Origin of the sequence: Acinetobacter sp. AG3, from assembly GCF_022343575.1 — a bacterium.
GTDB lineage: Bacteria > Pseudomonadota > Gammaproteobacteria > Pseudomonadales > Moraxellaceae > Acinetobacter > Acinetobacter guillouiae.
Genome location: NZ_JAKQZD010000001.1, coordinates 2,133,846 through 2,249,188, shown reverse-complemented (window position 1 = coordinate 2,249,188; position 115,343 = coordinate 2,133,846). Strand labels below are relative to the sequence as shown.

General features: G+C 37.2%; 114 protein-coding genes (2 of these 114 cut by a window edge). 42 read left to right on the top strand and 72 right to left on the bottom strand.

Annotated features, from left to right (window positions below; all coding sequences use genetic code 11):
* Together L3V46_RS10410 and L3V46_RS10405 are read left to right on the top strand one after the other, a co-directional pair.
* Positions 1-142, top strand: partial view of an MBL fold metallo-hydrolase gene (locus tag L3V46_RS10410; protein WP_239045636.1) — the end only. It extends 878 nt beyond the left edge of the window; only the last 142 of its 1,020 coding nucleotides appear in the window; its start codon lies off the left edge, out of view; its stop codon occupies positions 140-142.
* 514 nt (positions 143-656) lie between these two features.
* On the top strand, positions 657-971 hold the full coding sequence (locus L3V46_RS10405) for a hypothetical protein (RefSeq protein ID WP_239045635.1): 315 nt from the start codon (positions 657-659) through the stop codon (positions 969-971).
* An 82-nt stretch (positions 972-1,053) separates the two neighbouring features.
* Here L3V46_RS10405 and metC read toward each other — a convergent pair whose 3' ends face one another.
* From metC to L3V46_RS10365, 8 genes are all read right to left on the bottom strand, one after another.
* Positions 1,054-2,223 (bottom strand): cystathionine beta-lyase, encoded by a 1,170-nt coding sequence (gene metC, locus L3V46_RS10400; protein WP_239045634.1) that lies wholly within the window; start codon positions 2,221-2,223, stop codon positions 1,054-1,056.
* Positions 2,224-2,617: 394 nt separating this feature from the next.
* Positions 2,618-2,899, bottom strand: coding sequence for an enoyl-CoA hydratase-related protein (locus tag L3V46_RS10395; RefSeq protein ID WP_239045633.1), 282 nt, complete (start codon positions 2,897-2,899; stop codon positions 2,618-2,620).
* 56 nt (positions 2,900-2,955) lie between these two features.
* Positions 2,956-4,047, bottom strand: a complete 1,092-nt coding sequence (locus L3V46_RS10390) for an OmpW family outer membrane protein (RefSeq protein WP_239045632.1) — start codon at positions 4,045-4,047, stop codon at positions 2,956-2,958.
* 151 nt (positions 4,048-4,198) lie between these two features.
* Positions 4,199-5,326, bottom strand: a complete 1,128-nt coding sequence (locus L3V46_RS10385; protein ID WP_239045631.1) for a helix-turn-helix transcriptional regulator — start codon at positions 5,324-5,326, stop codon at positions 4,199-4,201.
* Positions 5,327-5,788: 462 nt separating this feature from the next.
* Positions 5,789-6,921, bottom strand: a protein-coding gene (locus tag L3V46_RS10380; RefSeq protein WP_225367773.1) for an IS3 family transposase whose coding sequence is annotated in 2 segments (ribosomal slippage) — positions 5,789-6,669 and positions 6,669-6,921 — 1,134 coding nt in all. Because the reading frame shifts where the segments join, the coding sequence is not laid out codon by codon here.
* A 66-nt stretch (positions 6,922-6,987) separates the two neighbouring features.
* A complete protein-coding gene (locus L3V46_RS10375; protein WP_239045630.1) occupies positions 6,988-8,079 on the bottom strand; it encodes a hypothetical protein in 1,092 nt (363 codons plus the stop codon).
* An 81-nt stretch (positions 8,080-8,160) separates the two neighbouring features.
* Complete coding sequence (locus L3V46_RS10370; RefSeq protein ID WP_343212685.1) at positions 8,161-8,487, bottom strand: oxidoreductase C-terminal domain-containing protein; 327 nt, start codon at positions 8,485-8,487, stop codon at positions 8,161-8,163.
* A gap of 387 nt (positions 8,488-8,874) precedes the next feature.
* On the bottom strand, positions 8,875-9,312 hold the full coding sequence (locus L3V46_RS10365; RefSeq protein WP_239045629.1) for a DUF2147 domain-containing protein: 438 nt from the start codon (positions 9,310-9,312) through the stop codon (positions 8,875-8,877).
* Between the two features lie 321 nt (positions 9,313-9,633).
* Between L3V46_RS10365 and L3V46_RS10360 the strand changes: the two genes are divergently transcribed.
* The 3 genes from L3V46_RS10360 to L3V46_RS10350 all read left to right on the top strand — a co-directional run bounded on the left by L3V46_RS10360 (position 9,634) and on the right by L3V46_RS10350 (position 12,789).
* Positions 9,634-9,798, top strand: a complete 165-nt coding sequence (locus L3V46_RS10360) for a hypothetical protein (protein WP_239045628.1) — start codon at positions 9,634-9,636, stop codon at positions 9,796-9,798.
* A gap of 80 nt (positions 9,799-9,878) precedes the next feature.
* Positions 9,879-10,040: a rubredoxin gene (locus tag L3V46_RS10355; protein WP_004821516.1), complete on the top strand. Its 162-nt coding sequence runs from the start codon at positions 9,879-9,881 to the stop codon at positions 10,038-10,040.
* Positions 10,041-10,128: 88 nt separating this feature from the next.
* Entirely contained in the window at positions 10,129-12,789 is a 2,661-nt protein-coding gene (locus tag L3V46_RS10350; protein ID WP_239045627.1) for a LuxR C-terminal-related transcriptional regulator, read from the top strand.
* Positions 12,790-12,986: 197 nt separating this feature from the next.
* On the opposite strand, the gene L3V46_RS10345 is transcribed toward L3V46_RS10350, so the two are convergent.
* From L3V46_RS10345 to L3V46_RS10315, 7 genes are all read right to left on the bottom strand, one after another.
* Positions 12,987-13,457, bottom strand: a complete 471-nt coding sequence (locus tag L3V46_RS10345) for an Lrp/AsnC family transcriptional regulator (protein WP_004720411.1) — start codon at positions 13,455-13,457, stop codon at positions 12,987-12,989.
* A gap of 201 nt (positions 13,458-13,658) precedes the next feature.
* Positions 13,659-14,552, bottom strand: a complete 894-nt coding sequence (locus tag L3V46_RS10340; RefSeq protein ID WP_004720408.1) for a LysR family transcriptional regulator — start codon at positions 14,550-14,552, stop codon at positions 13,659-13,661.
* Positions 14,553-14,600: 48 nt separating this feature from the next.
* Positions 14,601-15,953: an MFS transporter gene (locus tag L3V46_RS10335; RefSeq protein ID WP_239045626.1), complete on the bottom strand. Its 1,353-nt coding sequence runs from the start codon at positions 15,951-15,953 to the stop codon at positions 14,601-14,603.
* Positions 15,954-15,998: 45 nt separating this feature from the next.
* The gene (gene salA, locus L3V46_RS10330) at positions 15,999-17,285 is read right to left on the bottom strand and encodes a salicylate 1-monooxygenase (protein ID WP_239045625.1); all 1,287 of its coding nucleotides are present in this window, start codon (positions 17,283-17,285) and stop codon (positions 15,999-16,001) included.
* A gap of 396 nt (positions 17,286-17,681) precedes the next feature.
* The gene (locus L3V46_RS10325) at positions 17,682-18,440 is read right to left on the bottom strand and encodes a Fic family protein (protein WP_239045624.1); all 759 of its coding nucleotides are present in this window, start codon (positions 18,438-18,440) and stop codon (positions 17,682-17,684) included.
* Positions 18,433-18,687 carry a hypothetical protein gene (locus L3V46_RS10320; RefSeq protein WP_239045623.1) on the bottom strand — a complete coding sequence of 85 codons (255 nt, stop codon included), beginning with the start codon at positions 18,685-18,687 and terminating at the stop codon, positions 18,433-18,435. The genes L3V46_RS10325 and L3V46_RS10320 overlap by 8 nt, the downstream gene beginning before the upstream one ends.
* 165 nt (positions 18,688-18,852) lie before the next feature.
* Positions 18,853-21,075, bottom strand: a complete 2,223-nt coding sequence (locus L3V46_RS10315; RefSeq protein WP_239045622.1) for a TonB-dependent siderophore receptor — start codon at positions 21,073-21,075, stop codon at positions 18,853-18,855.
* A gap of 355 nt (positions 21,076-21,430) precedes the next feature.
* Between L3V46_RS10315 and L3V46_RS10310 the strand changes: the two genes are divergently transcribed.
* Positions 21,431-22,306, top strand: coding sequence for a DUF6685 family protein (locus L3V46_RS10310; RefSeq protein WP_239045621.1), 876 nt, complete (start codon positions 21,431-21,433; stop codon positions 22,304-22,306).
* Positions 22,307-22,323: 17 nt separating this feature from the next.
* Here the strand turns inward: L3V46_RS10310 and L3V46_RS10305 are convergent, their stop codons facing one another.
* The 4 genes from L3V46_RS10305 to L3V46_RS10290 all read right to left on the bottom strand — a co-directional run bounded on the left by L3V46_RS10305 (position 22,324) and on the right by L3V46_RS10290 (position 24,702).
* Positions 22,324-22,623: a hypothetical protein gene (locus L3V46_RS10305; protein WP_239045620.1), complete on the bottom strand. Its 300-nt coding sequence runs from the start codon at positions 22,621-22,623 to the stop codon at positions 22,324-22,326.
* A 147-nt stretch (positions 22,624-22,770) separates the two neighbouring features.
* Positions 22,771-23,109 (bottom strand): DUF6616 family protein, encoded by a 339-nt coding sequence (locus L3V46_RS10300; RefSeq protein ID WP_239045619.1) that lies wholly within the window; start codon positions 23,107-23,109, stop codon positions 22,771-22,773.
* A gap of 68 nt (positions 23,110-23,177) precedes the next feature.
* Positions 23,178-23,669 carry a MarR family transcriptional regulator gene (locus tag L3V46_RS10295; RefSeq protein ID WP_239045618.1) on the bottom strand — a complete coding sequence of 164 codons (492 nt, stop codon included), beginning with the start codon at positions 23,667-23,669 and terminating at the stop codon, positions 23,178-23,180.
* 439 nt (positions 23,670-24,108) lie between these two features.
* A complete protein-coding gene (locus L3V46_RS10290) occupies positions 24,109-24,702 on the bottom strand; it encodes a TetR/AcrR family transcriptional regulator (protein ID WP_239045617.1) in 594 nt (197 codons plus the stop codon).
* A gap of 179 nt (positions 24,703-24,881) precedes the next feature.
* On the opposite strand from L3V46_RS10290, the gene L3V46_RS10285 reads away from it, so the two are divergent.
* From L3V46_RS10285 to L3V46_RS10275, 3 genes are read left to right on the top strand one after another with little or no spacing between them, the layout of a single operon-like run.
* On the top strand, positions 24,882-25,934 hold the full coding sequence (locus L3V46_RS10285; protein WP_239045616.1) for a sugar phosphate isomerase/epimerase: 1,053 nt from the start codon (positions 24,882-24,884) through the stop codon (positions 25,932-25,934).
* A 21-nt stretch (positions 25,935-25,955) separates the two neighbouring features.
* Complete coding sequence (locus L3V46_RS10280; RefSeq protein ID WP_239045615.1) at positions 25,956-26,837, top strand: alpha/beta hydrolase; 882 nt, start codon at positions 25,956-25,958, stop codon at positions 26,835-26,837.
* A gap of 1 nt (position 26,838) precedes the next feature.
* The gene (locus tag L3V46_RS10275) at positions 26,839-27,750 is read left to right on the top strand and encodes an alpha/beta hydrolase (RefSeq protein ID WP_239045614.1); all 912 of its coding nucleotides are present in this window, start codon (positions 26,839-26,841) and stop codon (positions 27,748-27,750) included.
* 107 nt (positions 27,751-27,857) lie between these two features.
* On the opposite strand, the gene L3V46_RS10270 is transcribed toward L3V46_RS10275, so the two are convergent.
* The 6 genes from L3V46_RS10270 to L3V46_RS10245 form a co-directional block, all read right to left on the bottom strand.
* Positions 27,858-28,883, bottom strand: coding sequence for an enoyl-CoA hydratase/isomerase family protein (locus L3V46_RS10270; protein WP_239045613.1), 1,026 nt, complete (start codon positions 28,881-28,883; stop codon positions 27,858-27,860).
* A gap of 15 nt (positions 28,884-28,898) precedes the next feature.
* Positions 28,899-29,672 carry an enoyl-CoA hydratase gene (locus L3V46_RS10265; protein WP_239045612.1) on the bottom strand — a complete coding sequence of 258 codons (774 nt, stop codon included), beginning with the start codon at positions 29,670-29,672 and terminating at the stop codon, positions 28,899-28,901.
* 58 nt (positions 29,673-29,730) lie between these two features.
* Positions 29,731-30,858, bottom strand: a complete 1,128-nt coding sequence (locus L3V46_RS10260; protein ID WP_239045611.1) for an acyl-CoA dehydrogenase family protein — start codon at positions 30,856-30,858, stop codon at positions 29,731-29,733.
* Between the two features lie 73 nt (positions 30,859-30,931).
* Entirely contained in the window at positions 30,932-32,584 is a 1,653-nt protein-coding gene (locus tag L3V46_RS10255) for an AMP-binding protein (protein WP_239045610.1), read from the bottom strand.
* A gap of 103 nt (positions 32,585-32,687) precedes the next feature.
* On the bottom strand, positions 32,688-33,578 hold the full coding sequence (gene mmsB / locus L3V46_RS10250) for a 3-hydroxyisobutyrate dehydrogenase (protein WP_004720378.1): 891 nt from the start codon (positions 33,576-33,578) through the stop codon (positions 32,688-32,690).
* Between the two features lie 15 nt (positions 33,579-33,593).
* The gene (locus tag L3V46_RS10245; RefSeq protein ID WP_239045609.1) at positions 33,594-35,111 is read right to left on the bottom strand and encodes a CoA-acylating methylmalonate-semialdehyde dehydrogenase; all 1,518 of its coding nucleotides are present in this window, start codon (positions 35,109-35,111) and stop codon (positions 33,594-33,596) included.
* A gap of 165 nt (positions 35,112-35,276) precedes the next feature.
* On the opposite strand from L3V46_RS10245, the gene L3V46_RS10240 reads away from it, so the two are divergent.
* Positions 35,277-36,158, top strand: a complete 882-nt coding sequence (locus L3V46_RS10240; RefSeq protein ID WP_004821587.1) for a LysR family transcriptional regulator — start codon at positions 35,277-35,279, stop codon at positions 36,156-36,158.
* 151 nt (positions 36,159-36,309) lie between these two features.
* On the opposite strand, the gene L3V46_RS10235 is transcribed toward L3V46_RS10240, so the two are convergent.
* The 8 genes from L3V46_RS10235 to L3V46_RS10200 all read right to left on the bottom strand — a co-directional run bounded on the left by L3V46_RS10235 (position 36,310) and on the right by L3V46_RS10200 (position 45,086).
* Positions 36,310-38,514, bottom strand: coding sequence for an OsmC domain/YcaO domain-containing protein (locus tag L3V46_RS10235; protein ID WP_239045608.1), 2,205 nt, complete (start codon positions 38,512-38,514; stop codon positions 36,310-36,312).
* A gap of 245 nt (positions 38,515-38,759) precedes the next feature.
* Positions 38,760-39,350, bottom strand: coding sequence for a TerD family protein (locus tag L3V46_RS10230; RefSeq protein ID WP_004720371.1), 591 nt, complete (start codon positions 39,348-39,350; stop codon positions 38,760-38,762).
* A gap of 17 nt (positions 39,351-39,367) precedes the next feature.
* A complete protein-coding gene (locus tag L3V46_RS10225; RefSeq protein WP_004720370.1) occupies positions 39,368-40,084 on the bottom strand; it encodes a TIGR00266 family protein in 717 nt (238 codons plus the stop codon).
* Between the two features lie 14 nt (positions 40,085-40,098).
* Complete coding sequence (locus tag L3V46_RS10220; RefSeq protein WP_239045607.1) at positions 40,099-41,406, bottom strand: VWA domain-containing protein; 1,308 nt, start codon at positions 41,404-41,406, stop codon at positions 40,099-40,101.
* Positions 41,407-41,522: 116 nt separating this feature from the next.
* Positions 41,523-42,101 (bottom strand): TerD family protein, encoded by a 579-nt coding sequence (locus tag L3V46_RS10215; protein WP_004821595.1) that lies wholly within the window; start codon positions 42,099-42,101, stop codon positions 41,523-41,525.
* A 2-nt stretch (positions 42,102-42,103) separates the two neighbouring features.
* Positions 42,104-43,216, bottom strand: a complete 1,113-nt coding sequence (locus tag L3V46_RS10210) for a DUF475 domain-containing protein (protein ID WP_239045606.1) — start codon at positions 43,214-43,216, stop codon at positions 42,104-42,106.
* Positions 43,217-43,232: 16 nt separating this feature from the next.
* Complete coding sequence (locus L3V46_RS10205) at positions 43,233-43,808, bottom strand: TerD family protein (protein ID WP_004821599.1); 576 nt, start codon at positions 43,806-43,808, stop codon at positions 43,233-43,235.
* Between the two features lie 57 nt (positions 43,809-43,865).
* The gene (locus L3V46_RS10200; RefSeq protein ID WP_239045605.1) at positions 43,866-45,086 is read right to left on the bottom strand and encodes a TerD family protein; all 1,221 of its coding nucleotides are present in this window, start codon (positions 45,084-45,086) and stop codon (positions 43,866-43,868) included.
* A 365-nt stretch (positions 45,087-45,451) separates the two neighbouring features.
* On the opposite strand from L3V46_RS10200, the gene L3V46_RS10195 reads away from it, so the two are divergent.
* From L3V46_RS10195 to L3V46_RS10175, 5 genes are read left to right on the top strand one after another with little or no spacing between them, the layout of a single operon-like run.
* Entirely contained in the window at positions 45,452-46,408 is a 957-nt protein-coding gene (locus L3V46_RS10195; RefSeq protein WP_228128950.1) for an ATP-grasp domain-containing protein, read from the top strand.
* A gap of 5 nt (positions 46,409-46,413) precedes the next feature.
* Positions 46,414-47,535, top strand: a complete 1,122-nt coding sequence (locus tag L3V46_RS10190; RefSeq protein ID WP_239045604.1) for a phosphoribosyltransferase domain-containing protein — start codon at positions 46,414-46,416, stop codon at positions 47,533-47,535.
* Positions 47,525-48,304, top strand: coding sequence for an HAD family hydrolase (locus L3V46_RS10185; protein WP_239045603.1), 780 nt, complete (start codon positions 47,525-47,527; stop codon positions 48,302-48,304). Before L3V46_RS10190 ends, L3V46_RS10185 begins: the two co-directional genes overlap by 11 nt.
* Complete coding sequence (locus L3V46_RS10180; protein ID WP_239045602.1) at positions 48,297-49,463, top strand: cysteine protease StiP family protein; 1,167 nt, start codon at positions 48,297-48,299, stop codon at positions 49,461-49,463. Before L3V46_RS10185 ends, L3V46_RS10180 begins: the two co-directional genes overlap by 8 nt.
* Complete coding sequence (locus L3V46_RS10175) at positions 49,460-50,386, top strand: HpcH/HpaI aldolase/citrate lyase family protein (protein ID WP_004821613.1); 927 nt, start codon at positions 49,460-49,462, stop codon at positions 50,384-50,386. The genes L3V46_RS10180 and L3V46_RS10175 overlap by 4 nt, the downstream gene beginning before the upstream one ends.
* A 27-nt stretch (positions 50,387-50,413) precedes the next feature.
* Here the strand turns inward: L3V46_RS10175 and L3V46_RS10170 are convergent, their stop codons facing one another.
* The 6 genes from L3V46_RS10170 to L3V46_RS10145 form a co-directional block, all read right to left on the bottom strand.
* Positions 50,414-51,943 (bottom strand): lipopolysaccharide kinase InaA family protein, encoded by a 1,530-nt coding sequence (locus L3V46_RS10170; RefSeq protein WP_239045601.1) that lies wholly within the window; start codon positions 51,941-51,943, stop codon positions 50,414-50,416.
* 43 nt (positions 51,944-51,986) lie between these two features.
* A complete protein-coding gene (locus L3V46_RS10165; RefSeq protein ID WP_239045600.1) occupies positions 51,987-53,864 on the bottom strand; it encodes a PP2C family serine/threonine-protein phosphatase in 1,878 nt (625 codons plus the stop codon).
* A 150-nt stretch (positions 53,865-54,014) separates the two neighbouring features.
* Entirely contained in the window at positions 54,015-55,067 is a 1,053-nt protein-coding gene (locus L3V46_RS10160) for a TerY-C metal binding domain-containing protein (protein ID WP_034613144.1), read from the bottom strand.
* A 103-nt stretch (positions 55,068-55,170) separates the two neighbouring features.
* The gene (locus L3V46_RS10155) at positions 55,171-55,806 is read right to left on the bottom strand and encodes a VWA domain-containing protein (protein WP_004821620.1); all 636 of its coding nucleotides are present in this window, start codon (positions 55,804-55,806) and stop codon (positions 55,171-55,173) included.
* 14 nt (positions 55,807-55,820) lie between these two features.
* Positions 55,821-56,465, bottom strand: coding sequence for a TerD family protein (locus L3V46_RS10150; protein ID WP_151801410.1), 645 nt, complete (start codon positions 56,463-56,465; stop codon positions 55,821-55,823).
* Positions 56,466-56,482: 17 nt separating this feature from the next.
* Complete coding sequence (locus tag L3V46_RS10145) at positions 56,483-57,121, bottom strand: VWA domain-containing protein (RefSeq protein ID WP_239045599.1); 639 nt, start codon at positions 57,119-57,121, stop codon at positions 56,483-56,485.
* Positions 57,122-57,397: 276 nt separating this feature from the next.
* On the opposite strand from L3V46_RS10145, the gene yddG reads away from it, so the two are divergent.
* Positions 57,398-58,324: an aromatic amino acid DMT transporter YddG gene (gene yddG / locus L3V46_RS10140; protein WP_239045598.1), complete on the top strand. Its 927-nt coding sequence runs from the start codon at positions 57,398-57,400 to the stop codon at positions 58,322-58,324.
* Positions 58,325-58,497: 173 nt separating this feature from the next.
* Here the strand turns inward: yddG and L3V46_RS10135 are convergent, their stop codons facing one another.
* Genes L3V46_RS10135 through L3V46_RS10125 form a run of 3 tightly spaced genes read right to left on the bottom strand, consistent with a single transcriptional unit; the run spans position 58,498 to position 62,672 of the window.
* The gene (locus L3V46_RS10135; RefSeq protein ID WP_239045597.1) at positions 58,498-59,898 is read right to left on the bottom strand and encodes an aminotransferase; all 1,401 of its coding nucleotides are present in this window, start codon (positions 59,896-59,898) and stop codon (positions 58,498-58,500) included.
* Positions 59,899-59,926: 28 nt separating this feature from the next.
* Positions 59,927-61,330: an APC family permease gene (locus L3V46_RS10130; RefSeq protein WP_239045596.1), complete on the bottom strand. Its 1,404-nt coding sequence runs from the start codon at positions 61,328-61,330 to the stop codon at positions 59,927-59,929.
* A 52-nt stretch (positions 61,331-61,382) separates the two neighbouring features.
* Positions 61,383-62,672, bottom strand: a complete 1,290-nt coding sequence (locus L3V46_RS10125) for an NAD(P)/FAD-dependent oxidoreductase (protein ID WP_239045595.1) — start codon at positions 62,670-62,672, stop codon at positions 61,383-61,385.
* Between the two features lie 405 nt (positions 62,673-63,077).
* Between L3V46_RS10125 and L3V46_RS10120 the strand changes: the two genes are divergently transcribed.
* The 5 genes from L3V46_RS10120 (at position 63,078) to L3V46_RS10100 (ending at position 68,126) form a co-directional block, all read left to right on the top strand.
* Entirely contained in the window at positions 63,078-63,491 is a 414-nt protein-coding gene (locus L3V46_RS10120; RefSeq protein ID WP_096734165.1) for a RidA family protein, read from the top strand.
* Between the two features lie 24 nt (positions 63,492-63,515).
* Positions 63,516-64,187, top strand: a complete 672-nt coding sequence (locus L3V46_RS10115) for a DUF1028 domain-containing protein (protein ID WP_004821642.1) — start codon at positions 63,516-63,518, stop codon at positions 64,185-64,187.
* A gap of 35 nt (positions 64,188-64,222) precedes the next feature.
* Positions 64,223-65,209 (top strand): LysR family transcriptional regulator, encoded by a 987-nt coding sequence (locus L3V46_RS10110; protein ID WP_004821644.1) that lies wholly within the window; start codon positions 64,223-64,225, stop codon positions 65,207-65,209.
* Positions 65,202-66,344, top strand: a complete 1,143-nt coding sequence (gene argE, locus L3V46_RS10105) for an acetylornithine deacetylase (RefSeq protein ID WP_239045594.1) — start codon at positions 65,202-65,204, stop codon at positions 66,342-66,344. Before L3V46_RS10110 ends, argE begins: the two co-directional genes overlap by 8 nt.
* A gap of 300 nt (positions 66,345-66,644) precedes the next feature.
* On the top strand, positions 66,645-68,126 hold the full coding sequence (locus L3V46_RS10100) for an aldehyde dehydrogenase (RefSeq protein WP_239045593.1): 1,482 nt from the start codon (positions 66,645-66,647) through the stop codon (positions 68,124-68,126).
* 64 nt (positions 68,127-68,190) lie between these two features.
* Here L3V46_RS10100 and L3V46_RS10095 read toward each other — a convergent pair whose 3' ends face one another.
* Positions 68,191-69,246: an aromatic ring-hydroxylating dioxygenase subunit alpha gene (locus L3V46_RS10095; RefSeq protein ID WP_239045592.1), complete on the bottom strand. Its 1,056-nt coding sequence runs from the start codon at positions 69,244-69,246 to the stop codon at positions 68,191-68,193.
* Positions 69,247-69,540: 294 nt separating this feature from the next.
* On the opposite strand from L3V46_RS10095, the gene L3V46_RS10090 reads away from it, so the two are divergent.
* Positions 69,541-70,473: a LysR family transcriptional regulator gene (locus L3V46_RS10090; RefSeq protein WP_239045591.1), complete on the top strand. Its 933-nt coding sequence runs from the start codon at positions 69,541-69,543 to the stop codon at positions 70,471-70,473.
* 175 nt (positions 70,474-70,648) lie between these two features.
* Here the strand turns inward: L3V46_RS10090 and hpxO are convergent, their stop codons facing one another.
* Positions 70,649-71,806, bottom strand: a complete 1,158-nt coding sequence (gene hpxO, locus L3V46_RS10085) for an FAD-dependent urate hydroxylase HpxO (RefSeq protein WP_239045590.1) — start codon at positions 71,804-71,806, stop codon at positions 70,649-70,651.
* A 213-nt stretch (positions 71,807-72,019) separates the two neighbouring features.
* On the opposite strand from hpxO, the gene alc reads away from it, so the two are divergent.
* The gene (alc, locus tag L3V46_RS10080) at positions 72,020-73,027 is read left to right on the top strand and encodes an allantoicase (protein WP_239045589.1); all 1,008 of its coding nucleotides are present in this window, start codon (positions 72,020-72,022) and stop codon (positions 73,025-73,027) included.
* Positions 73,028-73,031: 4 nt separating this feature from the next.
* Positions 73,032-73,526, top strand: coding sequence for an ureidoglycolate lyase (locus L3V46_RS10075; RefSeq protein WP_105712586.1), 495 nt, complete (start codon positions 73,032-73,034; stop codon positions 73,524-73,526).
* Between the two features lie 204 nt (positions 73,527-73,730).
* Here L3V46_RS10075 and L3V46_RS10070 read toward each other — a convergent pair whose 3' ends face one another.
* The 16 genes from L3V46_RS10070 to ureE form a co-directional block, all read right to left on the bottom strand.
* Positions 73,731-74,453, bottom strand: a complete 723-nt coding sequence (locus L3V46_RS10070) for an outer membrane protein OmpK (RefSeq protein ID WP_239045588.1) — start codon at positions 74,451-74,453, stop codon at positions 73,731-73,733.
* Between the two features lie 161 nt (positions 74,454-74,614).
* Positions 74,615-74,935: a hydroxyisourate hydrolase gene (gene uraH, locus L3V46_RS10065; protein ID WP_239045587.1), complete on the bottom strand. Its 321-nt coding sequence runs from the start codon at positions 74,933-74,935 to the stop codon at positions 74,615-74,617.
* A gap of 33 nt (positions 74,936-74,968) precedes the next feature.
* Entirely contained in the window at positions 74,969-75,490 is a 522-nt protein-coding gene (uraD, locus tag L3V46_RS10060; protein ID WP_239045586.1) for a 2-oxo-4-hydroxy-4-carboxy-5-ureidoimidazoline decarboxylase, read from the bottom strand.
* 126 nt (positions 75,491-75,616) lie between these two features.
* A complete protein-coding gene (gene puuE, locus L3V46_RS10055; RefSeq protein WP_239045585.1) occupies positions 75,617-76,582 on the bottom strand; it encodes an allantoinase PuuE in 966 nt (321 codons plus the stop codon).
* Positions 76,583-76,662: 80 nt separating this feature from the next.
* Positions 76,663-77,721 carry a hypothetical protein gene (locus L3V46_RS10050; protein WP_239045584.1) on the bottom strand — a complete coding sequence of 353 codons (1,059 nt, stop codon included), beginning with the start codon at positions 77,719-77,721 and terminating at the stop codon, positions 76,663-76,665.
* Between the two features lie 15 nt (positions 77,722-77,736).
* The gene (locus L3V46_RS10045) at positions 77,737-78,318 is read right to left on the bottom strand and encodes a histidine phosphatase family protein (RefSeq protein WP_239045583.1); all 582 of its coding nucleotides are present in this window, start codon (positions 78,316-78,318) and stop codon (positions 77,737-77,739) included.
* A 161-nt stretch (positions 78,319-78,479) separates the two neighbouring features.
* Positions 78,480-79,469, bottom strand: coding sequence for a hypothetical protein (locus L3V46_RS10040; RefSeq protein WP_239045582.1), 990 nt, complete (start codon positions 79,467-79,469; stop codon positions 78,480-78,482).
* Between the two features lie 208 nt (positions 79,470-79,677).
* On the bottom strand, positions 79,678-80,292 hold the full coding sequence (locus L3V46_RS10035; protein ID WP_239045581.1) for a lysozyme: 615 nt from the start codon (positions 80,290-80,292) through the stop codon (positions 79,678-79,680).
* Positions 80,293-80,483: 191 nt separating this feature from the next.
* On the bottom strand, positions 80,484-82,184 hold the full coding sequence (ureC, locus tag L3V46_RS10030) for an urease subunit alpha (RefSeq protein WP_239045580.1): 1,701 nt from the start codon (positions 82,182-82,184) through the stop codon (positions 80,484-80,486).
* 13 nt (positions 82,185-82,197) lie between these two features.
* The gene (locus L3V46_RS10025; protein ID WP_151801394.1) at positions 82,198-82,506 is read right to left on the bottom strand and encodes an urease subunit beta; all 309 of its coding nucleotides are present in this window, start codon (positions 82,504-82,506) and stop codon (positions 82,198-82,200) included.
* A gap of 28 nt (positions 82,507-82,534) precedes the next feature.
* On the bottom strand, positions 82,535-82,837 hold the full coding sequence (gene ureA, locus L3V46_RS10020; protein ID WP_004720298.1) for an urease subunit gamma: 303 nt from the start codon (positions 82,835-82,837) through the stop codon (positions 82,535-82,537).
* 100 nt (positions 82,838-82,937) lie between these two features.
* Positions 82,938-83,807, bottom strand: coding sequence for an urease accessory protein UreD (locus tag L3V46_RS10015; RefSeq protein WP_151801393.1), 870 nt, complete (start codon positions 83,805-83,807; stop codon positions 82,938-82,940).
* 43 nt (positions 83,808-83,850) lie between these two features.
* Positions 83,851-84,417, bottom strand: a complete 567-nt coding sequence (locus L3V46_RS10010; RefSeq protein ID WP_239045579.1) for a HupE/UreJ family protein — start codon at positions 84,415-84,417, stop codon at positions 83,851-83,853.
* Positions 84,418-84,496: 79 nt separating this feature from the next.
* Positions 84,497-85,111: an urease accessory protein UreG gene (ureG, locus tag L3V46_RS10005; RefSeq protein WP_239045578.1), complete on the bottom strand. Its 615-nt coding sequence runs from the start codon at positions 85,109-85,111 to the stop codon at positions 84,497-84,499.
* Positions 85,112-85,169: 58 nt separating this feature from the next.
* Positions 85,170-85,835, bottom strand: a complete 666-nt coding sequence (locus L3V46_RS10000; RefSeq protein ID WP_239045577.1) for an urease accessory UreF family protein — start codon at positions 85,833-85,835, stop codon at positions 85,170-85,172.
* Positions 85,822-86,304, bottom strand: a complete 483-nt coding sequence (gene ureE, locus L3V46_RS09995; RefSeq protein WP_004821691.1) for an urease accessory protein UreE — start codon at positions 86,302-86,304, stop codon at positions 85,822-85,824. Before ureE ends, L3V46_RS10000 begins: the two co-directional genes overlap by 14 nt.
* Positions 86,305-86,675: 371 nt before the next feature.
* Here ureE and L3V46_RS09990 point away from each other — a divergent pair, with 371 nt between their 5' ends.
* Both L3V46_RS09990 and L3V46_RS09985 read left to right on the top strand, forming a co-directional pair.
* The gene (locus L3V46_RS09990) at positions 86,676-87,137 is read left to right on the top strand and encodes a universal stress protein (RefSeq protein ID WP_004720286.1); all 462 of its coding nucleotides are present in this window, start codon (positions 86,676-86,678) and stop codon (positions 87,135-87,137) included.
* 35 nt (positions 87,138-87,172) lie between these two features.
* Positions 87,173-87,616 (top strand): universal stress protein, encoded by a 444-nt coding sequence (locus tag L3V46_RS09985; protein WP_004821693.1) that lies wholly within the window; start codon positions 87,173-87,175, stop codon positions 87,614-87,616.
* A 142-nt stretch (positions 87,617-87,758) separates the two neighbouring features.
* On the opposite strand, the gene L3V46_RS09980 is transcribed toward L3V46_RS09985, so the two are convergent.
* Entirely contained in the window at positions 87,759-87,989 is a 231-nt protein-coding gene (locus L3V46_RS09980; protein ID WP_035372252.1) for a hypothetical protein, read from the bottom strand.
* A 463-nt stretch (positions 87,990-88,452) separates the two neighbouring features.
* Here L3V46_RS09980 and L3V46_RS09975 point away from each other — a divergent pair, with 463 nt between their 5' ends.
* Positions 88,453-88,932 carry a CinA family protein gene (locus tag L3V46_RS09975; RefSeq protein ID WP_239045576.1) on the top strand — a complete coding sequence of 160 codons (480 nt, stop codon included), beginning with the start codon at positions 88,453-88,455 and terminating at the stop codon, positions 88,930-88,932.
* A 129-nt stretch (positions 88,933-89,061) separates the two neighbouring features.
* Complete coding sequence (locus tag L3V46_RS09970) at positions 89,062-89,535, top strand: hypothetical protein (RefSeq protein ID WP_004821699.1); 474 nt, start codon at positions 89,062-89,064, stop codon at positions 89,533-89,535.
* Positions 89,536-89,744: 209 nt separating this feature from the next.
* Here the strand turns inward: L3V46_RS09970 and aroC are convergent, their stop codons facing one another.
* The 3 genes from aroC to L3V46_RS09955 form a co-directional block, all read right to left on the bottom strand.
* On the bottom strand, positions 89,745-90,839 hold the full coding sequence (gene aroC, locus L3V46_RS09965; protein ID WP_239045575.1) for a chorismate synthase: 1,095 nt from the start codon (positions 90,837-90,839) through the stop codon (positions 89,745-89,747).
* 12 nt (positions 90,840-90,851) lie between these two features.
* A complete protein-coding gene (gene prmB, locus L3V46_RS09960) occupies positions 90,852-91,862 on the bottom strand; it encodes a 50S ribosomal protein L3 N(5)-glutamine methyltransferase (protein ID WP_004720275.1) in 1,011 nt (336 codons plus the stop codon).
* Between the two features lie 114 nt (positions 91,863-91,976).
* The gene (locus tag L3V46_RS09955) at positions 91,977-92,360 is read right to left on the bottom strand and encodes a lysozyme inhibitor LprI family protein (RefSeq protein ID WP_004720273.1); all 384 of its coding nucleotides are present in this window, start codon (positions 92,358-92,360) and stop codon (positions 91,977-91,979) included.
* Between the two features lie 371 nt (positions 92,361-92,731).
* On the opposite strand from L3V46_RS09955, the gene L3V46_RS09950 reads away from it, so the two are divergent.
* The 8 genes from L3V46_RS09950 to gcvH all read left to right on the top strand — a co-directional run bounded on the left by L3V46_RS09950 (position 92,732) and on the right by gcvH (position 100,323).
* Complete coding sequence (locus L3V46_RS09950; RefSeq protein ID WP_034616582.1) at positions 92,732-93,037, top strand: hypothetical protein; 306 nt, start codon at positions 92,732-92,734, stop codon at positions 93,035-93,037.
* A gap of 151 nt (positions 93,038-93,188) precedes the next feature.
* Positions 93,189-94,562: an AarF/ABC1/UbiB kinase family protein gene (locus L3V46_RS09945; RefSeq protein ID WP_239045574.1), complete on the top strand. Its 1,374-nt coding sequence runs from the start codon at positions 93,189-93,191 to the stop codon at positions 94,560-94,562.
* A 258-nt stretch (positions 94,563-94,820) separates the two neighbouring features.
* Positions 94,821-96,107 carry an acyl-CoA dehydrogenase family protein gene (locus L3V46_RS09940; protein ID WP_171077799.1) on the top strand — a complete coding sequence of 429 codons (1,287 nt, stop codon included), beginning with the start codon at positions 94,821-94,823 and terminating at the stop codon, positions 96,105-96,107.
* Positions 96,108-96,131: 24 nt separating this feature from the next.
* Positions 96,132-97,331 (top strand): acyl-CoA dehydrogenase family protein, encoded by a 1,200-nt coding sequence (locus L3V46_RS09935; protein ID WP_004720264.1) that lies wholly within the window; start codon positions 96,132-96,134, stop codon positions 97,329-97,331.
* Between the two features lie 180 nt (positions 97,332-97,511).
* Positions 97,512-98,000, top strand: coding sequence for a GNAT family N-acetyltransferase (locus L3V46_RS09930; RefSeq protein ID WP_096734191.1), 489 nt, complete (start codon positions 97,512-97,514; stop codon positions 97,998-98,000).
* Between the two features lie 256 nt (positions 98,001-98,256).
* Positions 98,257-98,706, top strand: coding sequence for a MaoC family dehydratase (locus L3V46_RS09925; RefSeq protein ID WP_004720258.1), 450 nt, complete (start codon positions 98,257-98,259; stop codon positions 98,704-98,706).
* Between the two features lie 93 nt (positions 98,707-98,799).
* Positions 98,800-99,831, top strand: a complete 1,032-nt coding sequence (locus L3V46_RS09920; RefSeq protein ID WP_004720255.1) for an AraC family transcriptional regulator — start codon at positions 98,800-98,802, stop codon at positions 99,829-99,831.
* A 117-nt stretch (positions 99,832-99,948) separates the two neighbouring features.
* Entirely contained in the window at positions 99,949-100,323 is a 375-nt protein-coding gene (gene gcvH, locus L3V46_RS09915; RefSeq protein ID WP_239045573.1) for a glycine cleavage system protein GcvH, read from the top strand.
* 96 nt (positions 100,324-100,419) lie between these two features.
* Here the strand turns inward: gcvH and L3V46_RS09910 are convergent, their stop codons facing one another.
* The 7 genes from L3V46_RS09910 to L3V46_RS09880 all read right to left on the bottom strand — a co-directional run bounded on the left by L3V46_RS09910 (position 100,420) and on the right by L3V46_RS09880 (position 107,726).
* Positions 100,420-101,475, bottom strand: coding sequence for a 3-deoxy-7-phosphoheptulonate synthase (locus tag L3V46_RS09910; protein ID WP_239045572.1), 1,056 nt, complete (start codon positions 101,473-101,475; stop codon positions 100,420-100,422).
* A gap of 494 nt (positions 101,476-101,969) precedes the next feature.
* Positions 101,970-104,078, bottom strand: coding sequence for a bifunctional diguanylate cyclase/phosphodiesterase (locus tag L3V46_RS09905; protein ID WP_239045571.1), 2,109 nt, complete (start codon positions 104,076-104,078; stop codon positions 101,970-101,972).
* Positions 104,079-104,612: 534 nt separating this feature from the next.
* Positions 104,613-105,479, bottom strand: coding sequence for an MBL fold metallo-hydrolase (locus tag L3V46_RS09900; protein ID WP_239045570.1), 867 nt, complete (start codon positions 105,477-105,479; stop codon positions 104,613-104,615).
* A gap of 6 nt (positions 105,480-105,485) precedes the next feature.
* Positions 105,486-105,896, bottom strand: coding sequence for a DUF6691 family protein (locus L3V46_RS09895; protein WP_239045569.1), 411 nt, complete (start codon positions 105,894-105,896; stop codon positions 105,486-105,488).
* A 2-nt stretch (positions 105,897-105,898) separates the two neighbouring features.
* Complete coding sequence (locus tag L3V46_RS09890) at positions 105,899-106,315, bottom strand: YeeE/YedE family protein (protein ID WP_151802199.1); 417 nt, start codon at positions 106,313-106,315, stop codon at positions 105,899-105,901.
* A 403-nt stretch (positions 106,316-106,718) separates the two neighbouring features.
* Entirely contained in the window at positions 106,719-107,462 is a 744-nt protein-coding gene (locus tag L3V46_RS09885; protein WP_034616794.1) for a zeta toxin, read from the bottom strand.
* A gap of 6 nt (positions 107,463-107,468) precedes the next feature.
* Positions 107,469-107,726 (bottom strand): hypothetical protein, encoded by a 258-nt coding sequence (locus tag L3V46_RS09880; RefSeq protein ID WP_239045568.1) that lies wholly within the window; start codon positions 107,724-107,726, stop codon positions 107,469-107,471.
* Positions 107,727-107,959: 233 nt separating this feature from the next.
* Here L3V46_RS09880 and L3V46_RS09875 point away from each other — a divergent pair, with 233 nt between their 5' ends.
* The 6 genes from L3V46_RS09875 to L3V46_RS09850 all read left to right on the top strand — a co-directional run bounded on the left by L3V46_RS09875 (position 107,960) and on the right by L3V46_RS09850 (position 115,031).
* Entirely contained in the window at positions 107,960-108,271 is a 312-nt protein-coding gene (locus L3V46_RS09875; protein WP_004720219.1) for a metalloregulator ArsR/SmtB family transcription factor, read from the top strand.
* Positions 108,272-108,397: 126 nt separating this feature from the next.
* A complete protein-coding gene (gene sulP / locus L3V46_RS09870) occupies positions 108,398-110,125 on the top strand; it encodes a sulfate permease (RefSeq protein WP_239045567.1) in 1,728 nt (575 codons plus the stop codon).
* A gap of 169 nt (positions 110,126-110,294) precedes the next feature.
* Entirely contained in the window at positions 110,295-111,491 is a 1,197-nt protein-coding gene (gene sstT / locus L3V46_RS09865; protein ID WP_034616787.1) for a serine/threonine transporter SstT, read from the top strand.
* A 32-nt stretch (positions 111,492-111,523) separates the two neighbouring features.
* The gene (locus tag L3V46_RS09860; protein ID WP_004821751.1) at positions 111,524-112,198 is read left to right on the top strand and encodes a YoaK family protein; all 675 of its coding nucleotides are present in this window, start codon (positions 111,524-111,526) and stop codon (positions 112,196-112,198) included.
* Positions 112,199-112,213: 15 nt separating this feature from the next.
* Entirely contained in the window at positions 112,214-112,750 is a 537-nt protein-coding gene (locus L3V46_RS09855; RefSeq protein WP_004821753.1) for a DUF2058 domain-containing protein, read from the top strand.
* 193 nt (positions 112,751-112,943) lie between these two features.
* Complete coding sequence (locus L3V46_RS09850) at positions 112,944-115,031, top strand: TonB-dependent receptor (RefSeq protein ID WP_239045566.1); 2,088 nt, start codon at positions 112,944-112,946, stop codon at positions 115,029-115,031.
* A gap of 129 nt (positions 115,032-115,160) precedes the next feature.
* Here the strand turns inward: L3V46_RS09850 and L3V46_RS09845 are convergent, their stop codons facing one another.
* A protein-coding gene (locus L3V46_RS09845) for an adenosylcobinamide-GDP ribazoletransferase (protein ID WP_034616781.1) crosses the window boundary here: on the bottom strand, positions 115,161-115,343 show its end. It continues 558 nt past the right edge of the window; the window shows 183 of its 741 coding nt (coding positions 559-741); its start codon lies beyond the right edge, outside the window; the stop codon is at positions 115,161-115,163.

Below are 115,343 nucleotides of genomic sequence, written 5' to 3'. Positions count from 1 at the left end.
GGCGCTTCATGCTTGGGACGATCCATTTGAACGGATTGTGGCTTTGGCTCATCAAAACGACTTAGCGATTAGTACGCCTCAAATGGGTGAAGTATTGAACTTAAACCAGCCAAATGTCGAAAACTATTGGTGGCGTCCGTAATTTTTTCAATCATTTTTAAATTATTTACGTCCCTCAATCCTCTTTTAAAGGTATTTATATTCAGTGATATAGCCCTATTGTTTTCATCTATATTTTCTTTTGATAAAACTAGGGCTGACTTTGTCTTGTGTGTATAAATAAGAACTTGCTCATGGTCTTTTGGCTGATTTTTTATGTTCATAAAAGTTCCCATCTTTTCAATTCAGCTTCTATGTAGTCAAAAAGAGAGTGGAGGCATCTCTGTAATTTATTTAGGCACGAACACTTTTATGTCTTAATGGTTGTTTTAGCCCCATGAGTTTGGTTGTTTAAAAAATGTGAATATATTTGCTCAAAATTACTTAATCTATATCTTTAATGTGCAATTTTTTTGCTCAGAACTTAAAAAAATGTAAAATAAATGATTTAATGAAATATAGAACAAATATACTAAAAAATAAGATTAATCATTCATATAGATTAACATTTGAGTATATTTTAGGTGAGAAATCACCCATGTTATCATGGAAAATAAATGAAAATTCTAGTTATTGTTTTAATCATTGTGGCTCTTGGAATTGTTATCGTTAAAAGTAAAAAGTCCAATCAACAAAATTTAAAGGAATTAGTTAAAAGAACCTTTCCAAAACATACAATTATTGAGAAATTTGGCACAGTTATGATTTGTGAAATTAATCATAGAAATGAACCAGATGAGCTTATTTTTATAAGAATAAACCCAAATAGAAAAAAGAATATCAATAGAAATGGGCGTAGATTAAATGCTGAATACCCTGCGATTCCAACAATAAAAGAATTAAAAAATGACTTCAACAGCCACTTAAATTAATGCTTGATAGAATCAAGCCGTAGATATCCAGCTTTAATAAAACAATTGCAATGGGAATTAAGAAAACGTAAAACTCCAAGAATTAAGCTATCGCACGCTGAGCAATAGCCAAAGCCTCATCCAAATCCGCTTTTAAATCGTCTACATGTTCAAGTCCCGCATGTAGACGTACCAAATATCCACGACTAGGCAAATGACTGTGAGTTCGATAAGGCGTTCCAACTGGCAAAATCAAACTTTCAAATCCACCCCATGACAAGCCAATGTGGAAAAGCTTTAAAGAATCAAAGAAAGCCTCAACAAAACACGGATTGTTTTGTTTTAAATAAAAAGAAAATAAGCCTGTAGAACCAGAAAAACTCTGTTGCCATAGTTTGTGATATGGATTCATTGCTAAAGCTGCATGGTTTACCAGATCGATTGCTGGATGTTCATTTAGATAATGAGCGAGTATCACGCCATTCTCTTCATGTTGTTTTAAACGAACGGCTAAACTACGCAACCCACGTGATGCTAGATAAATATCATCTGGACTTGTCGTTTCACCAAAAAAGTGTACAACTTTATTTAATTGCTCTATGGATGCGGCATTTGCTGTTGCAGTCCCCATGAGAATGTCAGAATGCCCACCAATATATTTTGTTACAGCCTGAATTGAGACATCGGCACCATGTTTTAAAGGTTGAAAAAACAATGGCGTTGCCCAAGAGTTATCTACTAAAACCTTGGCATTCATAGCATGGCTTATTTCTGAGATTGCAGCAATATCGCTAATTTCAAAAGTAATTGAACCTGGTGACTCTACAAAGACTACACTGGTTTTTTGATTAATTTTGCTCTTTAACTCATCTAGATCACATGAGTTAAAGTATTCAACTTGGATTCCCAGTTTAGGCAGCATACTGTCTGCAAAACTTCGTGTTGGCCCGTAAATATTATCGGCAATCAGAACATGATCACCTGCAGCAACGAATGCCATTAATGCATGCGTACAAGCCGATAGTCCGGATGGAAAAACCATGCATCCTGCCCCACTTTCTAATGTATTAATTGCACTTTCAAAAGACTTTGCTGTAGCAGCACCAAAACGGCCATAATGTTTATAAACACCGCCATTTTGCTTATGATCTTCCCATTCTTTAAAACTATCGACGACGATAGTTGAGCCTCGGTAAACAGGTGTATTCACCAAACCATCAAAACGCTGAGGGGTTCTTCCCAAATTTATGACTTGTGTACAAAAGTGATTCATAGCAGCACCAGCATGATTTCTAACAAATATTTCTATAAACAATGATAGATAAATGCATAGAATTTTTATTTTAAATAAATCACTATTTTTCTGAAAAATTCGAATTTCAATCCATGTTCTAGCATATAAAAGAAATTTTATTTCTATATTAAGATAATAAGGTAAATATTCATGATGTGGCTGGTTGATATCTTTATTGCTTTATCTCGAATAATTATTTAAGTGGAATTTGCTTAAAAATATGATTCGTAGATCTGATTTTTATTGGCAATTTACTTTTTCTACTATTTATTGCTCGTTACTAATCAGACCATCCATGAAGTTTGGACAATACTTAAAATCGCAACTTTACCTATTAAGGTCTAAATTCATTTATATAGAGATCTGTAGTGTTTTAAACTTTTTTATAATCTGGATGTCCTTTTTCTAAAAATGCAGCCATACCCTCCTTAACGGTGACATCAAAACTAACTGCTGCAATCGCTCGTGCTTCTAGCTCTAAATGAGTTTCCAAACTATTTTGATGGCTAGAAAGTAGTAATTGGCGAATATTATTGAGTGCAGGCAAAGGCTGATTTGCCAACAAAGTTGCATTTTCTTTTACTCGTTGCTCAAAGTCTGCATCTGAAGAAACCATTGTTAATAATCCATATTCAAATGCCGTACTTGCACTCATTTTTTAAAATGATAATAGTTGAATAGTTTCCCTTTAATACCTATAAATGTTCTGTTTTAAAAGCGATAGCCAATACCCATGTAACTAATCAATGGATCAACATCAATTTTAACTTTTCCTGAAATCAGATTTTGATTGTTATTTTGGTTATTTACATCAATTTTCGCGTCAATATCCATTTTCGAATAAGATAATGAAGCTACGGCAAACCAATTCGAGTTAAAGTCATAATTAAATCCGACACTAAATACTGGCGCAAAAGCATTTCTAGTGCTGACTTTAATAATAGGTTTGGCATCTGAACTTATACCAGCAAGGCTATTTCCAGCATTACCGGTGAGAATATTCTGCACCCGATGACCAGCAAGAATAAGGTCATTTTCAATACCTGAATTGATTTTTACATTTTCTAAATAGGCATATAGTATGCCAACACCAACATATGGACGGAATTTGTTAATACCGCTTACACCAAACTGATAATGGGCTTCAATTGCGGGCATCCAAACTCTAGTATCGATTGCATATTTGGACTGGGTAAGATCCGTTATATAGAGTTGTTGTGAAATGGGAATACTATTTGTACCAATAAGTGCTGTTGATGTGGGTGGCAAATTAACCTGACCAATAACTGGAGCATATACCTGACCAATTCCTTTTGCCTTAACCTTAGGTGGTATACCTGCTTTAAGCTCTAACGAAATATTATCATTTAAATAATAATTAAACATGATACCCATGGTATTAATGTTTTCAACTTCCAAGCCTGTATTAGGGCTAGTCCAATTAGAAGGTTGATTTAGAGTAGCAGTACCACTTAAATCGGCTGAAAGGCTTGATATGCCTAGGCCTTGTATAGTGCTAATTACCGTATGTGCTTGTTGCCCTTGAGTCGTTGACTGATCAATTGCGCCCAGAATATTCTGGGTTGAGACATCACCTACTCTATAAGTACTGCCTGCTGGGATTGCGGTCGTATTATTTATATTGTTTGCATCACCTAAGGGTTTTGCATACAACCAGCCGATAGAAATCGAATAGCGTTTAAAATCTGTTTTATCACTTGGTTTAAAATAGGAACTGGCATAAACAGTTTGTGCAGATACAGCACATATAGCTAAACTATATATATAATTTTTTAATTTCATGGATCCATCCAATAGATTTTAATATTTTGAATGAATATTTGACGACAAAATTGAATTAACTTGTATCGTCAAAAAGAACTAATTTATTAAAAATTTTTAATGATGAGATAAAGCCAATATTTTTTTTTGCTAAAAAAAGAGAGACTTTTCTTTAAATTAATGCATATTTCCTAGCAATAACTAATGCCCCGGTTCTATTTTTTACACCTAATTTTATGTAAATATTATTAATATGCCATTTTACAGTTGAAAGTGAAATGAAAAGCTCATCTGCTATTTGTTGATATTTTAAACCTGACTCTAACATGTGCAGTAATTCTAATTCTCTTTTTGAGAAAGCAGCTCTATTAAATTTAATCTGATCACTTTCAACATCTAAGCAAAGGTGGTTGCTTAATTCATTGAGCAAATTTTTATAATTTTCATCTAAAGTAGATGCTGAGCTCTTAATTAATTGAAGTGAAGCTATAGAAAATTTTTCAAAATCAATAAATACTCTAAAATACCCATTTTCAGTAGCCAAAAATAAAGCATGTTTAATCCGATCCAATGCTTCTTTGTTATTGTTTTCATATTTTAAGGCAATAAATGATTTTAAAATTAAAATTTTACTGAACAAAAATTGGTTTTTTTGCAATTGATTATCATAAAGAAACTCATCGAGAAGTTTAGACACTAAGTTGAAGTTATTTTCATTCAGTTGCATTAATATATTGATATATTTATGATAAATTTTAACTTCTGCGCACTGATCAGTACTATCCTCCACCCTAATATCTATGTTATTTAAACAACTAAAGTCTTTTTCAATTTTATTAGAAAGCAAATACAATTCAACTTGCTGGTACTGGAGTAATATATGCAGCCGTTTCGGATAAATTGAGATAATAGCTTGAAGGTTCTCTCTTAAATTTTGTGTGTCAGCCCAACGTTTTTGAAGTTTATAAGAAGTCGATATTCCAGCGAATGCTGTTTCAACTAAACCATGATTTTTAATATTTCTATATCCAATTTCAACATATTCTTGGGCTTTTGAAATTTGATTGACTTCATAGTAAATTGCTGATAATAATTGTGAAATTGTAGGTAAAATAGAAGCATCTTCACCTATTTCTTCAATTGTTTTATAAAATTGCCTTTCTAAAACTTTTTGTGCACGATTATATAGACCACAATCAAGAAGAAATAAGCCGTAAAGTAGATTAACCCAGATTTCACCATATATACTGCCTGTATCTCTAATCACTTGTAGTGCATAGTTGATTGATTTTTGAGCCAAATCATACTCAACATTCAATCTGTAACTTAAGTAACTTGCACAAGATACAACTGCCTTATCAAAATTATCGGTGTTTTTATTTTTTTTAAACCAAATTTTTGATTTTTCTAAACTTATTTGGCGTTTATCCTGAAATGTTAATAAGACAATTTCAATCGAATCTAATTTAGCAGAAAAAAACTGAAAATCCAGTTCATTTAGATACTGATCATTTTGTAAAGCTAGTCTGAGATCATTTACTCTTTGTTTTGACTCCTCCCATTGATATGAAAGTGCGAGCGACCATGCCAGCCAGTAAATTATTTTATTCCAATTAAAATATTTCTCATCTTTTAACTCCTTGAACCAATTAATCAGTGTAGGTAATTCACCTAAGTCCTTAGCTAAAATTTCACTGGTTTAGAGGTGGTCCCACATGTTTGAACAACTAAAAGCTTATTTATAAGTGATACTCTGCTCTAGTTAAGCTACCTTATTTTGTTGTGGTAGCTGGTCATAGTAAAACTCATCTGGAGTCATTTTGTCCAGACTCGAATGAGGTCGTTTCAAATTATAAAATTCAAAATATGCGTTTAATTGCTTCTTCGCATCCAAAACATTGCTGTAGGCTTTGAGATACACCTCTTCATATTTAACGCTCCGCCATAATCGTTCAACCATCACATTATCAACCCATCGACCTTTACCATCCATGCTGATTTGGATGTCATTTGATTTCAATACATCAATAAATGCATCACTGGTAAACTGACTGCCTTGGTCTGTATTAAATATTTCAGGTCGACCATATTTTTCAATAGCTTCATTTAATGTTTCTATGCAAAATGTAACCTCCATACTAATCGATACTCTATGCGCAAGTACCTTGCGGCTATGCCAATCAATCACAGCACATAAATAAACAAAGCCTTTTGCCATAGGGATATACGTTATATCCGTAGACCACACTTGATTACTGCGCTGAATAGCCAATCCTTTGAGCAGATATGGATATTTGCGGTGAGCTTGATTAGCCTGGCTTAAATTTGGTTTGCAATATAACGCATTAATGCCCATTTTCTTCATTAAAGTACGTGTATGACGTCGTCCTATATGATGTCCTTGACGATTCAACAAATCACGCATCATACGGCTACCTGCAAAAGGGTATTGCATATGTAACTCATCCATACACCGCATCAGCTTCAGATCTGATGCACTCACAGGTTTTGGGCGATAGTAATAACAACCACGGGAGACTTTCAGCAGCTGAGCTTGCTTAGATACTGAAATCTGAAGTGAGTCATCGATTAACTTTTGTGGTTGAAGCGGCCCAGTTTCTTCAACACACCTTCTAAAAAATCAATTTCTAATGCCTGCTCACCGATTTTTGCATGTAGTTTTTTTAGATCGATGGGTGGTTCTGTTGGAGCTTTTGATTGATCGAAAGCTTGCGAGGAAGCTGAAATCAGTTGATTTTTCCAGTCGATAATTTGGTTTTGATGAACATCAAATTCAGCACTCAATTCAGCAAGTGTTTTTTCTGCTTTAATCGCAGCAAGTGCTACCTTAGCTTTAAAATCATTTGAATGATTTCTTCTTGGTCTACGTGCCATAAAATACTCCATATATTGATGTTTATAACATCATTTGGGGAGCAAAATATCACTTATAAGTGTTGTTCAAATTTCCTGATCCACCTCTGTTTTTTCAATAACTAAATTTTGAATATGACGGTCTTGACTTAATTTTGCATAATAAGCAGACTTTTTGTAATATTGATTTCTAATTGACCACATTGATGCACGAACAAGTATTTTTTTTGACTTATTATTAACTTGTTGACTGAGTATGAATTCACGCAAGAGTGGATGGACTTTAAATTCTCGATTATTTCGATCTGTATTTTCGATAAATGCTCCGCTATGATATAACTGTTTTAATCTAGATTTACTATCAGTAAATTTTAATGCATAGTTGCAAAGTTCAGCATTCGCCGTTTCAAGAGTAGACAAACCAATCAGGAATTCTTGCATATCAGAATCCAAATTATCTAAAATTTGTTCTTTAAAGAGTTGTGAAAATATATAATCCTCACCCGAAAGCTCAAATAACTTTCGTGCATTTTGTTGGTTATTTAATAAATCCTTACAAATGGATATGGCATATGGCCATCCTTGTGTTTTATTAAACACAAATTCAAGTTGACTGGCTGAAATGTTGGTATCTAAATACTCGAAAACTTCGACGCTATTAAAGCTTAAACTTGATGAATTAAATATTTTAATTTTCTGATTCAGTTCTAAATAAGATATTCTAAATTTTGGAAATATACGTGATGCAATGATTACATGGCAATTAACCTTTTTGTTATCTAATAAATTATCAATTTCATTATTAAAGTGAGCACACTCTATTTTTTCGTAATCATCAATAAAGATATAACATTCACCTGAAGTATACCTGTGTAAAATTTTTTCAATCGTTGAATCTTGTTCCAATTGATGATTAAAAAAAAGACTTAAGGCAGCCAACAAGGAACCTCTTTGCTTTGGGTCAAAATTTATCTCATCTAGCCAAATACAGCAAATATCATTACTTATTTTCTCGAAATATTCGAAACAGTATGTCAAAACTGATGTTTTACCATAACCACCTGGTGCAAATAAGAAATTAAGCTGGATATTCTCTATAGATTGCCGAACTTTATAAAAACAGGAATGAATATAAATATTTTCATTCTTATTGTGCCTTCCTTGGCTTGCTGAAAGCATTATCTTTCTTCCATAAATAATTTATCATTATTTAAAAATTCTCTATAACTATTCTAATAATGATAATTTCTTCCGATATGTTTATTGTAGGTTATATTTTTTTTGAATAACAATGAAATTATGATTATTTTTTAAGCACACATTTTTTAAATCAGACTCAGTTTGAACTAGGTTTAAATCAAGCGCAGTTTTTTGTACAATGCGTTGTTTTGCTGCAATAAAATCTTTTACTGAATTTACGTAGACTACCATTTTTAGCAGATTACCTTTAAAGTATAATCTTGAAAATCCACCCTTTGCGAAACTCTGCCTAATAATGACTTGATCATAGTGATCTATTACACCAGCTATGTGTAAACGTTTGTCATATTGTTCAGACCAAAACCATGGTAATGCACTATGCGGGATTGAATTTCCACTGAGTGTAGCTATTGCCGTCTTGGCTTGATCAACTGCATTTGCTAAGCATTATTTCTACATAATGCGGCTGCATGGATCGCTACTTTCAAACTTGAATAGTCATATTGATTGAGAATACTAGGTGGCAAATCCAAAATGTGATGAAACATTGTTGGTACCCACACTGACTATGGTAATTTTATATTTTTCGATAGTTTCTAATGCTTTTTACACGACGCTATGCCATGCATTAATAACTACTCAGGCAAGATATGGCATGCAAATTCAATATGACAAAAAAGATTGCATTCAAATTACGATTATTGAGAAAGTTTAATTCTAGGTATTGAACTAAATTTGCAATACCCAGAATTGGTGGTATGGGAGAGTTTTTATTTAATTAACCCTTAGCCAAGTTTGACTTCTACCCAATGCTGAAATTCCTAAATAGCCTCGAAGTCTTAGTTTTTTCCCATTTTCAACTAATTCGCCTTCCAAGCTATAAATACGACCAGAATCAGGATCTAAAATTTTTCCATCTTTAAATTTTCCACTTTCTACTAATTTTAAACTATTAATGACGGTTGTACCCTGTAGGCGTTTTCCCATCAACCTACCGTTACAACTTTTACAAGTCAATTTGTTCTCTAGATCAAAGACATCTACAATACTGCCATTATAGATATTGTCTTTTACTTTTTTAATTTCTATAAGAAATTTGGGTTTGCCAGTTTTATCATCAATGGTCTTCCATTTTGTGCCTTGAATCGAATCATTTGCCCAAGAAGCAGAAGCTAGAAAAGCACTTGCTACGAAAATTAAAATTTTATTCATAAACGTATCCTTTTATTTATGGCCTTATTTCCAAGCCAGAAGCTAAACTCATATGTATTTCAGAAAATTTATTGTTTTTTAATAACTGGATTAAAAACAAACAAAAGGCAAGCTAACAAAAGGTGGCTCTGATTTATTCATCACAAAGAACTAATTTATAGTTTTACCTGCCTTAAGTTTTAGCCATTAGCCAAGTAGAAATAACGAATCAAAAAACGTAATGACAAAAACCAACCTTTTTCTCAGGTTTATTTTCGCCATTTTTTTGTCATCTTGATGAAGATACCAAATTGCATCAGGGTGAAAACCAAGGAAATGACAATGAGAACGATGAGTAAATCTAAGCCATTCGATCACGCATTACGTGAGTTAACTAAAGCCCCTTTAATTGCTTTAGCAACTTTATTCTTGTTTATTATCTGTCTAGCCATTCTGGCAATTGTTGAAACTGTGGGAATTAAAACATGGCCATCATGTAGCAAATGAGCTGTTGATCATAAAAGCTTTTGGTCTTGTGCCAGTAAAAAATGACCAGTCAAAAACGACAAATGATGTGAGTACATAAGATGAAAAAATGGCAATGTCGATATTGTTCATTTATTTATGGCAAAAAAGTTGGAATTCCTGAAGACGCGATCGCACCAGGAACATCTCTGGATCAATTTTCAGATGATTGGATGTGTCCAGATTGTGGTGCAACTAAAGAAAATTTTGAGGAAATATTTTAAAACTCATTTCGAGGCAATCAATTTGTAATGACTGATCTTTGCCTCATTGTAAGTATTCTAAAGATTTATTTTTTCAAGGAGTGAGAAAATGGACAATCTTTTTTCAAATACAAGACTAAATAACAATATTTTGATGACAAAGTTCATTCCACCAATATCAATAAAACCGCAGATTAAACGGACTCACTTATTTAATCATTTAAACAAAAATACCAAGGTTAAATTGATTTCTGTGATGGCACCTGCTGGATTTGGTAAAACTGCATTTTTAAGCCAAATTTATATTCATCAAAAGAAATATCGTAAAGTCATTTGGATGACGCTTGATAATGCAGACAATGACTTTAATCATTTTATTCAACATTTATCGTATATTTGGTTTAAAACGACTAATCAAGCTTTTAATAGTAATTTTCTTGAAAATATTACTCAGTATTCAGAACCTTTTTCAATTTTTTTGGATGAAGCAGAACATATTTATGATGAATCAACGCTCAATTTTTTACAGCAGATCATAGATTACTTACCCTTACATAGCCAAATTATCATCAGCTCCCGCCAGTTATTGCCTTTAAAAATTGCCTCATTACGTATTCATTGTCAATTACTAGAAATTACTCAAGAAGCACTCAGTTTTAGTGCAGATGAGATAAATAAGCTGGTCTTAAACAATTATGGATTTCAGCTTCATCCAAATGAAATTAATTTATTGCTCAAAAAAACCGAAGGTTGGATTATTGCTATTCAGCAATTCGGTTTAACCTTAACTTCGAGACATTCTCTACGTACACAGATTCAGAAGTTTTCAATTAATCATAGTGGACTGAATCATTTTTTAAGCGAAGAAATTTTAAATCAATTACCCAATAATCTTCAGGATTTTTTATTGAATTGTAGTGTCTACTCGCAATTTTCTGTGGCTGATTGTGATTGGTTACTCAAAATAAATAATAGCGCTTATTTACTTAAACAATTAGAGCAAAAAAACCTTTTTCTTATTCCTATGGATCAGCAACATGAAAAATATCGTTTCCATGGTTTATTTTTAAGTTATTTACGGAATCAGTTTCAAAGTTTATACCCTATAAAATTTAAATCACTGCATTTACGTGCTGCAGAGCGTCTACTTTATTTAAACCAACCGATTGAAGCAATTGAACACTATTTACTTGCAAAAGCGTTTGGCAAGTGCATCGAAATTTTGACTCTACATAGCCAAAAATTGCTAGAAAAAGGTAGAATACGGTTTTTATTACGCTGTTTGGATCAAATACCAGCCCATATTTTTGAGAATTTGCAACACTTACAAACAGCATATACATTAGCTCTAATTTTAAATCGTCGTTATGCTGAAGCTAAATATGTCATCGATAAAATGAAAAGGCAAAAATTGCTATCTTATATTGAAACTAAAATATTAGATTGCTTATGGCTCACAATGACTGATCATATCGAGGAAAGTTTTGCTATCTGTAAAATAATTTATAATGATCTAAATACATATGATAGCTTGTTGAATCATGTTTTTATTTTAATTTATTCCCATTATTTAATCGCAAATAACAAAATTGATTATGCTCGAAAAATAATTCATAAAGTTATCAATAATTCTCGATATAATAGAAATACTTTTATACAAACTATTTATGAATACAATGAAGCATGTATAGAGTTACAACACGGGCATTTAAATCAGGCTTATATCAGATTGTATACAAATTATAATTGTAGCTGGCGAGATCATCAAAATGATGTAGCTGGTGGTCAAGCAATGATTGAAGTTCCTTTAGCTGAAATTTTATATGAAAGAAATCAATTAGAAGAATCATTAAGTTTAGTCAAAAATTGTCTTGCCTACGCACGTCAAAATGGTCATATAGATTCATTAATATCTGCCTATACACTATCCGCTAAAATTGAATATTCATTACATCATGACAAAACAGCAGCACTATGTTGTCTTAAAGAACTAGAATATATTGGAGCAGATTTTAACTTTATGCGTGTTAAGGCCAGTGCTCTCCTTGAACAAGCGCGAATACATTGGCTGAATAAAGATTATTATCTTGCGCGGAACATTTTGAATGAAATCATTGCTTGGGATATTTGGCATACGCTAGATAATTTTTATATGCCAGCTCAGTATCTTGATACCCCTCAAATGCTTATATGGCGAATTGATATAAGTCACAGTGACGGGAAAAAGCATGAGCGAAAAATTCAAGATTTCATTAAACATACAAAAAATTTACTTCATGAAAGACGTGCAATTAAATTAAAAATGATACTTTCTACTCTTTATTTTAGCGAAAATAATCAGAAACAAGCATTTGATTGTTTTAGAAGCATATTGTTAGATATTGGTAATGAAAAGTACCTTAGAAGCTTTTTAGATGAAGGTCCTATTATGCATAAATTGATTTATGCTTTTTATGAAAATTATAGGGAATCATTTCATCTAGATTCAAATACTCGTAAAATTTTGGAAATTTTAATTTCGTTAGTCGATTATTCTACAATCAAAGAAACACCTCCAAATAGAAAAAATGTATTTTATGAAGCTTTAAGCAAACGAGAATTAGAAATTTTAAGTCATGCCGCTGAAGGACTACGTAATCAAGAAATTGCAGATAAAATTTTTTTAGCAGTAACAACGGTTAAGGCCCATCTTAGACGTATACACTCTAAACTGGATGCACACTCTCGTACAGAAGCTGTTGCCATAGCGAGGAAAAATGGCTGGTTATAGTGATCAATTGGTATTTTTCTCTTGTTAAACCATTAACGGCGTATGATTTTGCTGTTGAATATTTGAAAGTTTAATTTTCTTGCTGTTCCTTAGATTTAAGTTACAGCTCGGATAGAAGCTTAGAATGCCCACCCATATATTTTCTAATTGCCTGAATCAAGAGATTTGTTTTAATTTTTATGGAAAAAAATCAATAATCAAAGAAAATTTAAAGGTAATTCAGTCGTATACTTAATTTGCTCCATCGCAAAACTGGAGCTCACATCAGTAAGACCAGAAATTTGAATTATTTTTTTATAGACTTTGTCATACTCAAGCACATCGGGTACAGCGACTTTTAACAAATAATCAGTCTCTCCAGCCATTCGATACACTTCTATAACTTCATCGATTGTATGGATATGATTGTGAAATTTTTCAATCCATTCTGCATTATGTTGTGCAGTTTTAATAAAAACCATGACAATCACATTGATATTTAGTTTTTTACGATCTAATAAAGCAACTTTAGCGCGAATGATGCCTTCTTCTTCCATTTTATGAATGCGTCGCCAACATGCTGTATTACTTAATCCAATACGATCTGCGATATCGCCAATCGCCCAGGTACAATCTTTTTGTAATAGCTCCAAAATGCCACGATCGTATTTATCTAGCTGTAATTTCATGCAGTTCACTTTATATAAGAAATTAAAAAAATGAGTCACTGATTTATCTATGATTGGAATGATATTCTATTTTTAACAAGATAAATAGATTTTTAATTCTTAGTGCTGATTACTTGAAACTCTCATTCAAATCAAGAGTAGTTCAGATAAGTTATGGCTCTATTCACGGTTTTTTAACGCATTGCTAATAAGAATAAGGCGTTATAGCGATTGGAAAAGTTCTTGTAGTGTTTGGATAAACCATGTTCTGGCTTCTATGTCATCTCGATGGTTATACCAATTGGCACTCACATTAAACGGTTTAACTGAAAACGGTAATTCAAAAATATTGACATCACCATTACGCGCATAAACTTTTGCTGCCCGAGAAGGCAAAGTCACTAATAATTCAGAACTGGTCACAACATCTTGTAAAACACTAAAATGAGGAAGCTCAAGCATGATTTTTCTTTTTAAGCCTAATTCTTTTAGCCTTTGATCAATTTCAATATGACCCGTTGAAGATTTAATAGCTGCATGATTTTCTTGAAAATACTGTTCTAAACTCAGTGTATCCCTGATACGTGGATGGTACTTATGCGCAATGCACATATAGCGTTCTTCAAATAAATTACGTGATTCAATTTTAGGCATAACGGTATAACTACTATTGAATACAGCAACATCTAAAAAACCTTCAGTCAACCAGTCTTCTACTTTATGCGATTGAATTTCTTCAATTTCCACCTTAATAAATGGTGCTTCTTTAGAAAGGTATTGAATTAACGAAGGTAGTAAACATATTTCACCCAAATCAGACAAACCTAAACGAAATATCCGAGTTGAGGTTTTTGGGTCAAAGTATTTAGATGCTGTAATTGCCATTTCAATATCGGTAATTGCTTGTCTAAAGCTTGGGTATAAACTTTGTGCCAACTTGGTCGGTTTGACCCCAAATTTGTCTCGTTCAAATAAAGGATCATTTAAAAATTTACGTAGGCGATTTAGATTGTAGGTGACAGAAGGTTGGCTTAAATTGAGGCGCTCAGCTGCATGACTAATATTTTTAGTTTCAAAAACGATAATAAAAACTTTAATAAGACTTAGATCAATCAATTGTAATATCTCTATTGAATGAGGGAGGTAGACCTCCCTACTCTACTTTTAGATTTGTAGCGCTTTCACCGCCAATTTTGTTTTTTTCAAGCGTAAGTGAATCATTGAAACACTTATTACCGCAATAATACAGGGGATTGATAATGCGATAAAATTATAATTAATGGGCAGACTTAAGCTTAATAACCAACCACATAAGATTGGCCCTAAAATTGCACCTAAGCGCCCCACACCTAAAGCCATTCCTAAGCCTGTTGTACGAATATTGGATGAATAAAATTGAGACATATACGCCAATAATAAGATTTGCCCACCAATTGATGCCGCACCTGCAACCGCAATACAAAAATAAAGAATGACCATTGGTAAATTATAACTCAGTAAAATTAATGCGATCGCGCCACTTAAAAACAGTGAGCATAATACCTTTGCCAGATTAAAACGATCCGCTAAGTAGCCACCACAAATTGCACCAAGCATTCCCCCAATATTTAAAGCCAATAGAAAAACCAGACTGGTCGATAAATCATAGCCTGCTTCTACCATTAATTTAGGCAACCAATTACCTAAAGCATAGACCAGTACAAGCGCCATAAATACGCTGCCCCAGAATAAGAGTGTTACCATCCCACGATTTTCTGCAAATAAATCCTTGATCGGGGTTTTAGAGGTGGATTGATTGTCTTGATGAAGACCAATTTGAGTCTGAGACGTATAGGTAATATTGCCGTCAATTTGTTTAAGAATCTCAATGGCTTGGTCGGTTTTATCACGGCGTACCAAATAATCAATCGATTCGGGTAACAGCTTCCAGATTATGGGAATGAGTAAAAGTGGTGTGCCTCCTAGAATAAACATGATTTTCCAACCAAATTGCGGGACTAACCACATTCCTAATAAAGCTGAACACATCCCACCAACTGCATAACCACTAAACATTAAGGAAACCAAGGTTGAACGTAGTTTTTTAGGTGCATATTCCGTCATCAAGGCGATTACATTTGGCATGACTCCGCCTAAACCCAAACCAGCCAAAAACCGAAAGATTGCAAAATTTTGTGGATTATTGGCATAACCACAAAGTAAAGTAAAACCACTGAATAAACAGATACATAAAATAATTAATTTTTTGCGGCTAAATCCATAGCTTTCTAATTTATCACTCAGGCTACCGAAAATAATTGCACCAAACATCATCCCAAATAAAGCGACACTGCCCAGAAATCCAGCCGTAATACTGTCAATTTTCCATTCTGCCATCAACTTGGGTAAAGCAACACCGTAAATCACTAGATCATAACCATCAAAGATAATGATCAATGCGCTGAGTAGAATCACCCGCCAATGAATGGCTTTTAATTTGGCATGATCAATAATTTCATTTGCATTTATGATTTGCATAATAGACCTCCCTGGTCATATTGTCCTGTTTGTAATCTTTGTTGTTTAAGTCGTCATTTCAGTGTGCTGTAGTTGTTTTGCTAATGCTGCTTTAGCTGTTTGAATATCATCTTCAAGCGAATGCTGCCATAACCAGTCAAAACGCTGTGCCAGATGTTGGCCTATTGATTCAAAATCAGGATATTTCGATGAATATAGCTCATAGATTTCACCTGATTCACGCGAGGTATTTTGAACTTTCACGGCGCGCGCTAATCGAACTTGCTCATAGATTTCTGATACAGCTTTGATAGATTCAGATGTCAACTCAGGGTTTTCTAATAATTTAGCTAAAATCAAAGCATCCTCTAAACCTTGTCCAGCACCAGCACCTTGATGCGGTAACATGGCATGAGCAGCATCGCCAATCAAAATCACATTATTGCTTTTGTTTTTATAGGTTTCTAAAGGTTGAATCTCATGTAGTGCCCAAATGGTTGGTGAGTCGATCAGATCTAATAACGCCTTACAACTCTCGCTCCAGTCTGCAAAATCAGCCAGCATGGCTTGTTTTGAAACAGGAGATGTCCATGGTGTATTCTCTGCTAATACGGTTTGCGTGCGATCTGACTTAAATGCCACAATGTTAATTTCTTCACCCTGACGGATTGGGAAAGTTAAAATATGTTTATCTTTCCCTAAAAGCATTTGCGGCACATCGGCAATTTCTGCATCATTTCTCAGTTTTGCAATGGCTTGCTTAAAATCTTGAAATTTAATAATTCCACGATATGCCCAAGTTCCCGAAAATTGAGGTTCAACACGCGCTAATTGATTAGAATCAAGCACATGGTTTCGAACAACTGAACGGATCCCGTCACAACCAATCACATAATCAAATGTAATATGTTGACCATCGATAAAGTGAATTGTCGCTTGTTCTTCATCTGCCTCAATTTCTTGTACACGTTTATTAAAATGTACATTTGTTAAAGGCACTAACGGAATTAAACGATCGAGAAAATCTGCACGATGTACCGAAGACTGTCCCACTTGTGGCGCAATCGATGCAGATAGATACTCATCGGTATAACCATTACGCCATTGAAACCAAATATCAGTGTATGGTGCCTTTACCTGATCTGCAATAGATTCATACTCTTGGCTTAAACCTAATAATTGAATGGCTTTAACTGCATTGGCACCAAATGAAATCCCTGCACCAATTTCAGAAAACTGTGATGCAGATTCAAAGAGATGTACATCTAAATGTGTATTTTTGACCAATTGAGTCATGAGTGCTAATCCAGCAATACCGCCACCAATCACAGCAACTCTAATTTTTTTGTCCATTTTTAGCATTCCTTACTAAATTGCTTAGAATTCTATGATTGGTTATTTTTTAGAATAAATCCAATTTATATTTTTAGGTTTATACTATCAAATTTTTTGATATTTATTTAAATAAATCTCTTTCCTAAAGCAAAAAATGATCATGTAGCGTGAATCATATTGCGATTGAAAGTCCCTCCTCCCTCCGAGAGAAGGCTAGGATGAGGGGGATTTTATGTTGATTTATAGTTTTAAAAAAGGACTTTTTGAAAAATTCTAAAGTATTGATATAACTAAATTATTGTTCTATTTCTTGAAGAGTGTTTTAAATATCACGCTTAGTTTCATAAATTTATTTGAGACTTAAATAAAATATTTAAGAACCTTGTCTATACAACACTATTTTTCTTATTGAGATCACTTTTTAGATTTAGACTTTTCAGAGGTTACATTGATATACGTGTAACCACGCTGTTCTTCAAGTTTTTCATACTTTTCGGCAATTGTTGGATCAGATAAATCCTCACCAATTTGAACATCACCATGAATTCCATTTAAGCCATGAATTGCTGAAATGTGATTGCTCCAAGAAGTACGGTCTGCGGTAGTCGTCTTATATTGGAGTAAATAATTATCTAGGATTCCCTTACCTGGTTTATCAATCTCATTACTCAATGCTACGAGATAATCTATTTTATTTGTTCTATCCCATTCTATTGAGAATCCTGCACGATAACAAAGTTCAATATGAACTAGCAGCATAGTACGACCATTTCCATCTAAAAAAGGATGGCCATATGCAAATAATCCCATGATCTCGCCAAACTTGTGATTCATCATTTTAGGATCATTGGCTAGACTTAAGCCTTGTTCTATAGCAAGCTGTGCTGACATAGGATGTGCAAATAATGTATCTGCTTTTTTTATCGCGCAATTTGGTGAAGTGATTGATCTATCTTGGCCGGCCCAAGGATAATAATCTGAAAACAAAATATGATGAACTTTTAGGAAGTCCGCATAAGTTATTCGTGGACATGATGCTAAAAAATCTAAGGCTGTATCAATATTCGCTTCAAAATAAGCATGTTCAAAACGCTTAACGATTTCTAAATTTTTATCTTTTCTGAAATTGCGTAAATAACCGTTTGTCTCAAAATCATTAAAGGGATCAAACATGTTGAGTTTCATCAAAATAACGGCCAAGCAAAATCAACATTTGTGAACCATCGATCACATTTGCTCGACGTAAAGCAATTACTAATTTTTCAGTTTCGTCTGGTTTAACATCATCATCAGCTAAACGAGTAATCGTTTGAGCCAATAGACTACTTCTAGTATTGATATAGCTTATATGGTTTTGACGTGCAAGTTTCGCTATATATCTTTTCAACCCTTTATGTGGAATTTCATTCACATTCAGCATCACAAAGTTCCTTAATAAAACTGCCTCTCTATTATAACATGGGTAACTTCTACGCTAATAAAAAATGAGATGCTATTGACGGTTCGTTAATTAAATTATCTAACCGTCAAATATTAACTTAGCTTACATCTCAATTTAAATTGCCAATAAGCTCAACAAGTTACTTTAAAAACCCACAGTCCACGAGAGTTGTGCTGTACGTGGTGGGCCAAGAAATAAATAGTCATCGCCTAAGAAACTCCCCGCATCGCGCCAGTATTTTTTATTAAACATGTTATCAATGTTGAATCGAAGCGTATTGTCATAACCATAAGCACGAAAGTTATAAGCTGTACCTATATCAAACACGCTATAGCCTGATACTTTTACTGTACCAGTTTTATTGGCATATTTACTGCTGCTGTATTGCATGCCAGCCAATAAACGTAAGCCATCTACTTGTGGTACTCGATACGACAGATGATTAGCAAAACGGACACTTGGTACATTCTGAGTTTGATGACCTTGATAATCTGCCACTTGTATTTCTTTTAAACGTGAACGGATCAAAGCTAAAGAAGAAGTCATATCTAGATTTTGCCCGAAGCGTCCTTGTAAGCCCAATTCCAAACCAAGGTTATGTTGCTTACCATCCGTGACAAAGTATTTGTCTGCGTTGGTGTATTGATTGTCTTGGGTTAAATCGAACAATGCCGCGGTAAACAGTAATGTTTGCCACTGCTGCTTAATCCCCAATTCATACTGAGTTGAATTTATCGGTGCTAACGTTTTAAAAGCATTACCTTCAATCCCTTGATCAGGAATACCAGTAGCAAACCAAGGGGCTTGTCCGCCATCACTTAAACCTTTGGCATAAGAAGCATAGAGATGGGTGTGTTCCCAAGGTTGATACATCAACGCAAACTGTGGCAAGAAACGATTAAAATTGGTCTCTCGGATGTTGTTAGTATTCTCATCATAGGCATTTTCATTTAAGTGCATTAGTTTGCCGCCCAACAAAACTGACCATTCAGCGTTAAAGTCAATCTGGTCAAGTAAGTTCAGTGCGGTTTGTTGACTGTCTAATGATTTATAATGTTTACCTAATGTTTTTTCAGTCGGTATATAGTTTATAGGATCATTATAAATATTTCCTGTAGATTCAGAACCCTTAACTATAGGCTCGTTGATTGCATTATATTGCGTATGACGTTTACTTATATGTGACAGTTCTAAACTTAGCTTATGTTGCCAAGCCCCAGTGCTAAACTTTCCGTTTAAGCCTGCTTTAAATTGATTGGTTAAAAAGCTGTCATCTGGATTACGGAAATCATAAATATCATAGTTACCATTTTGGTCAAAAGTATTACCTAAACCCGTTTTTTGACAAATACTGCTACCACAACCCCACGGAAATGCTGAATAATCATCAATCACGACACGGCTTTGTGAAGCAGACAGATTTGTTGTCCAGTTGTCATTGACTTGGTAAATATATTTTAAGCTGGCATTTAGGCTTTCATTGGTCACTGGTTTACTCCAGCTTTGATAGCCAAGTAACCGATCCCATTTAACCCCAGTGGGTACAGTTGTACCATCCAGTAACTGATAACCAGCGACTGAGCGCTGACGTTGACGCTGCGATTCAATGTCAAATTCTAATTTTGAGCGATCTGAAATCTTCCAGTCTAATGCCAAAGCGCCAAATAAACGCTGCCCATCTGCATGCTCAACATAAGGATGAATTTCTTCTTTGGCCAGATTCACTCGATAACCAAACTGTTGCTCTTCTCCCAACCAGCCACCCAAGTCAGTTGCAACACGATTGCCACCATGACTATCTACTTCAACGGTAATAGCACGAATGTCTTCTGGACGTTTAGTGACATAATTGATGACACCACCCGGTGTTGACATCCCACTTTGGATTGCACTTATACCCTTTAGAATTTCAACTTGTGCTTTGTTCTCAAGCGCCACATTTTGCTCACCACGCAACAAATTGCCATTGAGTAAATAACTTGACCCTAAATTTAGGTTAAAGCCACGCATAATAAAGTTTGGATAATAACCAATGGGTGCGTAGCCATCGCCGATTGCTGCATCATTTTTAACAACATCCGTCAGGGTTTTTGCATGTTGGTCAGCGATACGTTCCGCGGTGACTGTACTGATAGATGCAGGGATCTCAGCAAGATTCTGCTGAGTAAATCCTGATAAATTTACCTTGGGTTGATAATAAGCAGCTGGTGTTGTTTCTTCTGTTTGTACGCTTACTTTAATCGTTTTAAGTTGCTGTGTATCTTTTTCAGTATCAGCATGTGCCAATACTGGACTTAGCCCTAGACATGAAAATGAACCAACCGCCAGTAGTGCTTTTTGTAAACGAGAAAATGGATACGTTTTCACAGTAATTGTCTAACCCCAAAAGATAATCTTACAGCCTAAATTTGTGCGCATGAGTATTCACAATTTTCTTCGATTGAACAAGCATTTCTATAAGATATTTAAGCTTTAAAAAAATATTTCGATAGAGCTATGTAGATAAAAATTTAGGTTTGAATTTATTTTTAAATTTTTAAATTTTTAAATTTTAGTCACAACATGTCTGTAAGATTTATTTAAATACTAGATATCTTTTTTGCTTTATATTTTTAATGGATTTACAATAATATTTTAGAATACTTAAACAATAAATATTGTTTTTCATTTGATTTTAATTTATGTTAAACAGTAATAAAATTTATATTTTTAGAGTAAATTAATGATAAACTATATCTGCACATTTTATATTGAATCTAAAATTAAAAAAACAGTAGATTTGGAGCTAAACAAATACAATTATTTTGAGTTAATAAAAAAATTTAGAAATGAAAATTTCATTAGCGCAAAAGAATTACTAAGATTAGATGTTTTGTTAGATTCATATACATATTCCGTAAAATTAAGACCTTTAGATGGAAACCTTACAAGAAGTAGAACAGAACTAGAAAAATATCTAAAACTTCTTATTAAAAAAGATGTTGAAAGAAAATATATTAATTTAAGAGATGTCGGTTTTTTATCATGTTCTCGAGATGAAGGTCTTTTTTCAGATTATACTAATATTTCTAGTTGGTGGCTTGCGACATTGTTTAAAGGAAAGAAAAGCTTATCAGAAGAAAAACGAGAAAATTATCTAAAATTTAATCAAGAACAGATATTAGAAACTATTATAGACAAGGAAAACCCATCACCTGATAGTTTTACAGATAATCATCAGGATTTTTATAAATTTCAATGGCATAATAAAATAATGGCTAATAATGCTGGTGGTTCTCATCGTTTAGGGCGAGTTATAACTCTATGTAATGAGTTTAATCATAATGAATTATATGAAACTAATCTTCATAGTTTTTATATAGATAATTTAATTTTAGATACATTATTTGAAAAATATTGTCTTTTTATAGTATTTAAAGACAAATCAATTATTCATTTTATAAACTTTATTTACTCAAAAAAAATTGAAGCATATACGCTTGATTTAGAAAATTTTCATATATTAATAATTAAGAAGGATAATAATTCTTCAAGCATATGCACTATTTTAAATAATAATCAGAACATTAAAGAATTTTTGAAAGAATTTATGATCTGAATAGTCATTAACAAAAGCTAGATATACTTAAGTTTTTTTGACTTAAGCTGATTTTTGCAATCATTTTTTAATTTACGTCTTAAAGTTGAAGCAGTCATGAAGAGATTTGAGGCGATTAAATCAACAGGCCATTCAAAAGTGAGATCACTTGAAATCATTGAAAGCTCTTTTTCGCTTAAACGAAGAGTTTCACTGATATTAGAGACTTCAGTATATTCAGCGTGAGGAACAAACTTTGTTGATAGCTCAGCAAAATCCTCGTCTTCGAAATCAATCAGTACTGCAAAATATTCCTTTTGATGAGGTATATTTCTCATATCTACTCTTGGACTGTTTGGTAGAAATACGAAAGTACCAGATCGGTATTCTATAGACTTAGATTTTCCAAGTTGCTTTTCGCCATTTAAAATAAAAATCAGTAATGGCTTTTTTATGATTGGTATTTCGTTAGGACTGAGAATCCACTATAACTTCGCTAAAGCATCAAGATGTTGCTGGAAATCACCTTCCGTTCCTGTAGCATTTACATGATCGAAGTAATCATACCAACCACTTGCTTGAATACCTGTTAATAATGCATCCCGTGCCTGTTGATTTGGAAAGCGCCAAATCCCCATAAAACGATGATAACTACTTTGATCAGCTGCAGTATCAATCTCGGTGAGTGTTAAAAGCTCGACACCCAGACTAGACAAGCCTCCCATAGCTGCGCCAACATCAGTCAAATATTGTTGACGCTCTTGTATAGGTAAAGCTTGCCAAACTGCATTGGGTGTATAGAGTTCAATGAGATAGTGATTCATGATTATTCCTTGATTTAATTCAACGTTTTATATCGATAATTTAAAAAGATTTTTATATAAATATTTTATCAGCACTTATCAACAAGATTTTTCGCCACTTTCTCAAGTAAACCTGTTAATTGTTCACGTTCAGCTTGGGTTAACCCAGCAAACAGACTGGCAATCCAGCGACTATGCTGATCAAACACAGTTTTTGCGACTTGCTTGCCCTTTGCCGTCAGCTGAATACATAACGCGCGACGATCTTCTGGATCTGCGTGACGTTCTACCAATTGTTCACGTTCTAAACCATCCAGTAGTCCAGTGACTGTGGCACGGGTAATTCCCGCTTGTTCAGCTAAAGTTTTAGGCGCTACAGCATCACTAGCTGCATCAAGGAGAAATAAAAGCACAAATCTCCCTTCAGATAAGCCATAAGGCGCAAGTTGTGCGGCACAGTCTCGATCAATACTTGAAGCGAGTGAAAGCGTTTGAAAACAGAGGCGTAAATTTTCAATATCTGCCATTTTACGGCGTTGCGCTTCATACAAAAGCGCGGTGTATTTCTGTTCTAGATTCATTTAGTATTTAGCCATATAGTATGGTAGCTAACTATATATTGAATATTTTAGCTGTGTCAAGATTGATTCTTTACCAAAAAAAAACAGTGCTTAAATTGATCGATTTTAAATGGACTAAAACAGATTTTTTCAGATTAATTTTTATGTTTACTTTATCTCGTGTTAAATCGATAAAATAATCCTTAATATTATTTTGAATAGATAGAAGCTAGCTCATGATGTTTTATAAGTTATTGAAATATATAGTTAAAGTTTAATTTATTCATCAATTAAAATCTATTCAATATTGCCCTTTCAACGTGATGAAACGCCCATTTATTCGCCGTAAAGCAAGGCTTAAAACTCAACAAAATATGTCGCAATCATACGATGTATATTCCAAGTCAATATTCATCACTTATACATTGTTACTGCTGATCTATGTCTAAGCTTTTGAAGATCAAACCAGATATTGATCTAAATTTTTAAGGGAAAAATCGATGATTTGCAAAAGCATTTGTTCTGAATAACCATCTCTGGCTTGAACGGATAATCCATGTAGCACTAGTCCGTAATATTGCCCTAATATTTCAGGGTCAGCATGGTCTAATAATTGTCCCTCTACTTTCGCCTGTTTAAAGCGCTTAACCAGACTTTGACCACGTTCAATACGTTGTTGCTTCATCCAGTCTAAAAGACCTTGATTTTCCTGACTTAATACACTTGCAGATGATACAACCATACAGCCATATGAATGATTATTCTGGGTATAAAGTTTGATTGCATCTTGAAATAATTGGCTGATCGCATCCTTGATATTTGCTTGTCGTAAAGCGTGGATCGCAAAGCCGCCTTCATTTTCTTCGTAGTGTAAAACAGCTTCTCGAAACAACGCCTCTTTCGAGCCAAAGGCTTTATAAATACGCGCGGAAGCAATACCTAAGACCTCGACTAAATCTGACATCGAAGTCCCTTCATAGCCATGCTGCCAGAAAAAATCACGCGCTTGAATCAGTGCTTTTTCCCTATCAAATTCTCTTGGTCTACCAGCCATAACGACGCTTCAATTCGATTTAGTGTTTTTTATTATCATTCGAAAAAAAAAATTTCGCAAATAAATCAATAGGATTTATTGGAGAGGCTACCCCTTTTTAGATTCTTTTTTAAAAACTTGTTGTTTTTATTCAAAAGAAAGCCTATTGTTTGTCGATCGACAACTAATTGAGTTTAGCTATGCAAACCATCAAAGGTCCAAGTATTCATCTCGCACAATTCAGTGATGATATTTTCCCATTTAATAATTTAGAGAGCATTGCCGCATGGGTTTCCGATAAAGGCTTTAAAGCTGTACAACTGCCAGCATGGGATAAGCGTTTATTTGATGTTAATTTAGCAGCCACAAGCCAAGATTATTGCGATGAAATACAAGGGATTTTACAAAATAATGGTTTAGAAATTAGTGAGTTGACAACGCATATTTTTGGTCAACTTATGGCTGTGCATCCAGCTTATGATGCTTTGTGTGATGGTTTTGCACCTTCACATTTACATGGAAATTCAGTAGCTAGAACTCAATGGGCTGAACAACAAATGTTGGCTTCTGTGCAAGCATCTGCCCGTTTAGGTTTACAAGATATGGGAACTTTTTCAGGTTCACTGGCATGGCCTTATATCTTTCCTTTTCCTCAACGCCCCGCTGGACTTATTGAAACCGCTTTTGATGAACTTGCACGTCGTTGGATGCCGATCCTCAATGCTTGTGATGAACATAATGTCAATCTGTGCTACGAGATTCATCCTGGCGAAGACTTACATGATGGCATTTCCTTTGAAATGTTCTTAGAACGGACACAACACCACCCACGTTGTCAGATTCTTTTTGACCCGAGTCATTTTATTCTGCAACAACTGAACTATTTAGAATACATCGATATCTATAAAGATTTTATTCGGATGTTCCATGTCAAAGATGCTGAGTTTAACCCGACAGGTCGACAAGGGATGTATGGGGGCTATCAAAATTGGGGAGATCGTGCAGGTCGATTCCGCTCTACTGGAGATGGTCAGGTTGATTTTAAAGCAATTTTCTCAAAATTGGCACATAACGACTATCAGGGCTGGGCAACTTTGGAATGGGAATGTTGTTTAAAAAATAAAGAGGATGGCGCAAGTGAAGGTGCTGAGTTTATTCAACAACATATTATTCATGTTACTGATAAAACCTTTGATGATTTTGCCGCAGCGCCTGTCAATCAATTGCAAATAAATCAACTTTTGGGTATCTAAGGCAGAGATTGAGCATTTACTATGACAACCATTACAACACATGAAAATTTAGTTGATCAATTTCAGCATCATTACATCCATATAGACAGTAAAAAGCTTCATTATGTCTCTACAGGTCGTGGTCCTGTCGTATTACTTATCCCCGGTTGGCCACAAACATGGTACGCATGGCGAAATGTAATGAGCGTATTGGCGGACAATGGTTATCAGGCAATTGCTGTGGATCCACCGGGAACAGGCTATTCTGTCCCGCTGAATGGAAGTTATGATACGGGGCGAATTGCGACAATTTTATCCAGCTTAATGTCAAAACTTGGACATGATACTTATTCAGTGATTGGTCACGATATCGGGATGTGGGTTGCTTATGCACTTGCAGCTGATTTTCCCCAATCTGTTACTTCTCTGGCTGTGACTGAAGCCGTTATTCCCGGATTGGCAACGCCACCCTCTATTTTTGTTTCAGCTGATGAAAATATTTTTCTATGGCATTTCATGTTTAATCAAGTGATGGACTTACCTGAAGCTTTGGTCAGTGGACGTGAAGAAACTTATCTCAATTATATTTTTGATAAGTGGTCATGGCATAGAGATAAAGTCGCCGCTGCAACTTATATTGAGGCTTATAAAGTATCGGGACGTTTAACGGCAGGCTTTAATTACTATCGTTCAATCCCCGAAACCATTCGTCAAAATAAAATCCGCGCAACTAAAAATCTAGAAATGCCTGTATTGGCGATTGGTGCAGAACAGGCAACCAATGATGCACCTTATGAAACCATGAAAAAAGTTGCACCACATTTAACCAGTGCAATTGTCAAAGATTGTGGTCATTTTATTATGGAGGAACAACCCGAAGCGTTTTGTTCCCTGATTTTAGAATTTCTACAACAGGAGCAATAAGATGCCTTTAGATCATCAAATTACAGACTGGCTTAACACTAGACCTGCTGCAACAACTGCAAACACACTTTGTGAATTAAGAGCGCAGGTAAATCAGGACATCATACAACAGCAAGGTATTGAGCGAGATCCCAGCTATCAATCCAGTTTTTGGGTCACAACTTCTGATCAAGCTCAAATCCAAGTTCGGGTATATACGCCCTATGCTTTGGTGCAGCTACAAAGCAACCCAGCTTTAGTATTTGCCCACGGTGGCGGATGGTGTTTGGGGAGTTTAGATGCATGGGATCGTTCATGTCGTTTACTGGCAGAATCAACACAGTATGTTATCTTTTCAGTGGATTATCGCCTAGCGCCTGAATTCAAATTTCCAGTACCGCTGACAGATTTTTTTACAGCACTTCGTTATATTCAAGAACATGCTTTAAGTTTAGGGCTTGATCGAAATCGTATTGCTGTGGGTGGTGATAGTGTGGGCGCTAACCTTGCAGCGGCTGCATGCTTACTCGCTAAAGCGCATCCAGAAATCCAGATTAGTCAACAACTGCTGTTTTATCCAGCCTTAGATGCCACGATGCAGGGTAAATCCTATGAAACTTATGCGGATGGTTATGGCTTAACCACTGCAACAATGGCGTATTGTTGGGATCAATATTTAAATAGTGATTCTGACAAAACCAATGAGTTGGTGAGCCCCCTACTGGCACAGTCATCACAAGGCTTACCTGAGGCAACAATTTTTGTCTGTGAATATGATCCACTGCGCCATGATGGTGAACAATATGCTGAAAGATTAAGAGATGCGGGTGTCTCGGTGAAATTTCATTTTCTAGCAGGAATGATTCATGGTGCAATCCATATGACTGCAATCACAGAGAAAGCCAATGCTATATACGATAAGATTGATTTATAGGTGATTTTGATCATCATGAAAAAAGGAAATCGCATGATTTCCTTTTTTGCTATTTCAAAAGTATCTGAATGTTTATAAAAACAGAACTGATATACGCATTAAAGATATTAACCTAATTCAGCCAATATTTTATCTAGCGTTGCATTCTGTTGCTGCCATTTGGGCTGTTTATCTTTGTCGACAATTAAAGCGCGAACACCTTCAAGAATATCACCATGTTCAAACCAGATATCCTGTAAATTTCGTTCCAGCTGCATACATTGTTGTAATGACAATCCCCGTCCCAAGTATTGCAGTCTTAAACTGGTCTTTTTCGCCACCCAAGAACGTTGTTGCAAGGTGTTTAAGACTTTGCTTGCCCAGGCTTGATGCTGTTGGTCTTTTTCATTTTCAAGACTTTTTTCAATATCTTGTAAATTTTCAAAGCCAAAATGCTTACGAATGTTCTCAACCGATGCACTGAGTTCACTTTCTACAGGGCGGGTAATGAATTTAGAAATTATCTGTTCAATATGGTCTTTGCTTAAATTGCTTGATTGGCTCAATGCATCAAGTAAGGCATTAAACTGTTGGCTAGGAACATGATAATCAATCAAATCTAAATATAAGGCATCACTGCTACTGATTTGGTCGCCAGTGGTTGCCAGATAGACCCCAATATCATCTAAACGTGACAAGAAATGCGTTGCTGCAACATCAGGAAAGAAACCAATCGCCGTTTCAGGCATGGCAAAACGTGATTTTTCACTGCTAACAATAATATGACAGGCCTGTGCCAGACCAAAACCACCACCTAAGACATAGCCATCTAACAATACAACAACAGGTTTTTTAGACGCGCGAATGCTATTCAACATGTCATATTCAGCGATAAAATAGCCTTTATGTCCATCTGTACCATTTTGATAACAATCATAAAGATAACGAATATCACCACCTGCACAAAATGCTTTTGGGCTATTGGATTTGATCAGTATCGCTTGAATGCCAGCATCATTTTGCCAAGTTTCAATTTGTATACGGATACCATTGATCATATCCAAAGTCAGTGCATTCAGGCTGGACACTCGATCTAAAGTAATCACACCCAGCGCTGCGTGCTGTTCGACGATTAAATGATTTTCAGTATTCATCCGATCTTCATCCTATTATTGATTTTTAAAGTTGGCTTGGCGTTTATCAACAAAGGCTTGCATACCTTCTTTTTGATCCAAAGTAGCAAAAATTGAATGAAAGGTTCGTCGTTCAAAACGTAAACCTTCCGCCAGACTCACTTCAAAGGCACGATTAATTGATTCTTTGATCATCATTGTCGCCACCAATGATTTTTCAGCAATTTTTTCAGCAGCATTTAAAGTCTGGGTTAAAAGCTCTTCGGGGCTAAACACACGGGCAACTAAACCACTCAGTTCTGCCTCAATTGCCCCCATTTGTCGAGCGGTTAAACACATTTCCATCGCTTTGGCTTTACCTATGGCAAGGGTTAAACGCTGCGTACCCCCAATGCCTGGAATCACGCCTAAAGTGACTTCAGGTAAGCCAAATTTGGCATTATCCGCACAGTAAATAAAATCACACATAAGTGCCAACTCACAACCACCACCCAAGGCATAACCACTGACAGCTGCGATTAAGGGTTTACGGCGTTGCGCAATTCGATCGGCAAGATTAAAAAAATCATCAAAATAAATATTGGGAAAGTTCAATCCCGCCATTTCTTTAATATCAGCACCTGCTGCAAAGGCTTTTTCTGAACCAGTCAGCACCATACAGCCAATATCCTGATCTTTTTCTAAATCATCTAAAGCTAAATTTACTTCTTGGATTAATTTTGAATTTAATGCGTTTAAAGCCTTTGGGCGATTGAGTGTAATTAAGCCTACGCCTTGGTGTTTTTCCAGTAAAATCGTTTCAAATTGCATATTCATTTCCTTATCTGTTTTATCCCATCATCTGATGATATACAGCGATTAACTCTATTTATAAACTTCGCGCAATCACCAAACGCTGGATGTCACTGGTACCTTCATAGATTTGGCAAATACGTGCATCACGATAAATTCGTTCAATTGGAAAATCTTTTAAATAACCATAGCCGCCGAAGACCTGTAAAGCCTCTGAACAGACACGCTCTGCCATCTCTGAGGAAAATAATTTTGCCATTGAGGCTTCATTGAGACAGGGCTTGCCTGCTTCTTTCAATCGTGCGGCATGATGGACCAATTGACGAGCTGCTTCGATTTCTGTTGCCATACTGGCCAAACGAAAAGCGATTGCCTGATGTTCAAAAATCGGTTTTCCAAAAGTAATCCGTTCTTTGGCATATTTGCTGGCTTCTTCTAAGGCCGCACGTGCCAAACCCACCGCTTGCGCAGCAATACCAATACGACCGCCTTCCAGATTAGACAGTGCTATTTTAAGCCCTTCACCTTCTTGACCTAACATTAAGCTTTTGTGTACCCGCACATCAGTCAATGCAATTTGGCAGGTATCTGAAGCATGCAATCCCAGTTTTTCTTCAGTGCGAATCACTTCATAGCCCGCAGTTTCCCGTGGCACAATAAAGGCACTGATACCTTTTTTACCAGCACTTGGATCGGTCACTGCAAATACAATAATTACACCAGCATTATTTCCTGAAGTAATAAATTGTTTTGCGCCGTTAATGATCCAATCCTCACCATCTTTGACAGCTCGGGTTTTCAGTGCTGCTGCATCAGAGCCTGTATGTGGTTCGGTCAATGCGAAAGCACCGATCATTTCACCTTGTGCCAAAGGCATTAAATATTTTTGTTTTTGCTCTTCACTACCAAATTTAGCAATTGGCACACAACCGACTGAATTATGCACACTCATAATGGTAGAGGTTGCGCCATCGGCCGCCGCAATTTCTTCAAGTGCAAGGACATAGGCTAAGTTACCAGTATCTGAACCACCCCATTGCTCTGAAATCAGCATCCCCATAAATCCCAATTGCCCCATTTGTGACAAGGTTTCTTTGGGGAAAATGCTGTGTTTATCCCATTCCGCAGCATTTGGTTTAATTTGTTCTTGGGCGAAGCTTTTCGCCATGTCCTGAATCAATAATTGTTCTTCAGTAAATTGCATTTCATATTCCTTAGCATCATTTAACATCCTACATTCGGCAAGTTTAGCTTGTCTAGGATGATCCTTACTAGCTTTATACACTTAATTGTTGTTTAGCAATTTCTTGATTTCGTAGTAAAAAGCGTTGAATCTTACCACTTGGGGTCTTGGGTAGTTCAGTGACAAATTCAACTTGTCTAGGATAAGCATGGGCAGACAGACGTTTTTTGACAAATTGCCCAAGTTGTTCAGCCAATTCCTCAGACGGTGTTTTATTTACTGCCAAAATCACAAAAGCTTTAACGATTTCGGTTCGCTCTGGATCAGGTACTCCAACAACAGCAGCTTCAATCACTGCCTCATGTTCAAGTAATGCACTTTCTACATCAAAAGGTCCAATACGATATCCAGAGGTGGTAATCACATCATCACTACGTCCAACAAAGCTCATACTCCCATCTGCATGTAATTCAGCAGTATCACCGGTCAAATAATAATTTTTGATAAACGGTGATTTACGACTTTCTTTATAGCCACCAAACCACATCATCGGTGATTGACTGATATCTACCGCTAAAATTCCAGCGGTATCGGCAGGCAACTCATTGCCTTGATCATCTACCACAGCAACACGATAACCTGGGCTGGCAAAACCAGCAGCGCCTGCACGGACGTCGTGGCTTAAACCATGATGATTGCAAACCACCATGCCCACCTCTGTCTGTCCATAATGATCAAAAATAGGCGCATCAAGCACTTGTTTAAACCAACGAAAAACTTCTGGATTTAAAGGTTCACCAGCACTGCTCACAACCCGGAATTTACCCTTTAGTTGTGCCATTTGAGTGGGATCTGCGGCCATCATCATCCGATATGCTGTAGGTGCCCCTGCCAAATTGGTAATTTTATAATCATCAATAATTTGACATAAACTGTCTATGCTAAAACCACCTTCATAAAACAAAGTGGCATGGCCTAACAATAAGGGTCCTGTGATACCGTAATATAAACCGTACGCCCAACCTGGATCAGCAATATTCCAAAATGCATCATCTGTGCGTAAGCCGATCGCATCTTTCATATAGTTGCCAAAAGCAATTAAGGCTTTGAGTGGAACTTCTAAAGGTTTTGCAGGTCCCGTGGTACCCGAGGTAAACATCAGTAAAAATGGATCTTGAATGCTTTGCATGACCAGATCGCATTGCTCAGCCTGTTGATGGAGTTCTTTCCAAAAATCTAAATCGCCTTGTTGTACAGCATGACCCTGTTGATCAGCGACAGTCATAATTTGTGGACACTGTGCAACTTCATCCAGTTTGCTACGGTTGCCGATATCGGTCACGACCAATTTGCTTTTTGCCAACTGAACTCGATGTTCAATCGCCTTTGGGCCAAATGCAGTAAATAGCGGTTGATAAACTGCACCAATTCGCCAAGCAGCGAGAATCACCACCAATAATTCGGGAGTTCTTGGTAATAAACCCGAAATACGATCACCGGCTTGAATACCCTGTGACTTTAAAAAATTGGCAAACTGACTCGACCATTTTTTCAGTTGAGCAAAGGTGTATTGTTCTTTACGTCCATCTTTAGCTTGCCAATATAGGGCAACTTTTTCGCGATCTGCTTCTGCATGTCGGTCACAGCATTCATAACAGGCATTCAGTTGATCGACTGAACCTGAGAGCATTTCCTTAACCGCACCATCTAAATTAAATGTTTTAGCAACATCCTGATAATTCAACATATTATATACTCCGGCCTGGATTTATTGTTATTCATGACACGAGTGAATCTATTGGTTTTTCACCACCCATCGGTGGTGAAATTGACTGTGCTTCGATTGATGATTAAGTTTCTTTAGGCAAATATTGCTGAATGATGCTGGAAAAATCGAGTTGAGCATTACCTTGCATACACAGTTGCTGATAAAGTTGCTGTACCAAACCGCCTAAAAGCAAAGGTTGTTTGACTTGGCCTGCGGCTTCAACAGCCAAACCCAAATCTTTAAGCATCAGTTGAGAGGCAAAGCCATCACTATAACCACGTCCAGCTGGTGCATTAGCCGAAATACCCGGCCATGGGTTACACACTTCCGAGCTCCAGCAACGACCACTCGAACTATTGATTACGCCTGCCAACGCTTGTGCATCGATACCGAGTTTTGCCCCGAGCGCCATGCCTTCAGCCACTGCGGCCATTGAAATACCTAAAATGAGATTATTGCAAATTTTAGCAATTTGTCCTGCACCCACTTCACCACAGTGCACGATGTTCTTACCCATTGGTGCAAGCACAGATTTGACTTGTTCAAAGGCTTTATCATCAGTTCCTACCATAAAGGTTAGCGTACCTGCTTGAGCCCCGATCGTGCCACCTGAAACAGGTGCATCACAAATTTGAATTCCTTGCTCTGCACCAATTGCAGCAATGTCTTTAATGGTTTGTGGATCAATGGTACTGCTGTCGATACATAAGCTGCCTTGTTTAAGCACAGCAAGTACCCCATTTTCACCCAAATACACCTCTTTAACATGCTTTGCGGCTGGCAGCATAGTAATTACCACATCTGCATTTTCTGCTGCTTTCTGTGGACTATTACAGGCAATTCCACCTGCTTCGGTGAAATGTGCGATTGCAACATCACTTAAATCAAAGCCATAAACCGTCAAACCTGCTTTGAGTAAATTATGGGCCATTTTACCGCCCATATTGCCTAAACCAATAAATGCAATATTCATCCTTGAACTCCTATATTAACGCAAGCTGATGGTGGTATTCACTTCACCTTTTTCTTGTGTATCTTCAAACCAACGACTGGTAATGGTTTTAGTTTGAGTATAGAACTGTACTGCTTGTTTACCATAAGGCCCTAAGTCCCCTAATTTTGAACCTCTTGACCCGGTAAAGCTAAAGAATGGAACTGGCACAGGAATTGGAATATTAATCCCAACTTGACCGATATCAATGGTGCTTTGGAAAGTACGTGCTGTGGCACCACTTTGAGTAAATAAACCCACACCATTCCCGAACGGATTGGCATTGACCAATTCAATGGCTTGTTCAAGCGTATCAACATGAATAATGGCTAATACAGGGCCAAAAATTTCTTCAGTATAGATACGCATATCGGTGCTGACTTGATTGAATATGGTTGCACCAACAAAATTGCCATTTTCATAGCCTTGGACATGTACGCCTCGACCATCGAGTAAGAGTTGTGCACCTTGTTCAATACCGCTATTAATCAAATCTATAACCCGAGCTTTAGCACGTGGTGAGATCACGGGGCCAATATCTGTTTGCGGTTCATGCCCAGCATTGACTTTCAGTGTTTTGGCTTTTTCAACCAATTCATCCACCCAGTTTTTAGTTTCACCGACCATGACAGCAACAGACAATGCCATACACCGTTGTCCAGCCGCACCAAATGCAGCACCAACTAAAGCATTTAAGGTTTGTTCTTTGTTGGCATCTGGCATCACCACGACATGGTTTTTTGCACCCATCATCGATTGCACACGTTTACCATGCTGACCTGCTAAGTTATAGACATGCGTCCCTACCGCAGTTGAACCTACAAATGAAATGGCTTTAATGTCTGGATGCGTACATAGACGATCTACCACTTGTTTGCCACCATGTACCACATTGAGTACACCAGCAGGTACACCTGCTTGTAATGCCAACTCAACCAGCATCATGGTCGATAATGGATCTTGCTCTGACGGTTTAAGTACAAAGGTATTGCCGCAAACAATCGCCATTGGAAACATCCATAGTGGAATCATGGCAGGAAAATTAAACGGGGTAATTCCAGCACATACACCCAATGGTTGCTGCAAGGTATAAGTATCTACACCACGAGCTACACCTTCAGTATATTCACCCATTTGCAAGGTGCCAATTGAGCAAGCATGTTCAACCACTTCTAAGCCACGTTGGATATCACCTTCTGCATCAGCCAAGGTTTTACCTTGTTCTGCGGTCAAAACACGGGCGATATCGTTCATATTGTCACGAATCAAATCTTGCAGTTTCAGCATGATACGCATACGGGCTTGAATTGGTGTAAAACGCCAAGTTTTAAATGCTTCTTGTGCAGCAGCAATTGCAGCATCAACTTCGTCTAGAGTTGCCATTGGGACACGACCAAGCACCTCTTGGGTCGCTGGATTTAGAATGTCTTGCCATTCAGTAGTATTTGATTCGGTAAATTTTCCATTAATTAATAATTTAGCCGTCGTCGAATGAATATTTGACATTGTGTTCATAACCTCTCCATAGGCAATATTTTTTGTTGTTACATTCTTAGAAAATAGCCAAAAGCAGTATTTTCATCAGCGCTGTTTTAAATCAAACTAACAAAGAAAATATAGATGACCAATAGAAATTAACGCACAATGAATGTGCAAATATGCACAAGGATGTCATACACAATGAAAGTCGATTGGGATCACCTACAGTTTTTTTTAGTTTTAGCGCGTGCCAAGACGTTAACCAATGCAGCTCGTATTATTGGGGTCGAACACAGTACCGTGTCTAGACGAATACAGGCGCTAGAATTAGCTTTAGGAACGCCGTTGTTTAGACGCGAAGCCACAGGCTATGAACTGACTATGGAAGGCTTGGCGTTGGTGCCTCGTGTTGAGCAAATGGAACAAGCATTCTTGCAAATTGAAAAGCCCAACTTACCTTTACAAGGACATGTGCGAATTGGCACACCGGAGGGTTTTGGAACAGCATTTTTAGCCCAGCTATTGGCAGAACTGTCTAAACAATACCCTTTGCTCACGATTGACCTTATCCCGGTTCCAAAAATGATTAAGCTGTCGCATCGTGAAGCTGACATTGTGATTTCCATTGATCGTCCTAAGTCAGGACCTTATATCATTACCCGTTTAACCGATTATTGTCTTAAAATTTATGGCAGTAAAGGCTATCTAGAAAGCACCCAAGCGATTAAAAAACTTGAAGATTTAAAAAACCATCAGTTTGTAAACTATATTGACGATTTAATTTACAGTCCTGAACTGTATTGTTTAGAACGTCTGCCCTTACAGCTCAATGCAAATTTTAGAAGTAGCAGTATTTTGGCCCAACAAGTTGCTGTGAGTGCAGGTGCTGGATTGGCAATTTTGCCGAAGTTTTTGGCAGAAAATAAACCAGAACTTAAACAGGTATTACAAGATGAAGTTCGTTTTATTCATACCTTTTGGATGCTAACTTTAGTCGATTTACAGCATGAACCACGTATAAAATTGGTTTGGGATTTTTTAAGAACACAAGCTGATAAATATCAAAATTTATTGATGGATTAGTCATTCACTTATTCATAAGAGATATTAGGGATAGCCCTTTTCATCATCAGTATAAATTTAAGCCGTTGAATGATTTATCAAATATTATTTTTAAAAATAAAAACCCAAGACGAATCTTGGGTTTTTCACTTAAGTTATCAATAAAACGCGTTTAACTTGCTAAGCCAACAGCTTTAGCACGTGCCTTATGTAATTTCTTATAACTGTCAATAAGTCTTAAATGACGATCAAGCCCTTCAAGCTGCATACTGGTTTCAGTCAAACCATAAAAACGCATACTGCCGTCTAGAGAACCAATAACTGCATCCATTCGTTCATCACCAAACATACGACGGAAATTCGCTTCATAGTCATCTAAATCCATGTCGTCATCTAGTTCAACTTCAAGCATTACATTCATACACTGGTAGAACAAGCCGCGTTCTACAGTATTGGTATTGTATTGCAGGAATTGTTCAACTAAATCTTTGGCTTCTTCAAACTGTTGTAAAGCAAGATAAATCAACAGTTTTAACTCAAGGATGGTCAGTTGCCCCCACACAGTATTATCATCAAATTCAATCCCAATTAAAGTCACGATATCGGTGTAATCATCCACTTCAACGTCTTCAAGACGTTCAACTAAAGCTTCTAGTTGCTCATCATCTAAACGATGAAGATTTAAGATATCTTCACGGAATAACAATGCTTTGTTGGTATTGTCCCAAATTAAATCTTCAACCAAATAAATTTCAGAATAATCAGGCACAATGATACGGCAAGCTGTCGCGCCTAAGTGCTCATAGACTGCCATATAGACTTCTTTGCCCATTTCCTCAAGAATGTTCAACATGGTCTTTACTTCTTCAGCATTGGCATTTTCACCCACACTGCTAAAATCCCATTCAACAAAGTCATGGTCTGATTTTGCACTAAAGAAACGCCAAGACACCACACCACTTGAATCGATAAAATGTTCAACAAAATTATTTGGTTCAGTCACCGCATTACTGCTAAAGGTTGGTTTAGGTAAATCATTTAAACCTTCAAAACTACGACCTTGTAATAACTCGGTTAAGCTACGCTCTAAAGCAACTTCAAGCTTAGGATGTGCACCAAACGATGCAAATACGCCGCCTGTACGTGGGTTCATCAACGTGACACACATCACTGGAAATTCACCACCCAACGATGCATCTTTAACCAAGACTGGAAAGCCTTGTTCTTCTAGGCCTTTAATGCCCTCAACAATACGCGGGTATTTTGCTAAAACGTCTTCTGGTACATCTGGAAGTGCAATTTCTCCCTCTAAAATTTCACGTTTAACCGCACGTTCAAAAATTTCAGATAAACACTGCACTTGAGCTTCCGCTAAGGTATTTCCTGCACTCATACCATTGCTTAGATATAAGTTTTCAATCAAATTTGATGGAAAATATACAACTTCTTGATCTGATTGACGTACAAACGGTAATGAACAAATCCCACGCTCAGTATTACCTGAGTTGGTGTCATACAAATGTGTACCTAATAATTCATTGTCTGGGTTATATATCTCTAATGTATATTCATCCAATATTTCTCTAGGTAGCGCTCCATTTGGTCCTGGTTTAAACCATTTTTCATCTGGATAATGTACAAACTCAGCATTGGCAATGTCTTGCCCCCAAAACTGGTCGTTATAGAAGAAATTACAATTTAAACGCTCAATGAACTCGCCTAATGCCGAAGCCAAAGCACTTTCTTTGGTTGAACCTTTACCATTGGTAAAACACATTGGAGATTGCGCATCACGAATATGTAATGACCATACATTTGGAACAATATTTCGCCATGAGGCAATTTCTATTTTCATTCCCAAACCTGCCAGAATCTCTGACATATTGGCAATAGTTTCCTCTAAAGGCAGATCTTTACCTTCAATATAAGTTGAGCTTTCTTGTGCTAAGTTTGGCATGAGCAATGCTTGTGCATCGGCATCAATACTTTCAACTTCTTCAATAACAAATTCAGGACCTGTTTGGATGACTTTTTTAACGGTGCAACGGTCGATCGAACGCAAAATACCTTGACGATCTTTATCTGAAATATCCGCAGGCAGTTCAACCTGAATTTTAAAAATTTGTTTATAACGGTTTTCAGGATCGACAATATTGTTTTGCGATAAACGAATATTATCTGTTGGGATATCACGAGCTGCACAATACACTTTGACAAAGTAAGCAGCACACAAAGCAGATGATGCAAGAAAATAATCGAAAGGACCCGGCGCAGAGCCATCACCTTTATAGCGAATGGGTTGATCAGCAATTACTGTAAAGTCATCGAACTTGGCTTCTTGTCGAAGATTGTCGAGGTAATTGACTTTGATTTCCATGTGGGCACCTAAATATTCTTATGTGTTGGCATGGACACATAAAATTTAAATATTGAAAAATAAGCCGAATCACGGAGAAGAAATTGACTTAAAACGAACCAACCTCAACTGAGGTCAGTAATAATGGACACTATTATAGAATTATTTTACACAATTGATAACTTTAGAATGGAAAGTTTGAAAATACTTTAAACAAAAGCCATTCCTAGAAATGACTTTGTTGATTAAAACTTTTACAGCCGCACTTAAAGCACCGGAATGATCGAAGGAAGCATGTCATGAATGGTCTTACCATTGCAGGTATCGCCAATCGCAGACATTTTCCATGCACCATTGTGGCGATAGACTTTAGCGATAATCAAAGCAGTATAATTACCTTTTGCTGAAAGGTTATATTTTGCGATTTCAGTATTGGTATTTGAGTCAACTAAACGACAAAAGGCATTTTCAACTTTTTCAAAAGTTTGACCACGGAAACTACTAATTGTAAAAACCAGTGCTTTGACTTGCGGTGGAATTTTGGTTAGATCAACATGGATCACTTCATCATCGCCATCACCAGCACCTGTCCGGTTATCCCCTGAATGCCAAATACTGCCATCCTTACTTTTTAATTGACCGAACCATACTGCATCAAGCGGTTGGTTGTTTTCATCAAAAATAATGACAGACGCATCAAGGTCGATTGAATCACCACCACCGCCACCAAAAAGACCACCTAAAAATCCGCCACTCTTCGCCACATCCCAGCCTGCACCAAGATAAATTTTGGTCAAAGATGAACCATCACCTTTTTCTAAAGAGATTTTTTGACCTTTTACTAAACTAATACTCATGTGTTTCCCTCATAGATTTAATTGTTTCTATTTAAATTTAATGCTGAAGATAACCATGTGAGGTAACTCTTGCGATTTCGGGAACAAATAATGACTTTGCCATTGCCCCTAAACTTAAGCACCATACCTTCACCACTGGTAAAACTGTTTAAAAGATTTCCAACAATTCCGCGGTTTTGTGAACTTGGCATCCCAATGTTGTAACTTAAAGACGAATCCCATGCCACAACATGACCATTATCAATGGTGGTTTCTCCATTCTGAGTGCTTACATCAACTTCCATTAAGGTGCCACAACCAGAAATACACAGTTGCCCTTGTCCAGATGATTCCATCACCACAAAACCACCCGTATCACCAAAGAATCCACCACCTAAATTTGCTTGAATCTTGGCTTTGACATTGACATGTTCTGTTGCGGCAACAAAAGCCCCATCAGATAAAGTGTATTGCTGAGGGCCAATGTTAAGAATTTGCATATCTCCATCTATGTTTGGAGAAAGTAGACACTGTCCATGACCAAATGATGCTTTGATTTCTTGCTGAAACAGCGATTCACCTGTGGTAAATCTACGCATAAATGATTGAAATAAGCCGCCTCGTAAATTCCCTGCCAATTCTAAATTTTGTTCAATCATGACCATTGCATCAGATTCACAAAATATTTTTTCTCCCTGTACCAAATCGACCAATAGAAATGGTTCTGGGCTGCCTACAAGTTCAAATTTAGCCATCGATTGTCCTCACTTTATCGAATAATGTTTTTATTTTTCGCTTCTTTTAACCACAGTGGAAATTCCTGAAGCAGCGCATCATACAGTTGTGCTTCAGGCATACTTTGAATATTACTCATTTCAAAAAAATTGCAATTATCTACCACTCGCCCATCCATCGTATCGAGTTGTTCCAACACACCGTAGTTACGACCACCGATACCCACGAACTGCCAAAAAATAGGAAAACTGGACGCATTTTTAAGAATATTTTTAATCTTTTTACTTTCACTGACCCCGCCATCTGAAACAAATACCACATAAACGGGTAAATGAGATGGATTTTCTTGCGTGAAATACTGAATCACAGCGTCAAGTACAGCAGGTTCATTATTATAACGTGCACCAGCTTTCCACTTTGGGTGTCCGCCTTGATCTGTATTGACAAAATTTTCTAAGTTGTTCAAGGTTACATCGCTTAAACGCAATGATTTTTCTGCAAATGCCCAGCACTCAAAACTACCATCATCATCAAAATTGACTGCCAATGGCATAATTCGGTCGAGTACTTTTTGCACATCACCCTTTATATACTGTTGGTGCATTGAACCTGAATAATCTAGCACTAAAGCCACACGAGCTTTTACATCGAGTAAATTGTTTTTTTCTAAACTGATCAAAGACTTTTTAGTAATGTCTACCAAATGCGGTGCTGCATTTTGGATTTTATCCAATACCACTTTCTTTTTCAGATCAATCGTAGATGTGCTATTGCTTATCGATGGGTTTGCTGTTGATGGAGTAGCTGCTGCACTTTCTTCAACTTCTCCCCCAAAGTGCTCAACCAAAGCCTTTAAGCCACCATTAAAACCTTGACCAATTGCAGCGATGCGCCAAGTATCACTTTTAAAGTAAATCTCAGTCAGCATCACAGCTTTTTCTTGGCTAAAATTAGAACCATTTAAAACATAACTGGCAACAACCTGACCCTGTTGATTAGATAACTCAACCTGAATCGATTGTATATTTTGGATTTGAGACTGTTCATTGGCTAAGGTTGCACAAATAACAAAACGTGACGTTCGTGTTGCATCTATCTTGTTTAAATCAAAGGTAAAATTATGTATGTTGCCTTGAAGCTGATATTGAACTTCGCCTTTCGGAGTTTGTGGCTGATTATAGAAAGTCATATAATCATCATGGAAAAGTTTATCGTTTGGCGCAATACCAAAACTAGAAATATCGATTTCAAAAGGTGCTTGAACTTGTACACGTACTTTAAACTGTGTCTCTGTCTGCAACAATTGGTGAAGTGCCAGTTTTTGGCCAGTGATGAATTGCATTGTTGTTCTCTATTTAGTACTTGAAAATAATTTTTACTGTGTTCATAAATGAACCGATTTAAACCGAATCACTTTCAAGTACTAAAAGATAAATCTTTTAGTACTGATTTTAAAAATTAAACTGCAACACCATAACTTGCAGCCAAAGCGCCTAAGCCACCGTTAAAACCTTGACCAACTGCTTTGAATTTCCACTCACCGCTATGACGGTATAATTCACCAAAGATCATCGCAACTTCTGTACTACCATCTTCAGATAAGTCAAAACGTGCAAGTTCTTCTGCATTGCTATCTTTATTGATTACACGGATATAGGCTTTGTCGACCATACCGAAGTTTTGACCATTTTGTTGGCCTTCATGAATGGTTACAGCAAATACAATTTTAGCCACATCTGCTGGAACTTTAGATAAATCAACTGAAATTGTTTCGTCATCACCATCACCGTCACCTGTACGGTTATCACCGTTATGGTTGACAGAACCACAAGGAGAAGTTTTTTGGTTAAAGAAGATGAAGTCGCCATCTAAACGAACTTTGCCATTTTCACCAGTCAGAAAAGCAACAGCATCCAAGTCAAATGCTTTACCATCTGTCACACGAGGATTCCAGCCTAAACCTAAGTCTACTTTATTCATTGTAGGCGCTGTTTTAGACAGGTTGATGTTACCGCCTTTTGATAAATTAATAGCCATTTTTAGTTTCCTTTGTCAGTTGTTGTTTCAAGAGATTGTTTTTTACTATAAGAAATTGATGAGATCACTGCCCAAACAATAAACGCGACACCAATCAGACCTGTTACGACTTCAGGTACATGTAAGCCTGTACCACTTGCAAGCATGATGAATGCAAGTGCACCAATCGCATAATGCGCGCCATGTTCTAAATAAACATAGGCATCAAGCGTACCTTTTTCTACAAGGTAAACCGTCATCGAACGCACGAAGATTGCACCGATTGCCAAGCCCAGCATAATAATTACCACATCACTGGTAATTGCAAAAGCACCGATTACACCATCGAAACTAAAAGACGCATCAAGTACTTCAAGATACAAGAAGCCACCGATACCGCCTTTGATAATTGTACCTGTGACTGGTGCACCATTATTTGAACTGGTTTGTTCAGTCGCAGGTTCTTGCTCATCATCATGTGAACCGCCTTCAAGCAAGTGTCCGATCACCTGAACACCGACATAAACCACAATTCCCCAGATCCCAGCCATAGTTACAACAAGGCGAGAAGATTCAGGTACAAAATTAGCCATAACCAATAATGCACATAATGAAATAAACACTGAAATCGCTTGAATATTGCCTAGATCAGCGAGTTTTGACTCCAACCAATGGAACCAATGCTCATCTTTTTCATCATCAAATAAGAAGTTAAGGAAAACCAAAAGTAAGAACATACCACCAAATGCTGCAATTTCAGCATGGTGTGCCATGAGTTTTTCAGAGTAGGTTTTCGGATCGTTCAACGCGAGTTTTGCGACTTCTATCATCCCCATGTCTGCAGTGACGCCAACAATGAGTAATGGAAAGATTAAACGCATACCAAATACAGCGATAACAATACCGACTGTCAAAAATAAGGTTCGCCAGAAATGATTCCAGTGCTTAAGTACTGAAGCATTTACCACAGCATTATCAAATGATAAAGAAACTTCCATTACTGCAAGAATTGCAGTAATTGCCAATGCCTTGAACATGGTCATTAAGCCGGCTTGGGGCCCATGTGTAAAACCCCAATACGCTGAAATTGCTAAACAAATGATGGTAAAAAGAATCGAAAAGCGAAAATGTTTCATCCATTGAACTCTTATATTAGATGCTTATACCGAACTGTTGGCACATTGCGCTTAAACCGCCAGCATAACCCTGTCCTACAGCTCGAAACTTCCACTCACCATTGTGGCGATATAATTCACCAAAAATCATGGCAGTTTCTGTTGAATAATCTTCATTCAAATCAAAACGAACAATTTCAGTATTGCTTTGATCATTTACTACACGAATAAACGCATTTTGAACTTGACCAAAATTTTGACCGCGACTTTCGCCTTCATGAATGGTAACTGTAATCGCAATCTTTTGAACATCTGCAGGTACTTTTGCCAAATTAATACGAACCGCTTCATCATCGCCATCGCCCGCACCAGTACGGTTATCACCTGTATGTTCAACAGAACCTTCAGGAGAACGGGTTTGGTTATAGAAAATGAAATCATGTTCACCACGGACTTTACCGCTTTCGCTTAATAAAAATGCCGAAGCATCTAAGTCAAAATCTGTTCCGTCAGTTGCACGCGCATCCCAACCTAAGCCAACCAAAACTTGGTTTAAACTTGGGTCAGTTTTGCTTAAAGATAAGTTGCCACCTTTGTTTAATGAAATTGCCATTTATATTTCCTCTACTTTATTGCAGTGTGCATTGGTTGTTTAAATATATGCAGTCGATTAATTTTTAGAACCATGTGTCCATCGGAAACCGAAACCATAATGTTCATCTAAATATTTTTGATCTTTAAAATAACGAACTTCTCGATTGGCTTGTATAGTGCCATTGTTATTCTTTAATTCTACAATAGAACATGTTGTCAATTGATTACCATCCGTCAAATGAACTTCAATTTCAGGTTGATCTGGGATCTTAATGGTAACCACGCCATCCGTTGCTGTCCATTGCGCAGCACCTTGATAAATATAAGCATAAATCACAATACGCTCAATTTGATCCCACTGATTACCATTAATGTGCAGATTTTCACCCTGTACAGATGAACCAGTACGATCATCGCCATCAAGCTGAATAAATGGTTTGATCTCAAAACGACCAAAACGATTGCCCAACGGTTGTACTAAATCAATTTCACCATTTTTAAGTTGTACCATCGCGCCAAGATCCAGATCTATTGCACTTGAACCCGATAGTTTCTGAAAAAATGATTGGGATTTGGGCTGGCTTTTATTCCAGTTTAAATTGACTGAAATTTTCCCAAAACCATTGCCTTTTTTGCTTAAATTGATGGTTGAATTGTTTTTATCTAGTCTGATTTTAGACAAATTAATATTTGAATTTGAATTTGAATTTGAATTTGTAGGTGTAGGTGTAGGTGTAGGTGTAGGTGTAGGTGTAGGTGTAGTGTTTTTCACTTCATCGGCAATCACAACACCAAAGTTTTCTGCCAATGGCTTTAATCCGCCATTAAATCCTTGGCCAACAAAGCGAAACTTCCATTGGCTGTTATGTAAATAAATCTCGGCAAGAATTAAGGCTTTTTCAGTTCTATTGCGAGTGTCCAAATGTGCAGTCGCAATACGCTGTTGTGCTGCATAAAGCTCAATATCAATCGGAACAATATTTCCAATAGTGTTTGGTTCATTGATCGTGACACAAATGGCGATTTTTTGAATTTGTGCATCTAAAAGTGCAGTATTGATTTTTAATTTGGTGAGATTTGGATTCTTCGATGACGATTCTAGCAAAACCACACTTTGATTGGATGTTTGACGTTGCCCATAAAAAATCATGTCCTGATCACCACGCACTTTGAGCGTGCCTTGGGCCAGTAAATACGCAGTAACATCTAATTCAATGTCAGATGAAAAACCTGTTTTAATACAAATTTCAATATCCTGAGCAGGTATTTGAATATTTCCACCAGCAACCAGCTGCATAAACCCTCCACTTTATAGATATATTATCGCTTTTTGATAAAATGAGTTTAAAATCATATGTTATTCAAATGAAGTTTTTTAAATTAACTTTCTTTATAAAAAACAAATAAAAATAGATGTGTTATGTTTTACCATAAAAATGACTAATCTCAAGTGTTTCAGTGTTTTTTTTCTTGGGGTTTGATTACTTTTACAAAATATTAAAATTAAATATTGTATCACTACGGGGAATTGTTATATTTTCCAGCGCATCAGATTAATCGCTTTAAAAACTTCGTTATTCTTTATAAAAATTTGAGATTAAATTAGCCGTGCTACAGCAATATAAAATTTGGATCGCCGAGTGTTATTCCTGTCAAAATGATATGATTCAATTACTGAAAAGCTCTAATATATCAAAACAACTGACTATATTTTGTTCTCATAGCCGTAATCGCCCCGAACTTGCCTTAAGTGCTGATGTTTATCTTCAGCAACCTGCTATTTCAAAGAGCGCTGAATGGTTATTAGAACAATGTATTGAACATAATATTCAACTGCTCTTCTGTGGAAAGCACAGCCAACATATTGAGCCGTTTAGAGCCCAATTTGAACAACATGCTATTCAGTTGATTACTGGTACACTCAGCTCAGAACAGCATGAGTTGATGAACAATAAATACCAGTTTACCTTACATTGCGAAGCGCAAAATTTATCTGTCATTCCAGCGTTATTAGCAAATTCCACAGAAACGCTGAAAAGATCTATTGAAACATTGCAGCTACAACATAGTGAGATCTGCGCTAAGCCTGTTTATGGGGTTTATGGTGCAGGTTTTGTCCGTTTACAGAATCATGTGTCGTACTTTAAAAATTTTAGCTCACCGACCAAATGTAATACCCAGCAATTTATAGAGGCATATAATCAACAGGAAGAGCCTGTTGAATATCTGATTATGCCTTATTTGGCTGGGCAAGAATGTTCAGTTGATATTGCTTGTAGTCAAGGAAAGATCATTGCTCAAGTAACCAGAATCAAACATGTTTATTTTCAAGAGTGTTTTTTGCAACATCCTTGTCATCAAATTTGTATAGATTTAGTCGATTATTTTCAATGTGATGGACTAATTAACATCCAATTTAAACAAGATGAAAGCTTGCAATGGCATATTCTTGAGATCAATCCACGCCCTGCTGGTGGTTTTGCTTATACACAACATACGGGAGTCAATTTAATTGCCGAACTGATTGCTGAAAAATTAAATTTGAACTTAGTTCGAGCACCGCAACAATCGCCTGTTAAAGCTTTACCGATTGCCCATAGTATAAAATTGGATTTGTAATATAGATGAAGCATATAGATTTAAGTCGTGGGCGAATCACTGTTCAAGTTAACCAACAACATAGCCACTGGGCTTTAGATGATTTATTAGATTTTGCAGAAAGAATTAATCCTAAAAGAGCATTTTTATTTGTTTCCAAAGTATTGGGGAAACATATTCCTGTTGCACCCTCTGTCATGCAGCGTAGCTATAGCGATTTAGCCAGTTTAGTGCCTACAAATTTAGCTGGGCCAATCTGTGTCATTGGTATGGCTGAAACAGCCGTCGGTTTAGGTGCTGGGGTTTATCGTGAATTAAAAAAACAACATGGCAAAAATGCGATTTTCTTAACCACAACACGACACCCTATATCGACCTTACCGACATTGGGGCTTTTTCTAGAAGAACATAGTCACGCACAAGATCAGTTTATTCTAAGCAGCCACGATCCAGTTAAACATCAGCAAGTGGTTGATTCAAAGACTTTGATTTTAGTTGATGATGAAATTTCAACAGGGAAAACCTTTAAAAATCTGATCAATAGTTTAACCAATTCCGGTTTGCAGCAAGTTGAACGCGTGATCTTGGTCACGTTGGTGAACTGGGCCGAACACAGTCTTGCAACGGATGAGCTTGATATCCCTGTGGAAGTGGTTTCATTATTGCAAGGAAATTGGCAGTGGCAAGCGAATCAACACAATATTCAGGTTAATATGCCCAATGTCAGCTCCACTGAGCAACAGGCACAGAAAATTATTGCACCAAATAATTGGGGGCGTGAGCCAGGTTATTTAGAATGTACGCCATGGGAACATATTCACATCAATCATCCAGACGAAAAAATACTTGTACTCGGTTCAGGTGAGTTTAGTTGGATCCCTTTTCTGATTGCAGAACAGTTGGAACAACAAGGTGCTGAAACTTATTTTAGTTCAACAACCCGTTCACCAATCATGCAAGGACATGCAATAAAAAGTATTTGCCAGTTTCATGATAACTATGGGCTCAATATTCAAAACTTTGCTTATAACGTAAAACATCAAGAATTTGATCGGGTGCTTTTGGTGATTGAAACACATCAAGATAGTGTAGACCCAAGCTTGTTTGAACAAATTAAAAATTTGGAAGTGATCAGTTATGAACCCTAAACCTTTGGTCTTTGTCGACTTGGATGACACTTTATTTCAAACTTATCGAAAACAACAACCGACACCACAACATCAAATAGTGACTACAGATGTTTCTGGACAACCGCTTTCATATATGAGCCCAAAACAGCAGTCTTTTTTGAATTGGTTGCTTGAATCTGCAGAAGTTGTACCTGTAACTGCTCGCTCAGTTGAAGGCTTTAAACGTGTACAAATCCCCTTTCAATATGGTGCGATTTGTTCCCATGGTGGCACGATTTTGGATCAAAATTTAGCCGTAGATACAGACTGGTTTGATCTTCAAAAACAACATGAAATTCAACTCAATGGCATACTGACTGACTTGCCAGATGCTTTGCATGACTATGCCAAAGATTTGGGTGCAGTCAGAACTTGGACCTTGGTTGAAAATGAACTGAGTATTTATTCTGTTGCAAAGCAACAGCAAGCTGGTGCGTTATTTTTAGATCGGCTTGTTGATCAATTACCTAAACCGCTACTGGAACAGTGCTATATCCATATCAATGGCAATAATCTGGCGATTATTCCACATCATGTCAGCAAACAAAGCGCGGTTGAGTTTTATATTCAAAAACATGATCCGCAACGGGAACGTATTATTTTAGGTTGGGGCGATAGTCTATCAGATGCTGGATTCCTCAGCTGTTGTGATTGGTTTGGAATGCCGAAAAGCAGTCAGTTGGATAAGTTTCTGAATACCCATTTAAGCCATGATTTTGACACTAAAGGATATTTAGGTCATGTCTAATGCATTGATTACACCACTCAATCCAATCTTGAGCGAACTTGGCTTTCACGGTTCATATCGTTCCGAAGATGTCACTTTTTTGATGCAGATTGATGATATTCAACCCACTGCAGTTGAAGAAAAAGAATATCTGATCCAGTCAGGAAAAATGCACTATTCACAAATGATCAGTGCTGAACATCCACCAACGGATGAACAGATGCAACATTATCAGCATGCCTTTGAACAAGGTGCACAGCGCCTTGCCGAAGAGGTTCAGAAAATTGGCAACAGTTTGATGCAGCGTTTTCCCAAACAAAAGATTGTTTTGGTGAGCTTGGTTCGTGCTGGTGTTCCTTTAGGTGTTTTACTTAAGCATTACCTTGAAAAGCATCAGTCTTGCTATCACTATGGTATTAGTATTATTCGTGATCGTGGTGTCGACTTTGCTGCACTGCAAGCGATTATTGAACAACATGGTGCTGAAAATATCGTTTTTGTAGATGGCTGGACAGGTAAAGGCGCGATATGCAAAGAACTCACAAAAAATCTACAAGACATTCCTGAGCTCTTTGATAAAAATTGGCAGATCCCGCGTTTAGTTACCCTGTCTGATTTGGGTGGTTATTCTTGGTTAAGTGCCAGTACAGATGATTGGTTGATTCCATTTGGGATATTGGGTTCAGTGATCTCTGGGCTGACTTCTCGGACGATTTTGAAAGAAAGCATAGAACAGCAAGATGCCCGAAACAATTGCTACCAGACACAAAAATGGCACAGTTGTTTGATCTATGATCAGTTAAAACCTTATGACCTTTCTGTTAATTTTATTGAGAAAATACGACTGTTGATTGAACAAAACCCAACGGATAAACAAGTGAACTGGAACAATCAAATTCGTTTAGTACAACAGCAGCAATGTGCAGAAACGATTGACTGGATTGCAGCACAATATGCGATTCAAAATATTAACCATATAAAACCCAGTATTGCTGAAGCAACCCGTGCAGTTTTAAGACGCGTACCTGAGCGAATCTTATTAAAAGACGAATCTAATCCTCATGTACAATTATTATTGCACTTTGCACGTGAGCGAAATATTCCAGTCGATATTCTGGGAACAAAATTAGGTCCTTATCACGCAGCAACATTGATAAAAAAAGTAGAGAAGAACAAATGAAGCCACTTTTACACGCCATTGAACTTGGCGCGACCATGTATATTCCTGCAACACATGAACAATTGTGGGAGGTTACCCAAGGAATTAAATTTCCGCAGATTAAATCAATTGCGGTATGCCTTGAAGATGCTGTACTCGAATCAGATGTTCAAACGGCGATGGTGAATTTAAAACATTTATTGCAAAGACGACTGGATGAACCCAGTTTAAAAGCCCCTGCCATTTTTATCCGCCCAAGAAATATGGAAATGGCGAAGCACATTGTCGACTGGGATCTAAATCAAACATTTAATGGCATGATTTTGCCCAAGTTTAATGTATTTAATCTCAAAAATTGGATGAATGTATTACCTGCCAATTTGCAATATATGCCGACGCTTGAAACCAAAGAAATCTTTGATGTGGCACACAATATTGAACTTTACCAAGCCCTTAAATATGACTTTCATAAAACATTATGTTTAAGAATTGGTGGCAATGACCTCTTGTCCTGTTTAAATTTGCGTAGACCCAAAAACACCACGATTTATCAGACGCCTGTGGGCATTTTGATTTCACAATTGGCGGGATTATTTATTCCCAATGGTTTTCAGCTGAGTTCGCCCGTCTGTGAACATTTTGAAAATACACAGTTATTGATGCAAGAGCTTGAACAAGACATGAATAATGGAATTTATACCAAAACGGCAATTCACCCTGCTCAAATTGGTCATATTCATCATGCCTTACAAGTTCAACCTGAAGAGTTTCATGAGGCTCAGTTAATCTTAGCCCACGATGCTAAAAGTGTATTTAAATGTCATGGTTCAATGATCGAACCTGCAACCCATAAAAACTGGGCTGAAATGATTTTACTCAGATATAAAACTTTTGGTTTGGTCAAATCATCGTGTTCAACACATGACAAAATATTGGTGGTGTAGGCCTGATTTAAGGGTTGAAGCAGCAAATTATGCTTCAACCATTTGTACTACAGCTAAACGACCACCATCTTGTTTAGAAAATAAAATTTGAACACCATCTTTTAATTCAATTTTACCGCCAACCGGGATCTGTGTTTTATTGGCAACATCGGTAAGATCAGGCATATCTTCATTGACCAACCACCATACATCATTATGTAAGACGAAATAGCCTTTTCGCTTGGTCTGTTCTGCGGTCAAGCGTTCATTCGGTGCAATCATATTATTGGTATGCCATGCGTAAATAGATTGGCCTGTCCACACCATTAAACGATGATTATCGGGTCTAAAATTACCTTGCTGCCGTGCTGAGTATAAATTGAGAATAGGTAATTTACCTTTAAACGGCGTATGGCAAAATGGGCACTCAGGTTTAGTAGAGTTATCAAAGACATACCACTTTTGACCACAACGGTGATTATGACACGGCTGAATCAAATCCACTGTTTTAACCAAAGCTGTTTCCCAGTCGTTGGCTGAGGGGCGCTTGGCAGGATCATGTAAACCTTCGACAAAGCTTTTGATAAAGAGCTCAGACAAATACGGTCCAGTCACTGTCAATGGTACTTTTGCAGGATCCCCCCACGGTTGCTGACTGACTTTAAGTTGAGTCGGTTTCACCTGATTACTATGATCTGTTGGGTGTTCAATAAACAGCGCTTTTTCACCCATTCCCAGCGTTTCATCCTTTTGCGGATCATTCATATCATGAATTTTTCCACCACGTAACGGATGTCGATAGAGCAAATACATATAAATCAATACCGCCAAAGCATGTTTATCTGTCGCAATACTGGGTAAATAACGATCAGGATTGTCTTTGGATAAATGACTGGTGCGTACCACTTCTGGTGCAATAAAATCAGGAGTACCGACAACATCAGGTGGGTATTTTCCAGGTACCACCAAACCATCAACGTCAATAACACTAGCACTGCCAGAAACAGGATCGACCAAAATATTTTTATAAGATAAATCTGAATGGGCCAAACCCGCAGCATGCATACGGCGTACTGCGCGAGAAATTAGAATTCCTATTTTAAGGTAATTTAGCCAAGTGCCTTTTTCTTTGTCGTCGAGAAATCTGTTTTGGTTATTTGCACTTGCAAACCATTTCCCTTCTTTTTCTTTGCCTTTGATTTGCAGAAAATCATTATTTTTTGAACCATATTCAAAGAAAAATTGTTTTCTATAGGTTGGGGCGGTAATCCCAAGCAAATTATTATATTCAACTAAACCGTCGGGCCAACAGAAAATATTTTTCCAATAGTCCCCACCAATCCCATTAAAGATACTTTGCCATTTATTGCCTACAATTTCTTTTAAACGATCTTTTTGCTGCTCAAAGGTGGCTTTAGAGTCATAAAACTTATTTTTTTCTTTACTGAAAAAGCACACCACATAGCTACGATCAGGTGAAAAATATACATCTTTCATTGCACCTGAACCGATAATTTCATCTACAAATTCTATTTCACGTCCATCAACGGTGGTACATTTAATAATTTTTGCTGACATACTTGCCACCTTACACTATATTCTTCAAATACTTAGATATTATTTATACAGATATTGTTGAATGCTTATTCCATAATACGGCCATGGTACGATCATCATGATGCCCAGCTGTAAAGAAATGCATCCATTCCAACAATGCTATATCAGCTGCTTCATTCTGTAGCAACGGATCCAGTTCACGGTATAAACTTTGCCATTTGTCAAAATTGGATAAGCCAGAATCTGTTTCAAATTTTGGATCTGAAATACCATCTGTCATCAACATAATCGCATGGGTATCTTTAAAGCAGCCTATTTTTAAACGGTTTGGAAATTCTGTTGCAATACTCAGATCTAGAAACTTGGTCTGTCCTGCATATTCACCACCATCTGGAACATTCATCAGACGCACATTGTCCTCGCTATATACTGCGATTGCACCGTCTCCCACTGAAAATGCACTGATAAAGGTTTTGTCAGCTAATTTACATACGACCGCAACCAGCAATGTGGTTGAAAAATCTTTAGTATTTGCCCCAATCTGCTCTGCTTGTAATTTGATTTGGTTAATAATTGATTTATAAATTTCATAATATACATGATGAAACTGTTCATTTAACTTTTTGGCAACTGCAACAGTTTCAGCATCCTGACTGCCCACTTGCCACTTTTCTAAATCAGCAATCAGGCTTTCAACCGTGTGTGGGTTTAAATAGTTTTTAAACTCATTTTCAACAATCTCTACCGCAATTCGAGAGCCTTCTCTGGAGTATTGCGCACTGCCTGCACCATCTGCCACAGCCAAGACCGACCAAGGTGTATTGTCAATTAAGGTAATGGAAAAATCGTCATCTCTAAATAAGCCTGCGTGTTCATGTGAACGGCCCCGACGACTTGCAGCGATAATTTTATAATCCACGGCATCAATTAAGACTTGATCCAAATGTGGCTTGCTAAATTTTTGCCCAGACTCAGGTTCAATGACTTTCCATAAACTGCGTGGGTCTGCAATGATATTCAACCGACACTGGGCAGAGCGTGTTTCTCCATCAGCAATAAATTGAAAAGAAAATTCGATTGAATCTGCGTGTTGTGGTTCACCATGAATACGCTGTGTGGCTTCATCGAAATAAAAACTTGGATCTGGAAATTTAAAGCTTTCAGATTTGAATGTTAATTGATTGACATCATGTTGTGAAATCACTGAAATTTGAGATTGATAGTGTTGTCCAACTCGGGCATTTTCAACCTGAAATTTAATGTCTTCATATTTACTTCGTCTAAACACAGATTCGATCTCTAATCTATTCTTCTCAGTTTCAGAAGATATTATTTCAGGGGTTGAGTTTATATTTTCAGAATCAATTATCGGCTTGTTTTCTAAATTGGGTTCAATTGTAGCGGCTGATGCTTGCTCGACTTGATCTGCAACAACTTGCTGTTCAACTTGTAGGATCGGTGCCAGTTGCAATGTTGTATGAAGATCTAAAGTGATATTTTGCGTTTCGGAAATTGCTCCAACTGAATTGGTGTTTTCAGATGATGTATGGAGTTGATCCACATTGACTAAAGGCTCAGCGCAATTTTGTTGAATATTTTCATCAAGCTTGACTTGGTCATCAACTCTAGCGTGTTGATTGGTTTCTGTTTGCTGATTAAGACCGACTTGCTCTTGAACATTCTTATGTACAGTAGCTTGAGTTGTATCCGAGCTTATAGTTTCATGCTGAGACTGTGCAGCAGATGTGTTATCCAATAAATCAGCTTCATCGATATTGCTCAAACGCGGTGCAGCTATCTTCACTTTTTCCAATTCGTTGATGAGTTTTGAAAGTTGTTTGAGATTTTGTGGATCACTTAATAAAAATTGTGAAAAATCCTCACTGAAATCAGCAGGATTTTGTTCCAAAATTTGCTTTAATTTGCATACATCACTGTCCATTTTACCCTCTACTCATTTTTCTATTATATTTGCTTGGTCACTTGGTCACTCACCAATCAGGATGCACTTAAGCGTTAAGCGATATAGATTTTTAATATTGTTCAATGCAGCAACGCTTTAATCATGTATCAACACATCAACCGATAAAGCCTAACCTTGCCCACGGGTTAAATCAAAATCTCCATCACCAGAAGAAAAACTGATTTGTCGACGACACCACGGGCAAACCACAGATTCCCGATAGCCGTCATAACACATCAAATTACCGCATCCACATACCGCAAAAGCGGTCTCAGAAAAACAATGTGGACATTCAGGGAAACCATCGAGTTCGGCTGTATTGATCTGCTTATTGGATGCATTATGATCTGACCAAGTAAAATATTCCTCAGATATCGCACTACAGGTATCTAACTTAAAATTATAGATATTGATATTTAAATCAGCTGGACCTTTGTACTGTAAATTACGTATATATTTGATGATATAAGGTTTATTCATCTTTTGGCAGCGACCGACAAATATCGCACAATGATCATCGGCTTTATTTTTTTGTAGAGATAATGCATCTTTTGCCAAGCGCATATAACGCTCATCAATCGGCAACAGATCATCTTTTTGTTGATGACTACCAATACTGATACTTTGTGACACTACAGAGGCTGTGATCCACTTACACAAACCTTTGACATATTCTTGATTGATCTGATCAATTGAAATGGTATTTTCAGTGATCTTACTCAGCACAGAAAAATCAACATCTGCACCTAGACCAATGGCGACGACTGTTGCTTTATGCGCATATTTGGCATTCCAGCGTTGAATTGCCTGATCATATTCATCGGTTGGACGACCATCGGTAAATATATAGACCATTGGCTTCCAGTCGCCTTTGACTTCACTGGTGGTTTTCATCACATAACGATCAATTTCCTGACCCAAATGATCTAAAGCTTTACCCAAATGTGTCCCACCACCCAAGGGCAAATTAAAATGATTAAAGGCAAATAACTCAGTTAAAGGGACCAATGTTCTGACAATCCCTGCATATGCAATTACTGAAACATATACAGTTTCAAGCGCATAAGGATCTTTCCTTAAACTGCTTAAAATAAATTCCACACCCTCTTGAACTGATTCAAGCGGCTGCCCGACCATTGATTCAGAACAATCAAGAACAAAAAATACCGGTAAACGGCGCATAACTTCACCTACATTATTTTTATCATATTATTCAAATAGCTAAATCAAAAAGATAAGCGCTGATCTGTTTGATTTAACATTTTTATCGTCACGTAATCGCCAGCTATAAAACCAACTGAATTTCGGCGGGTGGTGGTGGTAAAGAAATTGAATCGGATACTCCTGCACTACTGCTACCAGCAACCACACTTGCAGAAACCCACTTAAAGAAGCTGGCAAAACTATTTGAGTCCATGGTGTCTAACACAACCACTTGATCCGTCAGTTGCAACAAGGATTCAGTTTTCGCTTTTGGTCCTGCAGCACAAGCGACAATCGTGGCAAAATTAAGCTGTTTAATTGTGGGAACGATTTGCTGATAAGCATAGACATCTGAGGGTGAACCATCTGTCATCAAAAACAATAACGGGCGCCAATCGCCTTTAACATCATTGCTACTTTTCTGCACATTCTGTTGTACTTCTTGTGCCAGTAATTCCAATGCTGCACCCATAAATGTTGCACCCACATTCGGCACATCTAGATCGGGAATTTGAACTTGATCCAAAGGGGTAAGCGGTAAATAAACTTTTGCTTCAATATCAAAGGTGATCACACTTAAATACACGCTTTCAAGCGCATAAGGATCTTGCCTTAATGCACTAAGCATCGACTGCAAGCCCACATTCACCGAGTGAATTGGCTCTCCACGCATAGAGCCAGATGTATCTAATAAAATATATACAGGTAAACGGCGCATTATATTCTCATTTTTTAACTATATTTTTTTAACCATTCCACGAAATTATCCGCGGGTGATGCATTACCGACCGCATTAAATTTCCAGCCACTATTTTCTCTGACCAGTTCAGCAAATAATAATGAACGTTGTTGATCATATTGACCGATACCTGATAAATCAAAACGCACCATTTCTTTGCCAGTACCATCGACAGCACGAATAAAGGCATTTTTCACCTGACCAAAATGCTGATTATTTTTTGCACCATTGTAAATTTGCACAATAAAAACAATCTTGTGATATTCAGCAGCCAAGCTATTTAATTTGACAATGATTTGCTCATCATCGCCGTCACCAGCACCTGTACGGTTATCTCCAGTCAGCCAGATTTGTCCTGAACGATGTTTTAAATTATTAAAAAAGATAACATCACTATTTTCGAGTGTGGCTTGACCTGCGGCATTCCAGCCCAGATCTTTTACTTTTCCACTGGCATCACATAAAAATGCCACCACATCTAGATCGTGTTCTTCGCTCTTTGCGCCTGAAAATAATCCACCTAAAAAGCCTTTCTTTTGCTCAGTGATATCCCAACCGAGTCCAATCGTCACTCGTTCTAAATCATGTTTAGATTTTTCAAGGCTGAGTCCTTGACCTTTCGCCAATGTAATTGCCATGCTATTTTCCTTTATTTTTATAGAACCACATTCACTTCAGGTGGTGGTGGTGGAAGATCATTTAAGCCTGTGACTTCTTTTTGACCTGCATCTACTTTTTGGCTTCCCGTAGAAATACTTGCAGAAACCCATTTAAAGAAGGCTTTAATGGTATTTGAATCTGCGGTTGCAAGTTCTACCACAACTTCTGTAATTTGTTTGAGAATACTGCTATCTGCATTATGTCCCGCAGCACAAGCAATAATCATCCCCGTCTTGGCTTGTTTTAGTTTTGCAAAACCTTTGGTCCAATCATCCGTTGGTGCACCATCTGTCATAATAAAAACTAAGGGTTTCCAGTCACCACGGGTGTCAGGTGTGGTTTTTTGCACTTCCTTATCAATTTTATCTGCCAGTAATCCCAGTGCTTCGCCCAACTGTGTAGTCCCCGTTGCCTGTAATTGAGGGGGTTGAAACATCGCAATTTCAGTTAATGGAATCAGTTGTTTTGCTTGTGTATCAAAGGTAATAATAGACAAATAGGCTGTTTCGAGCGCATAAGGATCTTGTCTGAGTGAAGAAACCAGTATTTCAACACCATTTTTAACGGCTTCAATCGGTTCACCATGCATCGAACCTGAGGTATCTAATAATAAATATACGGGTAATCTTCTCATTTGTTTATCTCTGTTGAATGTCTCGTTAATTTTTAATCTTTATGCATATGTTTATATAAAAAATTGAACTAAAAACAAAGCTTTTTTATCATTTTTAATACTTAATTTTTTTCTCAAATATCAAATTTTGCTTAAATCCCCTGTTTTTTAATTGAGCTTATCCTGACATATTATTTGTTTTATGCTGAGTAATATTTTAAAAATAATCGCAGAATTCTAAGCTATAATTGTTTTATTACTTACCTTAATCTGAATCCTCAGATTTTAAAGCCCAATATGTCAAAAAATCTCGCAACCCTGATTGGTTTAAGTGCCATTTTACAATGGTCTTCCATTGTCGGTTTATTGAAAAAAATTAGTTTTAGTTTGGGCGCTGAGTTGGCTGTGCTACTGATGTATACACTGAGCACGTGTATTTTATTAATATTTTTTAAAATCCCAAATTTAAAATTAATTTCAAAAAAATATCTGATTTTTTCTACCTTATTGTTTGTTATTTATGAATTATGTTTTTCTTATGCCATTGCACTGGCACAAACCGCCCAACAAGCCATAGAAGTCAGTCTGGTCAATTACCTCTGGCCGGGCTTAACTGTTGCGATGCTGATCCTCTTTAAAGAAATTAAATTTAATGTCTTTGTTATTGTCGGTTTAGCCATCAGCTTAAGTGGGATTATTTTGATTCAAACTGGGCAAGGTGCTTTAACACGGTCCAATATTTTATCCAATATTCTCGAAAATCCAATCAGTTATATTTTGGCATTTGTTGGTGCAACGCTATGGTCCTTATATTGTGTGATTACCAAAAAATATAGTGATGGGCATAATCCAATTTCATTTTTCTTTGTGGCGATCAGTATTGTACTGTGGACTAAATACTTGTGGTCACATGGGTTGAGTCTAAATGCAATTCCAGAAGTTGAACTTACAACAATAGGATTATTAGGCATTGTTTCATTGGTGATGGCCTTGGGCTATGCCGCTTGGAATATTGGTATTATCAAAGGCAATATTACGATTTTGGTGACTTTATCTTATTTTAGTCCAGTCATCTCAACTTTGATTTCAATGTTTATCTTACAAACCAATCTACCAACAGAGTTTTGGTATGGCGTGATCTTGGTGACTTCAGGCTCTTTAGTGTGTTGGATTTCGACAAATTGGCAACAATTAAAAGACAAACTATTCAGTGTGTTAAATTAAATGCTTGCCGATCTGCAAGCATTTTTAAATAAATACCATCCAAGCAATCATTCAACAGCTTAAGCTGTATTTAATCCATATTGAATGATCAACTCAGTAAATGGCCCCGCTACTTTTATTCAGTTTAGGGGCCATAAACCGCTTAACTTGTTTGCCTAAAGTTATCTGCAAGTTTAACTAGACAAATAACCTTCACGTTTAAGATCATCTGTCGTACTCAGAATCGCTTTACGTAAAGTTGTTATGATAAAGTCTACATGTTGTTTATTTAAAATTAAGGGTGGCGACATAATATTCATATGACCAACTGGACGAATAATTAATCCATCTTTCTGGCAATAATCTGCAATTCGAGAACCGACATTGACTGAGCTTGGGAAAAGTTCCTTGGTTTTCTTATTGGCTAAGTTTTCAATACACATCATAAACTTCTTACCACGAACCTCACCGACAATGTCTAAGTCAACCAATGTGTGTAATTGATCTTCAAAATATTGGCCTACATCATTGACATGTTGCAGTAAATTTTCACGCTCGATAATTTCAATATTTTTTAGTGCCGCTGCACAAGAAACAGGATGACCAGAATAGGTAAATCCATGGGTAAATAACGCACCATCCGCCTGAGGCTTACCAATCACTTTTGCGATATCATCAGATATAATCGTTGCACCTAAGGGTAAGTAACCTGAAGATAAGCCTTTGGCACAAGTAATAATATCTGGAACGATATCAAACTCTGATTCTGAAGCAAAAAAGTGCCCTAAGCGTCCAAACGCAGTCACAACTTCATCGGACACATATAAAACCCCATATTTATGACACACTTCAAGGGCTTTTTTATGATATCCCGGTGGAGGTACAATAACACCGCCTGCACCCATGATCGGTTCTGCAAAAAATGCAGCGACATTTTCTGGGCCCAATTCCAAAATTTTATTTTCTAACTCTTGTACCTTTTCATTACAGAACGCTTCTAAGCTTTGGCCTTCCGCTCTACGGTATGGATTTGGGCATGAAATTTGGTGGACCAATTCACGATCGATATCAAAACCGATATGGTCAAACTCAACCCCTGTTAATGACATACTGATATAGGTACTGCCATGATAACCATCTTTGCGCGAGATTAATTTTTTCTTGCTTGGTTGACCAAGTTGATTGAAATAAAAGTGAATAAGTCGTACCGCAGTATCATTGGCAACTGAACCTCCGCAACCAAACAGTACATGATTCAAATTTCCAGGCGCCAGTTCAGCCAGTTTTGCAGATAATTTTGCAGCGGGGATCGAAGTATGGTGACCAAATGCAGAATAATAAGGAATTTGCATAATCTGTTCTGAAATGGCATCGGCAATTTCTTGACGCCCATAACCCACATTGACGCACCATAAACCACCAATACCATCCAGATATTTATTGCCTTCAGCATCAAAAACATAACACCCTTCACCGTGTGCAAGAATCATGGCACCTTCATCTTTAAAAGTTGCAAAGTCAGTCCATGGATGAATATGGTGATCTTTATCTTTTTTCCAAACTTCTGTAATTTCTGTTGTTGATAACTGCTTCATAAGATAACTCCTTGTTAAAATTCTGCTTTTATTTGGTCAAACTTTCGATGGATTCTGGTTGAAAGAGTTGTCTTTTCATCACCAATTTGATCCAAAGAATACTGATGATTGTGGTAAAACCAATCACAATTCCGACCCAAGTAAATATTTTGACTCTCAAATCTGGGGTAGGCACAGCATAGAAAATCGTAAGTACCATCCCGATAATGCCAATGATTTGTAAGAATGGATAAAATGGTGCTTTATAAGGTCTTGTCATCTGTGGGTAGCGTTTACGCAACACAATCACGTTGATATGTGCAATCACATAAGCGATCAACCAAGAGATACAGGCTGCTGTTAACAGAACCTTTATCACTTCGGTTTCACTCTGTGAGAACAGCATTGGTATCATGATGATGACAGCAACAAATACAACGCCCACCCAAGGCACATTATTCTTCTGATTGACTCGGGCAAAAATTGATAACACTTGCTTATTGCTCGCCATGCCCTGCAACATACGCGGTAAGGCAGCTAAAGTCGCATTTAAGGTACTTAAGGTGGCAAATAGAGCACCAATCGCAATAAAGAGTAAGCCTGTGGGGCCAAATACCGCCGTTGCATATTCAATATGTGGGGTCAAAGAATTAACCAAGTGCTCTTGGGGTAAGAAATACAGTGCACCCACGCCATATAAAGAAATGGTGATAAAAATCGTGGTTAAACCGATATACATCGATCTTGGAATATTTTTACTGGGATTTCTGGATTCTTCGATCATCGGAACAACAAACTCGACGCCAACAAATCCCCAAAAAGCCAACGCAACCAGAGCCACAGTATTTGTATCAAAAGTAATTGTATAATCAACTACTTGAGTATGCGGATAAACCCAACCGCTGATCGCAAATATACCGAGTAAAAGTAATAACACCACCATGACAAAAGCTACGGTATTTTGAACTTTGGAGAAGATATCAATTTTCAGCAGATTTAAACCCACTGAAATAAATAAAATCAAAAAGCCAATACCAAAATAGGGAACATCCAGTTTAAATATTTTTTTGATTACATCATCGATTAAAATCAGTTCCGCTGAAACAGCAAACATCGCCACCAAAATATAACCACAAAACACCGAAAGCATTGCGGGTAAATGCCCTGTTGCAACTAGACTATAATCACTGATACTGCCACTTTTAGGAATTAATAATGCCAACTCTGCAAAAGAGGTCGCATAGCTCAGTGCTAAAAAGAATCCGATAATCAACGGAATAAAAAAACTTATTCCGCTTAAGCCAAATCCTTGCAAAATAATCACCATCACACCTTGCGATAGTACTAAACCAACCGCAATAGCGATTAAATTAAACAAAGTTAACTGTTTTTCATTTACCTTTTTTGCCTGATCGATTAAACGACTTCCTTGCTGATTGTTCTTGCCTGTCATGTGCTCCTCCCTCCTAGAGTGGGCATTAAAACTGGAAATTTAAAAACTTATTTCATGCGGTTTTTTCTTCTTTATTGATTAAATTTCTTTGAGTTTTATCTTGATACTTTAAATACTGACGTTGAATATCAATGTGGCCTGCCACGCGTTTTGCATCATGCCAAACGCCCCAAATAAAGCTTGAACCACGCCCAGATAAATAAGGCAGACCAATAAAATAAATCCCCGGTTCTGTTGAAACACCAAGCTTATGGTTAGGACGACCATTTGCATCAAAAGCATTGACTTCCAACCAGCTATGATCAAACCCAAAGCCAGATGCCCAAATTATTGAGGTGATCCCTGCTTGGGCTAAATTGAGCTCTAAGATAGGTTGTTGAATGCATTCAGCATCATCTAAAACAATCCGAGCTTCTGGTTCCTCAGGTAAATCTATACCGGTACGCTGAACATAGGCATCCGCAGCATCTAAAAACTCAAAATACGCTTTATCACCGTCGGCCAATGACTGTTGCAAATCATTTTGAAAACGAACCCGCTCAGCTTCAAATTGCATTGTCATCCCCAGTAAAGTGATGCCTTGTTGTGCTAGACGTCTAAAATCAATGGAATGCCCACCATGAGTACCACTCACAGCCAAACCTTTCAACGGCCCTGTATCGGTTTTTATGCTATCCCATCCGCCCAACACCCCGAGCCACCAAACATTATCGCGTTGACGATAAACACGTGGTGGACGTTCATGCGCTCCCACAGACAAATAAACTTTTTTACCAGCACGATTTAATTCATCTGCGATTTGAATACCTGAAGAACCTGAACCCACCACTAAAACAGCCCCCTCAGGGATTTGTTGTGGATTTTTATATTGGTCTGAATGAATTTGGTATAAACCCGTTTGCTGAGGTGCAATCGAAGGAATAATGGCTTTTTGGAAAGGCCCTGTTGCTACAACAACACGTTGTGCTGTTAAAGTGCCTTTTGAGGTTTCAACAATAAAACCCGCAGCTTGCGCATTTACTTGGACCTTTTTAACTTCAACATTGCTATAAATCGGTGCATTAAAGCGCTTGGCATATTTTTCAAAGTATTCAGCAACTTGGTCATGATGTACAAAACTATCTGGATCAAGATCAAATTCCATATTGGGAAAGCGATCGTGCCAGCAAGGTCCATTCGCTACCAAAGAATCCCAACGGCGTGTACGCCAAGCTTCTGCAATACGGTTTTTTTCTAATACCACATGTGGAATTTTAAGCTCTGTTAGGTGCTCACTCATCGCGACTCCAGCTTGGCCAGCACCAACCACAACAGTATCTATTTCTAATTTATCTAAACTCATCTTTTTTCCCTTGTCAGATCGAGGAACGTCCTTGCAACAACAACTCTTTTGCTGAATAGACATTTACCAACTACTGCCAATCACATGTGTTTGGCTGTATGTGTTTGCTGCAGATTTTCTGTTCAAAAAATAAACAATTCAAGTTGCGCAAAATATGATTTAAGAAAAATATAGGGAGCCCAGCAGCAAAGCGAAAATAGAATATCCAAAACAAATGCATCAAAAAATCTGAAGCCACACACTAAGCACATGAAATAAATAGAAAATATATGCCAGACTATAATTCTTTTTAAATTATTTTTATTACTACGGAAAAAGTAAATTACTAGAAAGGAAAACACAAATTGTGAGTGCTCACGAAGTAAGCATACTAGAGAAACATCATAATTAACTGAGGATTGAGTTGTGAAACATACCCGTATTCGAACATTTAATACCAAGAAAACTTATCCAGAGCAGAATTTAGACAATGACCTATGCCAAGCTGTGGTTGCACGTGGGCGAACTGTTTTTCTTCGCGGTCAAATTGGACAAAATCTGGATACATCGGAAAGTGTTGCGATAGGTGATGTCAAAGGTCAGACCGAACAGGCGATGTACAACATTGACATGTTACTCAAAGAAGCTGGGGGAGAATTGGCAGATATTTGTAAAATTACCATATATATCGTTGATCCACGCTTCCGTGAAGATGTCTATGGTGTTGTCGGTAAATGGCTCAAAGGGGTTTACCCTGTCTCAACGGGTATCGTTGTCTCCGCTTTGGCACGTCCAGAATGGCTTGTCGAAGTTGATGCAATTGCCGTTATTTCAGACTAAAAACCATCAAGATGTGAGGGAAATATGACATTTTCAATTATTGCGAGATGTAGTGAAACAGGACAGTTCGGTGCAGCAATTAGTTCCTCCTCTCCAGCCGTTGCATCAAGATGTATACGTGCCAAAGCTGGGATTGGTGTTGCAGCAAGCCAAAATATAACTGATCCTCAATTGGCCAGCATTTTACTTGAAATGACCAAATATAATATATCGCCTAAAAATGCGATTACAGAATTAACTAAAAATACCGATTTTATTGAATACCGCCAATTAACTTTACTTGACGCCGTGAATGAGCCTTTTGCCTATAGTGGAGCAAATAGCTTAGGAATTTATACACAACATATAGGGAAACATGCTGTATGTGCGGGTAATTTACTTGCAAATGAGAATGTTACTCATGTTATGCTCAAACACTTCGAACAAAGTAAAGGCGCTTTAGCTGAGCGTTTACTTTATGCATTAGACGCTGGAAAACAGGCTGGTGGAGAAGCAGGAGCAGTACATTCTGCTGGTCTTTTGGTTGTTGACAAATTGGAATGGCCGATTGTTGACTTACGCGTGGACTGGTCAGATCAACCCATTTCCGACCTTATCGCACTATGGCAGATATATGAACCGCAAATTGATGATTATGTTTTAAGAGCTTTAAACCCGATCAATGCTCGCAGCTATGGTGTTCCAGGAAATGAATAAATTTTTCGAGGGTATACAATGGAGGTGTATCCAAAGTGTTAAATCGAATTTCTTTAAGACAAATGGAATACTTTGTTGCAACAGCTGAATGTGGCAGCATCATTATCGCTTCGGAGAAGATACATGTATCCTCTCCGTCTATTTCTGCCGCAATCGCACATATTGAATCAGAATTACAAACCCAATTATTTATTCGCCAACATGCCAAAGGCTTAATCCTCAACACTGTTGGTAAAAGTGTGATGTTGGAATGTAAGAAGATCTTAAACCAAGCTTCAAGTTTATATTCTCTTGCGGCAGAATTTTCTGGTTCCATACGTGGGCCGTTAAAAGTAGGCTGCTTCCCTGCTTTTACCCCGATGATCTATGCCGATATCATCAATGGATTTTCCAACTTATATAAGCAAGTTTCTTTAGACCTTTACGAAGATGATCAACAAGCACTTCTAAATGCGCTTATACGTAATGATATTGATCTTGCTTTAACTTACGATCTCAATATTGATGAAAATATTATTCATTTTGAAGCTTTAACGAAATTGCCGCCTCATGTATTGGTCAGTGAGGAGCACCCTTTAGCAATATTGCCTGTTGTAAGCTTAGAAGAACTTTCACAGTACCCGATGATTCTTTTAGACATGCCCTTTAGCAATGAATATTTCTTATCATTATTTAGAGCTCAAAATCTTACGCCCAATGTTGTGCGTTCTTCAAAAAATATCGATGTCGTTCGTTCAATGGTTGCCAATAATATTGGCTACACGATTTTGAATGTTCGCCCGAAAAACACCTATAGCCTTGATGGTAAACGTCTGGTCCGTATTCGTATTGCGCATGAACATCGCCCGATGTATATCGGCATTGCGACACCGAAAAATGTACCCAAAAATATTGTTGTCGAAGCGTTCATTAGTCGTTGTAAAAGCTTTATCTCTGACCACTTTATTTCAGGCATGAGCTCGCCACATTTCTACGATCCCTATATAAAAGCCCAAACACAAAAGGATTCCTCAGATGTCTAATCTGTCGAGTATTCAACTACTTAAAAAACTTGTTGCATTTGATACAACGTCCTACAAAAGTAATCTAGAACTAATCATGTTCGTCAAAAACTTACTTGAACCTGCGGGAATCAGTATCACTTTAAATTTTAATCCAGAGCAGACCAAGGCCAACCTATTGGCAAGTATTGGTCCTAAAGACCAAGCTGGTATATTGCTCTCTGGACATACCGATGTGGTTCCAGTTGAAGGACAAGCGTGGAGCACCGAACCTTTCCACGCTGTAATCAAAGACGATAAAATTTATGGGCGTGGTACAGCTGATATGAAAGGCTTTATCGCCTGCGCGATACAGGCCATGTTAAAAGCAGCACAAATGCCAGAATTGGCTAAACCATTGCACCTGTGCCTTTCCTATGATGAGGAAATTGGCTGTATTGGTGTGCGCGGAATTCTTGGCCTACTCTCTGAATTAATTATTCAACCAGAGCTTTGTGTGATTGGTGAACCTACCAGTATGAATATTGCCACAGGCCATAAAGGCAAAGCAGTATTTAAAGCAATTTGTCGTGGACAAGAAGGTCACTCCGCTTTAGCCCCGTTATATGTCAATGCGATTTATTGCGCTCAAAATGTTGTTGAGGCAATTACTACGACACAAAAACAGATTGCAGAAGGTCCAATTGTCGATATGGACTACGATGTGCCTTATACCACTGTACATGTCGGGAAAATACAAGGCGGTAAAGCTTTAAATATCGTTCCCAATGAATGTGTTTTAGATTATGAGATTCGTAATGTTGCAGAACAAGATACGGAGTCAGTTCAAGCGAAAATTTTTGAATATATCGAGCAAAGCCCTTATGCAAAATTTGTCAGTTTTCAGGAAATTAACCAATACCCCGGACTAAATACCTCAACTACTATTCAAGCGGTCAAATTTTTACAAAACCTTCTTGATCCAGCAACTGCATTACAGAAGATTTCATTTGGTACAGAGGGTGGATTATTTCATCAACAGTTAAATTCTGCTGTTTTAGTTTGTGGCCCAGGTTCTATTCAAGTTGCGCATAAACCAGACGAATATATTGAAATCTCACAGATGCAACAATGTGATGCATTTTTTGAACGCCTGCTCAGTCATATTAAGCGCTAAGATGCAACTATTGATTTAAAAAATTAGTTTAAAAAATAAGCAACACCTTAAAGATCTTTCATAAATAAAAAATGATCATGTGTAGTGAATCATATTGGTATTGTGAAAGTTCCTTCTCCCGCTGGGAGAAGGCCAGGATGAGGGCGCTTTTAAGATGATTTATGCTTTTAAAAAGGACTGGTAAGAAGTCTATTTAATTTGTTTTTTCTAAACCCAAGGCTTGTATAAAACAAATTCACAAAATTGGCGAAAAATAATACGGTTAAACCTACTCTATCGCTAAAATTTTAAGGAAGATGAATGAAACTAAAACAGGATTGGCTAGAACAACGTGCGCAGATAACACTGCCAAGTTGTGCCTTTATCGCCGGACAATTTGTCAACACCACGCAGACCTATAAAGTATCAAATCCAGCCACCGCTGAGTTTTTAGTCGATATGTCAGCATGTGATGCCAATGACGTTGAACAAGCAGTTCAACATGCGAGAAAGACCTTTAACAGCGGTGTCTGGTCTCGGTTAGCACCGCGTGAACGTAAGCAAATACTTAAAAAGCTCGCTGAACTTATTCGTGAAAATGCTGAAGAGCTTGCCTTACTTGAAACCCTCAATGTAGGTAAACCGATTCAGGATTCACTGCATGTTGATATTCCAGGTGCAGCATCTTGCTTTGAATGGTATGCAGAAAGTATTGATAAAATTTATGATGAAATTGCTCCTACAAGTGTAGACCAACTGGCGATGGTCAGTCGTGAACCCATAGGCGTTGTCGCTGCTGTGGTCCCGTGGAACTTTCCGCTTGATTTGGCAAGTTGGAAACTTGCACCTGCCTTAGCGACAGGAAATTGTGTTGTATTAAAACCCGCAGAACAATCACCCTTTACTGCATTAAAACTCGCTGAACTCGCAAAACAAGCTGGCATTCCAGATGGTGTATTACAAGTAGTTACTGGCTTAGGACATATCACGGGTCAAGCACTTGGACGCCATCCAGATGTCGATTGTTTAGTCTTTACTGGATCGACCGAAACGGCAAAAAAGTTTTTGGCTTATTCTGCTGAATCCAATATGAAACCTGTTTGGCCAGAAACCGGTGGGAAAAGTGCCAATATCATTTTTGCTGACGCTGATTTAGATAAAGCGGTCGATAAGGCGATTTTTGGTGCATTTTATAATCAAGGTGAAGTATGCTCGGCAAATTCACGGATTTTATTAGAAACAAGCATTTCACAACAATTTATAGAGAAATTTACAGCCAAAGCCCAAACACTTAAGATTGGAGATCCTCTAGATCCGAATACCACGATGGGCTGTTTAATTGATCGTCAACATGCGGATAATGTCAGAGCAGCTATTAATCAAGCCAAGGCTCAAGGTGCGCAATCTCATGTTATTCCGTTTGATTTAGATGCTGCTTTAGACCCAGCCACCTATGTGGCACCAACCATTTTAACGGGTGTCAATCCTGATTTTAAAATCTTCCATGACGAAGTTTTTGGTCCTGTGGTTTCAATCACAACTTTTGAAACCCAAGAAGAAGCCATTGAACTTGCCAATCACTCCATTTATGGATTAGCTGCCTCAATTTGGACCCAAGATATTCAGAAAGCAATTCTTCTGTCTAAACAGCTTTTAGTCGGCACAGTCTCTATTAATACAGTAGATGCTTTAGATGTGAGTACTCCATTTGGAGGATATAAACAGTCAGGTTATGGCCGTGATTTATCTTTACATGCGATTGATAAATTTACACAGTTAAAAACCACATGGATTCAATTGTAAATCCAAAAGAGCACTCAATCCGTCAAAAAGAAAGATTGACTGCTCCTGATGCTATAAAGAAAATTTATACAATATAGCGTTTGCTTAGCCCCCATTCTGCCAATATTCGACGATAAGTTGTAGATGAACGATCTGCTTCAAAATGTGCTTCCATTGTAATATCTAATGGAAGCTCTTCTGGTTTTTGACTCTCTACCATGTCCTGATCTTCTGCAAAAATTTGCGCATTAAAGTCGTAAACTGCCTGCAAGTCGCCTGTGGTATCAAAATTACGGGTCAGTGGTACAAATAAGCGGGTTTTGTTATGTGATACAGGACAACAGGCATTTAAAATTTTCAACACACCTTCGCGTGGAAATTCAACCTTTAACACCGCTGAAAATGGTGGGTAAACATCAAAAATTCGTTTCCATAAAAAACCCTCTGGTGCCAGATGCTGTAAGCCATGCGGGTAGTTGCTCACATTACTGACATATTCAGTATGTAAACCATAGTCTGTACGCTCAGTGGTGTATTTGGGTACGACAGGATTTTCAGCATCAGCAAAAGACTGCTGATGTACCCAAGCAAAATGTGCGACATCAATAAAGCCTTCCAATTGCCGCCCGCTTGAACCCGCAATGTCAACGAATGGTGGCAGTACGGGCTGATGCTCAGGATCATCCCAAGTGTCCAATATTGGAAAGTTTGCATGGCTTGCATCACGACTAAATAAACTTGTCCAAACCAAACCATATTTTAAAACTACAGGAAATTTGGTGAGACTAAAGCGCTCTGAGATATTTGTCAGGTCTGGCTGCGCTGGAATTTTTGTACATTGACCTGCTGTGTTGTAATGCAATCCATGGTAGGGACAAACAATCTCTTCACCTTGCACCCAACCTTTGCTGAGTGGTACACCACGGTGCGGACAAATATCACGCACCAACTGAATCGCACCACTTGCCGTTTGATAAAGCGCCATTTTCACATCGAGGAGTTGTACTTGTTGTGGGTCTGTTGTGACATCTTGCACACGTGCGACAGGATACCAATGCTGAGCAAGTATTTCCCAGTCTTTAGGTTCAAAACCACTACATTGTGGCTGACTAAACAAGTTCAGAACTGGAATTGCATTCATACAAAACTCACAGAATATATTTAATTTCATGATCTTATGCTGTGATTTCAGCATAACGGTCAGGTAAAATCATGGCTGAGTTTTACATTACGAATTTTGTCTAATTCTGTCTATTAGAATGTTTTACTTATCTCATTCTAAAAAATAGAACACCTATCTGAAAATTATTTTTAGAAAAAACTCATCATTGGCATAAAAATCGCTTAGTGATCTGTGATTTTAGCGGGTTTCAAATTTCCTTGATTTTCATTGCTTAGGAATAAGTCCGTGAAATATAAATAATGGACAGCCCATATGCCTGTGAATACAACTTTTTCACGATTTTCTGATTATTTTATTGCGGTTGCCAAGACAGGCAGCTTAAGAAAAGCAGCAGATCAACTTTATATTTCAGTATCAGCGGTACATCGTCAAATCGCACTTGCTGAGGAAGAGTTTGGCATTGATCTGTTTGAACGTTTACCCAGTGGTTTAAAACTGACACTTGCTGGAGAGTTACTCTATGCGGATTTGATTAAGTGGCAAAAAGAATTTCAATTAACCCGTAATCGTTTTGATGAAATCCAAGGACTTTCTCGGGGAACAATTGATTGCGGATTGATTTCTGCACTCAGTGATGGCTTTGTTTTAGCTTCAATTCAATATATGTATGACAACTACCCTTGGATTAATTTTAATTTTCATATCCAAGATAGTGAAACTGTGTCAAATATGATTATGGACGCTGAAATTGACTTTGGAGTTTTATTAAACCCGAAAGGCCATCATCAATTAGAGGTTTTATCTTTTGTCGAAATCCCAATCGGTTTTGTTTTACCTAAAGATCACCCTTTGACGAAAAATGAGAAAGTTTATTTGTCAGATAGTGTCAACGATAAACACTTAATTCCTGGCGCTCCTTTAATTATTCATGATTATGTGCAGACCTTGTATAAGCACCATAAATTTAGCCCACAGCAGCACTTAGATTGTAATGACATTCGAATGATTATGTCATTAATTCAAAAGAATTTAGGCATTGGGTTATTGTCATTTATTGATGCATATCCATATTTAGAGCGTGACGAGCTGGTTTTTAAGCCGATTCGAGAAAAGGGTTTATATCCATTAACACTGGCTTTATGTGTTGCGCCAAAACGACAACTTTCACGCGTATCGCAAATTATGATTAAGCATCTTATTGAACAAATCGAAGTATTTAAGCTCAAGTTGATCCCTTATCAATAATCAGCTTTAGCTATGTTGTAATAAATGAACAACAGCCCCTTAAGCAACAAAGTAATCACGTGTAGCTGAGTGATGACTAGCAATAACTCCCTAAACATATATGAATCAAAAGCATTAAATTTCCAATGCTGAATTTAGATTTAGTAATTTAAATTCAGCATCGACCTAGCAACATTTAATCTAAAGGATTTCCGATAATATTACTGATAATGCCACGCATAATATGTGGGCCTTGTTCTTGACGTAAGTCTTGATACCACGCTTCGGTCACAGCCTCATCTTTCATATGGGTCACATCACAGCGCTTGCGGGCACGTAATACCAGCTCATTGGCACGCTCATTACGTTTATTTTGATAACGTTTTAACGCATCCTCTAAGCCTAATGTATTGATTTGCAAAGCGCGTGCTAAGTAAATTGCATCTTCCATGGCTTGGCAACCGCCCTGACCAATATCAGGTGTGGTACTGTGAGCCGCATCCCCCATAATCACCACTCGGCCTTTATAAAACTGGGTAAAAGGTTCAATATCATGAATTTCTACTCGATTGGTTTTTTGCTCATCAATCGCTTCAATTAAGTTTTGAACTGGCTGGCACCAGTCCTTAAAATATTGTTTAAAGAGTGTTTTATATTGGGCTTTACTGTTTTCTAAACCTACAGGCAATGGCACATCAAAGAAGAAGTAAAAACGTTGCTCTGACACTGGCATAAGCGAAACACGTTTTCCCTCTCCAACAAAGGTTGTCCATTGATCTGCTTGGGCAAATTTATCTGAAATTTCGACTAAGCCATTCCAATTAACATAACCTGCATAACGACGTTCAACCTGTTCACCCAGTACATATTGGCGCGTCAGCGAATGTGTTCCATCAGCACCAATTAACAATGCTGTGGTGACTTCACTGCCATCTGCAAACTGAACTTTTATCTGTTGATCTACTTGTTCTAGTGCAACCATTTTTTTCCCAAGATGAATATCCTCACGGCCAAATTCATCCATCAACATGTTTTGTAAATCTGCACGGGAAACTGGATAAGGCCGTTGCCCAACCTCTTCAATCAAAGGCATTAAACTAAACTGAGTCATGTGCTCACCAGTTAAGCCATCGATATAGGCTAAATGATCCATTTGACCACCAAGTTTAGCAACTTGATCCGTTAAGCCTAAATAATTTAAACACTTAACACCATTTGACCATAAAGAAATAGCAGCACCTACAGCTAGAATTTGTTCAGTTTGTTCATAGATGGTGACCGTATGTCCGAATTTTTTTAGTGCAATACCTGCGGTTAATCCCCCCATACCTGCACCGATAATAGTAATCTCCATCTATTTCTCCTCTGTCTGTTTCTTTAACACTTATGACTAAAATGCTAAAAACGTGCCATTTATATAAAAATCACAACATTCCTTAAGCAAAGTTGGCATAGGCTATGCATGATGAGGACGCTAAGATATTGTTTTTATGAGTGCTTATTGAACTTTAAGTGCTGATATCAATCAATAAAATGATATGAATCGTAATATGAATGGTAAATAAATATGGCAACTTTACTTGCACCAAGTTTTGAGCTTCCTGCACATTTGCAACAATACAGCAATTTGGCAGATCCCCGAATTGGTACAAAAGTACTTGAATGTTCAGATGATTTTTTTGCAGAAGCACAACGAATGTTGCAATTTAATCCACCCATTTTTGTAGAAGATAAATTTGATGATCACGGCAAATGGATGGATGGATGGGAAACCCGCCGTAAACGCCATGCAGGCTATGACTGGGCAATTGTTAAATTAGGTGTTGCTGGAAAAATTACAGCATTTGATATTGATACCACTTTTTTTACGGGGAATTACCCTGCTTCTGCTTCAATTGAAGCCTGTTATGCACCAAATGGGGACTTAAGCAATGCACTATGGCAGCCCATTCTAGATAATTCTGTTCTTGGCCCCAGCCAACATCATATTTTTGACATTAAAAATTCAGCAGTCTTTACCCATGTCCGCTTAAATATTTTTCCTGATGGTGGTATTGCACGTTTTCGCGTCTATGGTGAAGTGCAAATACAGATCCAAGATCGCCAACGTATATTAGATTTACTGGCACTTGAAAATGGTGGACGCGTGATTGCCTATAGTGATGCCCATTTTGGCCATCCTCGTAATTTGATCAATCCGAATCGTGGGATCAATATGGGTGATGGTTGGGAAACCAAACGCCGCCGTGCACCTGGATTTGACTGGTGTATTTTGGCACTCGGTCAAAGTGGTGTAATTGAAAAAATTGAAATCGATACCGCACATTTCAAAGGCAATTTCCCCGCTCAAGTATCGATTCAGGCGATATATATTGAAAATGCGACTGATCCACAATTGATTCCGCAAAGTATGTTTTGGCCATTTCTACTCAATGCTCAGGATATGCAAATGGATCATATCCATGATTATGTAACCGATATTTTAAAGCATGAAAAAATTTCACATATTCGTGTCAATATGATTCCAGACGGTGGCATTAGCCGTATCCGATTATGGGGTAAAATTGCAGAGTGATTTTATGAAATATATTCAAATTCAGCCATTAACTGCTGAAGCTTTTGCAGCATTTGGTGAGGTCATTGCCTGTGCTGGCAATGACTTTTTCCATATCAATGGCGCGCATACGGAACGCTATCATGCTTTATCCTTGGCTCAAGCGGCCAATGCTGAAGTCGGATTAAGTATTTTTCGTAATATTCAAAAAACCCAAGTGCCTTGCGAAATTCAAATGCTTGAACGCCATCCAATCGGTTCACAGGCATTTATCCCGATGCAAGGTCAATCCTTCTTGGTTGTAGTTGCAGCGGCTTTGGATCAGGATCAACCTGATCTTGATCATATTTATGCCTTTATAAGCAATGGCCAACAGGCTGTAAACTATCGTGCAGGCACTTGGCATCATCCGTTATTGACGCTTGAAGCACCCAGCGACTTTGCTGTAATCGATCGGATTGGTGAGGGTCACAATTGTGATGTTTTTCAATTTAATGAAAATATTGTCCTGACCTTATAATCACCATTTCATAACAGCAAATAAAAAATACATGGATCAAAACATTCCTCTAAAAGTGCTGAGAAGTACTGAGATAAGATTTTACCCTATGTTGTTAAAAAACCAGTGCAGCATCACTCAGTGTTGCGCTGGTTTGGAAAAATGATCTTAAGCTTATCTCAATCCTATTCATGCATTTAAAAACATGATCAGATAAAGATCATTTTAAAAATGATATTTAATTAAAGCACTGACATTATTTTCATCTTTGCCTGAGATGCCGTATTTATTATTCCAAACAGAATACTCAACGCCTAAATACAATTTCGTATCCGGTGAAATATGTTTACCCGCATTCCATTTCCACTGGGTGGTCCAGTTTAACTCACTGGCATGATCATCTTCAGCGGTTGACCAATCCAGAAAACCATCAACAAGAAAATCTTCTGATGCAATTTTGAAAGGCACACCAAAAACAAAAGTCAGCTGATAATCATCATTTGTGTTCTTGTAATTGTCTGCTTTATAAAAGTTTAATTGTGCATATTGGAAATATGGAATCGCCAAATCTACCCCGATCCCATACAGATAATTATTAAACCCTTCACCGCCTTCCCATGTTGTAGCAATGAGAACGTCTTTGATTGGTCCTGCTTCCAACTTATGCCCTGAAATCGCGCCTAAGCTCAATCGTGGTGAAACTTCAAAATAGGTCTCATTGCCTGAAACATCATTATTAGTACGATCCGCAAATGCAAAGAAGTCCCCATATTTTAATTTGGCTGCATATTCAAAAGTAATGGTCGATTGGTCATCTTCCCGAGCAATTAATTCATAATTTTTTCCATATAATCCAGTAATGCTAAAGTCTTGCCAAATAGGCGCAGCATGGATGCTAAAAGTGGTGCAAACGAAAGTTGAAAGCACAGCAAATTGTGTTAATTTCATTGTATAAATTCCCCATCAGAAATAGCGGTAAACACCTGCGTGAATAAGCAAAAACAAAGCCAATTTTTTACACTTGGTCAAAATTCCATAAAAAAAAGCCCAAATCAATGGGCTTTAAAATCATGAAAAAAACGAGTTCTATAAATCTAATTCTACAAAAGCTAGCTTCCACGATACGTGGAATAAGCAAATGGGCTGATTAATAGGGGAATATGATAATGTTGTGCAATATCAAGGACTGAAAAATGAATCACAACTTTTGGGAAAAACGTTGCTAAGGCTAAACGGTCAAAATATTCAGCAGTATAAAAAACCAAACTATAATTCCCTGTTTTAATTCCACTTAAATTAAAATCTGCTACCCGTCCATCTTCATTGGTCCTTGATTCTGCAACAATATTGTCTTGGCTATCCAATAATTTTATCAGAACATTTACGGCAGGCTTACCGAGATGCGTGTCTAATATATGGGTACTGATCATGTTATTTCCTTTCTAAACATTATTTTAATGCAATCAATCATTTAAACTTTCATCTTCACTCAGTTCTTGACTGAGTCTTAACATTGCAATTTCACCCAGTTGTTGTTTAACAATACGCTGTTCTGTTTCAGGATCATTTAATAAACGATATTTCAGTGCTTGTAGAATTTCAGTCTGATCTAAGCCCATAGCACGAATTAAAAAAATATGACCAAATTTCTTTTCATAAGTAATATTGCCTTGCAATAAAGCATGTTGTGTTTCAGTGCTCTGTTTTATTGCTGATTGCTCTTGATTGGAAAATGCTTGCTCTTTTTCACTCAGCACAGCCTGAGCCTTTTTTTCACCGATCCGTGGGTGTGTCGCTAATGCATTTGCAATTTCTAACCATGTCCAAGTTGAGGCTTGTGCTTTTGCAAAATCCATTAACGCTTGAGTGTTGACAAATGGACGTTGTGACAAAATTTCATCTGACCAACGTTGAATGTGCACACAATGCTTAAGCAAGGTTGTAAGCTCTTCTGATGATGCTTGATTAAATTCTTCTATTTTCACGAATAATACCTATGCTTGAGTTCGCTAAAATGTTCAAACACTTTTATATAAACTTTGCTGCGCGCTTTACTGCATTCAATTAAAAATAAAGTGCTTACCTTAAAAGCCACATCCTCATAGCGACAATTATGCGGCTGAATGGTGTTTAAACCAATGTTCAGCGATATCACCGCGACGACAGATCCAGACTTTTTCATGTGCCTGTATATAATCTAAAAAACGCTGTAATGCTTTAAAACGACCGGGACGTCCCAGAATACGACAATGCATGCCAATCGATAGCATTTTCGGCTCAGTTTCACCTTCTGCATAAAGCACATCAAAGGCATCTTTTAAATATTGGTAAAATTGCTCGCCACTATTAAAACCAGCAGGCGCGCAGAACTTCATATCATTACTTTCTAATGTATATGGAATGATCAGGTGCGGACGGCTTTGGCCTTGTAAATTGGTTAAGCTGGTCCAAAATGGCAAATCATCACCATAGTAATCGCAGTCATATTTGATCTGTGGAAATTCAGCCAATAATTTACGCGTATTTGGGCTATCTCGCCCTGTATACCACCCCATTGGTGTAGTGCCAAACAAGGTTTCTAGAATGCTGATCGCTTGATCAATATGCTGACGTTCCGTTTCAATATCTATAGTTTGGTAATTTAGCCAACGCTGTCCATGTGAAACCACATCGTAATGGGCTTGTTGAATGGCTTCCACAATATATGGATTACGTGCCAGCGCCATAGCCACTCCAAATATGGTCATGGGTAAGTTACGCTTTTTAAACTCATGATGAATACGCCAGAATCCTGCACGAGCGCCATATTCATACATCGAATCCATCGACATATGTTTGTCGGGAAAACTTGCTGCTCCCACGATATCAGATAAAAACTGCTCAGAACCGGCATCACCATGTTCGATATGGTTTTCAGCACCTTCTTCATAGTTAAGGACAAACTGTACTGCTATTTGGGCTTGATTAGGCCATGCTACTTTAGGTACTTGACCGTGATAGCCAATGAGATCTCGTGAATAGGGAGTATTTTGGATTTGGTCTATTAAGTCTTGCCCACGTAAATAAGTTTTACTCACTCAAACCGCCTTTAAACTTTTCAATCACCATTTTTTAGTGTGAATGATCAAGCAGTTTTTGTGCCAATCTCACTCATGTTTTAGTCAACGGGTTGGAAAGTTAACTGCATGTGATGACTTGTTCCATTGAAAATATAGTGGTGTTTTCCAATTTGAAAACTTTGATTAGGTTGAACAGCACTTTCCTGCTGAGTACGTACAATCATCGCATTATTTTCATTCGATTCTTTTAACAAGAATTGATAAATTTTATCCGTCATCTCTGCATCTAATAATTTATGCTGGATTCTATTTTGTAGATATTGATCTAAACGTTTTGTATAAAGTTCTATAAGTTTTTTATCACCAGAACTAAAAATGCGATCAAAATTATTTAAAGAAGCCACCTCTTTATTTACTGAGCTTAATCCTGTGGTTTTAATTGCATTCACTTCAAATTGATCAGTGCGTTCAAAAACCAGATTCAGACTTTCGAGATTGTCTGAAAAATTTGCATCTTGTTGTGAATATTGTTCATAGATATCACGAAAAAGTTTTTGATATTCATAGGATATAGACGCGTAATCATACAGATTAAAGTATTGCATCTTACTTACATCAGCTAAGTATTCAGCACATTTTTTCCCACATTGTTGTTTTTGTTGTTGACTGATTGCATTGGTCACTAAGTACTTTGTATAAAATTGATGCGCATCATCTAGATATTGAATCTTATGCGTCCATTTATATTTCACCAAACTTGCATCACCTGCTGCAAGGTAGGTTTCATATCTCAAGATTTTTCTCTCTTTTGGTAAATCTTTCTCCCATAAGTTACGATATTGATTCAAAATTTTAACTCCCGATATGGTGAAATCAGAAGCCGCTAAAGCACAATTTTTATCTTCTAAATAACCCAAAAAATCTGAAACAAAAATAACATCCATCGAATACACATCTATTTTTTCAGAATTTGAACGATTTAAGAATTTATGCAACATGTTAAGAGGCATATAGCTTTCAGGCCCCTTACATTGTGTTTCAAGAGGTTGCGCAAATTGAGTTAAATCTGACTTTAAAGCCACAATATCTGCATATGTAGATACAGGTATAAACGTAAAAACCGTCAATAGAGCAATTTTTCTTATTATAAAATTCATGCTGTTAATCTCATTTTATTTAAAAATAAAAAACTCTGTATTGTCTAATTGATGATTTAACAATGCATAACGAAAATCACGCATTAATTGTGACGATAACTCTCGCTTTTGCTCAACCAGCATTTTCAATAACTGTAAAAACTGACCATGACTAAATACCAATAAATGTTCATGTTGATAATGCGCTTTTAGCGAATCCAAGTGCGAAATAAAGTCCGAAACGCGTTGATAAAAATTTGCAAAAGATTCAGCACCGTCACTTGTCACTAGATTCACATCTGCTTGGTTCCAATAATCATCAACCCAAGGTTTTCGTTCCTCTAAAGTGGTATTTTTACATCGCGTATCGGATAAGTAAGAAAACTCCTGAATATCCAAAACTTGAGGTGTAATCTGATCTCGTAATAAAATTGGTTCAGCTGTTAGACGTGTACGGAGGAATGGCGAGATAAAAATCTGCTTTGCTGGTGGTAAAACATCAACAAGTTTTTGCGCTTGTTCATGTCCAAATTCGGTTAAGGGAATACTTGCATGTGACTCAGTTTTACCGTTTACATTACCTAAACTTTGTGCATGACGGATTAAATAAATACTCATAAAATTCTCTTACATCACCTTTATTTTGAAAATAATCAATAATTTTTAGTCAATCAATTTACAACTCATATTTCAATCATCATTTTTGAAGATTAATCATCCAGAATTTTGGTTAGAAAAATTTATCGGCTCCATAATTAGTTTTAACTTATTGTCTGAAACTATAAAACTATAAAACTATAAATGTGCTGACCTAATTGATAACTTGTTACACTTTTTCTTTTAGTCTCATGTGTACCTAAATATTCAACCTTTGTGTACAAGTATCTGCTTTCTTTGCTTAAAATCTCATATATATTTTCTATCATGCGATCATCAAGAAGATTTTTTTCAATACGATATTTTATATAAGCATCTAGTTGTGCATAGAAAATATTTTTAATGTTTCGGTCATCAATTTTAAAAATGAATTTAAAGTTTTCAATTGATGCAACTTCGAAGGGGAAAGAATTTAAACCTGTTTTTTTTATATATTTGATTTCAAAATCATTAGTTAAATCAAATATTTCTTGAAGTTGTGTGATCTGCTGTTCTGTTTTTTTAAAATTTTTATAATGATGTTGAAATAGATCATGATATGCCATTAAAATACCCACATAATGAAGAGGAAGATAAAATCCATGATCTTCTTTTAGATATACATAATCTTTACATAACTCTCCACATCGGCTTTTCTCATTTTTTGAAATAATATTTCTATTTAAATAAATATTAAAATTTTCTTGAGCTTGTTGTAATTTTTGGTTATCCATCGTCCAAGAATACTCAATTAAATTAGCATAACCTGCTTGCCTATAAACTTCATTATTCAACATTCTCTCTATATCATATTTATCTTTAAAATATTTTTCTTTAATTGAAATACCATTAGCTGAAAATTTACTTGCTGCCAAAGCACAATTTTTATCTTTTATAAAAAGTAAAAAATCTGAATTAAATATAAACATAAGATCATATACATGAATATCACTTCCTTTTGAGTCATTTAAGAAGTTATTCAAGTTTTTTATTGGTCTATAATCATCTTCATTTTTACATGCTATTAATAAATCTTGGCTTATTAAATTTAATTCAGACCGCACATCAGCATACGCAAATTTATTCATCCCTATAAAAGCAATAAAAATTGCTATTTTTAATACTCTAATCATCAAATTGGCCCTTATATTTTTCTCTTTTTTGATATTTTAAAAATCATCTTCATTTTCAAAAGGCTTCTTTCATCAGCTCTTTTTTAAATCATAAATCAACATAAAAGCCCCCTCATCCTAGCCTTCTCCCCCAAGGGAGAAGGAACCTTCTATAGCTATATGATTCACTCCAGATGAGCATTTTTTAATTTAGCAAAGAGCTTTAAAATTATGAGTTAAATAAGAGTTTCTCTACTGCTCTTCGGTTTACTAAACCTTGTACTGTTTTGCCACCTGCTTTGATCCAAACATCAAATTGATCACTGGCAGCGTGATAATCAGAGGCGTTCAATAATTTTAATAAAGTTGAATTTTTAAAAGCACCAATACCAATGTTATAGCTCAATGAAACCAACGCATCAAACTGATTTTGATTTAATGGCACATTTACAGCAGCAGTTACTGCTTGCTCAAAACGTCTAAGGTCATATTGCATATAGTTTTTTGCTTGTTCAATGGTACAAGTATCACCATACTGAACAGCTTTTCCATGCGGGTAAATCGTCGTTCCATAACCGATGGTACACACACCAACACCATCATCATAAGCTTTAAGCTCTAATCCCTCAAAACCACAAATCAAATCCACGCCTTGAGGACTTACCTGAGTAATCTGATCTTGTGCAAAGCCAATGACATTCGTATCAGAATCAATAGCGACACCTATATTTGAGTTGGAATAATCAGCCCTATGTTTATTCGATTCGCGCTGCTGTTGATTCAATGGTTTTGAAAACAACGTAGAAAATAACTTGGAAAAAAATTTAGACCAAAATCGCGTCATCAATAAAACTCAAAAAAAAAAGGAAAAGGTTATATCGCTGTACCAATACCACCCAATATTAAACATAGCTTTTTGAATAAATAAAGTTGTCTTTGGTTGCATTGGGTATAGATCTATTGATTTTAAATAGAAAAACTCCTTTCTTATGATAAGAAAGGAGTTTTATCTTCTTGTTGTTAATATACATAGAATTAAAACAAGAAATAACGCTGTGCCATTGGTAATACTTCAGCAGCTTCACAAGTTAGATGTACACCATCTGCACGAACTTCATAGGTTTCAGGGTGCACATCCATCACAGGACAATAGCTATTATGCTTCATGTCTTGTTTAGTGATGTTTCTGGTATTTTTACAAGGTGAAATTAACTTCTTTAATTGTAATTTTTCAGCAACACCAAGTTCAATTGCGGCCTGTGACAAGAAAGTAATACAGGTATTATGCACGCCTCTTGGATACGCCCCAAACATTGGACGGTAATGTACCGGCTGTGGTGTTGGAATTGAGGCATTAATATCTCCCATTGGCGCTGCCGCAATCATTCCACCTTTAATGATCATTGACGGCTTTACCCCAAAAAACGCAGGTTTCCACAACACCAAATCAGCAAGTTTCCCTTCTTCTATAGAACCAATTTCGTGGCTTAAACCATGAGTAATGGCGGGATTTATTGTATATTTTGCAATATAACGCTTCACCCGATTATTATCATGGTACTGATTATCACCTTCTAATGGCCCACGTTGCACTTTCATTTTATGCGCCGTTTGCCAAGTGCGTAAAATCACCTCACCCACACGCCCCATAGCTTGAGAGTCAGAAGACATCATTGAAATTGCGCCGAGATCTTGCAAAATATCTTCTGCTGCAATCGTTTCGCGACGAATACGACTCTCAGCAAATGCGACATCTTCAGCTATCGCTGGATCTAAATGGTGGCAGACCATGAGCATGTCTAAGTGTTCATCAATGGTATTGATGGTATAGGGACGGGTTGGATTGGTTGAAGATGGCAAAACATTTGCCTGACCAATGGCTTTTAAAATATCAGGTGCATGACCACCACCCGCACCCTCAGTATGATAAGTGTGGATAGTACGATTTTTAAATGCCCCCAGTGTTTCTTCAAGAAAACCACTTTCATTTAAAGTATCAGTGTGAATCGCCACTTGTACATCATATTCATCTGCCACAGTTAGACAATTATCAATTGCAGCAGGGGTAGAACCCCAATCTTCATGCAATTTTAACCCCACCACACCCGCTTTAATCTGCTCCGCAATCGGTTCAGGTTGACTCAAATTACCTTTACCCAATAAGCCAATATTCATAGGTAAATCATCAATGGCTTGCAACATGGTTGAAATATGCCATGGCCCCGGTGTCACCGTTGTTGCCGATGTTCCTGCAGCAGGACCAGTACCACCACCAATCATGGTTGTTGTTCCTGACATTAACGCTGTTTCAACTTGTTGAGGGCAAATCCAGTGAATATGAGTATCAATACCACCTGCTGTAAGAATTTGTCCTTCACCGGCAATCACCTCAGTTGCCGCACCAAGTGGAATGGTAATATCAGGTTGAATATCAGGATTGCCTGCTTTACCTATTTTCCAAATTCGCCCATTTTTTAATCCCACATCGGCTTTAATAATTCCCCACCAATCGACAATCAATGCATTGGTAATCACCGTATCTGCAACATCTGTTGCAAGTAATTGAGATTGTCCCATCCCATCGCGGATAACTTTACCACCACCAAATTTAACTTCTTCACCATAGGTGGTGAGGTCTTGTTCAACTTCTATAAAAAGTTCGGTATCTGCTAAACGTACTCGATCCCCAACGGTAGGACCAAACATTTCAGCATAAGCTCGACGTGACATTTTCATTTTGATTATCCTTTTAGTCCAACTTACCCATCACACGCCCTGCGAAACCATAGACTTCACGTTTTCCGACCAGTGCAACGATTTCTACATCACGTCGCTGCCCCGGTTCAAACCGAACCGCTGTACCAGCCGCAATATTTAAACGAAAACCTTTGGCACGTTCACGATCAAATTGCAAAGCATCATTAGCTTCATAAAAATGAAAATGTGAACCCACTTGAATCGGCCGATCACCTATATTTGATACTGAAATTTTCAGTACTTCACGACCAACATTCATTTCAATATCACAATCAGGTGTAATAATTTCACCAGGGATCATATGCTTATCCTAATTTTGAAGAAGTGTTCTATACAATCGGTTGATGGACTGTGACGAGCTTCGAGCCATCTGGAAAAGTAGCCTCTACTTGCACTTCAGCAATCATCTCAGGCACACCCTCCATCACATCATCACGACTGAGTAAGGTGGTGCCAAAATGCATCAACTCACTGACAGTCATTCCATCTCGCGCACCTTCAAGCAGTGCTGCGGAAATAAATGCAATAGATTCAGGATAATTGAGTTTTAATCCACGTGCTTTACGACGCTCTGCAACCAAACCCGCTGTAAAAATCAGCAGTTTGTCTTTTTCAGTAGGATTGAGTTCCATATGTATTTCCTAAAGTTCTCACATTTTTTTATGCAAAATATGTGCTCAGTTTTAAATTAAACACGCAGATTTTATTTCTAAAAGATGATCTTTAAATGAATCAAGTTCGCCAAATGCGTGGAAATGCTTCATCCAAATCAAACCAATATCGCCTTAATCTGGCGCGAATTGCTGCAAAAGCATCATGACAATGTCGAACATCATCGCCTAAAAAACGTGCACTGATGACATCACCCAATAAGGTTAACCTTACAGGCATATCCATTCGCATCATCAACTCACGAATTAAATCGATATGTGCCTCTAAATAAATGTTTGCTCGAAATTTTTCAGGAGGAACTGCCCATAAACTCCCCATAACGGCATGATTATTCATGCCTAGACAAGAACTTAGCCAACGATCATTGCCTTTAAAACTCAGTGTGTCTGCCACCAGTAATTGCTGATTTCTCCATAATTTAAAATGACTGTGATAAGCACCAGATTGAAATTTTTCATCTCGAGCTTGTCGACCAATTACCAACATATCCCAACCGATAAAGCTTGCTGTCTGATCAAGCTGAATCAAGGTTTCTGAGTGAGCATTGGCACCGTCAAATAACATGGTTTCTTGTGGAAGCCATTCAAACACAGCATTGTGTTTAACTGAGATATGGATATGTTGATAAGCTTGTTTGCCATTGGTCCGATACCATTTACCAGCACCTGGCGTTGTGACTAAGGCATGGGCAGCAGCATCTACACTGATCTCAAATGTTAAATGATCACCACCTGCAATACCCGCAGGCGGATGGACAATAATCGCATGACAAATTCCAGTTTTTTCTGGCCACAGCATCTTTTGCACACGTACAGGTCCAAAATGTCTACGATGCGCCAATACCGTTCGCTCAGTTTGAGCCTGAAAACCCAATTCAAGTTTGGCATACCAAAGGCGCTGATCAGGAAGATGTTCTACTAAACTTATCATGACCGCCTTTATAAATTGATATCCGCAATTAAGCGTTTAAACATTAAGCCAAACCAATAACTGCAACGATTGCTGCCAAAGTACCAATAATTTTTTTGCCATATGGAACGTACTTTTTGATAAAAGCACCAATGCCTAATCCACCCGCATAGATCAATGCCATTGCTGTCACCATACCTAAAATCAGTAAGCTGGCATGACCTGATTGGCCTAATTCAGCGCCATGTGCAACGCCGTGAAAACTTGCCAATAGAACTGCTGCGATAGGTAAAACTTGATTTGTTTTTGTCCAAAGCGCAACAGCCAATAAAATCAATGACGCAATGATGCCGTATTCAGCAACTGCTGCTGGAATAAATCCTTGGCTACCGATCATAAAGCCAATCACCATCGCTATAGCTAAGCCAATCAAGCCGAAAAGCTTCCAGCGTTGATTTGCCGTCCACATCAATACACCAAATGCGATTGCCATCATCAAATGATCTAAACCTGTAAATGGGTGAATAAAGCCTGCCCAAAAACCGCTATGGTGATCATGTCCAGGATGAGCCAAAGCCAATACAGGTAGATATGCAGCACATGCCATCAGACTGTGTTTAAAAAAACGCATTCGAATTCTCCTTTGATTATTTTTCAATTCAAATAGTTACAATTTTTTTTAATATCGCGACTAAGCTTTAATCTCTACGCTAAGCTTTAAATAAACCTTGTTTTTCAATAAACTCAATGACTTGTATTAAACCATCTTGAGTTTTCATATTTGAAAATAGAAAAGGTTTGTCACCACGCATGCGTTTTGCATCTTGATCCATCACATCGAGATTTGCACCGACCATTGGAGCTAAATCTGTTTTGTTAATAATCAATAAATCCGACTTGGTAATGCCGGGACCACCTTTACGTGGGATCTTTTCACCACCTGCAACATCAATCACATAAAGGGTTAAATCAGACAATTCAGGACTAAACGTAGCGGCTAGATTATCTCCACCACTTTCGATAATAATCAGCTCTAAACCATCAAATTTTTCACAAAGATCATCAATTGCAGCCAAGTTAATTGAAGCATCTTCACGAATTGCAGTATGTGGACAACCACCTGTCTCAACACCAACAATACGTTCTGGTGACATCGCTTCATGACGAGTTAAAAAATTAGAATCTTCTTTGGTATAGATATCGTTGGTCACAACCGCCATATTATATTTGTTGCGTAAAGCAAGGCATAAGTTCAAGGTTAATGCTGTTTTACCTGAACCAACAGGACCACCTATTCCAACACGTAAAGGGCTACGTTCTGTCATCATTTTTTCCTTTTCTATGCTTCATTCTCAATAAAAAATAGCGAATGAAACGTGTCATTTATGATCTGAATAATCGTGAATATAAAGTTTCATGCGACATACTTAACATCGCATAATTGGGCAAGGCACTACTTAACTCATCATCTTCTAAGGCCAAGGCACGCACTACCGCTTGAGGAATTAAGCCATGTAAATGCCACAAAATTCTTTGACCACTCATTTGCCCTAAAGGGACAGTTTTAACCGCACCTAGCACTTGGTTTTCTAAAACAGTAAAGCTATATGCTGTCAGCACATCCACCAGATTAAGTTTTAATGTTCCGCATAAATGTGCATAAACAGGGACAAAACCAAACTGCTTTTTAATCTCAGGTTGCTGTTTTAAAACATCACGAATCCAAGCATTCAAAGAAAATGCCAACTGCTGAGATTCAGCCCGTAATTCTTTCGACTCACGGCTCGCTTTATAAAAGTTAGCCCAATTTAAAAATTCAGCTTCGTCTAAATAATGTTGCATCAGACGTTTTAAAACGGGGAGTTCAAACCTAACCAGCAACATTTCCAGCACTTCTTCAAAATAAGCAATACTGCTTGCTTCATCATGAATCAAACCCTGATCAATCGCACTTTCCACCCCTTGCGAATAGCAATATGCACCGATGGGTAAGGCTGTCGATGACAGGGTCAATAGACTTAATAGTTGCGATGCGTTAGTGATGGACATGATGTAAAGCCTTAATCGGGCTTAAACGATGATCATGCTGATGTTGGGCATATGCCCCACTTTCAGGTTCAAATGGATGTTCAACTTCATCTACAGTTAGTCCTAAACCTTGGATCATTTCTGCAAGGACATGATCAGGTTCAAAATAAAGTGCAGTTGGAGTAAGCATTAACGGAACATGACGATTTCCCAGATGATATGCAGCTTTAAGTAAATCAAAACTATGCAGTGCCGAAACTTGCATTAATTTTTCAGCTTTGGCATCTACACGTAACACTTCACCTTGTTCAGTTGCAATATAAGAACCACTACGCAAAATGCCTGTACGTGGTAAATCCGCACCAATATCGTGCCCATTATTTAAAGTTGCACGAAAACGGCTCTTTTGCCGAGTATCAAAAGTCAATTCAATACTTTCAGCCTCAATGTTTGACTCTATATGGTCTAGACGTTGCGTATAAATTTTCATATTGATCCACTTTTCTATGGCACTTGATTTAAAATGTTCCAAATTGATGCCAAAATTTTATTCATAAATATCGGTTTGCATTAAATTAAAGCATTTATCATGCCAGTTTTTAGAATCGTAAGAATTCAAACTGCATCTTATTTAGAACACCAACCTAAAACCTAAGATCAAATTTACATGAGCGAGATTTCAATAAAAAATAAGAACAATTAAACGTTACAAAATAAAACCATAATAAAATTATGTGTATTTCACAAAAGCTTGAAATAACACACTTTTGATCAACTAAAATTCTTATCGACAATTTGCGACTAACAGCGCAATGTGTTATCAATGAATAAATAATCAGACAAAAAAGGGAGAAACTTATAATGGCTTATCAACATATCCTTCTTGCTGTAGATGACTCTCCTATTTCTTATGCTGCACTTGAACATGCAGAAAAACTTGCACTTGCTTTTAACTGTAAAATTACTGTGATGAGTGTGATAGCAGTTGATCCTTTTAAAGGCGTCGATTTTTATAAAATAGCGCCTGCTGTAACTCAATATTTATTTGAAGCTGAAAAAAATGCTTTAGCACGTTTAAAAGATATTCAAGAAACTTTAGTTCACCATGGTGTAACAACAGTAGATACCAAAGTGGTACGTGAAGTGCCTCCTGCTACTGGAATTTTAGATGTTGCAGATGAACTGAATGTGGACCTTATCGTAATGGGTTCTCATGGACGTACTGGTCTGAAGAAATTCTTCTTAGGGAGTGTTGCACAAGAAGTGTTGTCGATTTCTCCACTGCCTGTGTTGATTATTAAATCTACCCAAGAAGAAGCTTAATTCTTATTTGAAATGTTAATTAAAAAGGTGTGATTATGAGTTATCAAAATATTCTTGTCCCAGTTGACGGTTCTGACATTTCTTTTTCTGCATTAAAACATGCTGCTGCGATTGCCAAAGCCTTTGGAAGCAAAGTCACTGCGATCAGTGTCGTTGCTGAAGACCCTTTTGCTGCTGCTGATTTTTACTATTCGCCAGATATGTTAAAAGATTACATTCAAGAAGCAATTAAAAATGCGGAAGAAGGTTTGAGCAAAGCCAAACAATTGGCTGAACAGCAAGGTGTTCAAATTGAAACACAAGTCGTGAGAGACTCGGTTGCAGCTGAAACCATCATTAAAACTGCTGAATCATTACATACAGATTTAATTATCATGGGATCGCATGGTCGCAAAGGCTTCCAAAAGTTTTTCTTAGGCAGTTTTGCGCAAGATGTACTGGGTCAAACCAAACTTCCTGTATTGATTGTCAAACAGTGATTGATTAGGGTCTATAGACAGTTCATAAATGATTTGCGTTGTAGACGAATTGTCAAACGCCCCTAAAAGCCAAATAAATAAAACCCAGTTTAACTGGGTTTTATTTATGCAATGTCTATATCAAAGATAACTTGGGAAACTATTAAACTGCGATAACTTTGACTAAAATGGTTTGAGATTCTTCAAAATCATCAAAAATTTGCTTACGGCTAAGTTCTTTGGACTTTACTTTAAAATTATGATTTTGATAGTGAATGATCTCAGGTATTTGATCAAAATAATTTCCTTCGGCTTCAATACTTTCTTCAAATAAGGCTGTGCCAAGCTGATATTCTCTACTTTTTAAGACAACATACTTAACAGTCGTTTTCATCATTCGCACTCCATTTTCATATGCACTTTATTTTTATTTATATCACTTTTTGACGCGTTTGAAATATAAAAATTCATCATATTGCATAGTAATTCTACAATTGGCCCAAAAAAGGAAAACCCACCTGTTGAGAAGTGGGTTGACTGCATATTTACAGACTTTACGCTGATTATTCTTTTAACTTTCTTTGATTGTTATTTGATGCTTATTCTTGGCTTTTGTTGTTTGTGCAATCATTATGGCAAATGAATATGACAAACTTATTTCAACTCAGCGTTCTTTTGATTAATTTTGTCTCTTATATGCCATGTGGAGCTAACATCATGATTTATATATAAAAATATCCAAAAAAATTAAATTCATGGCTCAATATGCTTATTTTTTATTTGGTTTTCTTGCAAATTCCCTCAATTCACTTATAGTTAAATTATTGAATATAAATAATTAATTTAGAGCCATACCGATGCTTTTAAAACAATGTTGTGATCTGCTTGAAAGAAAGAATTTAACAGTCGCATTTATTGAAAGTGCAAGTTCTGGTTATTTATCCAGCCAGTTTTCGATCTATAAAAACAGTGGTGCAGATATTTTATTAGGCGGTTTAGTCAGCTACGACCCCTCTATTAAAATTTCAATTTTACAAGTTGATCCATCCCTCATCGAAAAATATAGCGCTGAATCAATTGAAGTCACAAAAGCAATGGCAGTTCAAGGGAAAAAACTCTTTAGCGCTGCAGATATCATTGTCAGTTGTACCGGCTTACTTAAACCTGGTGGTAGTGCTAGTATTGAAAAACCAGAAGGTACTTTCTTTATCTCAATCTATTATCAAAACACATTGTCGAATTTTAAATATTTTATTGAAGGTGAGCCGTTGACTCGTTTAAATCAATTAACTGAAAATGTTGCTAAGGAAATATTAAAAATCTTAAATTTTGTTTAAGATTTATGCTATGTCTTAACTGAAATACAAATTACTGAAATATTTAATTCACTTTTTAACTAAAAAGCGGTAAATTTTACATAGATTATCAACATATCAATAACACAAATGAACTTATTAGGAAGCGGTATGAAACTTCAATTTGCGGTAATTTCTTCTTTAGCATGTTTAACTTTGGCGGGTTGTGCTGGCTCTTATCCAGAAAGAGTTGTTACAAAAGGCCCTTTAATCTGTGAAGCAAATGAAGTTTGCCCTGAACTTTCTATGCGTTGGAAAGATGAAGTCCGTGATGGATTTAAAATCACAGCAGAAATTAACAATCCAACAAAATATGATATTACCCAATTTGTCTTTTTAGTGGATGGTCAGCCATATACATATTCAACCATTAACACGACACAATACGCGGGTACAGTTTCATCAAACTCGATTAATGTTCCTGTCAGCTTTCTTAACTCATTCCGTAATGGTAAAGAAATCTCACTTAAATTGGTAACCAACCAGGGTGATGTTGAACGTTCAATCTTAAAGGCAGATGGTCAACAGTCTTCTGCGTATCTGACGTTCTTAAAGGGTTATACAGGTCAAATTGTTACTCAATAAGACTGAGCAGTATAAATATAAAAAACCAGACAAAATGTCTGGTTTTTTTAACTCAAAATCTTTAACTTAAAATAATGAATCCAAGATCATTCAGCAAAATTTGTTGAGCAATAACTCTATTAAGTAAAAAAACAAATCATTTGAAATTTACTCTAATAATTAAAGGTATTTCAAAACTAAAATACCCTCTCTTATCTCAAATATATTTGCTATTTAGGTTCAATTGGGGCAAATGGTGCAACCACATCAGCATTTTGTGCACGGTGACGCATAAAATGATCCATCAATACAATGGCAAGCATGGCTTCAGCAATAGGTGTCGCACGCACGCCCACACAAGGATCGTGACGACCTTTGGTCAGTACATCTGTATCTTCACGATCTAGATTAATGGTTTTCCCCGGTGTAGTAATACTTGCGGTTGGTTTTAACGCAATCGCTACACGGATGGTTTGGCCTGAAGAAATACCACCAAGAATACCACCAGCATGATTGGCTAAAAACCCATCTGTGCTAAGTTCATCACGGGTTTCATGGCCAAATTGTTCTGCAACTGCAAAACCATCACCAACTTCAACACCTTTCACCGCATTGATTGACATCATGGCATGGGCAATATCAGCATCTAAACGATCAAATACGGGTTCACCCCAACCTACAGGTACTTTTTCTGCAAGGATCTCAAGCTTTGCACCACAACTGGTCCCCTGTTCACGCAATGATGTCACCAGCGCTTCAAAACGTGGAACCGCATTGACATCACCACAGAAGAACGGATTATTCGGAACTTCATTCCAATCTAAAGCTTGTGCTTTTTCAGTACCAATTTGCGTCACATGTCCACGAATCACAATCGCAAATTTCTCAAAAAGAAATTTCTTTGCAATCGCACCCGCTGCCACACGCATCGCCGTTTCACGTGCACTTGAACGACCACCACCACGATAATCACGGAAACCATACTTTTGCGTATAGGTGTAATCTGCATGGCCTGGACGGAAAGTTTGCGCAATATTGCCATAATCTTTAGATTTTTGATCTGTATTACGGATCAATAAACCAATCGAAGTTCCTGTCGTTTTACCTTCAAAAACTCCAGAAATGATCTCAACCTCATCTGGCTCTTTACGCTGAGTGGCAAACTTAGACGTTCCCGGTTTACGACGATCTAAATCAATTTGTAAATCTTCAGCAGATAATTCAAGACCCGGTGGCACACCATCAACAATTGCCATCAAGCCTACGCCGTGAGATTCACCACAAGTCGTTACACGGAAGAGTTGTCCAATACTGTTACCTGCCATGCTTACGACTCCTTAAGCTTGAATAGATTGAATAAATAAATCACGGAATGTACGACATTGTTCAGCAGTCAAAGCAAAAATACCTGTACCGCCTTTTTGGAACTGTAACCAGTAAAAATCAATGGTATTAAAATTCTGTTTCATTGCCCATTCTGAGTTACCTACTTCAATCACGATTAAACCGTCTTCAGTTAAATAATCAGCTGCTTGAGCCAACATTTTTCGAACTAAATCCAAACCATCTTGACCAGCAGCTAAAGCAAGTTCAGGTTCATGATGGAATTCATCTGGAAGATCAGCCATATCTTCAGCATCCACATACGGTGGATTTGAAACGATCAAATCATATTGATTTTCAGCTGGGATTTTGGCAAACAAATCTGACTCAAGCAAAGCCACCTGATATTGCTTATTGTGATGCTCTGCATTAATAGAAGCCACTTCTAATGCTTCTTTAGAAATATCAGTTGCATCTACTTCTGAATCAGGGAATGCATATGCCAACGCGATCGCAATACAACCTGAACCCGTACACATATCTAAGATACGTTGCGGTGTTTTTGGATTTGGGTTTTCAGGTAAATTATTCACGCCTGCACGTGTTTGTCCATTTTCATCTAAACAATAAGGTGCAAAACGGTTTTCGATCAATTCAGCAATCGGTGAACGAGGAATTAACACACGCTCATCAACATAGAATGGCTTACCAAAGAAATAAGAGAGGTTAAGTAAATAAGAGGTTGGAATTCTTTCATTTACACGACGTTCGAGTAAATTTAAAAACTCAGCTTTTTCACTTGGCAATAATTTTGAATCTAAAATTTCAGCATCCGCCTTCCATTCCAAAGAAAGCGTTTGTAAAACCAAGGCAGAACTTTCTGCGAAATAATCTTCTGTACCTTGACCCAAATGTGCATCGTATTGACGTAAAGCTGTAACCCCAAAACGAATAAAATCACGAATTGTTGATAGGTTTTCAGCAGCTTCCTGTAAATGTTCAGGGCTAATAGTCGGTCGATCCACTTAAGGTTTCTCCAAGGTCATATTTTTAAACGCCTTATGATACCTTGTTTTGCATGACATTTATAATGCTTTACGACAATTTACTTAGCAATTATTTTATAGCGCAATAAAGCACTATAAACGATAGCTTTGTTTCTCTAACATATTGGCTCTATTGACTGTTTGTTTGAGGGCACAATTGTAATACTTCATTTTATAATCATCAGAAACTGATTTATTTGACTCATCACACTGCTGATCTCGAAGTTTAAACCATTGTTTCTGATATTTCTTTTGAGCTTTCTGTTGCTTGTCTGTATACAAATCCAACGTCTGTTTAAATAATGATTTCAAACGATCATCTTGCTTGCTCAACTCAGTTTTCATACAGCTGGCAAGTGTTGCCGAGCTTGAACCTGCCGAATTCATACAGCTTAAATAATCTGAGCTATAACCGATCGCCTGCGTGTGCATCGGCAATAATACAACTAAACTGATACCCCAATACTTTAAATACATCCAATTCCCCAATCCCAAAATCATTATTTTAATTCAAAAACTTTTAATCCAAAGAACTCAGGCACTGATTAGCAACAATCGCCTCTGCAAAAGAGTGTAAAAGATTTGAAACTAAATACAATCATTGTAGATAAATTATTGTTAAAACTTGATTTAAAACAATCAACTTTGTTTCACCATATCACTCGTTTTTTCAGATTTTTTTTTCAAACCTATTGTTGTATATTTTTAAAACAAATCAATGCGCTTGGTTATAAAATATAAACTTATTTGTGGCAAAATTGCTGAGATTGAGCGCTTAACTTGAAATTGGGTCATTTCACCTTTATATATACAACAAGTTTTTAAATATTTATGAATTTAGTCAATTTATGAGCTACAAACATAATAACCTCATGGCTATGCGTCAGTCATGGTGGGATGATGAATCCACTCCAAATGTCAAAATTGAAAAGCAGTTTTTTCAACAAACCCTCACTGAACAAGGTGTTTACGAAGCGCCTTCTCTAGACGATGTAAAATATTTTTTCTTTAGCTTGCCTAGCATTATCATTGTTAAAGGCTATGCGCTGGGCTTTACTAATCAAAGCGTTAAAGATCTGATCATTCATTACATTGCTTCAAATAAGCAAGGTTTAATACTCCGCAAAGAGCTTAAAATCCAATTTAGAATGTAAATTTTAATATTGCTTAGGCTATTTTGATGGAATTAATTTAATTCCCCCATTCAGCGAATTGAACTGTTTAAATACAGTCATTCCATGTAATATTCCTTACAATTAGTCATCTTTTTATCTTTTCGAATCTCTTATAAAGGATTTTATCTTCATGTCAGATCAGAACGAAAAGCTCAAACAGTTAAAAACCTCATCAATGGATCGTCGCTTATCAATTGCAAAAGCATCATTATTGGCAGGTACACGCTGGGCAGCTTCAAGTGCGAGTTCAATCTTTTCAAGTGAAGAAGAAAAAGAAAAAAAACGTAAACAAGCTATGAAAGAACAAGCCAATTATCTTGTTCAAGAAATTGGCAAGCTAAAAGGTTCAATTGTTAAAATCGGTCAAATGATGGCGCTTTATGGCGAGCATTTTTTACCTGAAGAAATTACTCAAGCATTAAACACCCTCAATAATCAAACAGTTGCCCTTGCATGGCCTGCGATTAAAGAGCAATTGGTCAGTCAATTGGGTTCAAAACTCAACGATCTCACCATTGATCATGAGCCGATTGGTACAGCTTCTCTGGCTCAGGTTCACCGTGCAACACGTAAGTCAGATGGATTAGAGTTGGTTCTTAAAATCCAATATCCTGGTGTAGCCGACGCCATCGACTCAGATATGAGCCTATTTCGAAATATGCTTAAATTGACACGTATGGTGCCACAAACCCGTGAGTTCGATCAGTGGTTTGATGAAGTGCGTGAAATGATGCATCGTGAAGTTGATTATAAAGTTGAAGCGGCAACAACCCGTCGTTTTGGCCAGCGACTTAAAGAAGATCCACGTTATGGCGTGCCACAAATTATTGATGACTATTGTACCAATCAAGTCCTGTGCATGACCTTTGAACGTGGTGTACCCATCAACAGCCCTGTCATGCTGTCTTTACCACAAGAGCGACGTAATCTTTTAGGTGAAGCATCACTTGAAATCGCAGTTCGTGAATTGTTTGAGTGGGGCGAAATGCAAACCGACCCGAACTTTGGTAATTATCTTGTTCGCTTGGGCAATGGTGAAGAGATAAAAGATAAAATTATTTTGTTAGATTTTGGCGCTATACGTCAGTTCGATGACCAATTACTTCGCGTAGCTTGTAATTTAATCAAAGCGGGTTATAACCACGATGCAGAAGCAATGGTCAATGCGATGTCGGGCTATGAGTTCTTTGATGCAATGCCTTTAAGCATTAAACCCGATATGGCAAAAGTATTTTTATTGGCAACAGAAGCATTTAGTACACATTTAAATAACCCAGATTTACCTGCTGGCGTGATGGATCAACATAACCGTTATGACTGGAAAAAAAGCCAGCTACATAGCCGTGTGATGCAACGTGCTTCAAAATCAATGGCTTCACGTTACTTCAGTATTCCACCAAAAGAATTTATGTTTATCAGTCGTAAATTTATTGGTGCTTATACATTTATGACGGTGATTGAAGCAAAGACCAATGTTCGTAAAATGATTGTACCTTTTGTTTAATCTTTTTAGTTTTCATACAGGTTAAACGAGATTGTAAACGTTTTAAAAATGTCACTTTTACCAATACCCAACAAATGTTGGGTTTTTTTATTTAAAAATAAACAATAAAAATCAGAATATTAATAACAAATATATCATCTACTCTGCCATTCATCTAAGGTCAATTACTTTGTCAGCTTTGACATAGTTTTTTATTTTTATGCATGTCAGGATTGTTGTATACCGACACTAAAATACAGGGACTTCGGCATGACCAATATGGTAAATAAAGCTCAAGGTTTGGGTTTAAATCTAATTACAAAAATTGCAGGTAGTGATTTACTTGATCAGTTTAAATTGCGCAAATTTATCGAAAGATCACTTTATCAAGGTTCTAAAGCTGGTTTTAAAACCTTAAGTGCAACACAAAAAGCATTTAAATCAGATTCAAATGTAACCAAACAACGTCTGCCCAATCAGCAAAAGTCCCTATTTGATCTGAGTTTGACTGAAGAACAGCAAATGACGGTGGATGCCATGGATCAATTTGCGTCCGAAGTACTTTATCAACTGGCCCATCAAGCGGATCACGACGAAAAGTTTCCAGTTGAGCTTTGGCAACACAGTACCGATTTAGGTCTAAATTATTATGCACTGCCTGAAGCTTTAGGCGGTGTTGCATCTGAAAAAAATATTGTGAGTAATATTTTAATTGCCGAACGCTTGGCTAAAGGTGATTTTTCACTTGCTGCAGGTCTGCTCTCTACTTTTAGTGTCATCAATGCAATCACACAATGGGGTTCTGAAAAAGTTCAATCTGTTTATTTAGCAAATTTTGCCAATGATACCGATATTCAAGCCACTTTTGCGGTACAAGAAGCAACCCCAGCATTTAATCCCTTACGCTTAAAAACCAAAGCGACTGCCAACAATGGACAATTCAGCATTACTGGAGAAAAAACTTTAGTGCTATTAGGTGCAACAGCAGATTTATTCCTTGTTAGTGCAGACTTTAAGGGTCAAGCGGACGTTTTCGTTGTAAAGCGAGACCCAAGTATTACAGTGAAAAAATCACCGGCAATGGGTTTAAAAGCAACTGAAACGGTAACTTTGAAGTTTGACAATACCCCTGCCCAACGTCTAGGCGACGAAGATTTTAATTACCCTGCATTTTTAGATTTAGGCAATCTAATGTGGTGTGCAATGGCTGTTGGTAGCTGTGAAGCGGTTAAAGATTACAGCATCAAATATGCCAATGAACGTACTGCATTTGGTGAACCTATCTCACACCGCCAAAGTGTGGCATTTATGATCGCAGATATGGCGATTGAAATTGATGCAATGCGTATGCTGATTTTAAATGCTGCCAGTCTTGCAGAAGCAGGACAACCCTTCCATAGAGAAGCGTATTTAGCTCGTCTACTTTGTGCAGAAAAATCCATGAAAATTGCTACAGATGGTGTGCAAATTTTAGGTGGACATGGTTTTACCAAGGAACATCCAGCTGAGCGTTGGTACCGCGACTTACGTGCAACAGCCGTTCTACATTCTGGCTTACACGCTTAACTTAGAAGATAAAGGATAAAAATCATGAATTTACAAAATCCAAAAAAATTCCAGATGCTTTTAGATCAAGCACACGAAACCGCATTGAATGTTTTACGCCCAATTTCTCGTAAATACGACAAAGCAGAACATGCCTATCCTAAAGAACTTGATATGCTGGCGTCTTTACTGGATGGTATGAACGACGGTGGTGATGGACTCAATGCTGGCGCTGCAATCAATAAACGTGGCGATATCGACAGCAATAATAAAAATGGCACCAATATGTCGACTGCCTTGGGTGTGATCGAAATGTGTTATGGCGATACAGGCCTACTGCTGACCATGCCTCGTCAAGGGCTAGGCAATTCAGCGATTGCTGCCGTCGCCAATGATGAACAGCTTGAGCGTTTTAAAGGGACATGGGCTGCGATGGCCATTACTGAACCTGGTTGTGGTTCTGACTCTGCTGCGATTCGTACAACCGCAACCAAAGATGGTGATGATTACATTCTGAACGGTGAAAAAATATTTGTCACCTCTGGGGAACGTGCTGACTCAGTCGTGGTTTGGGCAACTTTAGATAAGAAATTGGGCCGTGCTGCAATTAAATCTTTTGTTGTGCCTAAAGGTACACCTGGCATGAAAGTTGAACGCCTTGAACATAAACTTGGCATTAAGGCATCCGATACAGCGGCAATTAGTTTTATTGACTGCCGTGTCCCTGGAGCAAACTTACTCGGTAATGCAGAAATTGATGTAGCCAAAGGTTTTGCAGGCGTGATGGAAACCTTTGATAATACCCGTCCACTTGTTGCAGCCATGGCAGTGGGCTGTGCCAAAGCGTCTTTAGAACGGATTAAAGACATCTTTAAAGATGAACTAGATCCCGATTATGCAACTCCATATTTGCAAACATCTAATTTGGCTGCACAAATCTATCGGATGGAGGCAGAATGGGAAGCTGCACGCTTACTCACCATAAAAGCCACATGGATGGCAGATAACAAAAAACCAAACTCTCGTGAGGCCTCTATCGCCAAAGCTAAAGCTGGACGTATTTGTAATGAAATCACTTTAAAATGTGTAGAGCTGGCTGCCAGTGTGGGTTATAACGAAGATGAATTATTAGAAAAATGGGCGCGTGACTCAAAAATTCTAGATATTTTTGAGGGAACACAACAGATTCAACAGCTGATTATTGCCCGTCGCGAATTGGGTAAATCTTCGAGTGAATTAAAATAGTATTGCAGCAAAACCTGTAAATTTACTTAGGGTTTGTTGGCATTTCATAACTAGACGAATTGTCAACAGCCCCTATACTGTGATTCAAGTGGTAAAGTTTTGATCAGTTGAATTTTTAACTGATCACAAAAGGTAGAATTTTTGTTATAAAAATTCTACCTTTTTTATTTTCATTTACTTATGTACCAAATTAGAACGATACAAATACAAGACAATCCGTCGATCGCACAAGTTATTCGTGAAGTATCTAAAGAATTTGGCTTAGCACCTGAATCAGGCTTTGCTGTAGCCGACCCGATCTTGGATGATTTATATCAGGTATATGCTCAACCCAATGCCCAATATTGGATTATTGAGGATGCAAATGGTCGCGTTGTTGGTGGCGGAGGTCTTTCACCATTACAAGGTGATGCAACTGTTTTAGAGATTCAAAAGATGTATTTTTTGCCTGAACTTCGTGGTTTAGGATTTGCTAAGAAAATTTTAGAAAAGTGTTTTGAATTTGCGCAACAACAAGGCTTTCAGTCTTGTTATTTAGAAACCACTCAAGATTTATGGCAAGCCATTAAACTCTATGAAAAGTTAGGCTTTGAGCATTTATCGCAACCTAAAGGTAATACTGGACACAGTCATGTTTGTGAAGTTTGGATGCTTAAAACATTGCTTTAATTCGTCATAAGCTTGCTCAATTCACTTTGGTCGTATTTTCATTACTTTCAGGACATAACACAATGTTATTATGGTCTAAATCACTCGAAATTTTGAGTGATATTTCAATGCGACTTAAAAAAATGGATGATTGGCAAAACAGTCATTGAAATTGCTTAATGGTGATTTACAATGAAAAAGTTTAAATAATTTAATTTTTATGCGTAGAACATCATCATTTATGAGTATTGTGTGAAATTAAGGGAATGTATAAACAATGTTGTATTTGGAAGATTTAAATATTGGTGATCATTTTAAAAGTCGTGAGTACGAAATGACTTTGGATGAGGTTTTAGAGTTTGCACATAAGTATGATCCGCAAGTTTTCCATACTGATGCTGAAAAAGCCAAAGATCACCCGATTTTTAAAGGACTTGCTGCAAGTGGATGGCATACATCTGCCGTCACCATGCGTCTTTGGACAGAATGCTTCCCTGTTGCTTATGGCTTAATTGGTTCAGAATCAAGTTTAAGATGGCCAAAACCCACGCGTGTGGGCGATAAAATACATGTTGATGTCGAAATTGTATCTATCCAGCCCTCTAAAACAAAAAATGATCGCGCAATTGTGACCTATGTAACACAAGCAAAAAATCAAGATGACGATGTATTGCTAATTTCAACCACTAAAATTGTGGTATTTAAGCGCAATTTTGATGCACATTAATCCTAAATTTGTCTTACAATATTTAAGGGTTTTTCCATATCATGACAATATGATTAAACAAGTAAAAACAATGTTCAGAGCAATGGAAAGCACATGAAAACAGTCTCAGCTCGCCAAGATCAGGGAATTCCTGGTGTTTATGGACTATTATTATTAGATATTGTTTCTCGTTGGGGATATAGCGCAGAAACACTTTTCGCACCCTTTAATTTTACCAGCGAACAGTTAGCAGATCCTGAGTGTCGGATTCCGACACCACTTGCTAATGAATTGATTAAACACGCATTAAAACTTACAGGTGAAAGCACCTTAGGCTTTCATCTTGGTACACAAATGCGTATTTCAATCCATGGCTTTATTGGTTATGCCATCATGACAGCACACGATATTACCGATGCGCTTGTCTTAGCCAACCGCTTTATCCAGTTGCGTATGCCCTTTCTACAATTGTATTTTTCTACTTTTGGTGAAAAAGCCACACTTCAATTGCAATGTGATATCGAAATCGAACCTTTACGCACAGAAATTGTGATGGGGCTAACCTTTGGTATTATGACCATGGCAAAAGCTTTGACTGGTATTGATTATTTGCATGGCGATATCGACTTTGATTTTCCCAAGCCTGATGGTTTTGACAAATACATCGAGAAACTGGCAAAGCAATACAATATGCGTTTTGAACAGCCGCATCTCATTGCAAGTTTTGACAAATCCTACTTGGGCTTAAAAATGGTCAATGCTGACCCGATTGCCAGTCAAATTGCGATTAATCAATGTGAAGCAGAACTTTCAGCTTTGGGTGAAAGACGTCGTTTGGCGATGCGTGTACGTGATATCTTGACTCATTCGGAACAGCATTATTTAAGTATTGAAAATGTCGCAGATCGTCTGCATATGTCAGACCGTACATTAAAACGTCAGTTGGCTGCCGAAGGTACTTCTTTCTCGACACTGGTAGATGAAGTACGTTATCGCCATGCCACATCGTTACTTTCCCGTACTGACTATACACTGGAACAAATTGCAGATGAACTCGGTTATAGTGATGTTGCAAACTTTAGTCGTGCATTTAAACGCTGGAGTGGTCGTAGCCCAAGTAGTTGGCGCAAAGATCCATACTTATAATGTGATTTATCACGATTATTTGTTTCGATGAATAAGTTTATCAGTATCTCTGCTTTCTGTTTTGATTAAAAAACCTGTATAACTCGTGCCAAAAATAAATTGATTAATGGAGTCATTATGAATCATCCTTCAGATTTGAAATATGCAGCTACACATGAATGGGTAAAAATTGAAGGTGATCTTGTGATTACTGGTATTTCTGACCATGCTCAAGATGCTTTAGGCGACTTAGTCTACGTTGAAGCGCCTGAAGTGGGTAGCCATGTGGTTGCTGGTGCTCAAGCTGGTGTAGTTGAATCCGTTAAAACAGCATCTGATATTCATGCGCCTGTTTCTGGTGAAGTTGTAGAAGTGAATACTGCCCTTGAAGATGATCCAGATTTTGTGAATGATGCCCCCTATGGCAAAGGCTGGATTTATAAAATTAAACCAGACAATATTGCAGATGTTGAAAAGTTACTCAGCAATAGCGAATATGAAGCTGGTCTTTAATTTTTAAAATCCTAATGCTTAAAAATAATGTTTAAACACAAAAAGATCAGATGAGTCTGATCTTTTTGTTTATGTCGTAACGGAAAATAAGGTACATCAAGCCGTCTGCAACAAATCCTGTTTCGAAAGCTGCTCTGCAACATCCAACAACAATTGCTCCGTCTTATTCCAACCCAAACAACCATCTGTAACAGATTGACCATAAGTCATATCACAAGAGATTTTTTGATTACCATCCACCAAATGACTTTCTAGCATTACACCACGTACATGGGTTATATGTCTTTCTTCAATGATTTGCTGTAAAACCAACGGTTGCTTTAAAGGATCTTTACTGCTGTTACCATGACTACAATCAATCACCAATGCGGGTAATTTTCCTTGATGCTGCTGGCGGATCTGCTGAATCGATTCTGCATCATAGTTTGTACCCTTATTTGAACCACGTAAAATGATGTGTGCTAAAGGATTACCATGACTATGTACAATACAAGGCAATCCCTTTTGTCCCATGGCTAGAAATTGATGAGGATGACTTGCAGATTGAATTGCATCTAAAGCGATTTGAATCGAGCCATCTGTACCATTTTTAAAGCCAATACTAAAAGGCATATGACTTGAAATTTCACGATGAATTTGTGATTCACTGGTACGTGCACCAATTGCACCCCAAGCCAATAAATCATCAAAATATGCAGTTGCCATAGGGCTTAGAATTTCACTGGCGATCGGCAAGCCTTTTTCAATAATTTGTAAATACAATTGGCGTGATTTTTCTAAACCCAATTGCATATTGGCAGATCCATCTAAATTTGGATCGTATAAAAACCCTTTCCAGCCCACAGTTGTACGTGGTTTTTCAATATATGCACGCATCACTAGAAAGATCTGATCTGACACTTTTTCTTGTAATTGTATTAAGCGATCTGCGTATTCCAATGCGGATTTTTCATCATGAATAGAACATGGGCCAGTAATCACCAATAAACGGTCATCGGTACCATCGAGGATATTTTCAATTGTTTGGCGTTGCTCGGCGATTTGTAAAGCGAGCTTATGTTTTAATGCAAATTTTTCTTTTAACTCATAAGGCAAACTGAGTTGAGTTTCTATGGTTTGATTTTGTTGTAAAGCAATATTTAGTGCATTCATGATGTATTCCTTTGGACTCTCTAAAGTCCGAACTTTTATTTGAGCGTATGGGATCTATTCAAATGGGCAATCAGGTTTTTCACTTGACCAAAGTAAGTCCAATAAAAGTTGCTAAAGTATACGTAGTTAAATTTCATCATGACATTCTCCAAAATCTTTACACTTAATTGATTCAAAATATTTTTAACATTCAGATATAAAAAAACCTGATCGGTGTTGCCGATCAGGTATTAACTTTGATGGGCAACCAATTCATTGCCCGAACGACTTCAGGCAATTATCTAAAGAATTGCCAGAAATAATAAGAAGTAGCGATTACAGGTTGCTTTTTCATCTTTATGTCGTTCATAAAAATCTATATTGAATTTACAATACCTGTAGTCTGTAGACTTTTCAAGCCCTTTTTTAAAGTTTTTCTATATTTTATGTATGGAATACAAATGATTGAGTTAAGGCACAATTTAACCCAATCATTGTTGTTAATCCCAAGCCCCTTACTGCAACATTTCTTGCACTTGTTCTGCACAAATTGCTTGGCTAAATAAGAAACCTTGGCCAAATTTACAGCCCACAGCTCTTAAATTTTCAAGCTGCTGAATCGTTTCAATCCCTTCTGCAATAATATCTAAAGAAAGGATTGGACCTAATTTTGCAATCCCTTCCACTATTGCTTTAATTGACTTTTCTTCATGCATACGATTTACAAAGTTGTAGTCAATTTTTAAACTATCTACAGGGTAATCACGAATATGCGTCATCGATGAATGCCCTGTTCCAAAATCATCTAAGGCAATCCGCACGCCTTCTTGTTTAAGTTTTTTTAACGCGCGAATGACATATTCATAGCCACGATCAGCCAAGACATGTTCAGTAATCTCGACTTCAACAAGATGATGTGGAATGGCATACTGGGTTAAGCGCTTTAATAAAATTTCAGCATAATTATCCCGCATAAACTCTACAGGTGAGGCATTGATTGAAATCGGTACAACGTTAAAGCCTTGCTTGATCCAATGAGAAATATCTGTAAATATTTTATCGTGCATGGTTTCGCTGATTTTAGTCGCTAACTCAAAATCATTAAATGCTTCAGCAACAGTCGCAGGTAAATAAACATTGCCCTCTACATCTCGCCATCTGAGTAATGCTTCAAAACCAATAATTGAGCAATCATCCAGTTTCACTTTAGGTTGGTAAAATGGTTCAATTTGATTGTTACGGATAATTTGGCGCGCTGTATTTAATTGCTTGGCTTTACTTTGGGCAATTTCAAACATGTCTACACCAAACATACGAATACCACCACGACCCCGTTCTTTAAGGTCATTTAAAGCAGCATCTGCACATTTCAACAATCCTGAACCATCTTTGGCATCATGCGGATAAATTGAACCGCCGATACTCATACCACCATTCAGCAATTTACCGCTATAAGTAATAGGCGCATCGAGTTGTTGTAATAATTTTTTGGAAACAGCCTCAATCTGTGCATGACTTTCCACATGGTCAATCACCACCGCAAACTCATCCCCCCCGAGTCTTGAGATATAGGTATTCTCATCTAAACAATGCGCAAGGCGTTTAGACAAAACCTTAAGTAAATGATCACCAGCAGAATGACCCAATGTGTCATTAATATGTTTAAAATGATCTAAATCAATCAGTAACAATCCAATTTTGCTTCGATTTTCTCTGGCTTTAGAGATTGATGCCTTTAATCTTCTTTTAAATGCACGACGATTCATCAAACTCGTCATTTCATCAAATTCACAGATCACTCTGAGTTTTTCTTCGGCAATACGTTGTTTGGTTATATCTCGAGAAACACATAAAATACTGGTGGTTTGACCATTTTCATTGACAACAGGGGTTAAAATATTGTCCCAATACATGGTTAAATTACCAAAGACACTTTTACCTGCAAATCTGGCGTTTTTCCCTTTTGCCGCTTCTTTAATGGCTTTTTTGCCCTGCTCACGCACTTCTGGTGGCAATAGTCCAAGCCATTCCATACCAAAAGTTTTTACTTTTTCTTGTCCTAGTAATGCAATACAACCAGATTTATTCATATGTGACACATAACCATCTGGTGTAATAATTTTGATACAGTCAACACTGACATCAAGCATATCTGTATTGGCTTTTAGGGACTCACTGGTTTCACGTAATAACGTTGCACGTTCATGAATATTGGTGCAGGTTATGGTCCAATCAAAAAACTGTTGTTTATAAACCGTACTTTGAGCAATCAGCAAAAACCATTGATAGTCGCCATTCACATGACGGATACGACATTCTTTTTCAAAACGTTGACCAGTTTTCTGCGCTGTTATCCAAATATTATAGATATGTTCTGCATCATCAGGATGTAAGCATTTAATCCAATCGGAATCGCATATATTATGCGTATCTACACCAATAAATTCTTTTAATGGAGTATTACAATAGCCAATCCCTAATTTTGTCACCCAAATAAGGTGGGGTATCAGATCTAAAGCTTCTTTGACTTCATTCAAAATTTGTGCAGATCGAGGAGTTATAGACTTTGGAAATGAACCCACCTGATTCAAACTCGAATGCAAAGGTAAATAAATGCCTGCCATAAATTAATCCTATCTATCAACGCAAAAATTAAGATAAACCATTGTTCAAACTTATATGTATTTTAAATAACCACAGCTTCTTGTATAACCCAAGTGTCGAGTCGTTATTTTTTTAAAAAAACCATGTGATATAAGTCACACTTTAGCCAATAAGTTTAAATTGTATACAATAATGTTTATAAAATCTATTCTTTTAAGTTTTTAGGTGTGTTTCAAATTTATGACAAACCTATGTTTATTTAAATTATCTTTAAATATCAAACTGATAAATAAATTTTATATTTTGTAATATGAGAAAAAATCCCCCTGTTATGATTTATTCTAAAGAGACTCAATTCCATGATCGAGTTCTGCACTTATTTACAATAATCTTAACAATATTCATAAAAAAATCAATCATTGCGTAATTTTCAAGCATATTAAAGAAAATTATTTTAAAAAACTAAATAAATAATCATCGTGATTAAATCGCATAATTATTGAACAAAAATTTAAATCATTATCATTTAATAAATATATTTTAATTTAAGCAATTTACTTAAAATAATTTAAAGGTAATTTTAAATAACGAATACCATTTATTTCAGGCTCAGGAAATTGACCTGCATTCATATTGATTTGAATGGCTGGAAGGATCAATTTCGGCATAGCCAATGTAGCATCACGCTGTTCCCGCATCGCAATAAAGGCTTGTTTAGTTACCCCTGTATGGATATGGATGTTTTCTTCACGTTGGCTCTTAATGTCTGTTTGGCAATGATAATCTAGGCGTGATTCTGACAGGTAATCATGACATAAATACAACCGAGTATGCTCTGCTAAGTTAAAAATTTTCATTACAGAATCATAAAGTTGTGCCGCACTGCCCTTTGGAAAATCACAACGCGCTGTGCCATAATCAGGCATAAACAAAGTATCACCAACAAAGGCTGCATCACCAATCACATAGGTCAAACAAGCTGGGGTATGACCAGGCGTAGGGAGATTATATGCCTCTAACTCGCCAATCTTAAAAATCTCATGATCTTTAAATAAATAATCAAAGGAATGCTGTGCTTTTAAAGCCTGATAATCAAGATTATAAATTTGACTAAAAATATCTTGAACAGTCACAATTTTTTCACTTATGGCGATTTGACCACCTAACTGTTCTTTTAAATATTGTGATGCTGTTAAATGATCTGCATGTACATGTGTTTCAAGAATCCACTGCACTGTAAGATGATGTTTTTGAATATACTGAATAATATGGTCTGCATGTATTGTTGATGTTGTTGCAGATGCCGCATCATAATCCAATACACTGTCAATAATGGCACAGTATTGAGTTGCAGGATCAACCACCACATAACTAAAGGTATTACTGGCTTCATCAAAAAAATCTTGTACAAATGGATTCATAAAAAATTATGCTCCTGTCACTTTGCGATGAATCAATACGCCAAACAGCATGGCAACAATAAAATATAGGGCTTGATAATAACCTAAACCAATCAATGTAAATGCGGGTGCTGGACAAATTCCAGCAATTCCCCAACCTATACCAAAAATGAAAGCGCCTGCAATTAACTTTGTATCGAGTTGGGTATTTTTTGGTAATTCGATCACTTCATTAAACACAGTCACAGGATGACGTATCGCTTTTTGAAAAGGAATAAATGCGACTACAATTGCACCGATCATCACAAAAGCCAGACTTGGATCCCACTGGCCAAATATATCTAGAAAACCGATGACTTTTGCTGGATTCGACATGCCTGAAAGCATTAAACCTACAGAAAATAGCCCGCCAAAGATAAATGCAAAGATATTTTTCATGATTAAGCTCCAATCACATGACGCATCACATACACTGTGATAAATCCAGCCAGCATAAAGGTACAAGTCGCAACAATTGAGCGTTTAGACAAACGACTTATCCCACAAATTCCATGACCACTGGTACAGCCTGAACCTAATCGTGTGCCAAAGCCAACCAATAGACCTGCGATGACAAGTAAAATTGGGCTTGTCGTTAGCATCACGATTTCAGGATTAAAAATCACTCCATAGATAAATGGTGTGCTGAATAAGCCCAATAAAAACCACAAAGCAGGTGTTTTAAAAATTCTGTGTGGATTGAGGACTTGTGCAATTAGACCACTTACCCCAGCAACACGACCATTTACAAATAAGTAGCCAACTACAGCCAGCCCAAGTAGAACTCCACCCAAAAAGGCCAGTATAAAATCATGCATTGCTTTAAACCCATACAATATATGTTTTTATAATATATATTTATTTAAATTAATCAACCTCATCTTCAGATAAGGATATATAGAAATATGCAAATCAAAGGCATAACTGCAAATACAATCTCTATATGATTAGCTACGAATTGCACAGCCTAATTTTTAATTTTGATTTAAATCTCTGAATAGCTTTATTCATATTTATAATGAACAATCAATAGCTTATAATTTATTTTAATTTTTAATATTTTGCCAATAAACTTCGTTTATCAGTCCTTTTTAATACGATAAATCAACATAAAATCCCCTCATTCTTGCCTTATTCCAAAGTAAGAAGAAATTTTTAATACCAATATGTTTCACTCAACATGATCTTTTTTTGCTTTATCAAACAGATCTAATCTTCAAATTAATTAAATTCACTCAATACTTTGTCTACAAACCATTTAGGGAAATGCTCTACAACAGGATTTAGTTTTAGTACTTCAGCCTTTTCAATCTCTGCAATAAAAGCTGCTTTTTCACCGTGACTTGAATTATCAAAAATATATGCACGATCTGAGGCTTCAATTGCCAACATCAATAAATCTAAACTACGGTAATAGCGCTCACAGATTTTCTGCACTGGTACAGCATGACCACCTGTAGCGACCCGATATTGCACACGTCCAATATTAATTTTTGGGTCAACGGTTGCCACATAGTACAGATACGTTTTAAAGCCTTGTTTCTGGGCTTCACGTAGAAACTCTACTTTGCTGATATGCGACATCACAGTTTCAAAAGTGAAACTCATTTTTAACCTTAAAAATTCCATCCGAATAAAATCGATAATGCGTGCGCAAAGATAGGAGTCGATTTCATCTCGGTTAAATATAATGAGTCCATCCACAATTTGTGGTTTTGAGGATAATAGCGGCACGACTTGGTCATTCTTTTTACGTTTTTTTTGTTTTAAAAATTTCAGTAACGCTGCGCTAGATAAATCATGATGATAATCATCTAAGCACAAACTTTGAGTCGCAGATAATTGTTTTTCAAGCTCATCTGCATTTAAATATGCCCCAATCTGATGGGGCGCTAAATAGTCTTTAATTGTGCTTTTACCTGATCCGTTTGGACCAGCAAACATTCTTATTCTCGGCTGTCGCATATAAAGTTATGCCATCACCTCTTGTTTCTTTTTACGTTTTAACACACTGTGTTTAAGCTTGGGAACCACATAGGCAGAAGATAAATCTTCAACAATTTTGATTTCACCATTGCGTTGTTGGACCAGCTGTTGATCTTTTACATAAGTGATTGTAGCGCTTGACTGACTTGCATGATTAAATGCCGCACTAAACGCATCGATAGCAAGCACTGGAATTGTTGCTTCCTCACGTAATGTCGTCTTCATTGCTGTAAATGTCGTCATGTCAAATATCCTCAGCTTGATTTTTAGCTGTAGTTACATCTTAACATATCACTTATTATTGTCTATTTATTCAACTGTAAACAGAGAAAATCTAGTTCTGTAGAAAGTTAAAACAGAATGTGAAGATATATTCACAAAATTGATTTAGAAATTCATCAAAAAACATAAGCTAAAAGCCATACGACATGCACTGACACAGTTATACTGTATTAAATAATGGATGGAACCTACCGATGTCTAGTGATCTTGAAATTGATGTAATGCGTGAATCAGCTGCATCAGTCGTGACTATTTTAAAATCTTTAGCCAATACAGATCGCTTACTCATTTTATGCCATCTTGCTCAAGAAGAGTTAAATGTTTCGCAAATAGAAGAAAAAACTCAGATTAATCAACCGACGCTCTCTCAACAATTGATGATGTTACGTAAAAGTGATGTTGTTTCAACACGTCGTGATGGGAAGCAAATTTATTATTCTATTAAAGATCAAAAACTGACAGTGGTATTAACAACCTTATATGATTTGTATTGCCCACAGGTTTAATACACATCTTAGCGTCTAGATAAATTTAAAATAAAAACAAACAATTCAGTATATAAGTTAGCTGTCGCTATTTTTCTTAGCATTTTTTCTGCATAATATATATGAAAATATGCTAATGAAGTTCCAATGGCTGCCCCAAAAGTTCAACTCAGTAAAATACTCCCTGCATGGCAATGGCTGCAAGACTATAATGTCCCTAAATTTAGGGCTGATCTACTTGCTGCTTTAATCGTCATTGCAATGCTTGTACCTCAAGGTATGGCTTATGCCATGGTTGCTGGGTTGCCTCCTGTGACTGGCTTATATGCCAGTATTTTACCCATGATCATCTATGCCATTGTGGGTGGCAGTCCAACGCTTTCTATTGGTCCTGTTGCACTGATTTCCATGATGACCTTTGCTACGCTTGAACCGCTCTATGAGGTGGGTTCACCTGTATATATTCAAGCAGCATGTTTATTGGCACTTCTCGTCGGCATACTTTCAAGTTTACTGGGAATTTTTAGATTCGGCTTTTTAATCCGTTTAATCAGCCATCCTGTGATTAAGAGTTTTATCATCGCATCCGCAGTATTGATTGCACTCAGCCAAGTTAAGTTTATGCTCGATGTTCCCTTAAAATCAGGCAATATTATCGAGTTTATTCAAAGCATATGGCAATACATTAGCTTTACCAGTATTGAGACTTTAATTTTTGGTGTCTGTGCGATTCTGTTTTTGATTTACATCCCTGTTTTTTTTAAATCTAAGTTATGCCAATCTTATGCACATTCTCTACAATTCTGGGTGAAAGCACTGCCCTTGGTTCTGGTGTTTATTTCGATTGCGTTAATACATTTCCTGCATATAGACCAATTTGGTATCAAAACCGTGGGTGAGATTCCTTCAGGATTTCCACCAATTGCCATGCCTTACTGGCGTTGGGATTTGGTGATCCAGCTTTTACCCGGTGCAGCGATGATTACCATGGTGAGTTTTGTCGAATCTATTTCTATTGCACAGACCACAGCATTTCAACAACGTAGTGAGCTCAATAGTAATCAAGAGCTGATTGCACTGGGTTTAGCCAATTTTAGTGCAGGTGTCACGTCAGCATTTCCTGTGACTGGCAGTTTATCACGTACAGTGGTTAATGCAGATGCAGGCGCAAAAACACCTATGGCTGGTGTGTTATCTTCAATTTTTATCGTGATTGTGAATTTATATTTTACCGGTTTATTTAAACAACTTCCTTTAGCGATTCTCGCTGTCACCATTATGGTATCCATTTGGAAATTGGTTGATTTTAAACCCTTCATTGAAACATGGCGTTATTCCAAAGCCGATGGGATTGCCATGTGGGTCACATTCTTTGGGGTGTTGTGTATCGATATTTCAACAGGTTTGATTATTGGTATTGTTTCTACATTTTTATTGCTGTTATGGCGTATTAGCCGTCCACATATTGCCGTCATTGGCTTAGTTGAAGGCACGCAACATTTCCGCAATATTTCAAGACATGATGTTTTGACCAGTACCAATATTGTGTCTATTCGTATAGATGAAAATCTAAGTTTTTTAAATGCCAATACCTTAAAAGAATTTATCATTTTAGAAGTCAGTAAACACCCAGCACTACATCATGTGGTGATCAATTGCTCAAGTATTAGTAATATTGATGCAAGTGCTTTAGAAACTCTGGAAGAAATCAACAGTGATTTAAATAAATTAAAAATTCAAATGCATCTCACGGAAGTCAAAGGTCCAGTCATGGATCGTTTAAAACAGTCCAATTTAATTAAACAGCTCAGTGGAAATATTTATTTAACGCATTACCAAGCCATGCATCAATTGGATGCCCAAACTTTTAGTTAAATAATCGTTTAAATTATCAACATTTTTTATTATGATTGCTGAAAAAGCTATATATTTTTTAATATCTTAATTTTTATGGCGAAATTGTATTATTTAAGTTTTCGCTTTTAGGTATAGAATACGCGGCTTGTTCATCGATTTTAGACCAGTTTAGGCATAAAGGTTCAACATGTTTGCTGTCCTAGCACGTTTAAGTTTAGTTACTCGTATTCTTATTGCCATTATTCTTGGTTTTATAGTTGCGTATCTATTCCCCAATTCAGCCCAATATTTCATTATTTTAGGCGAGCTTTTTATTAAAGCATTAAAATCCATTGCACCAATTCTTGTATTTGTCTTGGTTCTTTCATCTATTGCTAACTTTAAAGTTGGTGAAGGCGCGAGTAACTTAAAACCAATTCTTGGATTATATGCAATTGGAATGTTACTGGCTGCGATTAGTGCCATTACGATTAGCACAATGTTTCCAAGTACTTTGGTTTTTGCACATGCAAGCGAAGTGACTTTACAGCCACCGGGTAGCGTAGCAGAAGTATTAAAAAATCTACTCCTTAGTTTTATTACCAATCCAATAACGGCTTTACACGAGGCAAATTTTATTGGCATTTTAGCTTGGGCTGTAGGCTTAGGTGCGGCACTTCGTCACGGTTCAGAAACCACTCAACAAGTGATTACAGATATTGCGGATGCGACGAATGCCATTATTCGTGTGGTGATTGCTTTTGCTCCTGTGGGGATTTTTGGCTTAGTTGTTGCAACATTTGCGCAAGCAGGTTTAGAAACCTTAAAAAACTACGCACACTTGATTGCTGTACTCGTTGGTACCATGCTTTTTGTAGCCCTCATCATCAATCCATTGATTGTTGGTTTTGTGATGCGTAAAAACCCATATCCTTTGGTTTTAAAATGCTTAAGAGAAAGTGGAATCACTGCGTTCTTTACCCGTAGTTCTGCGGCAAATATTCCAGTAAACCTTGACTTGGCAAAGCGCTTAGGGGTAAATGATACTACTGCTAACGTTGCGATCCCATTAGGTGCAACAATTAACATGGCAGGTGCAGCGGTAACAATTACCGTGCTCACCCTCGCTGCTGTGCATACACTTGGTATTCAAGTTGATATCGTCACTATGGTGATCTTATCTGTAGTTTCTGTGGTAACGGCTTGTGGTGCATCTGGTGTTGCTGGTGGTTCTCTGTTGTTAATTCCCGTGGCTTGTGGTTTATTTGGTATTCCTTCAGAAATCTCAATGCAAGTAATTGCAATTGGTATGGTGATTAGTGTGCTTCAAGACTCAACAGAAACAGCATTGAATTCCTCGACTGATGTCTTATTTACAGCAGCAGTTGATCTTTCTAAAAAGTAATATACAAGGTATATGAATAAAAAGAAGGAATTATGCCTCTACAGTATTTGCCCGTTTGGATTCAACTAGGTGCGTTTATGCTTGCAGTCAATGCAGGCATAATTAATGTGCTTGGTTTAATTACCGTCCTTCATCAATCCATCTCTCATATGACGGGCAATGCCAGTTTATTTGCGCAAGCACTGATTCATCAACAATATGATCATGTGCTTTACCTTTTCTTGGTCATGCTCAGTTATGTGATTGGATCAAGTTATAGTGGCTTTATTTTAGGCAATAGCAATTTTAAACTGGGTCGTAGATATGGCGTTCCACTCAGTCTTGTCAGTGTGTTTATTTTGCTTTGCTGGTTATTTATTCCTTATTATCCAAAATATGCTTTACTCTGGGCAAGTACCGCAATGGGGATGCAAAATGCCATGGTCAGCCACTATAAAGGCACCATTATTCGCACTACACATCTTTCAGGGGTTTTAACTGATCTTGGTTTGGCTTTAGGCTATCTGTTTCGAGGACTCGGTATTGAAAAGCGCCGTGTTACATTACATTTATTGATTCTTTGCGGATTTATTCTGGGTGGGCTGATTGCCAGTATCGTGTATCCTTATTTACAATTAAATTCATTCCTTATCCCTGCTGGATTAAGTTTAATACTCAGCTTAACGTATTGGTTTATTTATTTTCGGCATGGTTCGAAACACATTTAATGGTTGGTTATTGTTATGGTCAAAAACGCATTGCAAGCACAGTTACTCAAAGCTGGCTTAGTGGATAATAAAAAAGCAAAGAAATTGTCAAAGCAGGCACAGCACGAGCAACGTACAGGTCAGAGTAATGAAGCTGAGCTTAAAGCTAAAATTGAACAAGACAAACAAGAGAAAATCAGTAAAGACCAAGCGCTGAATCAAGAGAAACAACGCATTTTAGATGAAAAAGCCTTAAAAGCTTCAATTATCCAAATGATTGGTCAACATAAAATCACAGATACAGATGGCGATGCGGTCTATCAGTTTATCGATGGTTCGGTTAAGAAAATCTATATCAATCAGCAAGTTTATAATGCCTTGGTTTCAGGCAGTTTGGTGATTGCACATGACAATAATGATGCCTACGCAATTTTACCCAAAGCTTTGGGTGAACGTATCAATGAAAAAATGACTGGATTTATTATTGTCAATAATTCTGAGAAGAATGAACAAGTGACAGATGAGGAAGATCCTTATGCTGCTTATGTTATTCCAGATGATTTGATGTGGTAATCCCCTGTTCTATTTTTCAGTTTATATTTTTAGAAATTTCATCAGCCTAATGCTTCAATCATTAGGCTTTTTTTTGATTTAAATAAAAAAAATTCAGCATTAAATTTATTTTTCATCCATGCACTTTTCCTCAAAATTTCTACATAATTGTGCGCTAATCTTACGCGAAATTACATAAACGGAACGATGCAACATGCACCGTACAAAACTTTACTGGGGTACATTGAGTACTTTAAGCCTTGCAATATTCGCCATCACCTCTGCAAGCCTTGCAAATGATGAAACAATATCTGCAAATAAAACCACTGAAGCGACTCAACTTAAAGAAAATGAATCACCAAAACAATTAAAAACCTTGGTTTTTGCAGCAGAGCAAGCACCTGCTAAAGATCCTGATATCAGTGCGGTCGCTAAAACCATTGTGACACGTGAAGAAATGCTGCAATTCGGCGATCAATCGGTCAATGATGCTTTAAGACGTGCAGCAGGTTTTCAAATGCCAACACCTGGACAAGGACCACGTGGATCAAGCGGTTCAGGCAGCATGCGTTTTCGTGGTGGTGGCGCACCAGTATTTTTGATTAATGGTGAAGCCGTACAAGGTGGACCACGTGGTGGTATGTCTATTGTTGACTCAATTACGCCTGAAATGATTGAACGAATTGAAATCACCAAACAACCTAGTGTAGCTCAAGCCTCAGTTGCCTCATCCGCAGTGATCAATATCATTTTAAAAGAACCCTTAGACGATGCTCGAATCAGTGGCAATGTTAAATTAGGATATGGCATCACCCAATCGGATCAAAAAGAAGAACAGCGTAAAAATATCAGTGTACAAGCAGATGGGCGTGATGGTGCATGGATTTACAGTGTTTCAGCCAATCAAATGTGGAATGACAGCAAATCAAGCACAGAAATTGAAAATATAAATGGTACACGCCAACAAATACGCACTACCAATCGTACAAATACCATGTTTTCACCACGTGTTGAATATCAAATTGATGATCAACAAAAACTGGTTTCAGAAATTTTTTATCGTAAGAATGAAAGTGATGGCTCTAGCAGTAATCAAGTTCAAAATGATAAAAATGACAGTATTCGTTTAAATACCCGTTATGAGCGTAAAGATAAAGGTGACTCAGACAAAGTCCGCTTGTCTATTGAAAAGCAAAATGAAACTGAATCCACTCGTTCCAATCAATACAGTTCTTATATTGATGAAACTGTGAATGAATACGGCTTAGCGTATGATGGGGTACGCAAGTTTGACGAAAGCAAACAAGTAAAATTTGGACTTGATGCGCGTGCCAATGCGCTAGCAAGCAATATTGCTGATACATTAGATGAGCAACGTTACGCACTTTATTTGGAAGGCAGTTGGAAGTTTTCAAAACGTCAAACGCTTACCGTGGGCGCACGTCAGGAATGGTTAGAACGTTCAGGCTTGGTTGAATACAGTGATCAAAACCTCAGCCCTGTGCTTGCACACCGTTTAGACTTTAACGATCAATGGTCTTTGCAAACCAATATTAGTCGCGCCTTTAAAAGTCCAAATAGTAACAATCTCATGCCGACTGTTTCCATTTCAACAGATGCTGATGCAGGCTCTATCAATAACCCAGACCGTGGTGGTAATCCCAATCTTCGGCCTGAAAAAATCACCGCACTGGAAACAACCTTGGGTTATAACACTACTGCAGGTGGCGTAAATATTACGGCTTTTCATCGAGATATTGATGACTATATCGAAAAAGTGATTCGTCAAGAAGGCACACGCTTTGTTGAACGTCCGTATAATCAAGACCAAGCAACAACCTACGGTGTAGAAATTTCAGGTCGCTATGCTTTAAAACAAACCGAAAATGGTCATTCATTTATGTTGAATGGACAATTATCGACGGTACGCGCCAAAATCGAAGATACCGACCATAATACCCGTTTAGCCAGTGATGTTGCCCCTTATACAGCAAGTACAGGCGTTTCATACAATTACCAGCCTTGGCAATTGTCAAGCAGTATTAATCTAAGCTACACGCCTGAATTTACCCGTGCTTTAGACAATCTTCCCTATGATCGTACAACCAATCAACGTGTAAATGTGGATATTAGTGCGACAAAACGCTTCCCTAAAGGCTGGGCAACAACACTGAGTGCTCGTAATATTTTGAGTACAGACTATAAAGAGCGCTTAAATAATCAAAGTGATGGTGCTTTATATGAAGCTCGGGTCAATGATGCTATTCCAAGCTTCTTGTTCAGTGTAGAGAAAAAATTCTAATTTTGATTAGCATAGATATATAAATCAAAATCTTATTAATTATTTACTGATAAATAATGAGTAGATAAACATAAATAAGTGATCAATTTAAAAACCGAAGTTTTAAAAACTTCGGTTTTTTTAATCTTATTAAATATAAAAACCACAAATGATAAAACAGAGTAAACAGACGGTTTCTGCGATTTCTATACTGGCACCAATGGTGTCACCCGTAATCCCATCGATTCGTTGAATAAACTTATAGCGTAGATAAATTAAGGTGAGGATAAAAATCGTTGCGGTCACCAAACCAACCCAAACAAAATAACCTGC

Bases quoted from the DNA above. Each gene is read 5' to 3' on its own strand.
- L3V46_RS10405 (WP_239045635.1), top strand. From the start codon at position 657: ATGAAAATTCTAGTTATTGTTTTAATCATTGTGGCTCTTGGAATTGTT.
- metC (WP_239045634.1), bottom strand. From the start codon at position 2,223: ATGAATCACTTTTGTACACAAGTCATAAATTTGGGAAGAACCCCTCAG.
- L3V46_RS10395 (WP_239045633.1), bottom strand. From the start codon at position 2,899: ATGAGTGCAAGTACGGCATTTGAATATGGATTATTAACAATGGTTTCT.
- L3V46_RS10390 (WP_239045632.1), bottom strand. From the start codon at position 4,047: ATGAAATTAAAAAATTATATATATAGTTTAGCTATATGTGCTGTATCT.
- L3V46_RS10375 (WP_239045630.1), bottom strand. From the start codon at position 8,079: ATGCTTTCAGCAAGCCAAGGAAGGCACAATAAGAATGAAAATATTTAT.
- L3V46_RS10365 (WP_239045629.1), bottom strand. From the start codon at position 9,312: ATGAATAAAATTTTAATTTTCGTAGCAAGTGCTTTTCTAGCTTCTGCT.
- L3V46_RS10360 (WP_239045628.1), top strand. From the start codon at position 9,634: ATGAGAACGATGAGTAAATCTAAGCCATTCGATCACGCATTACGTGAG.
- L3V46_RS10355 (WP_004821516.1), top strand. From the start codon at position 9,879: ATGAAAAAATGGCAATGTCGATATTGTTCATTTATTTATGGCAAAAAA.
- L3V46_RS10350 (WP_239045627.1), top strand. From the start codon at position 10,129: ATGGACAATCTTTTTTCAAATACAAGACTAAATAACAATATTTTGATG.
- L3V46_RS10345 (WP_004720411.1), bottom strand. From the start codon at position 13,457: ATGAAATTACAGCTAGATAAATACGATCGTGGCATTTTGGAGCTATTA.
- L3V46_RS10335 (WP_239045626.1), bottom strand. From the start codon at position 15,953: ATGCAAATCATAAATGCAAATGAAATTATTGATCATGCCAAATTAAAA.
- salA (WP_239045625.1), bottom strand. From the start codon at position 17,285: ATGGACAAAAAAATTAGAGTTGCTGTGATTGGTGGCGGTATTGCTGGA.
- L3V46_RS10325 (WP_239045624.1), bottom strand. From the start codon at position 18,440: ATGTTTGATCCCTTTAATGATTTTGAGACAAACGGTTATTTACGCAAT.
- L3V46_RS10320 (WP_239045623.1), bottom strand. From the start codon at position 18,687: ATGCTGAATGTGAATGAAATTCCACATAAAGGGTTGAAAAGATATATA.
- L3V46_RS10310 (WP_239045621.1), top strand. From the start codon at position 21,431: ATGATAAACTATATCTGCACATTTTATATTGAATCTAAAATTAAAAAA.
- L3V46_RS10305 (WP_239045620.1), bottom strand. From the start codon at position 22,623: ATGAGAAATATACCTCATCAAAAGGAATATTTTGCAGTACTGATTGAT.
- L3V46_RS10300 (WP_239045619.1), bottom strand. From the start codon at position 23,109: ATGAATCACTATCTCATTGAACTCTATACACCCAATGCAGTTTGGCAA.
- L3V46_RS10295 (WP_239045618.1), bottom strand. From the start codon at position 23,669: ATGAATCTAGAACAGAAATACACCGCGCTTTTGTATGAAGCGCAACGC.
- L3V46_RS10290 (WP_239045617.1), bottom strand. From the start codon at position 24,702: ATGGCTGGTAGACCAAGAGAATTTGATAGGGAAAAAGCACTGATTCAA.
- L3V46_RS10285 (WP_239045616.1), top strand. From the start codon at position 24,882: ATGCAAACCATCAAAGGTCCAAGTATTCATCTCGCACAATTCAGTGAT.
- L3V46_RS10280 (WP_239045615.1), top strand. From the start codon at position 25,956: ATGACAACCATTACAACACATGAAAATTTAGTTGATCAATTTCAGCAT.
- L3V46_RS10275 (WP_239045614.1), top strand. From the start codon at position 26,839: ATGCCTTTAGATCATCAAATTACAGACTGGCTTAACACTAGACCTGCT.
- L3V46_RS10270 (WP_239045613.1), bottom strand. From the start codon at position 28,883: ATGAATACTGAAAATCATTTAATCGTCGAACAGCACGCAGCGCTGGGT.
- L3V46_RS10265 (WP_239045612.1), bottom strand. From the start codon at position 29,672: ATGCAATTTGAAACGATTTTACTGGAAAAACACCAAGGCGTAGGCTTA.
- L3V46_RS10260 (WP_239045611.1), bottom strand. From the start codon at position 30,858: ATGCAATTTACTGAAGAACAATTATTGATTCAGGACATGGCGAAAAGC.
- L3V46_RS10255 (WP_239045610.1), bottom strand. From the start codon at position 32,584: ATGTTGAATTATCAGGATGTTGCTAAAACATTTAATTTAGATGGTGCG.
- mmsB (WP_004720378.1), bottom strand. From the start codon at position 33,578: ATGAATATTGCATTTATTGGTTTAGGCAATATGGGCGGTAAAATGGCC.
- L3V46_RS10245 (WP_239045609.1), bottom strand. From the start codon at position 35,111: ATGAACACAATGTCAAATATTCATTCGACGACGGCTAAATTATTAATT.
- L3V46_RS10240 (WP_004821587.1), top strand. From the start codon at position 35,277: ATGAAAGTCGATTGGGATCACCTACAGTTTTTTTTAGTTTTAGCGCGT.
- L3V46_RS10235 (WP_239045608.1), bottom strand. From the start codon at position 38,514: ATGGAAATCAAAGTCAATTACCTCGACAATCTTCGACAAGAAGCCAAG.
- L3V46_RS10230 (WP_004720371.1), bottom strand. From the start codon at position 39,350: ATGAGTATTAGTTTAGTAAAAGGTCAAAAAATCTCTTTAGAAAAAGGT.
- L3V46_RS10225 (WP_004720370.1), bottom strand. From the start codon at position 40,084: ATGGCTAAATTTGAACTTGTAGGCAGCCCAGAACCATTTCTATTGGTC.
- L3V46_RS10220 (WP_239045607.1), bottom strand. From the start codon at position 41,406: ATGCAATTCATCACTGGCCAAAAACTGGCACTTCACCAATTGTTGCAG.
- L3V46_RS10215 (WP_004821595.1), bottom strand. From the start codon at position 42,101: ATGGCTATTAATTTATCAAAAGGCGGTAACATCAACCTGTCTAAAACA.
- L3V46_RS10210 (WP_239045606.1), bottom strand. From the start codon at position 43,216: ATGAAACATTTTCGCTTTTCGATTCTTTTTACCATCATTTGTTTAGCA.
- L3V46_RS10205 (WP_004821599.1), bottom strand. From the start codon at position 43,808: ATGGCAATTTCATTAAACAAAGGTGGCAACTTATCTTTAAGCAAAACT.
- L3V46_RS10200 (WP_239045605.1), bottom strand. From the start codon at position 45,086: ATGCAGCTGGTTGCTGGTGGAAATATTCAAATACCTGCTCAGGATATT.
- L3V46_RS10195 (WP_228128950.1), top strand. From the start codon at position 45,452: ATGATTCAATTACTGAAAAGCTCTAATATATCAAAACAACTGACTATA.
- L3V46_RS10190 (WP_239045604.1), top strand. From the start codon at position 46,414: ATGAAGCATATAGATTTAAGTCGTGGGCGAATCACTGTTCAAGTTAAC.
- L3V46_RS10185 (WP_239045603.1), top strand. From the start codon at position 47,525: ATGAACCCTAAACCTTTGGTCTTTGTCGACTTGGATGACACTTTATTT.
- L3V46_RS10180 (WP_239045602.1), top strand. From the start codon at position 48,297: ATGTCTAATGCATTGATTACACCACTCAATCCAATCTTGAGCGAACTT.
- L3V46_RS10175 (WP_004821613.1), top strand. From the start codon at position 49,460: ATGAAGCCACTTTTACACGCCATTGAACTTGGCGCGACCATGTATATT.
- L3V46_RS10170 (WP_239045601.1), bottom strand. From the start codon at position 51,943: ATGTCAGCAAAAATTATTAAATGTACCACCGTTGATGGACGTGAAATA.
- L3V46_RS10165 (WP_239045600.1), bottom strand. From the start codon at position 53,864: ATGGACAGTGATGTATGCAAATTAAAGCAAATTTTGGAACAAAATCCT.
- L3V46_RS10160 (WP_034613144.1), bottom strand. From the start codon at position 55,067: ATGCGCCGTTTACCGGTATTTTTTGTTCTTGATTGTTCTGAATCAATG.
- L3V46_RS10155 (WP_004821620.1), bottom strand. From the start codon at position 55,806: ATGCGCCGTTTACCTGTATATATTTTATTAGATACATCTGGCTCTATG.
- L3V46_RS10150 (WP_151801410.1), bottom strand. From the start codon at position 56,465: ATGGCAATTACATTGGCGAAAGGTCAAGGACTCAGCCTTGAAAAATCT.
- L3V46_RS10145 (WP_239045599.1), bottom strand. From the start codon at position 57,121: ATGAGAAGATTACCCGTATATTTATTATTAGATACCTCAGGTTCGATG.
- yddG (WP_239045598.1), top strand. From the start codon at position 57,398: ATGTCAAAAAATCTCGCAACCCTGATTGGTTTAAGTGCCATTTTACAA.
- L3V46_RS10135 (WP_239045597.1), bottom strand. From the start codon at position 59,898: ATGAAGCAGTTATCAACAACAGAAATTACAGAAGTTTGGAAAAAAGAT.
- L3V46_RS10130 (WP_239045596.1), bottom strand. From the start codon at position 61,330: ATGACAGGCAAGAACAATCAGCAAGGAAGTCGTTTAATCGATCAGGCA.
- L3V46_RS10125 (WP_239045595.1), bottom strand. From the start codon at position 62,672: ATGAGTTTAGATAAATTAGAAATAGATACTGTTGTGGTTGGTGCTGGC.
- L3V46_RS10115 (WP_004821642.1), top strand. From the start codon at position 63,516: ATGACATTTTCAATTATTGCGAGATGTAGTGAAACAGGACAGTTCGGT.
- argE (WP_239045594.1), top strand. From the start codon at position 65,202: ATGTCTAATCTGTCGAGTATTCAACTACTTAAAAAACTTGTTGCATTT.
- L3V46_RS10100 (WP_239045593.1), top strand. From the start codon at position 66,645: ATGAAACTAAAACAGGATTGGCTAGAACAACGTGCGCAGATAACACTG.
- L3V46_RS10095 (WP_239045592.1), bottom strand. From the start codon at position 69,246: ATGAATGCAATTCCAGTTCTGAACTTGTTTAGTCAGCCACAATGTAGT.
- L3V46_RS10090 (WP_239045591.1), top strand. From the start codon at position 69,541: ATGCCTGTGAATACAACTTTTTCACGATTTTCTGATTATTTTATTGCG.
- hpxO (WP_239045590.1), bottom strand. From the start codon at position 71,806: ATGGAGATTACTATTATCGGTGCAGGTATGGGGGGATTAACCGCAGGT.
- alc (WP_239045589.1), top strand. From the start codon at position 72,020: ATGGCAACTTTACTTGCACCAAGTTTTGAGCTTCCTGCACATTTGCAA.
- L3V46_RS10075 (WP_105712586.1), top strand. From the start codon at position 73,032: ATGAAATATATTCAAATTCAGCCATTAACTGCTGAAGCTTTTGCAGCA.
- L3V46_RS10070 (WP_239045588.1), bottom strand. From the start codon at position 74,453: ATGAAATTAACACAATTTGCTGTGCTTTCAACTTTCGTTTGCACCACT.
- uraH (WP_239045587.1), bottom strand. From the start codon at position 74,935: ATGATCAGTACCCATATATTAGACACGCATCTCGGTAAGCCTGCCGTA.
- L3V46_RS10050 (WP_239045584.1), bottom strand. From the start codon at position 77,721: ATGAATTTTATAATAAGAAAAATTGCTCTATTGACGGTTTTTACGTTT.
- L3V46_RS10045 (WP_239045583.1), bottom strand. From the start codon at position 78,318: ATGAGTATTTATTTAATCCGTCATGCACAAAGTTTAGGTAATGTAAAC.
- L3V46_RS10040 (WP_239045582.1), bottom strand. From the start codon at position 79,469: ATGATTAGAGTATTAAAAATAGCAATTTTTATTGCTTTTATAGGGATG.
- L3V46_RS10035 (WP_239045581.1), bottom strand. From the start codon at position 80,292: ATGACGCGATTTTGGTCTAAATTTTTTTCCAAGTTATTTTCTACGTTG.
- ureC (WP_239045580.1), bottom strand. From the start codon at position 82,184: ATGAAAATGTCACGTCGAGCTTATGCTGAAATGTTTGGTCCTACCGTT.
- L3V46_RS10025 (WP_151801394.1), bottom strand. From the start codon at position 82,506: ATGATCCCTGGTGAAATTATTACACCTGATTGTGATATTGAAATGAAT.
- ureA (WP_004720298.1), bottom strand. From the start codon at position 82,837: ATGGAACTCAATCCTACTGAAAAAGACAAACTGCTGATTTTTACAGCG.
- L3V46_RS10015 (WP_151801393.1), bottom strand. From the start codon at position 83,807: ATGATAAGTTTAGTAGAACATCTTCCTGATCAGCGCCTTTGGTATGCC.
- L3V46_RS10010 (WP_239045579.1), bottom strand. From the start codon at position 84,417: ATGCGTTTTTTTAAACACAGTCTGATGGCATGTGCTGCATATCTACCT.
- ureG (WP_239045578.1), bottom strand. From the start codon at position 85,111: ATGACAGAACGTAGCCCTTTACGTGTTGGAATAGGTGGTCCTGTTGGT.
- L3V46_RS10000 (WP_239045577.1), bottom strand. From the start codon at position 85,835: ATGTCCATCACTAACGCATCGCAACTATTAAGTCTATTGACCCTGTCA.
- ureE (WP_004821691.1), bottom strand. From the start codon at position 86,304: ATGAAAATTTATACGCAACGTCTAGACCATATAGAGTCAAACATTGAG.
- L3V46_RS09990 (WP_004720286.1), top strand. From the start codon at position 86,676: ATGGCTTATCAACATATCCTTCTTGCTGTAGATGACTCTCCTATTTCT.
- L3V46_RS09985 (WP_004821693.1), top strand. From the start codon at position 87,173: ATGAGTTATCAAAATATTCTTGTCCCAGTTGACGGTTCTGACATTTCT.
- L3V46_RS09980 (WP_035372252.1), bottom strand. From the start codon at position 87,989: ATGAAAACGACTGTTAAGTATGTTGTCTTAAAAAGTAGAGAATATCAG.
- L3V46_RS09975 (WP_239045576.1), top strand. From the start codon at position 88,453: ATGCTTTTAAAACAATGTTGTGATCTGCTTGAAAGAAAGAATTTAACA.
- L3V46_RS09970 (WP_004821699.1), top strand. From the start codon at position 89,062: ATGAAACTTCAATTTGCGGTAATTTCTTCTTTAGCATGTTTAACTTTG.
- aroC (WP_239045575.1), bottom strand. From the start codon at position 90,839: ATGGCAGGTAACAGTATTGGACAACTCTTCCGTGTAACGACTTGTGGT.
- L3V46_RS09955 (WP_004720273.1), bottom strand. From the start codon at position 92,360: ATGTATTTAAAGTATTGGGGTATCAGTTTAGTTGTATTATTGCCGATG.
- L3V46_RS09950 (WP_034616582.1), top strand. From the start codon at position 92,732: ATGAGCTACAAACATAATAACCTCATGGCTATGCGTCAGTCATGGTGG.
- L3V46_RS09945 (WP_239045574.1), top strand. From the start codon at position 93,189: ATGTCAGATCAGAACGAAAAGCTCAAACAGTTAAAAACCTCATCAATG.
- L3V46_RS09940 (WP_171077799.1), top strand. From the start codon at position 94,821: ATGGTAAATAAAGCTCAAGGTTTGGGTTTAAATCTAATTACAAAAATT.
- L3V46_RS09935 (WP_004720264.1), top strand. From the start codon at position 96,132: ATGAATTTACAAAATCCAAAAAAATTCCAGATGCTTTTAGATCAAGCA.
- L3V46_RS09930 (WP_096734191.1), top strand. From the start codon at position 97,512: ATGTACCAAATTAGAACGATACAAATACAAGACAATCCGTCGATCGCA.
- L3V46_RS09925 (WP_004720258.1), top strand. From the start codon at position 98,257: ATGTTGTATTTGGAAGATTTAAATATTGGTGATCATTTTAAAAGTCGT.
- L3V46_RS09920 (WP_004720255.1), top strand. From the start codon at position 98,800: ATGAAAACAGTCTCAGCTCGCCAAGATCAGGGAATTCCTGGTGTTTAT.
- gcvH (WP_239045573.1), top strand. From the start codon at position 99,949: ATGAATCATCCTTCAGATTTGAAATATGCAGCTACACATGAATGGGTA.
- L3V46_RS09910 (WP_239045572.1), bottom strand. From the start codon at position 101,475: ATGAATGCACTAAATATTGCTTTACAACAAAATCAAACCATAGAAACT.
- L3V46_RS09905 (WP_239045571.1), bottom strand. From the start codon at position 104,078: ATGGCAGGCATTTATTTACCTTTGCATTCGAGTTTGAATCAGGTGGGT.
- L3V46_RS09900 (WP_239045570.1), bottom strand. From the start codon at position 105,479: ATGAATCCATTTGTACAAGATTTTTTTGATGAAGCCAGTAATACCTTT.
- L3V46_RS09895 (WP_239045569.1), bottom strand. From the start codon at position 105,896: ATGAAAAATATCTTTGCATTTATCTTTGGCGGGCTATTTTCTGTAGGT.
- L3V46_RS09890 (WP_151802199.1), bottom strand. From the start codon at position 106,315: ATGCATGATTTTATACTGGCCTTTTTGGGTGGAGTTCTACTTGGGCTG.
- L3V46_RS09885 (WP_034616794.1), bottom strand. From the start codon at position 107,462: ATGCGACAGCCGAGAATAAGAATGTTTGCTGGTCCAAACGGATCAGGT.
- L3V46_RS09880 (WP_239045568.1), bottom strand. From the start codon at position 107,726: ATGACGACATTTACAGCAATGAAGACGACATTACGTGAGGAAGCAACA.
- L3V46_RS09875 (WP_004720219.1), top strand. From the start codon at position 107,960: ATGTCTAGTGATCTTGAAATTGATGTAATGCGTGAATCAGCTGCATCA.
- sulP (WP_239045567.1), top strand. From the start codon at position 108,398: ATGGCTGCCCCAAAAGTTCAACTCAGTAAAATACTCCCTGCATGGCAA.
- sstT (WP_034616787.1), top strand. From the start codon at position 110,295: ATGTTTGCTGTCCTAGCACGTTTAAGTTTAGTTACTCGTATTCTTATT.
- L3V46_RS09860 (WP_004821751.1), top strand. From the start codon at position 111,524: ATGCCTCTACAGTATTTGCCCGTTTGGATTCAACTAGGTGCGTTTATG.
- L3V46_RS09855 (WP_004821753.1), top strand. From the start codon at position 112,214: ATGGTCAAAAACGCATTGCAAGCACAGTTACTCAAAGCTGGCTTAGTG.
- L3V46_RS09850 (WP_239045566.1), top strand. From the start codon at position 112,944: ATGCACCGTACAAAACTTTACTGGGGTACATTGAGTACTTTAAGCCTT.